The organism is Pandoraea communis (assembly GCF_902459745.1).
GTDB classification, from domain to species: Bacteria; Pseudomonadota; Gammaproteobacteria; order Burkholderiales; family Burkholderiaceae; genus Pandoraea; species Pandoraea communis.
Genome location: NZ_CABPSJ010000001.1, coordinates 514,940 through 627,611 on the forward strand (window position 1 = coordinate 514,940; position 112,672 = coordinate 627,611).

At 63.5% G+C, this 112,672-nt stretch carries 112 protein-coding genes and 2 pseudogenes (2 of these 114 cut by a window edge); 39 read left to right on the forward strand and 75 right to left on the reverse strand.

All coding sequences use genetic code 11. The features are described 5' to 3' along the window. On the reverse strand, positions 1 to 545 hold the start of the coding sequence (locus PCO31110_RS02370; RefSeq protein ID WP_010804791.1) for a M16 family metallopeptidase. Its footprint begins 895 nt before the window's first position; only the first 545 of its 1,440 coding nucleotides appear in the window; it begins with the start codon at positions 543 to 545; the stop codon falls past the left edge of the window. A gap of 13 nt (positions 546 to 558) precedes the next feature. Next, positions 559 to 1,977 (reverse strand): M16 family metallopeptidase, encoded by a 1,419-nt coding sequence (locus PCO31110_RS02375; protein WP_150689542.1) that lies wholly within the window; start codon positions 1,975 to 1,977, stop codon positions 559 to 561. Positions 1,978 to 2,148: 171 nt separating this feature from the next. On the opposite strand from PCO31110_RS02375, the gene ftsY reads away from it, so the two are divergent. After that, positions 2,149 to 3,555 (forward strand): signal recognition particle-docking protein FtsY, encoded by a 1,407-nt coding sequence (ftsY, locus tag PCO31110_RS02380; RefSeq protein ID WP_150689543.1) that lies wholly within the window; start codon positions 2,149 to 2,151, stop codon positions 3,553 to 3,555. A gap of 114 nt (positions 3,556 to 3,669) precedes the next feature. Here the strand turns inward: ftsY and PCO31110_RS02385 are convergent, their stop codons facing one another. Continuing rightward, positions 3,670 to 4,296, reverse strand: coding sequence for a LysE/ArgO family amino acid transporter (locus tag PCO31110_RS02385; RefSeq protein WP_150689544.1), 627 nt, complete (start codon positions 4,294 to 4,296; stop codon positions 3,670 to 3,672). Between the two features lie 8 nt (positions 4,297 to 4,304). After that, positions 4,305 to 4,952, reverse strand: a complete 648-nt coding sequence (maiA, locus tag PCO31110_RS02390; protein ID WP_010804787.1) for a maleylacetoacetate isomerase — start codon at positions 4,950 to 4,952, stop codon at positions 4,305 to 4,307. A gap of 140 nt (positions 4,953 to 5,092) precedes the next feature. Here maiA and ybiB point away from each other — a divergent pair, with 140 nt between their 5' ends. Continuing rightward, on the forward strand, positions 5,093 to 6,061 hold the full coding sequence (ybiB, locus tag PCO31110_RS02395; RefSeq protein ID WP_246189698.1) for a DNA-binding protein YbiB: 969 nt from the start codon (positions 5,093 to 5,095) through the stop codon (positions 6,059 to 6,061). Between the two features lie 246 nt (positions 6,062 to 6,307). On the opposite strand, the gene PCO31110_RS02400 is transcribed toward ybiB, so the two are convergent. Beyond that, positions 6,308 to 6,691 (reverse strand): nuclear transport factor 2 family protein, encoded by a 384-nt coding sequence (locus PCO31110_RS02400; protein WP_010804785.1) that lies wholly within the window; start codon positions 6,689 to 6,691, stop codon positions 6,308 to 6,310. A 222-nt stretch (positions 6,692 to 6,913) separates the two neighbouring features. Here PCO31110_RS02400 and rpoH point away from each other — a divergent pair, with 222 nt between their 5' ends. The 5 genes from rpoH (at position 6,914) to cydX (ending at position 11,496) form a co-directional block, all read left to right on the forward strand. After that, complete coding sequence (rpoH, locus tag PCO31110_RS02405; RefSeq protein ID WP_010804784.1) at positions 6,914 to 7,852, forward strand: RNA polymerase sigma factor RpoH; 939 nt, start codon at positions 6,914 to 6,916, stop codon at positions 7,850 to 7,852. A 442-nt stretch (positions 7,853 to 8,294) separates the two neighbouring features. Then, a complete protein-coding gene (gene cydP / locus PCO31110_RS02410) occupies positions 8,295 to 8,606 on the forward strand; it encodes a cytochrome oxidase putative small subunit CydP (protein ID WP_010804783.1) in 312 nt (103 codons plus the stop codon). Next, positions 8,596 to 10,200: a cytochrome ubiquinol oxidase subunit I gene (locus PCO31110_RS02415; RefSeq protein ID WP_150689545.1), complete on the forward strand. Its 1,605-nt coding sequence runs from the start codon at positions 8,596 to 8,598 to the stop codon at positions 10,198 to 10,200. The genes cydP and PCO31110_RS02415 overlap by 11 nt, the downstream gene beginning before the upstream one ends. A 27-nt stretch (positions 10,201 to 10,227) precedes the next feature. Next, positions 10,228 to 11,364 (forward strand): cytochrome d ubiquinol oxidase subunit II, encoded by a 1,137-nt coding sequence (gene cydB, locus PCO31110_RS02420; RefSeq protein WP_036663794.1) that lies wholly within the window; start codon positions 10,228 to 10,230, stop codon positions 11,362 to 11,364. A gap of 15 nt (positions 11,365 to 11,379) precedes the next feature. After that, positions 11,380 to 11,496, forward strand: coding sequence for a cytochrome bd-I oxidase subunit CydX (cydX, locus tag PCO31110_RS02425; RefSeq protein ID WP_010804780.1), 117 nt, complete (start codon positions 11,380 to 11,382; stop codon positions 11,494 to 11,496). Between the two features lie 135 nt (positions 11,497 to 11,631). Here the strand turns inward: cydX and PCO31110_RS02430 are convergent, their stop codons facing one another. The 5 genes from PCO31110_RS02430 to PCO31110_RS02450 form a co-directional block, all read right to left on the reverse strand. Further along, positions 11,632 to 12,234 carry an SCO family protein gene (locus PCO31110_RS02430; protein WP_010804779.1) on the reverse strand — a complete coding sequence of 201 codons (603 nt, stop codon included), beginning with the start codon at positions 12,232 to 12,234 and terminating at the stop codon, positions 11,632 to 11,634. Between the two features lie 141 nt (positions 12,235 to 12,375). After that, entirely contained in the window at positions 12,376 to 13,281 is a 906-nt protein-coding gene (cyoE, locus tag PCO31110_RS02435) for a heme o synthase (protein ID WP_010804778.1), read from the reverse strand. An 18-nt stretch (positions 13,282 to 13,299) separates the two neighbouring features. Next, positions 13,300 to 14,484, reverse strand: a complete 1,185-nt coding sequence (locus PCO31110_RS02440; protein ID WP_010804777.1) for a COX15/CtaA family protein — start codon at positions 14,482 to 14,484, stop codon at positions 13,300 to 13,302. Between the two features lie 75 nt (positions 14,485 to 14,559). Beyond that, positions 14,560 to 15,192: an SCO family protein gene (locus tag PCO31110_RS02445; RefSeq protein ID WP_010804776.1), complete on the reverse strand. Its 633-nt coding sequence runs from the start codon at positions 15,190 to 15,192 to the stop codon at positions 14,560 to 14,562. A 7-nt stretch (positions 15,193 to 15,199) separates the two neighbouring features. Beyond that, positions 15,200 to 15,925 (reverse strand): SURF1 family protein, encoded by a 726-nt coding sequence (locus tag PCO31110_RS02450; RefSeq protein WP_036663795.1) that lies wholly within the window; start codon positions 15,923 to 15,925, stop codon positions 15,200 to 15,202. A 135-nt stretch (positions 15,926 to 16,060) separates the two neighbouring features. Between PCO31110_RS02450 and PCO31110_RS02455 the strand changes: the two genes are divergently transcribed. After that, positions 16,061 to 16,264 carry a twin transmembrane helix small protein gene (locus tag PCO31110_RS02455; RefSeq protein WP_010804774.1) on the forward strand — a complete coding sequence of 68 codons (204 nt, stop codon included), beginning with the start codon at positions 16,061 to 16,063 and terminating at the stop codon, positions 16,262 to 16,264. 259 nt (positions 16,265 to 16,523) lie between these two features. Here the strand turns inward: PCO31110_RS02455 and PCO31110_RS02460 are convergent, their stop codons facing one another. The 7 genes and pseudogenes from PCO31110_RS02460 to PCO31110_RS02485 form a co-directional block, all read right to left on the reverse strand. Further along, complete coding sequence (locus PCO31110_RS02460) at positions 16,524 to 17,384, reverse strand: cytochrome c oxidase subunit 3 (RefSeq protein WP_010804773.1); 861 nt, start codon at positions 17,382 to 17,384, stop codon at positions 16,524 to 16,526. A gap of 40 nt (positions 17,385 to 17,424) precedes the next feature. Then, the gene (locus PCO31110_RS02465) at positions 17,425 to 17,646 is read right to left on the reverse strand and encodes a DUF2970 domain-containing protein (RefSeq protein ID WP_010804772.1); all 222 of its coding nucleotides are present in this window, start codon (positions 17,644 to 17,646) and stop codon (positions 17,425 to 17,427) included. Next, complete coding sequence (locus tag PCO31110_RS02470; RefSeq protein ID WP_010804771.1) at positions 17,639 to 18,292, reverse strand: cytochrome c oxidase assembly protein; 654 nt, start codon at positions 18,290 to 18,292, stop codon at positions 17,639 to 17,641. The genes PCO31110_RS02465 and PCO31110_RS02470 overlap by 8 nt, the downstream gene beginning before the upstream one ends. Before the next feature lie 64 nt (positions 18,293 to 18,356). Next, the gene (locus tag PCO31110_RS25850; RefSeq protein WP_210400019.1) at positions 18,357 to 18,476 is read right to left on the reverse strand and encodes a cytochrome oxidase small assembly protein; all 120 of its coding nucleotides are present in this window, start codon (positions 18,474 to 18,476) and stop codon (positions 18,357 to 18,359) included. Between the two features lie 2 nt (positions 18,477 to 18,478). After that, positions 18,479 to 20,071: a cytochrome c oxidase subunit I gene (gene ctaD / locus PCO31110_RS02475; RefSeq protein WP_010804770.1), complete on the reverse strand. Its 1,593-nt coding sequence runs from the start codon at positions 20,069 to 20,071 to the stop codon at positions 18,479 to 18,481. Positions 20,072 to 20,109: 38 nt separating this feature from the next. Then, positions 20,110 to 21,336, reverse strand: a pseudogene (gene coxB / locus PCO31110_RS02480) (cytochrome c oxidase subunit II); the annotation flags it as partial. A 41-nt stretch (positions 21,337 to 21,377) separates the two neighbouring features. Further along, entirely contained in the window at positions 21,378 to 21,851 is a 474-nt protein-coding gene (locus PCO31110_RS02485) for a DUF2244 domain-containing protein (protein ID WP_150557798.1), read from the reverse strand. Positions 21,852 to 22,433: 582 nt separating this feature from the next. Between PCO31110_RS02485 and PCO31110_RS02490 the strand changes: the two genes are divergently transcribed. Further along, positions 22,434 to 23,261 (forward strand): autoinducer binding domain-containing protein, encoded by an 828-nt coding sequence (locus tag PCO31110_RS02490; protein ID WP_150689546.1) that lies wholly within the window; start codon positions 22,434 to 22,436, stop codon positions 23,259 to 23,261. Here PCO31110_RS02490 and PCO31110_RS02495 read toward each other — a convergent pair. The 9 genes from PCO31110_RS02495 to PCO31110_RS02535 form a co-directional block, all read right to left on the reverse strand. Beyond that, positions 23,212 to 23,856: a flavin reductase family protein gene (locus PCO31110_RS02495; protein ID WP_010804766.1), complete on the reverse strand. Its 645-nt coding sequence runs from the start codon at positions 23,854 to 23,856 to the stop codon at positions 23,212 to 23,214. The genes PCO31110_RS02490 and PCO31110_RS02495 overlap by 50 nt on opposite strands. Positions 23,857 to 23,904: 48 nt before the next feature. After that, positions 23,905 to 24,861, reverse strand: coding sequence for an FAD-dependent oxidoreductase (locus PCO31110_RS02500; RefSeq protein WP_150689547.1), 957 nt, complete (start codon positions 24,859 to 24,861; stop codon positions 23,905 to 23,907). Next, positions 24,858 to 25,970: a threonine synthase gene (locus PCO31110_RS02505; RefSeq protein WP_150689548.1), complete on the reverse strand. Its 1,113-nt coding sequence runs from the start codon at positions 25,968 to 25,970 to the stop codon at positions 24,858 to 24,860. The genes PCO31110_RS02500 and PCO31110_RS02505 overlap by 4 nt, the downstream gene beginning before the upstream one ends. Before the next feature lie 146 nt (positions 25,971 to 26,116). After that, a complete protein-coding gene (locus PCO31110_RS02510; protein WP_150689549.1) occupies positions 26,117 to 27,163 on the reverse strand; it encodes an ornithine carbamoyltransferase in 1,047 nt (348 codons plus the stop codon). Between the two features lie 127 nt (positions 27,164 to 27,290). Next, the gene (locus PCO31110_RS02515; protein ID WP_174979278.1) at positions 27,291 to 28,253 is read right to left on the reverse strand and encodes a diiron oxygenase; all 963 of its coding nucleotides are present in this window, start codon (positions 28,251 to 28,253) and stop codon (positions 27,291 to 27,293) included. After that, positions 28,246 to 29,715, reverse strand: coding sequence for an adenylosuccinate synthetase (locus PCO31110_RS02520; protein ID WP_010804761.1), 1,470 nt, complete (start codon positions 29,713 to 29,715; stop codon positions 28,246 to 28,248). Before PCO31110_RS02520 ends, PCO31110_RS02515 begins: the two co-directional genes overlap by 8 nt. Then, complete coding sequence (gene sbnB, locus PCO31110_RS02525) at positions 29,712 to 30,764, reverse strand: 2,3-diaminopropionate biosynthesis protein SbnB (RefSeq protein ID WP_150689551.1); 1,053 nt, start codon at positions 30,762 to 30,764, stop codon at positions 29,712 to 29,714. The genes PCO31110_RS02520 and sbnB overlap by 4 nt, the downstream gene beginning before the upstream one ends. Continuing rightward, positions 30,761 to 31,846 (reverse strand): 2,3-diaminopropionate biosynthesis protein SbnA, encoded by a 1,086-nt coding sequence (sbnA, locus tag PCO31110_RS02530; RefSeq protein ID WP_246189700.1) that lies wholly within the window; start codon positions 31,844 to 31,846, stop codon positions 30,761 to 30,763. The genes sbnB and sbnA overlap by 4 nt, the downstream gene beginning before the upstream one ends. 287 nt (positions 31,847 to 32,133) lie before the next feature. Continuing rightward, positions 32,134 to 33,054, reverse strand: coding sequence for a methyltransferase domain-containing protein (locus PCO31110_RS02535; protein WP_051126395.1), 921 nt, complete (start codon positions 33,052 to 33,054; stop codon positions 32,134 to 32,136). A gap of 463 nt (positions 33,055 to 33,517) precedes the next feature. Between PCO31110_RS02535 and PCO31110_RS25950 the strand changes: the two genes are divergently transcribed. Together PCO31110_RS25950 and trmL are read left to right on the forward strand one after the other, a co-directional pair. Then, entirely contained in the window at positions 33,518 to 34,003 is a 486-nt protein-coding gene (locus PCO31110_RS25950; RefSeq protein WP_246189701.1) for a ComF family protein, read from the forward strand. A gap of 18 nt (positions 34,004 to 34,021) precedes the next feature. Next, positions 34,022 to 34,492 carry a tRNA (uridine(34)/cytosine(34)/5-carboxymethylaminomethyluridine(34)-2'-O)-methyltransferase TrmL gene (gene trmL, locus PCO31110_RS02545; protein ID WP_010804756.1) on the forward strand — a complete coding sequence of 157 codons (471 nt, stop codon included), beginning with the start codon at positions 34,022 to 34,024 and terminating at the stop codon, positions 34,490 to 34,492. Here trmL and PCO31110_RS02550 read toward each other — a convergent pair. The 5 genes from PCO31110_RS02550 to PCO31110_RS02570 all read right to left on the reverse strand — a co-directional run bounded on the left by PCO31110_RS02550 (position 34,474) and on the right by PCO31110_RS02570 (position 37,482). Then, positions 34,474 to 35,004: an O-acetyl-ADP-ribose deacetylase gene (locus PCO31110_RS02550; RefSeq protein WP_010804755.1), complete on the reverse strand. Its 531-nt coding sequence runs from the start codon at positions 35,002 to 35,004 to the stop codon at positions 34,474 to 34,476. The genes trmL and PCO31110_RS02550 overlap by 19 nt on opposite strands. A 143-nt stretch (positions 35,005 to 35,147) precedes the next feature. Next, complete coding sequence (locus PCO31110_RS02555) at positions 35,148 to 36,161, reverse strand: NAD(P)H-dependent glycerol-3-phosphate dehydrogenase (protein ID WP_010804754.1); 1,014 nt, start codon at positions 36,159 to 36,161, stop codon at positions 35,148 to 35,150. Between the two features lie 64 nt (positions 36,162 to 36,225). Then, positions 36,226 to 36,732, reverse strand: a complete 507-nt coding sequence (gene secB / locus PCO31110_RS02560) for a protein-export chaperone SecB (RefSeq protein ID WP_010804753.1) — start codon at positions 36,730 to 36,732, stop codon at positions 36,226 to 36,228. A 64-nt stretch (positions 36,733 to 36,796) separates the two neighbouring features. Next, positions 36,797 to 37,057: a glutaredoxin 3 gene (gene grxC, locus PCO31110_RS02565; protein WP_010804752.1), complete on the reverse strand. Its 261-nt coding sequence runs from the start codon at positions 37,055 to 37,057 to the stop codon at positions 36,797 to 36,799. A gap of 17 nt (positions 37,058 to 37,074) precedes the next feature. Next, positions 37,075 to 37,482, reverse strand: coding sequence for a rhodanese-like domain-containing protein (locus PCO31110_RS02570; protein ID WP_010804751.1), 408 nt, complete (start codon positions 37,480 to 37,482; stop codon positions 37,075 to 37,077). Between the two features lie 236 nt (positions 37,483 to 37,718). Between PCO31110_RS02570 and gpmA the strand changes: the two genes are divergently transcribed. The 3 genes from gpmA to PCO31110_RS02585 all read left to right on the forward strand — a co-directional run bounded on the left by gpmA (position 37,719) and on the right by PCO31110_RS02585 (position 41,232). Beyond that, on the forward strand, positions 37,719 to 38,465 hold the full coding sequence (gene gpmA / locus PCO31110_RS02575) for a 2,3-diphosphoglycerate-dependent phosphoglycerate mutase (protein WP_010804750.1): 747 nt from the start codon (positions 37,719 to 37,721) through the stop codon (positions 38,463 to 38,465). A gap of 363 nt (positions 38,466 to 38,828) precedes the next feature. Next, positions 38,829 to 40,385 carry a S41 family peptidase gene (locus PCO31110_RS02580; protein WP_150689553.1) on the forward strand — a complete coding sequence of 519 codons (1,557 nt, stop codon included), beginning with the start codon at positions 38,829 to 38,831 and terminating at the stop codon, positions 40,383 to 40,385. A gap of 70 nt (positions 40,386 to 40,455) precedes the next feature. Beyond that, a complete protein-coding gene (locus tag PCO31110_RS02585; RefSeq protein WP_010804748.1) occupies positions 40,456 to 41,232 on the forward strand; it encodes a HesA/MoeB/ThiF family protein in 777 nt (258 codons plus the stop codon). 79 nt (positions 41,233 to 41,311) lie between these two features. Here the strand turns inward: PCO31110_RS02585 and ptsP are convergent, their stop codons facing one another. From ptsP to PCO31110_RS02630, 9 genes are all read right to left on the reverse strand, one after another. After that, a complete protein-coding gene (gene ptsP / locus PCO31110_RS02590) occupies positions 41,312 to 43,048 on the reverse strand; it encodes a phosphoenolpyruvate--protein phosphotransferase (RefSeq protein ID WP_010804747.1) in 1,737 nt (578 codons plus the stop codon). A 169-nt stretch (positions 43,049 to 43,217) separates the two neighbouring features. Next, on the reverse strand, positions 43,218 to 43,487 hold the full coding sequence (locus tag PCO31110_RS02595) for an HPr family phosphocarrier protein (protein ID WP_010804746.1): 270 nt from the start codon (positions 43,485 to 43,487) through the stop codon (positions 43,218 to 43,220). 3 nt (positions 43,488 to 43,490) lie between these two features. After that, on the reverse strand, positions 43,491 to 43,904 hold the full coding sequence (locus PCO31110_RS02600; RefSeq protein WP_010804745.1) for a PTS sugar transporter subunit IIA: 414 nt from the start codon (positions 43,902 to 43,904) through the stop codon (positions 43,491 to 43,493). A 167-nt stretch (positions 43,905 to 44,071) separates the two neighbouring features. Next, positions 44,072 to 45,010, reverse strand: coding sequence for a glutathione synthase (gene gshB, locus PCO31110_RS02605; protein ID WP_150689554.1), 939 nt, complete (start codon positions 45,008 to 45,010; stop codon positions 44,072 to 44,074). Positions 45,011 to 45,144: 134 nt separating this feature from the next. Continuing rightward, a complete protein-coding gene (locus PCO31110_RS02610) occupies positions 45,145 to 46,410 on the reverse strand; it encodes a helix-turn-helix transcriptional regulator (protein WP_150689555.1) in 1,266 nt (421 codons plus the stop codon). 438 nt (positions 46,411 to 46,848) lie between these two features. After that, positions 46,849 to 48,138, reverse strand: a complete 1,290-nt coding sequence (gshA, locus tag PCO31110_RS02615) for a glutamate--cysteine ligase (RefSeq protein WP_010804742.1) — start codon at positions 48,136 to 48,138, stop codon at positions 46,849 to 46,851. 422 nt (positions 48,139 to 48,560) lie between these two features. Continuing rightward, positions 48,561 to 50,096 carry an ammonium transporter gene (gene amt / locus PCO31110_RS02620; protein WP_150689556.1) on the reverse strand — a complete coding sequence of 512 codons (1,536 nt, stop codon included), beginning with the start codon at positions 50,094 to 50,096 and terminating at the stop codon, positions 48,561 to 48,563. A gap of 27 nt (positions 50,097 to 50,123) precedes the next feature. Beyond that, positions 50,124 to 50,462, reverse strand: coding sequence for a P-II family nitrogen regulator (locus PCO31110_RS02625; protein ID WP_010804740.1), 339 nt, complete (start codon positions 50,460 to 50,462; stop codon positions 50,124 to 50,126). A 13-nt stretch (positions 50,463 to 50,475) separates the two neighbouring features. Continuing rightward, a complete protein-coding gene (locus PCO31110_RS02630; protein ID WP_150689557.1) occupies positions 50,476 to 51,324 on the reverse strand; it encodes a TorF family putative porin in 849 nt (282 codons plus the stop codon). 394 nt (positions 51,325 to 51,718) lie between these two features. On the opposite strand from PCO31110_RS02630, the gene PCO31110_RS02635 reads away from it, so the two are divergent. Then, positions 51,719 to 51,967: an accessory factor UbiK family protein gene (locus tag PCO31110_RS02635; RefSeq protein WP_010804738.1), complete on the forward strand. Its 249-nt coding sequence runs from the start codon at positions 51,719 to 51,721 to the stop codon at positions 51,965 to 51,967. A 293-nt stretch (positions 51,968 to 52,260) separates the two neighbouring features. Continuing rightward, positions 52,261 to 53,805, forward strand: coding sequence for a YifB family Mg chelatase-like AAA ATPase (locus tag PCO31110_RS02640; RefSeq protein WP_150689558.1), 1,545 nt, complete (start codon positions 52,261 to 52,263; stop codon positions 53,803 to 53,805). A 5-nt stretch (positions 53,806 to 53,810) separates the two neighbouring features. On the opposite strand, the gene PCO31110_RS02645 is transcribed toward PCO31110_RS02640, so the two are convergent. Beyond that, positions 53,811 to 54,323, reverse strand: a complete 513-nt coding sequence (locus PCO31110_RS02645) for a hypothetical protein (protein WP_246189702.1) — start codon at positions 54,321 to 54,323, stop codon at positions 53,811 to 53,813. 134 nt (positions 54,324 to 54,457) lie between these two features. Between PCO31110_RS02645 and PCO31110_RS02650 the strand changes: the two genes are divergently transcribed. After that, positions 54,458 to 55,171, forward strand: coding sequence for a thioredoxin domain-containing protein (locus PCO31110_RS02650; RefSeq protein WP_246189703.1), 714 nt, complete (start codon positions 54,458 to 54,460; stop codon positions 55,169 to 55,171). A gap of 55 nt (positions 55,172 to 55,226) precedes the next feature. Continuing rightward, a complete protein-coding gene (locus PCO31110_RS02655) occupies positions 55,227 to 55,751 on the forward strand; it encodes a TlpA disulfide reductase family protein (RefSeq protein ID WP_010804734.1) in 525 nt (174 codons plus the stop codon). A gap of 92 nt (positions 55,752 to 55,843) precedes the next feature. Here the strand turns inward: PCO31110_RS02655 and PCO31110_RS02660 are convergent, their stop codons facing one another. From PCO31110_RS02660 to PCO31110_RS02715, 12 genes are all read right to left on the reverse strand, one after another. Beyond that, positions 55,844 to 57,196, reverse strand: a complete 1,353-nt coding sequence (locus PCO31110_RS02660) for a sigma-54-dependent transcriptional regulator (protein WP_010804733.1) — start codon at positions 57,194 to 57,196, stop codon at positions 55,844 to 55,846. Further along, entirely contained in the window at positions 57,196 to 59,157 is a 1,962-nt protein-coding gene (locus tag PCO31110_RS02665) for a sensor histidine kinase (RefSeq protein WP_010804732.1), read from the reverse strand. The genes PCO31110_RS02660 and PCO31110_RS02665 overlap by 1 nt, the downstream gene beginning before the upstream one ends. A 161-nt stretch (positions 59,158 to 59,318) precedes the next feature. After that, complete coding sequence (locus tag PCO31110_RS02670; protein ID WP_010804731.1) at positions 59,319 to 60,605, reverse strand: dicarboxylate/amino acid:cation symporter; 1,287 nt, start codon at positions 60,603 to 60,605, stop codon at positions 59,319 to 59,321. A gap of 44 nt (positions 60,606 to 60,649) precedes the next feature. Continuing rightward, on the reverse strand, positions 60,650 to 61,444 hold the full coding sequence (locus PCO31110_RS02675; protein ID WP_150689560.1) for an ABC transporter ATP-binding protein: 795 nt from the start codon (positions 61,442 to 61,444) through the stop codon (positions 60,650 to 60,652). 10 nt (positions 61,445 to 61,454) lie between these two features. Next, positions 61,455 to 62,291 (reverse strand): ABC transporter permease, encoded by an 837-nt coding sequence (locus tag PCO31110_RS02680; RefSeq protein ID WP_010804729.1) that lies wholly within the window; start codon positions 62,289 to 62,291, stop codon positions 61,455 to 61,457. 14 nt (positions 62,292 to 62,305) lie between these two features. Then, on the reverse strand, positions 62,306 to 63,274 hold the full coding sequence (locus tag PCO31110_RS02685) for an ABC transporter substrate-binding protein (RefSeq protein ID WP_010804728.1): 969 nt from the start codon (positions 63,272 to 63,274) through the stop codon (positions 62,306 to 62,308). A 375-nt stretch (positions 63,275 to 63,649) separates the two neighbouring features. Further along, a complete protein-coding gene (locus PCO31110_RS02690; RefSeq protein ID WP_010804727.1) occupies positions 63,650 to 64,429 on the reverse strand; it encodes an IclR family transcriptional regulator in 780 nt (259 codons plus the stop codon). After that, entirely contained in the window at positions 64,429 to 65,313 is an 885-nt protein-coding gene (locus PCO31110_RS02695) for an N-formylglutamate amidohydrolase (RefSeq protein WP_150689561.1), read from the reverse strand. The genes PCO31110_RS02690 and PCO31110_RS02695 overlap by 1 nt, the downstream gene beginning before the upstream one ends. Before the next feature lie 426 nt (positions 65,314 to 65,739). Continuing rightward, a complete protein-coding gene (gene lipA, locus PCO31110_RS02700) occupies positions 65,740 to 66,750 on the reverse strand; it encodes a lipoyl synthase (RefSeq protein ID WP_010804725.1) in 1,011 nt (336 codons plus the stop codon). Between the two features lie 24 nt (positions 66,751 to 66,774). Further along, complete coding sequence (gene lipB / locus PCO31110_RS02705; protein ID WP_010804724.1) at positions 66,775 to 67,482, reverse strand: lipoyl(octanoyl) transferase LipB; 708 nt, start codon at positions 67,480 to 67,482, stop codon at positions 66,775 to 66,777. 78 nt (positions 67,483 to 67,560) lie between these two features. Beyond that, positions 67,561 to 68,511 carry a DMT family transporter gene (locus PCO31110_RS02710; protein WP_174979281.1) on the reverse strand — a complete coding sequence of 317 codons (951 nt, stop codon included), beginning with the start codon at positions 68,509 to 68,511 and terminating at the stop codon, positions 67,561 to 67,563. 186 nt (positions 68,512 to 68,697) lie between these two features. Then, positions 68,698 to 69,030, reverse strand: coding sequence for a DUF2917 domain-containing protein (locus tag PCO31110_RS02715; protein ID WP_051126399.1), 333 nt, complete (start codon positions 69,028 to 69,030; stop codon positions 68,698 to 68,700). A gap of 100 nt (positions 69,031 to 69,130) precedes the next feature. On the opposite strand from PCO31110_RS02715, the gene PCO31110_RS02720 reads away from it, so the two are divergent. Beyond that, complete coding sequence (locus PCO31110_RS02720; RefSeq protein WP_150689563.1) at positions 69,131 to 70,171, forward strand: transcriptional regulator GcvA; 1,041 nt, start codon at positions 69,131 to 69,133, stop codon at positions 70,169 to 70,171. A gap of 49 nt (positions 70,172 to 70,220) precedes the next feature. Here the strand turns inward: PCO31110_RS02720 and PCO31110_RS02725 are convergent, their stop codons facing one another. The 11 genes from PCO31110_RS02725 to PCO31110_RS02775 all read right to left on the reverse strand — a co-directional run bounded on the left by PCO31110_RS02725 (position 70,221) and on the right by PCO31110_RS02775 (position 80,960). Next, the gene (locus PCO31110_RS02725) at positions 70,221 to 70,493 is read right to left on the reverse strand and encodes a DUF493 family protein (RefSeq protein WP_010804720.1); all 273 of its coding nucleotides are present in this window, start codon (positions 70,491 to 70,493) and stop codon (positions 70,221 to 70,223) included. Further along, positions 70,490 to 71,338: a D-amino acid aminotransferase gene (locus PCO31110_RS02730; protein WP_150689564.1), complete on the reverse strand. Its 849-nt coding sequence runs from the start codon at positions 71,336 to 71,338 to the stop codon at positions 70,490 to 70,492. Before PCO31110_RS02730 ends, PCO31110_RS02725 begins: the two co-directional genes overlap by 4 nt. A gap of 189 nt (positions 71,339 to 71,527) precedes the next feature. Then, positions 71,528 to 72,751 (reverse strand): D-alanyl-D-alanine carboxypeptidase family protein, encoded by a 1,224-nt coding sequence (locus PCO31110_RS02735; RefSeq protein WP_370855803.1) that lies wholly within the window; start codon positions 72,749 to 72,751, stop codon positions 71,528 to 71,530. Between the two features lie 226 nt (positions 72,752 to 72,977). Further along, a complete protein-coding gene (locus tag PCO31110_RS02740) occupies positions 72,978 to 73,607 on the reverse strand; it encodes an alpha/beta hydrolase (protein WP_150689566.1) in 630 nt (209 codons plus the stop codon). A 103-nt stretch (positions 73,608 to 73,710) separates the two neighbouring features. Next, positions 73,711 to 74,040, reverse strand: a complete 330-nt coding sequence (locus tag PCO31110_RS02745) for a (2Fe-2S) ferredoxin domain-containing protein (RefSeq protein ID WP_036663810.1) — start codon at positions 74,038 to 74,040, stop codon at positions 73,711 to 73,713. Positions 74,041 to 74,226: 186 nt separating this feature from the next. Then, on the reverse strand, positions 74,227 to 75,768 hold the full coding sequence (locus PCO31110_RS02750) for an MFS transporter (RefSeq protein ID WP_150689567.1): 1,542 nt from the start codon (positions 75,766 to 75,768) through the stop codon (positions 74,227 to 74,229). 198 nt (positions 75,769 to 75,966) lie between these two features. After that, complete coding sequence (locus PCO31110_RS02755; RefSeq protein ID WP_010804714.1) at positions 75,967 to 77,139, reverse strand: VanZ family protein; 1,173 nt, start codon at positions 77,137 to 77,139, stop codon at positions 75,967 to 75,969. A gap of 12 nt (positions 77,140 to 77,151) precedes the next feature. Continuing rightward, the gene (locus PCO31110_RS02760) at positions 77,152 to 77,919 is read right to left on the reverse strand and encodes an ABC-type transport auxiliary lipoprotein family protein (RefSeq protein ID WP_174979284.1); all 768 of its coding nucleotides are present in this window, start codon (positions 77,917 to 77,919) and stop codon (positions 77,152 to 77,154) included. 32 nt (positions 77,920 to 77,951) lie between these two features. After that, positions 77,952 to 78,911, reverse strand: a complete 960-nt coding sequence (locus tag PCO31110_RS02765; protein ID WP_010804712.1) for an MlaD family protein — start codon at positions 78,909 to 78,911, stop codon at positions 77,952 to 77,954. Further along, positions 78,901 to 79,839, reverse strand: coding sequence for an ABC transporter ATP-binding protein (locus PCO31110_RS02770; RefSeq protein WP_246189704.1), 939 nt, complete (start codon positions 79,837 to 79,839; stop codon positions 78,901 to 78,903). The genes PCO31110_RS02765 and PCO31110_RS02770 overlap by 11 nt, the downstream gene beginning before the upstream one ends. Beyond that, complete coding sequence (locus tag PCO31110_RS02775) at positions 79,839 to 80,960, reverse strand: MlaE family ABC transporter permease (RefSeq protein WP_010804710.1); 1,122 nt, start codon at positions 80,958 to 80,960, stop codon at positions 79,839 to 79,841. Before PCO31110_RS02775 ends, PCO31110_RS02770 begins: the two co-directional genes overlap by 1 nt. 206 nt (positions 80,961 to 81,166) lie before the next feature. Here PCO31110_RS02775 and PCO31110_RS02780 point away from each other — a divergent pair, with 206 nt between their 5' ends. The 3 genes and pseudogenes from PCO31110_RS02780 to PCO31110_RS02790 all read left to right on the forward strand — a co-directional run bounded on the left by PCO31110_RS02780 (position 81,167) and on the right by PCO31110_RS02790 (position 84,139). Continuing rightward, entirely contained in the window at positions 81,167 to 82,153 is a 987-nt protein-coding gene (locus PCO31110_RS02780; protein WP_010804709.1) for a biotin--[acetyl-CoA-carboxylase] ligase, read from the forward strand. Further along, positions 82,153 to 83,148: pseudogene (locus PCO31110_RS02785) on the forward strand (type III pantothenate kinase); the annotation flags it as partial. The gene PCO31110_RS02780 and the pseudogene PCO31110_RS02785, both read left to right, overlap by 1 nt. 112 nt (positions 83,149 to 83,260) lie before the next feature. Next, positions 83,261 to 84,139 (forward strand): SPOR domain-containing protein, encoded by an 879-nt coding sequence (locus tag PCO31110_RS02790; RefSeq protein ID WP_174979286.1) that lies wholly within the window; start codon positions 83,261 to 83,263, stop codon positions 84,137 to 84,139. 93 nt (positions 84,140 to 84,232) lie between these two features. On the opposite strand, the gene PCO31110_RS02795 is transcribed toward PCO31110_RS02790, so the two are convergent. From PCO31110_RS02795 to PCO31110_RS02805, 3 genes are all read right to left on the reverse strand, one after another. Beyond that, positions 84,233 to 85,240 carry an asparaginase gene (locus PCO31110_RS02795; RefSeq protein WP_150689570.1) on the reverse strand — a complete coding sequence of 336 codons (1,008 nt, stop codon included), beginning with the start codon at positions 85,238 to 85,240 and terminating at the stop codon, positions 84,233 to 84,235. Further along, complete coding sequence (gene rfaE2 / locus PCO31110_RS02800) at positions 85,237 to 85,740, reverse strand: D-glycero-beta-D-manno-heptose 1-phosphate adenylyltransferase (protein ID WP_010804705.1); 504 nt, start codon at positions 85,738 to 85,740, stop codon at positions 85,237 to 85,239. Before rfaE2 ends, PCO31110_RS02795 begins: the two co-directional genes overlap by 4 nt. 104 nt (positions 85,741 to 85,844) lie before the next feature. Next, positions 85,845 to 86,726 (reverse strand): ferritin family protein, encoded by an 882-nt coding sequence (locus PCO31110_RS02805; RefSeq protein ID WP_010804704.1) that lies wholly within the window; start codon positions 86,724 to 86,726, stop codon positions 85,845 to 85,847. Between the two features lie 709 nt (positions 86,727 to 87,435). Here PCO31110_RS02805 and PCO31110_RS02810 point away from each other — a divergent pair. From PCO31110_RS02810 to PCO31110_RS02820, 3 genes are all read left to right on the forward strand, one after another. Beyond that, positions 87,436 to 87,996 carry a chalcone isomerase family protein gene (locus PCO31110_RS02810; protein ID WP_010804703.1) on the forward strand — a complete coding sequence of 187 codons (561 nt, stop codon included), beginning with the start codon at positions 87,436 to 87,438 and terminating at the stop codon, positions 87,994 to 87,996. A gap of 187 nt (positions 87,997 to 88,183) precedes the next feature. Then, the gene (locus tag PCO31110_RS02815; RefSeq protein ID WP_010804702.1) at positions 88,184 to 88,621 is read left to right on the forward strand and encodes a nuclear transport factor 2 family protein; all 438 of its coding nucleotides are present in this window, start codon (positions 88,184 to 88,186) and stop codon (positions 88,619 to 88,621) included. A 112-nt stretch (positions 88,622 to 88,733) separates the two neighbouring features. Further along, positions 88,734 to 89,321, forward strand: a complete 588-nt coding sequence (locus tag PCO31110_RS02820; protein ID WP_150689571.1) for a LysE family translocator — start codon at positions 88,734 to 88,736, stop codon at positions 89,319 to 89,321. 28 nt (positions 89,322 to 89,349) lie between these two features. On the opposite strand, the gene PCO31110_RS02825 is transcribed toward PCO31110_RS02820, so the two are convergent. The 6 genes from PCO31110_RS02825 to PCO31110_RS02850 form a co-directional block, all read right to left on the reverse strand. Continuing rightward, positions 89,350 to 90,192 carry an AraC family transcriptional regulator gene (locus PCO31110_RS02825; protein ID WP_010804700.1) on the reverse strand — a complete coding sequence of 281 codons (843 nt, stop codon included), beginning with the start codon at positions 90,190 to 90,192 and terminating at the stop codon, positions 89,350 to 89,352. 29 nt (positions 90,193 to 90,221) lie between these two features. Beyond that, positions 90,222 to 91,514, reverse strand: a complete 1,293-nt coding sequence (locus PCO31110_RS02830) for a patatin-like phospholipase family protein (protein WP_010804699.1) — start codon at positions 91,512 to 91,514, stop codon at positions 90,222 to 90,224. Between the two features lie 109 nt (positions 91,515 to 91,623). Beyond that, positions 91,624 to 92,619 carry a PhaM family polyhydroxyalkanoate granule multifunctional regulatory protein gene (locus tag PCO31110_RS02835; RefSeq protein WP_150689572.1) on the reverse strand — a complete coding sequence of 332 codons (996 nt, stop codon included), beginning with the start codon at positions 92,617 to 92,619 and terminating at the stop codon, positions 91,624 to 91,626. Positions 92,620 to 92,749: 130 nt separating this feature from the next. Then, positions 92,750 to 93,571 carry an enoyl-CoA hydratase/isomerase family protein gene (locus PCO31110_RS02840; protein WP_010804697.1) on the reverse strand — a complete coding sequence of 274 codons (822 nt, stop codon included), beginning with the start codon at positions 93,569 to 93,571 and terminating at the stop codon, positions 92,750 to 92,752. Positions 93,572 to 93,736: 165 nt separating this feature from the next. Further along, positions 93,737 to 94,888 (reverse strand): ABC transporter substrate-binding protein, encoded by a 1,152-nt coding sequence (locus tag PCO31110_RS02845; RefSeq protein WP_010804696.1) that lies wholly within the window; start codon positions 94,886 to 94,888, stop codon positions 93,737 to 93,739. 403 nt (positions 94,889 to 95,291) lie between these two features. Continuing rightward, entirely contained in the window at positions 95,292 to 96,278 is a 987-nt protein-coding gene (locus PCO31110_RS02850) for a fumarylacetoacetate hydrolase family protein (RefSeq protein ID WP_010808415.1), read from the reverse strand. A 174-nt stretch (positions 96,279 to 96,452) separates the two neighbouring features. On the opposite strand from PCO31110_RS02850, the gene PCO31110_RS02855 reads away from it, so the two are divergent. From PCO31110_RS02855 to PCO31110_RS02870, 4 genes are all read left to right on the forward strand, one after another. Further along, a complete protein-coding gene (locus PCO31110_RS02855) occupies positions 96,453 to 97,310 on the forward strand; it encodes an IclR family transcriptional regulator (RefSeq protein ID WP_010808414.1) in 858 nt (285 codons plus the stop codon). Positions 97,311 to 97,506: 196 nt separating this feature from the next. Beyond that, entirely contained in the window at positions 97,507 to 98,613 is a 1,107-nt protein-coding gene (locus tag PCO31110_RS02860; protein WP_150689573.1) for a DUF3108 domain-containing protein, read from the forward strand. A 211-nt stretch (positions 98,614 to 98,824) separates the two neighbouring features. Then, on the forward strand, positions 98,825 to 99,619 hold the full coding sequence (gene pcaD / locus PCO31110_RS02865; protein WP_010808412.1) for a 3-oxoadipate enol-lactonase: 795 nt from the start codon (positions 98,825 to 98,827) through the stop codon (positions 99,617 to 99,619). 174 nt (positions 99,620 to 99,793) lie between these two features. Further along, a complete protein-coding gene (locus PCO31110_RS02870) occupies positions 99,794 to 100,051 on the forward strand; it encodes a BTH_I0359 family protein (protein ID WP_010808411.1) in 258 nt (85 codons plus the stop codon). Positions 100,052 to 100,177: 126 nt separating this feature from the next. Here the strand turns inward: PCO31110_RS02870 and PCO31110_RS02875 are convergent, their stop codons facing one another. After that, positions 100,178 to 100,570 (reverse strand): rhodanese-like domain-containing protein, encoded by a 393-nt coding sequence (locus PCO31110_RS02875; RefSeq protein ID WP_010808410.1) that lies wholly within the window; start codon positions 100,568 to 100,570, stop codon positions 100,178 to 100,180. Between the two features lie 161 nt (positions 100,571 to 100,731). On the opposite strand from PCO31110_RS02875, the gene PCO31110_RS02880 reads away from it, so the two are divergent. The 4 genes from PCO31110_RS02880 (at position 100,732) to PCO31110_RS02895 (ending at position 106,166) form a co-directional block, all read left to right on the forward strand. After that, positions 100,732 to 101,847: a homocysteine S-methyltransferase family protein gene (locus PCO31110_RS02880; protein WP_010808409.1), complete on the forward strand. Its 1,116-nt coding sequence runs from the start codon at positions 100,732 to 100,734 to the stop codon at positions 101,845 to 101,847. Between the two features lie 156 nt (positions 101,848 to 102,003). Next, complete coding sequence (gene metH / locus PCO31110_RS02885; protein WP_150689902.1) at positions 102,004 to 104,709, forward strand: methionine synthase; 2,706 nt, start codon at positions 102,004 to 102,006, stop codon at positions 104,707 to 104,709. Between the two features lie 269 nt (positions 104,710 to 104,978). Beyond that, positions 104,979 to 105,689: an MgtC/SapB family protein gene (locus PCO31110_RS02890; protein ID WP_036663828.1), complete on the forward strand. Its 711-nt coding sequence runs from the start codon at positions 104,979 to 104,981 to the stop codon at positions 105,687 to 105,689. A 144-nt stretch (positions 105,690 to 105,833) separates the two neighbouring features. Then, positions 105,834 to 106,166, forward strand: coding sequence for a hypothetical protein (locus PCO31110_RS02895; RefSeq protein ID WP_150689574.1), 333 nt, complete (start codon positions 105,834 to 105,836; stop codon positions 106,164 to 106,166). 232 nt (positions 106,167 to 106,398) lie between these two features. Here PCO31110_RS02895 and PCO31110_RS02900 read toward each other — a convergent pair whose 3' ends face one another. Next, positions 106,399 to 106,725 carry a DUF1840 domain-containing protein gene (locus PCO31110_RS02900; protein WP_010808405.1) on the reverse strand — a complete coding sequence of 109 codons (327 nt, stop codon included), beginning with the start codon at positions 106,723 to 106,725 and terminating at the stop codon, positions 106,399 to 106,401. Positions 106,726 to 106,890: 165 nt separating this feature from the next. Here PCO31110_RS02900 and argS point away from each other — a divergent pair, with 165 nt between their 5' ends. From argS to PCO31110_RS02930, 6 genes are all read left to right on the forward strand, one after another. After that, a complete protein-coding gene (gene argS, locus PCO31110_RS02905; protein WP_150689575.1) occupies positions 106,891 to 108,645 on the forward strand; it encodes an arginine--tRNA ligase in 1,755 nt (584 codons plus the stop codon). Positions 108,646 to 108,730: 85 nt separating this feature from the next. Beyond that, positions 108,731 to 109,423, forward strand: coding sequence for an SPOR domain-containing protein (locus PCO31110_RS02910; protein ID WP_150689576.1), 693 nt, complete (start codon positions 108,731 to 108,733; stop codon positions 109,421 to 109,423). Between the two features lie 247 nt (positions 109,424 to 109,670). Further along, on the forward strand, positions 109,671 to 110,354 hold the full coding sequence (locus PCO31110_RS02915; protein WP_010808402.1) for a thiol:disulfide interchange protein DsbA/DsbL: 684 nt from the start codon (positions 109,671 to 109,673) through the stop codon (positions 110,352 to 110,354). Between the two features lie 46 nt (positions 110,355 to 110,400). Continuing rightward, the gene (locus tag PCO31110_RS02920) at positions 110,401 to 111,255 is read left to right on the forward strand and encodes an SDR family oxidoreductase (protein ID WP_010808401.1); all 855 of its coding nucleotides are present in this window, start codon (positions 110,401 to 110,403) and stop codon (positions 111,253 to 111,255) included. Between the two features lie 99 nt (positions 111,256 to 111,354). Next, positions 111,355 to 111,804 carry a hypothetical protein gene (locus tag PCO31110_RS02925; RefSeq protein WP_010808400.1) on the forward strand — a complete coding sequence of 150 codons (450 nt, stop codon included), beginning with the start codon at positions 111,355 to 111,357 and terminating at the stop codon, positions 111,802 to 111,804. A gap of 231 nt (positions 111,805 to 112,035) precedes the next feature. Then, positions 112,036 to 112,672 carry the start of an MFS transporter gene (locus PCO31110_RS02930; protein ID WP_010808399.1) on the forward strand. It continues 683 nt past the right edge of the window, so only the first 637 of its 1,320 coding nucleotides appear in the window; the start codon lies at positions 112,036 to 112,038; its stop codon lies beyond the right edge, outside the window.

Genomic DNA, 112,672 nt, shown 5'->3' on the forward strand with positions numbered 1-112,672 from the left:
GGCTTCGTGTCGGCTTCGGCAATTGCCGCAGCCAGGCGCGCGGCTTCACGCTTGAGCACCAGGTCGGGGAAGGTCGGATGTTGCAGGAACTGCGCCATCGTGCTCACCGCGGCATCGCGCTCGGTCGCTGAAGATAGCGTGCGCATGGTGACGGTCGCCGCATCGCGTCCGGCACTCGTCGATTCCATCGCGCCCACGTCGGCAAAGCGGTCGGCAATCTGCGCTTCGCTCAACGCCGGGCGCCCCCCTGCAGCGAACGCCCCGGAATCGAGCAGACCTGCCGTGAACAACGCCAGTCCGGACTTGCCCGGCGGATCGTAGCGGCTGCCCGCGTCGAAATCGATATTCACATCGATCATCGGGATCGAACGGCTTTCCACGAGCAGGACCTTGGCGCCCGACGGCGAGACCCAGCGTTGAATCGGCAGCGCCGCCTGGGCGCCGAGGGGCATCACCGCCACCAACACGCCTGCAGCAACAGAAGCCAGAAGGCCCGTACGCGCAGGCACCGAGAACGCACGCAATAGTGCGGAAATTTTCATCATCGTGTGGCCTCTCTCAGCGCATGTTCTTCAGGTCTTCCGCCCCTTGGGCGCGGCGCTTGCGTGTCGCTTCGTCGATCGGCTGCGGCACGAGCGTCGCCACCGTCAGCGACTCGTCGCCGAAATACTTGCCGGCCACCGCCTGCACCTGCGCGGGCGTCACCGCCTTCACCTTCTCGAGCATGCGATCGATCTTCCGCCACGAGATCCCCGACATTTCGTTCAGACCGATTTCCATCGCCTGACCGAAGACAGAGTCCCGCTTGTAGATCTGCGAAGCCACGACTTGCGCCTTCACGCGCCCCAGCTCTGCCTCAGTCACGCCGTGTGCCGCGATGTCGGCCACCTGCGCACGCAACGCCTTCTCGATCTGCTCGGGCGTCTTGCCCTGTGCAGGCGTGCCATCCAGGATAAAGAACTGCGGACCACGGCCCACGCCGTCGTAACCGGCGCCGACATCGTTGGCGATGCGTTGTTCGCGCACGAGACGGCTCGTCAGACGCGCATTGCCATAGCCGTCGAGCACGGCGGCGAGCACTTGCAGCGCATAGACATCGTCATCCTTCTCGATGTCGGTCAGGCGCGGCGCCCGCCACGCGAGCATCACGTGCGGATTCTCGGCAGGCGCTTTTACGAATATCCGGCGCACGCCAAGTTGTGCCGGTTCGTTCTGCGCACGGCGTTCCGGCAACGCACGCTGCTTGAGCGGACCATAGTACTTCTCGGCGAGTTGCTTGACCTGCGCCGGGTCCACATCGCCGCTCACCACCACCACGGCATTGTTCGGTGTGTACCAACGCTCGTACCAATCGCGCGCGTCCTGCACGGTCATGTGCTGCAAGTCGTCCATCCAGCCGACGATCGGGCGGCGATAAGGGTTGGCGATGAGCGCCGTGGCCATCAACTGCTCGTAGAGCAACGCGCGCGGCTGGTCGTCCGTACGAAGACGGCGCTCCTCCATGACCACTTGAATCTCTTTGGCGAACTCGTCGGCCGTGAGCGTGAGATTGGCCATGCGATCGGCCTCGAGACGCATCATCTCCGGCAAGCGCGACTTCTCCGTCTGCTCGAAGTACCCCGTGTAGTCCTTGCTGGTGAACGCATTCTCCCGGCCCCCGAGGGCGGCGACCTGACGCGAGAACTGGCCCGGCCCGACCTCCTTGGTGCCCTTGAACATCATGTGTTCTAGCGCATGGGCCACCCCTGTCGTGCCATTGAACTCGTCGAGCGAGCCAGCGCGGTACCAGACCACATGGGCGACCGTCGGTGCCCGATGATCTTCGCGCACGATCAGCCGCAGGCCGTTCGATAGCGTGAATTCCGAAGTGTTATCCGTCGTTTTGCTGCCCGCGGTGTCCGCAGCATGGCTCAGGCTCATTACACCGGCCAAGGTCAGTCCGACCAAGGCATGTCGCCAGCGCATGGTTCCCGTCATGGATCCCCTTTCGCCCGTCATGGACGTCGATACGCGTCTGATAAAATACGTCGCATTTCCCGCGTCGGAAATCACGACTCGCCCATTGTAGGGCGTTTTGTGCGGCGCGAATGGCAAGACAAATCACAGACGCACGCCGACCGCGCGCGCCCACGTCGAGTTCTTCACCCCATGTTCAGCTTCTTCAAGCGCTTCAAGTCAGGCGGCAACAAGGCCGCCGAGACGAGCCCCGCATCGGCCGAATCGCCAGAATCCGTCGAATCGGCAACATTGCCGGAAACGCCCGCACCCTCGGGCACTGCGGTTGAACGCAGTGCCGCGCCGGCCGAGGTTGCGCAGGCCCAGCCCGCCACGCCTGCGCCGCTCACCCCGCCGCCGCCTGTCGTGCCGGCCGCTGCACCCGCTGCCCCCCCTGCCCCGGCAGCCGCTACACCACAGGCACCAGCCGCGCCGGTGGACACGCCGCGTGCGCCCGTCAGCCCTATCGAAAATACGGCACATTCCGAGCCGTCGCCGGCGAATGTCCCAGCATTCGACACGCCAACGCAGCCCACGCTCACGCCTGCCCCGCAAATTGCGGTAGAACCCGTCGCGCCGGCCCCGGCACCGGTCGTCGTGAAGGATTCGCACGGCGAAGCCATCGGCGAGATCGTAGCCGCCCCCGCGCCGGCGCCGGCTGCCAAACGCTCCTGGCTCACGCGCCTGAAGGCCGGCCTGTCGAAGACGAGCGCTGGCCTCACCGGCATCTTCGTCGGCGTGAAGGTCGACGAAAACCTGTTCGAAGAACTCGAAGGCGCTTTGCTGATGAGCGACGCGGGGGTCGAAGCCACCACGTTCCTGATCGAAGCGCTGCGCAAGAAGGTCAAGGCCGAACGGCTGACCGAAGGCGAGCAGGTCAAGCGTGCCCTGCACGATCTGCTGGTCGATCTGTTGCAGCCGCTGGAGCAAAGTCTCGTACTCGGCCGCGAAGCGCCGATGGTCGTGATGATCGCGGGTGTGAACGGCGCAGGCAAGACGACGAGTATCGGCAAGCTCGCCAAACACTTCCAGCACTATGACCAGTCGGTGCTGCTCGCCGCCGGCGACACCTTCCGTGCAGCGGCACGCGAGCAACTGACGATCTGGGGCGAGCGCAACAACGTCGCCGTCGTCTCGCAGGAGAGCGGAGACCCCGCCGCCGTCGTGTTCGATGCCGTGAATGCCGCTCGCGCCCGCAAGATCGACATCGTGATGGCCGACACGGCCGGCCGCCTGCCGACGCAGTTGCATCTGATGGAAGAACTCAAGAAGATCAAGCGCGTGCTCGCCAAGGCCGCCGACGGCGCACCGCACGAAGTGCTGCTCGTGATCGACGCCAATACAGGCCAGAACGCGCTCGCACAGGTCAAGGCATTCGACGACGCGCTGCAACTCACCGGCCTCATCGTCACCAAGCTCGACGGCACGGCCAAGGGCGGCATTCTCGCCGCGATTGCGCGTCAACGTCCGGTGCCGGTGTACTTCATCGGCGTGGGCGAAAAGGTCGAAGACCTGCAACCGTTCTCGGCGCGCGAATTCGCCGACGCGCTGCTGGGATAAACGCTTCCCGCAGCACGCGTCCCAAGACAAACGGCCCGCCATTTCACATGAGCGGGCCGTTTGCATTGTCGGACGACACGGAACGGCTGCACAACGCTGCCGCCGAACGATACGTTACAACTGCTGGGCGACGAGTCCTGCGCACAACCCCCACATCATCATGCCGACGATGCCGTCAAGGATCTGCCATGCCCGCGCGCGCGAGAACAGCGGCGCAAGCAAGCGAGCGCCGTAGCCAAGGACGGTGAACCACAGCGCGGAGGCCGTCATCGCGCCTGCGGCGAACCAGACATTGCCGGGCGACGGCTCACGCGCCCCGATGCCGCCGAGCAGAATCACCGTATCGAGATAGACGTGAGGATTGAGCAGCGAGAGCATCAGCACGAGTACGAACGCGCGTTGCCACGTCATGCGCTGCGTGGCCGCGCGGCTGCCGTCGGCCTGCAACGCGCCCGCTCCGCGAAACGCCGCGCGCCACGCGCGCAGGCCGTACCAGAACAGAAATGCCGCACCGCCCCACGTCACGGCCGTGAGAAAGCGCGGATACGCGGCGATGAGCCCGCCCATGCCGGCCACGCCCGCCGCGATCAACACCATATCGCTGATGGCGCACACGGCCACAACCACGCCCACGTGACGCTTCAGAATGCCCTGCCGCAGCACAAATGCGTTCTGCGCCCCGATCGCCATGATGAGGCTGGCGCCCAGCGCCAGGCCCCGCCAGAAAGCCGGATCGACCATCGCGGGACTTACTCGGCGTCGGGTTGCGCTTCGGGCGCAGCACGCCGGAAGGCGTCGAGCGTTTGGCAGTGGGCGTCGATGGCGGCAATTCGCGGGAACGACGTCATGTCGACCTTGAAGCGGTTCGCGTTGTAGACCTGCGGCACAAGACAGCAGTCCGCAAGCGTCGGCGTGTCGCCGAATACGAACTTGCCCTGCGACGATTGCGCTGCCAGCCGGGCTTCCAGCGCCGTGAAACCCTCCAAGATCCAGTGAACGTACCAGGCGTTCTTCTGCGCTTCGCTCACGCCCAGTTCGTGCTTGAGGTACCGCAGCACGCGCAGGTTGTCGATCGGGTGGATGTCGGCGGCGATGTCCAGCGCCAGTGCGCGCACCTGGGCGCGCGCCAGCGGGCCGGCCGGCAGGAGTGCAGGTGTCGGATGCACCTCTTCCAGATACTCGATGATGGCGAGCGACTGATGGATGTTCACTTCGCCATCGAGGAACGTCGGCACCAGGCCGTTGACGTTGAGCGCGCGGTACGCCGGTTTGAGCTGTTCGCCACCGTCACGCACCAGATGTACGGGTACGGTGTCGTAATCGAGCCCCTTCAGATTCAGGGCGATCCGGACACGATACGCGGCGGAACTGCGGAAATAGCTGTACAGCGTGGACATGGCAGACCTCGAAAGCGGAATGTGGGAAGACGCGGCAGGTGCGAGAAATCTCGGGGCACGCGCGTCTGAACACGAGATGGTACTTCAAGCGCCGCCCCCGAGGACACCCGATTGCGTATGATGAACGGATACGAATTCAGATGCCCCGTGTCATGACCTCTGCCGCCCCTTTCGCCTGTGCGCCGCTGCTCAAAATCATCGCCCGAGGCGCGAAAGGCGCGCGCCCGCTCGACGCCGGCGAGACACGCACCCTGTTCGACGCCATCCTCGCCGAGCGCGTGGCACCGGCGGAACTGGGTGGGGTTCTGATCGCCTATCGCATCAAGGGCGAGACGCCCATAGAACTGCGCGCGATGCTCGATGCCGCACACGCAACGTTCACACCGCTCACCTCACCGGCCGATGCACCGCCGCCAGTCTTGTTACCCAGCTACAACGGCGCACGCAAACAACCGAATCTCACGGCACTGCTCGCCTTGCTGCTCGCCCGCGAGGGCATTCCGGTGCTCGTTCATGGCCAGCATCACAGCGGCGCGAATCGTGTCGGCACGCAAGCAATCTTCGCAGAACTAGGCCACGCCGCCTGTGGGTCGGCCGCCGAGGCCGAGGCAGCGCTGCGTACGCGCCGTGTGGCCTATCTGCCGATTGCCGCGCTCTCGCCCGCGTTGGAGCGACTGCTGGAGATGCGCGCAGCGCTTGGCGTACGGAACTCCGGTCATACGGTGGTGAAGTTGTTGCAGCCGTTTGCCGGGCCCGCGCTGCGGCTCGTGAACTACACGCATCCCGAATACCGGGAAACGCTCAGCGAGATGTTCGCCGACGCTGCCAACAGTCCGGCGCCGGGCGTGCTGCTCGCGCGCGGCACGGAAGGCGAACCGGTCGCCGACGCCCGTCGCCAAGCCGCCATCGACGGCTTTTCGGACGGCGTGTATCACGTATGGCAAACGGCAGAGGAAGGTGCCACCGGAATACCGCCGACGCTTCCTGCCGCCGACGCCCCATCCACAGCCAAGTGGATTGAAGCCGTACTGGCCGGTGAGATCGCAGTGCCCGCCCCGATCGCCCGGCAGGTCGAAGTGATTCGTCAGGCACTGGGGATGGCCGGTTAATTGCGACGGGCGTTTCTGCCGCGCATCTGGCCGCTTATTTGGACGCTCATTCAGACGTTATCCGGGCGAAATACCAAAAAATTTGCCCGAAATTCATCGCAAATCGCCGAAAATCGATAAATTCAATATTTTTCGGAACATTTCATCCCGAAACCCATCAAATCTTATGATCGGAGATGACGTCCGATGAGTACCGGACGAGGCAGCCGTCGAATCGGCCAAATCCGCCGGCAGACGGCCAGTGATTCATTCGGCCGATGCCATGCGGGTCGCCTGCCAGGAGATGAGGTGCCATTCGTCGGCCTCGAGCACATGGACGGCCGTATAGGCCATTTGCGATTCGAGCGAACCGGTCGCGGTTTCCAGTTCGACCTTGAGCTTGCCGGTGACGACGACAGTGTCGCCAAACTGGCGCAGTTCCTGTGCCCGGATATCGATATCCAGATATCGACGGCGGCCCGAGGTCAGGGCGTCGAGAAATTCGCGCTTGGTTTCGCGTTTGCCGTTTGAATGCACGTAGTGAAGGCCGTCTGCCAGGAGAGCGTCGAGTTGTTCGACGTCACCCTCGACCATTGCGTCGAAGCGCGCCGATTCGCGCTCTCGCACTACGTCAATGTGCTTTCCTGCCATGTTGACCTCCCGTCTTCGCCGACCTCAAACGCTCGCGACGTGGGTTGCAATTTACACCATCCACGCGACGTTTGCGCCAGTGACTTATCTGGTTTTTCGGGGGGTGCTGGAAAACCCCGAGGCGCCGGAAACTTCCCGCCCGGTAAGGGTTCTAACGTCTTTAGCACTCATCCGAAGAGAGTGCTAAAATGTTTTCCCAGAGGCTAACCAGGAGTCCACCACTTGAGTACTGCCGCCACTTTGCATCCGACGACGCCGGCCACCGGCACGGCGCCGAATTCTCGTGCCCTTGCTCTCGCCCCGTCGGCATTGATGCTGCCGGGCAGTCTGGGCAATATCGACAGCTATATTCAGGCTGTCCACCGCATTCCGCTGCTCACCGCCGAGGAAGAGCAGTCGCTCGCCAAGCGCCTGCGTGAGAACGACGACCTCGACGCCGCCCGTCAGCTTGTGCTGTCGCACCTGCGTCTGGTGGTGTCGATCGCGCGCAACTACCTCGGCTATGGTCTGCCGCACGCCGACCTGATTCAGGAAGGCAATATCGGCCTGATGAAGGCCGTCAAGCGCTTCGATCCAACTCAGGGGGTACGACTTGTGTCGTACGCCATGCATTGGATCAAGGCTGAGATTCACGAGTACGTTCTGCGCAACTGGCGCACGGTCAAGGTCGCCACGACCAAGGCCCAGCGCAAGCTCTTCTTCAATCTGCGTAGCCAGAAGCAAGGCTTGCAGGCGTTCACGCCGGAAGAGATCGATCAGGTCGCCCGCGATCTGAACGTGAAGCGCGAAGACGTCATCGAGATGGAAACGCGCATGTCGGGTGGCGATATTGCCCTCGAAGGTCACAGCGACGATAGCGACAGCCCAAGCTTCGCTCCCATCGCGTACCTCGCCGATACGCATCAGGAGCCGACCGCCGTGATCGCCGCGCGCGAGCGCGACCATCTGCAAAGCGACGGTCTGCAAACGGCACTCGGCCGCCTCGACTCGCGCAGCCGCCGCATCATCGAAGCGCGCTGGCTGTCGGTTGCCGATGACGGTAGCGGCGGCGCCACGCTGCACGAACTGGCAGATGAATTCGGCGTGTCTGCCGAGCGCATCCGTCAGATCGAAGTTGCCGCAATGAAGAAGATGAAAGGCGCGCTGCAAGCCTTCGCGTAATGCGTTGATCCGGTGGGCCGTGGCAGCGCGGCAAATTGCCACACGCCCCACCAGATCGCCGCCGGTCATTCATGACCGGCCCGCAAGCCCCGTGAGACTCACGGGGCTTTTTTCTTGACCTTCGAAAGTTCACGGGGCATTTGCTTCGGACTTGATGCATCGCAAGGTCGCCCGGACGACCGGTCGCTAGAATCGACTCGTACGTGGCCATGCTACGTGCGAAGGACGGCCCGGGGGCCGTTCGCCGCGCCGGACCCTTGTCTCGAACTCGTTTCTCGTCGGCCATCTCCGAGGGTGGCGGATTCGCATCGAACCAGCGTCATCCGCGTGTCATCGGTCCCCCGTGCTCCGCGGTTTGACATTTTCATGCGATAAGGCAAAATGCGCCGAGAGTCGCCGCTGTTTCCAACACAACGACTTTCGACGCCAGGAGCCGTCACGGATGGACACCCACTCTCCTAGCAGTCTGAAGCCTCCCGCGCCAGCCGCGCCCGTCGCGGGGTCGCACTCCGCCGTCGTCGCCTGGCTGATCAAGCGCTGGCGCACCCGCCCTTCCCGTTTCATGGTCGAAATCCTGATCGTCCTTGCGATCAAGGTAGTACTCCTGTTCATTCTGAAACACGCGTTCTTCGACGCTCCCATGGCCAAGCATATGCAATTGCCGCCAGACGTCGTGGCTCGTGCCCTGATCGGGCCGCAAGCCGTCGAAGCGCAGTCCACCACCACAAGTCAAGGTGTCCGCCATGATCAGTAGCGAAGTCGTTGACCTCTCGCGCTTGCAGTTCGCCATAACGGCGCTGTATCACTTCCTGTTCGTCCCGCTCACGCTCGGCCTGTCCTGGCTGCTTGTCGTCATGGAGTCGGTCTACGTAATGACCGGCAAGCAGATCTACAAGGACATGACCCAGTTCTGGGGCAAACTCTTCCTGATCAACTTCGCGATGGGCGTGACCACGGGTCTCACGCTCGAGTTCCAGTTCGGCACCAACTGGGCTTACTACTCGCACTACGTCGGTGACATCTTCGGTGTGCCGCTGGCCATCGAAGGTCTGATGGCGTTCTTCCTCGAAGCCACGTTCGTCGGCCTGTTCTTCTTCGGCTGGAACAAGCTCTCGCGCATTGGCCACCTTGCGACCACGTTCGCGGTGGCGCTGGGCTCGAACCTCTCGGCGTTGTGGATTCTCGTAGCCAACGGCTGGATGAACAATCCGGTCGGCGCGCATTTCAACTACGAGACCATGCGCATGGAGTTGAACAGCATCTGGGATGTGATCTTCAACCCGGTGGCGCAGGTGAAGTTCGTGCACACGCTCTCGGCCGGTTATGTGACAGCCGCCATGTTCGTGCTCGGCATCTCGGCGTGGTATCTGCTCAAGCGCCGCGACGTACCGTTCGCCCTGCGCTCCTTCGCGGTTGCCGCCGGCTTCGGTCTGGCCTCGACGCTGTCGGTCATCGTGCTGGGTGACGAATCGGGCTACACCACGGGCGAAGTGCAGAAGGTCAAGCTCGCCGCCATCGAAGCGGAATGGGAGACGGCCAAGCCGCCCGCATCGTTCACGCTGTTCGGCTTCCCGAACCAGAAGGAAGAGCGCACCGACTACGCCGTGAAGATTCCCTGGGCAATGGGCCTGATCGCCACGCGCTCGGTCGACACGCCGGTGATCGGTCTCACGCAGTTGCGCGACGAACACAAGGAGAACATTCAACGCGGCATGATCGCCTTCGCGGCGCTCGAGAAGCTGCGTAGCGGCGACAAGTCGCCGGCCGTACGCGCCGAGTTCGACAAGTACAAGGACGACCTCGGCTACGGCCTGCTGCTCAAGAAGTACACGGCCAATGTTGTCGACGCCACACCGGAACAGATCCACATGGCGGCCAACGACACGATCCCGCCGGTGGCCCCTGTGTTCTGGTCGTTCCGCATCATGGTCGGCCTGGGCTTCCTGTTCCTCTTCACCTTCCTGTGGGCGTTCTGGCTGTGCGCGCGCCGCCGTCTGCTCAAGCCGCGTTCGGCCTGGTTCCTGCGCTGGACTGTGTGGGCGATTCCGCTGCCGTGGCTCGCCGCCGAGTTCGGCTGGATCGTCGCCGAGATGGGCCGTCAGCCGTGGACCATCGCCGGCATTCTGCCGACGCATCTCTCGACGTCGTCGCTCTCGGCTGGCGACCTGTATCTGAGCCTCGCGGGTTTCATCATCTTCTATACCGCGCTGCTCATCATTGAAATGTTCCTGATGGTGAAGTACGTCAAGCTCGGCCCGTCGTCGCTGCACACCGGCCGCTACCACTTCGAGAACGAAGCCACGAACGGTACAGCCATCGCTGGCGACCGTCCGGCGACCTCGGTCTGATCGTCAGGGAGACAAGACATCATGATGATCGATTACACCGTACTCAAGCTGATCTGGTGGGTGCTCGTCGGCGTGCTGCTGATCGGCTTCGCCTTCTTCGACGGCTTCGACATGGGCACGGCCACGCTGCTGCCCTTCCTCGGCAAGACCGACGCGGAACGCCGCGTCATCATCAACACCGTGGCTCCCACGTGGGAAGGCAATCAGGTGTGGTTCGTGACGGCAGGCGGAGCAATGTTTGCCGCATGGCCGCTCGTCTACGCCGCAGCGTTCTCGGGCTTGTATTGGGCGCTGTTGCTGGTGCTTTTCGCGCTGTTCCTGCGTCCGGTCGGCTTCGACTACCGCAACAAGCTGCCGAGCCCGCGCTGGCGCAATTCGTGGGACTGGGCGCTGTTCGTGGGTAGCGTGGTGCCGTCGCTCGTGTTCGGCGTGGCCTTCGGCAATTTGCTGCTGGGTCTGCCGTTCTCGTTCGACAACACCATGCGCTCGACGTACACCGGCTCGTTCTGGGCGCTGCTCAATCCGTTCGCGCTGCTGTGCGGCCTGGTGAGTGTGCTGATGCTGGTTACGCACGGCGCGGCCCACCTGCGCATGAAGGCCGATCCGGTCGTGGCCGAACGCGCGGGACGCATCATGCGCCTCACCGCGCTGGGCACGCTGTTGCTGTTCCTCTTGGCAGGTGTGTTCGTCGCCACGCACGTCGACGGCTTCGCCATCACGCAGATGGGCCCGACCGACTCGCCGGCCAACCCGCTGCTCAAGCAAGTCACGACCGGCCCCGGCCTGTGGCTCACGAACTATCACACCTATCCGTGGATGATCGCGGCGCCGGTCGTTGCCTGCCTGTGCGCCCTGCTCGCGGCACTGCTCGCAACCAGCCGGTCGTACGCCTGGACGTTCGTCGTCACCGGGCTGATGATGGCTGGCATCATCCTCACGGCCGGCTTCTCGATGTTCCCGTTCGTGATGCCCTCGGCCACGGCGCCGGGTAGCAGCCTCACGGTCTGGGACGCCACGTCGAGCCAGCTCACGCTGCAAATCATGCTGATCGCCGTGGTCATCTTCCTGCCCATCGTCCTGCTCTACACCGGCTGGGTGTATCGCGTGATCCGCGGCCGCGTGACGATCGAGACGGTCAACGACAACCCGCACACGATGTATTGATCAAGGAGTTGCGACATGTGGTACTTCTCTTGGACTCTCGGCCTCGGCCTCGCACTCGCGTTCGGTATCATCAACGTGATGTGGTTCGAAGCGCACGACGACCTCGAACGCCGCAGTCAGGAAGGTAACTGACCCTGACTGACGGGAAGCAGAAATGAAAATCGCGCCCCGAGGGGCGCGATTTTTTTATCCTTCAGCGTCTTGTCCGTCCGCGTGTCGGCCGTGCGGCATCGACGCGCTTCGCGCACTCGGCTCGCTCAGCGCAGTTCAGCTCAACAACGTCTTCAGATCCTTGGCCATCGCATCGACCGGCTCGTCCGGACGCATGAACAGGCGCAACTGACCGTTCGGGTCGAAGACATAGATGCCGGCGGTGTGATCGATGGTGTAGTTGTTCGGCGTCGAGCCTTCCACCTTGTTGACCACCACGCGGAACGACTTCGTGACTTCCTTGAGCGCGGCGTCGTCTGCCGGGCGCAGGCCCACGAACGCCGGGTTGAACGCCGGCACGTACTGGCCCATCAGTTCCGGCGTATCGCGCTGCGGGTCGACGGTCACGAAGAGCACCTGCACGCGCTGCGCGTCGGCACCGAGTTTCTGCATGACCTGATTGAGTTCGGCCATCGTGGTCGGGCAGACGTCGGGGCAATGCGTGTAGCCAAAGAACATCACCACCGCTTTACCCTTGTAATCGGCGAGCGTGCGCGTCTTGCCTTGCGGGTCCTGCAACGAGAAGTCCTGCGCGAACTCCTTGTTTCCGGTGATATCGAGACTCTGAAACGTCGGACCGTCTTTGCCGCATGCGGCGAGCAGCACGGTGAGTCCCATCAGCAACATCGCACGACGCAACCAGATGACAGCAAGATTCATGAACGAATGACCCCAGGATGTATGGAAAAAACACCTTCCGAAAATACAACAGGCGCGCCGGTCGGGAATACCGTAACGCGCCTGTCATCGTGACTCACACCACGGCGGGAAACGCTCGCTATGCCCGCCGACCACCCAGCGTCAGCCGAGCAGGAATATCTGGACGTAATGATCGACCAGCAGCGCCGCAAAGAGCAGCGACAGGTAGACGATCGAGTAGCGGAACATCGAACGCGAGAGCGCATCGGAATAGTTGCGCCACAGCTTGATCGCGTACCCGAGGAAGATGCCCGAGAGCACGACCGCCGAGACCAGATACAGATAGCCGCTCATGCGATGCGCGAACGGCAGCAACGACACCGCGAACAGCACCACGCTGTAGAGCAGGATCTGCAGGCGCGTGTACTTCTCGCCATGCGTGATCGGCAACATCGGCAGGCCCGAATTCACGTAATCCTGACGGCGATAGAGCGCGAGCGCCCAGAAGTGCGGCGGCGTCCAGACGAAGATGATGAGCACCAGAATCCACGCGTCGGCCGGCACGGCGCCGGTGGCGGCGGCCCAGCCGAGCGCCGGTGGCATCGCGCCCGACGCGCCGCCGATCACGATGTTCTGCGGCGTGGAAGGCTTGAGGATGATGGTGTAGATCAGCGCGTAGCCGACGAACGTGGCGAGCGTGAGCCACATCGTGAGCGCGTTGGTGAACGTGTAGAGCACCACCATGCCGGCCGCGCCGAGGATCGTCGAGAAGACGATGATCTGCCAGGGGGCGATCTCACCGCGCGCGGACGGACGCCACGCCGTACGGCGCATGAGCGCGTCGACGCGTTGTTCGATCAGGCAGTTCACGGCGAAGGCGGACCCGGCCAGCAGCCAGATACCGATGGTGCCGCCGATCAGCACCTGCCACGGCACCATGCCGCGCGTGGACAGGAACATGCCGATGACGGCGCAGAAGACGGCGAGCTGCGTCACACGGGGCTTGGTCAACGCCCAGTACTGTGCGATACGGCTAGACGGCGGATGGGGAAGGGTCGTGCTTTTCATACACTCAGAGGCAATGCGCTACGCCGAGCCAGTCGGGGCGCCAGCGAGCGGTGCAGCCGGCTCCGCTGACGGGAGGGGCTTCTGGCGGGCCGGAAGGTCTGCCTGATCTGTCAGGCCGGCCGCAATGGACGCCGCCGTTCTGGCGGCGCGAATGCGGTAGTTTAACATAACGAGCAATAGCAGCAGGACGGCCGCCCCGCCGTTATGGGCGATGGCGTTGAGCAGCGGCCATTGGAAAACGATGTTCGACAACCCCGTCGCGAATTGCACGAACACCAGCATCAATACCAGCATGGACGGCTTTCTGAGTGCGGCATGACGCCGCAGCCGGGTCGCCAGCCACGCCAGATACAGCACGACCACCACCGCGAACGTCCGGTGCACCCAGTGAATCGCCACGAGCGCGTCCATCGGAATCACCTCGCCACCGGCTGTTTTGCCCAACTCACGCCAGAGCTTGAAGCCGTTGTGGAAATCCATCGGCGGTACCCACTGCCCCTGGCACGTCGGGAAATCGGTACAGGCCAGCACGGCGTAGTTGGTACTCACCCACCCGCCAAGCGCGATCTGGAACACCAGCAGCGCCAATCCGATCAAAGCCGCCCAGCGCCAGCGCAACGCGCCCGGATCGGCCGCCACGCTCGCCTGCGACATTTGACGCGACGCCAGCCACACAAGCGATCCGAGCAAAGTCAGCGCTAACATCAGGTGCGTGGTGACGATCACCGGCTGGAGCTTCATCGTGACGGTCCACGCGCCGAACGCGCCCTGCACGCACACGAGGATGAATAGCCACGTGGCGAACCAGGGTGATTGCTTGAGTTCGCGCCGCTTCACCCATGCCATCACCATCAGCACGATGATGAGCACACCCACCGACATGGCGAAGTAACGATGGATCATCTCGATCCACGCCTTCAGGAACGTTACCGGCCCGGTGGGCAGCAGCGACTGCGCGGCGTGAATGTCCGCATGCGCGGCGAACGGCGACGACGTGCCGTAGCAACCCGGCCAGTCGGGGCACCCAAGCCCCGAATCCGTGAGCCGCGTGAAGCCGCCGAACATGATCAGGTCGAGCGTGAGAAAGGTCGTCACCCAGGCCAGCTTGCGGTACTTGTTCGCATCGCGGCGCAACAGCACCCAGCCGAGCGGCAGTACGGCAATACACAGGCCGATGAAGCCCAGTTCCAGAAGGTAAAGCATCGGTTTTACGTCAGTTCCTCGTCATCTTCCGTGCGCCGTTGCGCCCGGTCTCATTCGCATTGCGGGGCGTGCCCCTCAACCCGTTCCCGACCATTTGAGCAATCGGGACAGATCGCTCTTGATCTTGCCCGGATCGGCGTTTTTCGGGAACGCCATCATCAGGTTGCCCAGCGGGTCGACCAGATAGATATGGTCGCGCAGCCCCGTACCGTCCTGCGTCGGCAGCCACGACGCCAACGCGACCGGGTCGGTCCGCAGGCGGCGCGTATCTTCATATGCCGCGTCGAGTTTGCCGGACACCGGGGCGTCATCCGTGACCAGCCACAGCGTTTCCACGCGCGTACGCTCATTGCCCTGCAACACGCGAATCTGCCGCATGTAGAAGAGCTTGCTCACGCAATTCTCGTCACACGCGGCGGTGTCTGCGCTGATCATCAGCCACTTGCCCTTGAGCGACGACAACGGCAGCGTCTCGCCCGTCTCGTCGTCGCGCACCAGCAGCGCAGGCAGCGGCCGCTGCGGTTCGATCAACTTCCCGTAGGCCGACGTGCCACCCTGCGGTTTGAACACGTAATACATCAGATAGGCCGCCACCGCAGGCGCTGCACACACCACGAACAGCAGCACCAGCATGCGCCGCGCACGGCGTCGTTGCATCGGATCGATGGCGGGGCTACCCGTGCCTCCGGGACTCACGTCTGTATTCATGCTCGCCTCATGCCCGCTTTAAGGGGTGGGTGGCTGTCGCCAGCTGGCGTCCGCGCCGATAAGCCAGACGAAGTCCCAGCAGCGCAAGAATCAGCGACATGCCGAACCATTGCGCCATGTATCCATAATTGCGATCCGCGCCGCTCGCCGGCGCAGGCCAGTCGCGCAGCAGATGATCGCCCGTGTCGTTGGTCTGCATGACGACGAACGGTTGCAGCGGCAGCGACGTCTCACGCGCGTAATCCGCCACGTCGAGATTCTGGCGAATGACCAGTCCCGCCGCCGAACCGCCCCGGCCCAATTCGAAGGCGCGCGACGCGTCAGGCTGCGCAATGCCCTCGATGGTGATATCGCCTGCGGGGGTCGCATACGGCATGATCGCCGCGCGATCGCGCAAGTCGCGCGGCAGCCATCCGCGATTGACGAGCACCACATGGTCCGGCGCCGTCTGCAACGCCATCACCACGTAAAAGCCGGGCAGTTCGTTGCGCGGACGATTGTCCAGATACACCACCCGGTTCTGCAGGAAGCGCCCCGTGACACGCACGCGCCGGTTCGCCACGTCGCTCAGCGAATAGGTCTGCGCACCCAGCACGATGACTGGCGCATGTTCGGCCTGCGCTATCAGTGCCTGACGTGCCAGACGCATCTGCGCGCGCTGATACTGCCACGCGCCGAGCGCCGCGGTAAGCATCACGCCCAGCAAAATCAGCAGCGCCGGTACCGGGCGCATGCCACGCAAGAGAGTTTTCAACACGTACATTCCTTGTCTGGCAGCGCAATGAACGCCGGCGCAATACACTGCATTGCAGCATGCCAGCGCGTGCCCGTTGCCCGATAATGACGAATTCCCGTCATCGGACAAATCATGCGCATCATCGTTGCCATCGCCTTCGTCCTGATTCTTGGCAGTCTGGCGTCCGCATTGTTTTTCATGATGCGAGACAAGGGCCGATCGAGTCGCACCGTGCATTCGCTCATGGTGCGTGTCGGCCTGTCGGTGACGCTGTTCCTGCTCATCCTGTTCGCCAACTGGATGGGCTGGATTCACAGCACGGGCATACGATACTGAGTCCCACGCCGCACGCCTGCGGCAAATCGCCGCACCCCATCCCCACTGCCCGTCTTTGCTCCACGTAACGCTTGCGGCCATCGCGCGGTGCCGTGACTTCGGACACCTCGCCAGCTGTGCGACATAAGGCCGCATTTGGCCGCCCTCCCGTCGCTGTCGTGCGCAAAGCCCCCACTGCCCTATCGGGTGACGACGGCGCCTGCAAATGGAAACGCCGCCGGAATCCGGCGGCGTCCCGATCGTCGTGCCGGTCTCGACGTCAGAGCCAGTAGACCACGACGTACAGGCCCAGCCAGACCACGTCGACAAAGTGCCAATACCAGGCAGCGCCCTCGAAACCGAAGTGATGCTCCGGCGTGAAATGCCCCTTCATCAGACGAATCAGCATGACGCTGAGCATGATCGCCCCCAGCATCACATGGAAACCGTGGAAGCCGGTGAGCAGGAAGAAGGTCGAGCCGTACACGCCCGAGGTGAGCTTCAGGTTCAGTTCGGTGTAGGCGTGGTGATATTCGTACGCCTGGAAGCCCAGGAACACGAAGCCCAGTACAACGGTGGCGAACAGCCAAAAGATCGCAGTGCCGCGATGGTTCGCGCGCAAAGCGTGGTGCGAGATCGTGAGCGTAACGCCCGACGTCAGCAGCAGTGCCGTGTTGAGTGTCGGGATCGGCCACGGCCCCATCGTCTCGAAGGCATCGACGACACCGGCCGGGCCGGTGTTCGGCCACACGGCGCTGAAGTCGGGCCACAACAGCTTGTTGTCGAGATCGCCGAGCCACGGCATCGCCAGCGTGCGTGCGTAGAACAGCGCGCCGAAGAACGCCGCAAAGAACATCACCTCGGAGAAGATGAACCAGCTCATGCCCCAGCGATAGGACGCATCGATGCGCTTGCCATACAGCCCGCCTTCGGACTCGGCAATCGAATCGCCGAACCAACTGCGCAGCACCCACAGCACCCACAGCAGGCCGGCCAGCGCCGTCCACGGTGCCCACGATTGACCGTTGACCCACGCGGCGGCCGAGCCCAGCACCACCAGCAAGCCGACACTGCAGCTCACCGGGTGACGCGAGGGGGCCGGCACGAAGTAGTAAGGCGCCGTTTGGTGTTGACCGCTCATGCTTATCTCTCCAGGCTGGGTTCTCTTTTATTTATGCCATTCACGTCGCGAGCCGAATGGCGAGCTTCGCCAACAGCACCAGCGCCACGACAAACAGGATGCCCCCGATCAGTCCCGCCAGGATCAGATGCACAGGGTTGAGCTGCGCCATGTCGCGGTCGTGATCACGCCCCTTGCGCACGCCAAAAAACGACCAGAACACCGCCTTGATGGTCTGGACGAATGACAGCTTGCGCTGAGTCGCCTCCTTCAGGTCATCCATTGCTGCCCTTGCCTCCTCCTGTCGCTCCTGCGCTCAACTTGCCGCTTTGCGCGTCCACCGTGGCGTCCGCGCGCTGATTGGCGTCATTCTTGCCGAGATCGAAAAAAGTATAGGACAGCGTGATCGTATTCACATCCTTGGGCAGCTTCGTGTCCACCACGAACACCACCGGGAATTCCTTGGCCTCTCCGGCCTTGAGTGTCTGTTGCGTGAAGCAGAAGCACTCGATCTTCTTGAAGTAGCTCGCCGCCTGCGCCGGAGCGTAGCTCGGAATCGCCTGCGCACGGACTTCATGCGGCTGCTGGTTCGCCACTTCGTACTCGATGGTCGCCATCTGTCCGGGGTGCACCGTCAGACTGCTCTTCGCCGGCTTGAAGCGTAGCGGTCCCTGCGCGTTGGCATCGAATTCGACAGTGATCGTGCGGCTTTCGTCGATCTGCGAATTGCGCGCCGCAATCTCAGTCGTGCGATCGCCCAACTGGTTGATGCCCACGAGATCGCAGAATGCGCGGTAGAACGGCACCATCGCGTAGCCGAAACCGAACATCACCGCGACCAGCAGCAGCAACTTGCTGAAAGTGCGCACGTTGATTCGTCGCAAGCCGCCCATATTCGCCTTGATGGCTCCCCGTTCAATGGTGTCCATGCCGTGCGGCACGCTGGCCTCATGGCATCACCGGGCACCCCGCTGCATTGGCGAGGCGTCCGATTCAAATACCGCCCGTCAGCTTGGTCTTGATCATCACCCCAACGAAGAAAACCACCACGACCGAGGCGAGAATCAGCCCCGTGCGCAGGTTCTTCGCTCGCTGTTCGCGACTGGCTGCCATGGTCAATGCACCTTCGGCGGCGTTTCGAAGGTGTGGAACGGCGCCGGGCTCGGCACGGTCCACTCCAGGCCTTCCGCACCATCCCACGGCTTGGCTTCGGCGGCCGGGCCGCCGCGCCACGTCGGCAGCGCCACGAAGAACAGGAAGTACACCTGCATCAGGCCGAAACCGAAAGCACCGATCGTCGCGAGCTGGTTGAAGTCCGTGAACTGTGCCGGGTAGTCGGCATAGCGGCGCGGCATACCGGCCAGCCCCAGGAAGTGCATCGGGAAGAACGTCACGTTGAACGTGATGAGCGAGCCCCAGAAGTGGAACTTGCCGCGCCACTCGTTGTACATGTGGCCTGTCCACTTCGGCACCCAGTAATAGAACCCGGAGAAGAGCGCGAATAATGAACCGGCCACGAGCACGTAGTGGAAGTGCGCCACCACGTAGTAAGTGCCGTGCATCTGAATGTCGAGCGGCGCGAGCGAGAGCATCAGGCCGGTGAAGCCGCCCATCGTGAACACGAAGAGGAAGCCGACGGCGAAGAGCATCGGCGACTCGAACGAGAGCGAGCCCTTCCACATCGTGGCAACCCAGTTGAAGACCTTCACGCCGGTCGGCACCGAGATCAGCATCGTGGCGTACATGAAGAAGAGCTGGCCCGTGACCGGCATGCCCGTCACGAACATGTGGTGCGCCCACACCATGAACGACAGAATCGCGATCGACGCCGTGGCGTACACCATCGAGCTATAGCCGAACAACCGCTTGCGCGAGAACGCCGGAATCACCTGCGAGACGATCCCGAACGCCGGCAGAATCATGATGTACACCTCCGGGTGTCCGAAGAACCAGAAGATGTGCTGATACATGACCGGATCGCCGCCGCCCGCCGCGTTGAAGAACGACGTGCCGAAGTGCCGATCCGTGAGCAGCATCGTGATCGCGCCGGCGAGCACCGGCATCACGGCGATGAGCAGATAGGCGGTGATCAGCCACGTCCACACGAACATCGGCATCTTCATGAGCGTCATGCCCGGCGCGCGCATGTTCAGGATGGTCACGATGATGTTGATCGCGCCCATGATCGACGACGCCCCCAGAATGTGCGCACCGAAAATCGCCAGATCCTGGCCGGGGCCCATCTGCACCGACAGCGGCGCGTACATCGTCCAGCCGGCTGCCGTGGCACCGCCCGGCACGAGAAACGACGAGATCAGCAACAGACCGCCAACGGGCAGCAGCCAGAAGCTGAAGTTGTTCATCCGCGCGAAGGCCATGTCCGACGCGCCGATCTGCAACGGGATCATCCAGTTCGCGAACCCCACGAACGCCGGCATGATCGCGCCGAAAATCATCACCAGCCCGTGCATGGTGGTGAGCTGGTTGAAGAACTCCGGACGAATGAACTGCAAGCCCGGTTCGAACAATTCCGCACGGATCATCAACGCCATCACGCCGCCCGAGAGCAGCATGACGAACGAGAAGATCATGTACATCGTGCCGATGTCCTTGTGATTCGTCGCGAACAGCCAGCGTCGCCATCCGTGCGGATGGTCGTGCGCGTGATCGTCGTGACCCGCCACGTGATCGTGAGCGATGGAACTCATACCCAATCTCCTTCCTCGAACTGGTCGAACGGCACTTAACTGTTCTTCGCTGCGCCAGCGTCGGCAGCCCCTGCGGCATTCGCCGACTTGTTGCCACGCGCTTCACGCACCTGCGCCGGCTGAACGACGTCACCGGTCTTGTTGCTCCACGAATTGCGCTCGAACGTGATGACGGCCGCAAGCTCCACATCGTTCAGATGCGACCAGTTAGGCATCGCATTCTTGCCGTGCAGCACGATGCTGATGTGATCTGCCACCGGGCCGTTCACGATCTTGCCGCCATCGAGCGCCGGGAAGGCACCGCCGCCCTTGCCGTTCGGCTGATGGCACACCGCACAATTCGACGCGTAGACCTTCTGGCCGCGCTCCATCAGTTCCTGCACGGTGTACGTCTTGTTCGGATCGTCGGCCGACGCCGCCATCTGCTTCTTCTGCGTATCGACCCACTTGTTGTAATCGTCTTCGGAGACCACCTTCACCACGACCGGCATGAACGCGTGCTCCTTTCCGCACAGCTCGGTACAGAAGCCGCGATACTCGCCGACCTTCTCCGCCTTGAACCACGTATCGCGTACGAAGCCCGGAATCGCATCCTGCTTGATACCGAACGCGGGCACGTAGAACGAGTGGATCACGTCGTTGGCCGTCGTGATGAGACGCACCTTCTTGTTGACCGGCACGACCATCGGGTTGTCGACTTCCTGCAAATAGGTGTTGCTCTTCGGTGCCTGGCCGTCGATCTGGCTGCGCGGCGTGGTGAGTGTGGAGAGGAACCTAATGCCCTCGCCTTCGCCCTTCAGGTAGTCGTAGCCCCACTTCCACTGATAGCCGGTCACCTTGATCGTGATGTCGGCGTTGGTCGTGTCCTTCATGGCGACCACGGTTTTCGTGGCGGGCAGCGCCATCAGAATCACGATGATGAACGGCACGACCGTCCAGATCACCTCGACCGTGGTGCTCTCGTGAAAATTCGCGGGTTGATGGCCCTTGGATTTGCGGTGTTTGAAGATCGAATAGAACATCACACCGAACACCGCGAGGAAGATCACCAGACAGATGATCAGCATCATGGTGTGAAGGCTGTGAAGCTCTTGCGCGAGTTTCGTGACCGGCGGCTGGAAGTTGAGTTCGTTGACGGCAGGCCCCCCCGGCATATCGGTGACCGCCGCCAGTGCCGGAGCGCCGGCGAACAGTGAGGCGCCCGCAAGGAAAGCCGCCAAGGCGTGTTTCGTTTTTTTCATAGCTTCCTTACCCAAAATTACCATCCAAATCCTCCCTGGCGGTCGCCCGAGATCGTCTCCATCTCTCAGGCCTGTTGGGCAAGACAACGGCGCAGCTCGCGCGCAAACGTTTCGCGGCGATGCGGCGCAAGATAGGCACCGACAGTGACCGAGCGGCTACCCGAGCGCAAGACAACGCGCGTACGTGGCGGCTTCTCGATGTCGATGCGCACCCAGCGGGGATTGAACTCGTACTGCGTCAACCTCTGTGCTGAACGTTGCTCGACCACAAGGCTCACAGGCGACAACCGAATGACCTCGTAATCTGTGGCATGCCGGGCATGAATGACAAACGCAACGCCCACCACGAGCAAGTCCAGGCCTGTGAACGGCAAGACCAACCACCCACCGCGCCACGCCGCAATCAAGGCAACACCCAGAGAAACGGCGGCCAACGACAGGTAGAACAGGACAAACTGGCGCGGCGATATCGCGCAGTTGCGCTTGTGCGTCCATTCCTTCGTCACCGATTCAACGTCGGAGGAAGAGGCTGCGAGCATCGCCGTCACCCGTGGGGCATCTTGGGTCTTTCATGTCCGACGGCCGGGAACCAGTGGCGTCCGGGCCGCGACAAACTGCCGCATTATAGAACGCGCATTCTCGAAGCGACAACATTGATACCGAGTATTTGGCGAACCATAGCATCCTCCTGAACTCATTGATGCAAAAGGGAAATCCGGTTATTCCCCTAGCTGAAAATCTTGGCGGCCGGGCGACTACGGGATACTCCCTATGCGCCGCCGGTTTGACACGTTGCAACACGACACGACTCGTTGCGGTGTCCTGAATACCCGAACCGCACGCGTTCGTGAACGATGCTCCCCCCGTCGTCAAACGCCCGTCACGCGAATCGCGCGACGCGCTCCGCCCATCATCGCCTTCGCTGCGATGCGGGATTCGTCCGATATCCATCAACACTAGACGCTGCGCCGGATTTCGCATGCGACGTTATGTCGCGCCCGGTGCACCGTGCGTGACACACGCTCGCGCGCCAAACCCTCACACCCCGCGTAGCGCCCCTCGATGCGCGCGTCCATATCACGCATGCTACAAGCGAAACATGTTCCCTACATCGATATGTCATGCGTGCCACGCGTTGCATTACTCCCCGCTCGTTTGCCGACGGTCTGAGCGCCTTGCACTCCGTCACTGACTTCGATGCCTTGTGCACGCTGTTGCAGTCGTTATGCCGTGCGCTCAGACATTGCTATTTCAGCTATCGCGGGCATTTCCCGTTGCCGGGCGGCAAGCTGGCGACACCGCAACTCGGCAACCTGCCCGAAGCATGGCAAAAGCACTACGACGCTCAACAGTACGCGAACATCGACCCGGTGCTGTCTCGTGCGCGCAGACAACTCACGCCCGTCGAATGGATGCCTGCGCTCTACACATCGCCCGAGGCCCTGCAACTGCTTCACGACCAGCGTGCCGCAGGTCTGCGCTCCGGCATCACCTATCCGGTATTCACCCCTTCCGGGGCATCGGGAACATTGAGCCTGTCCTCGTCGCGTCGTCCGCCCCGCCATCCGCGCGCACCCGGTGCGCACGCCTGGATACAGCATGGAGGCGCCGTGCTGGCGATGCATGTGCACGAGGCTGCATGGCGCATCGTGCAACGCGACGCCGTGCGCCACCATGCCCCCGTACTAACGCCGCGCGAACGCGAGTGCCTGCGTTGGGTGGCATGCGGCAAGACTTCGTGGGAGATCGGGCGCATCCTCACGATCTCGGAACACGGCGTCGTCTTCCATTTGCGCAGCGTCATGCGCAAGTTCGACGTATCGAGCCGTCACCGAGCGGCGAAACTCGCCAGCGATTACGGGCTGCTCGACGACTTCACCTCTACGGGGCCACAAGCCGTCACTTCCGCGCCGCAAGGTCGGCGAGCGTCTTGTAACGCGTCAACGTGAAAGTATCGCTGGCGGCATTCACAAACGATCCGCCCCCCAGCCGTCCTACCGGACGCAATCCTTGCAAATCCACCTGATGGGTGACCGGGTCGAGCAACGCGTCGTCCACATGCGCCGCCAGCACCGTGCCGAGTACGACCCATCCTCCCCCCGGGGCGGCACTGATCTCGATGATGTCGCGCACTCGGCACTCGTACGCCACAGCGGCCTCAAGCACGCGCGGTGGCCGCACGCGTGACGAAGGCACCGGGGTCACGCCCGTCAGATCGAATTCCGACTCGCCGGCGGGCAGCGGTGCTGCCGAGAGATTCACGGCGTCGATACACGACGCACTTGCCACGTTCACGACGAACTCGGGCACAGCCTCGACATTGCGAAGGGTGTCCTTCTTTCGCTTCGGCGCGGGGGGCACCACCGGACAGAACAACACCGTCATCGGCACGCAACATACCCCCATGAAGTAGGCATACGGTGCGAGATTCGGCCGCCCCTGCCTATCCACCGTGCTGACCCACGCGATAGGACGCGGCAGGATCGTGCTCATCATGAAGTTGTAGATGCTCGCTTCGTCGAGCGTCGCCGGATCGAGTTCCATGTCACTTCCCAGAGTTGTGGTGTCTGCCCGGCCGTTTGCGGGCACACGTTAATTTGCCGTCGCCAGCCCCGCCAAACGCAGAACATCGTTCGCACAGCCCCACGACAACGTGAAGCCACCGCCGCCGTGACCATAGTTGTGAAGCAACCGAGAGTGACGCTCGTCGACCGCCACTCTTGCAACACGTCGCATCGGCCGGAATCCGGTGCGAGCCTCGATAACGCGCAACACGGCGACCCCCTCGCACAGTTGAGTGCAACGGCGCACGATGTCGGCGATCTGCCGGTCGCCAATAACGGTCGACGTCAGTTCCGGGTCGGCCGTGCCGCCGAGAACGATGTCGTCATCTCGCTCCACGATGTACGTCGGCGCTGCCGGATCGGAGTCGTCGATGAAGCAACCACGCACCGCAGCGTCGCGCCGGGCGCGCAACACAATGGCGCGAGAGAGCGACAACGCGTTGTCGCCGAACTGCCGGCTGCCATAGCCACAGCAATTCACCACATAGTCGGCGTCGTCGAGCAGCGGTGCCGGATCGTCGACACGTTGCTGCTCGAAACGACCACCGAGTTCGAGAAACATATTCATCAGGTAACGAAGATAGATCCCCGTGTCGGCGACGGGCACGGCCATACGATAAGCACATGCGAAACGTGATGGCACGTCGGTCTCCGGCAGCCGCTTGAGGTCGCGGGCGCACTCGGCCCACCATGGCACACCGGCGTCTCGACGGAAATATTCGGTGAGCGTTCGCATGAGCACGCCAGAGGATGTGTCGGCAGACAAGCGAGCCATCGTCGCGTACGTCCGACGAGCCCGTTCGAGATAGACGAAATCGGGCGCCTGATAGAACGGATGCCAGATCGCGGCGGCGAGTGCAGATGTTGTCTGCCCCGGCCCTTCCGCGGCGTGAATAGCGACGTCGCATCCCGCCAATGCCATCGTCACGGCTGTCGTCAGGCCACTGACACCGGCGCCGAGGACGATGATGCGTTGCCGCGTCACGTCTGCCCCTCCCCGCGAAAATGCCGGCGCTCTTCGGGGACGCCGCGAGGCACGGCCTTGGCATAGTCTTGTAAGTGCCCGGGCGCCACGCTATCGAAGTCCTGCGGGGCCTTCAGCCCCGTTCCTGTGCCAAGCAGCACTACCCGCGACCCGGTCTGGATTCGGCCCGTGGCGAGACATTCATGTAGCGCCGCATATCCGGCGGCCGTCGACGGTTCGAACCATAGGCCGAAACGCTGCGCCAGCGTTTGCGACGCGGCGAGAATGCGGGCATCGTCCAGCGCGACACATGCACCGCGCGTTACGCGCAATGCGTGCAGCGCCGCGAAATGATCGCGAGGACGGCTGACCGACAGACTGTCGGCGACCGTTTCCGGATTGACGACGGTGGGAGACTGCGGCAAAGCCGAGCCTTCATCGTCGTCCTGCCAATCGCGCGTGATGCTGTTCGAACTGTCGGCCTGTGCCGCCAGCAAGCGAGGCACCGCAGGCGTAATGCCCAGTGCATAGAGTTCGAGGAACCCCGCCGCGATTCCGGAAAGAATGTTGCCGTCGCCCGTCGGCACGACCACCCAATCCGGCACACACCAATCGAATGCCTCCGCCATCTCGAACGCGCAAGTTTTCTTGCCTTCGCGCGTGAAGGGATTGATGCCCGTATTGCGGCAGCACACACCGGCATCGTCGGCCATCCGTTCGGCAATCTCGAACGCATCGTCGTAAGTTCCGTCGACCTCACAGACCTTTGCGCCATAGGCGCGGATCTGCGCGAGTTTGACGAAAGGCGTGCTGGCCGGCACGACAACAGTCGCCTGCATCCCCTGCGACGCGGCGATGCACGCCAACGACGCACCGGCATTGCCTGTCGACGCCGCTACCGTATGCGTGCATCCCGCGCGCTTCGCGACGGCCAACACCACTTCGGTGGCGCGATCCTTCAGCGATCCGCTGGGATTGCGAGCCTCGTCTTTCACCCAGAGATCGACACCCCCATCGTCGCCACAGTCGATCAGCGGCGTTTCCCCGACAACCAATCGACTGCCCCATCGGGCCTCGACGGGCAGGAGCGCACGGTATCGCCACATCCCTCGGCCGCGAAACGTGCTCACGATGTCCCGCGCGGACGGCGCCTCACCGTTAACCTTGCGTTGGATGCGCAGATTTTGTCCGCACAGGTGGCAGCGATAACGGATCGCGCCCCAGGACTGCGGCGCCGCGCATCTCACACACGCATAACGATACGAGAAGCATGACGTCACTCAAGGCACCCCGGATTCAGTAAATGCGCCATCACGGCGTTCTGCGCATGAAGCCGGTTCCCGGCTTGCTGAAAGACCCACGACGACGGGCCGTCGATCACCTCGTCCGTCACCTCTTGTCCTCGGTCTGCGGGCAAGCAATGCAGATACCCGGCGCCTGGTGCGGCGAGTCGCATCACGTCGGCGTCGACACGCCAGTCTCGATGACGCTCGAAGGACTCCCGCATCGCCGTCTCGTCGACTGCATCACCGTGGCGCAGTGGCAAATGCGCGAGGCTGCACCATGATTTCGCATAGACGGCGTGCGCATCGGTCACCCCGTCGCGCAGGTCGTGAGTGACGCGAATGCTTGCGCCCGTCTGCTCGGCAAACTGCGTGGCCGCTTGCATGACTTGCGGATCGAGACCGAACGATGCCGGATGGGCAAGCGTGACATCCATCCCCGCTTTCACGGCGGCGAGCAGCAGACTCTGCGGCACCGCCACGGGCTTGTGCCAGCTTCCGGAGTAGGCCCAACTGATGCAAAGCCGCCGCCCGGCGAGTCCTCCCAATTGCTCGCGCATCGTCATCACGTCGGCGAGCGCCTGACACGGATGAAAGCGATCGCACTCCATGTTGATGATGGGCGCCCGGCTCCATTGCGAAAATGCTTCGAGATGACGATGCGCCGCGCCGTACACCCAACCGGCCGGTGCACCGTACATGCGGATGGCGATCGCATCACCATAGGACGAAAGCACCCTCGCCACATCGGCGACACGCTCTGTCGAATAGGGAATCTCGGCCTCAGGCAGCGCTGGCGTATAAATCCCGTGATGGGGATCGAGCACGATGGCATGCCCGCCCATGCGAGACAAACCAGTCTGGAAGCTGCTGCGCGTGCGGAGTGAAGCGTTATAGAAGAGAAAGTAGATCGTCCGGCCGCGCAACGCGTCTTCGGTGGACCGCGGATATCGACGCTTGAAGGAAAGTGCCGCGTCAAGCAGCGCACGATAGTCCGGTGCGCTCATGGTCAGATCGGGGGCAAGCCAGTTGCGAGTCACATATCTCTCCTGATCGTCTTTCGGTGATGCTCCCGAGACAGCACCACGCTGCCTGTCGTGTTTGACGTTATCTGGCGGATATGCGCTCGCTGACCGCGGTACCCACCGCACCCGATGGGTTATCCCGTCAAGGAGGGCGCCAGCGGCTCACCCTCTGTGCAAAGTGCTCGGCACAGGACAGGCCCAACCGTTCGAAAAGACGTCGTGGCACGAGCGCTGCCTCCATCATCTGCACGCCCACTTCCAACGGATCGGTGCTTTCCCGGATCACGAGATCGGCTTGCGCAGCATCCAGCCCGATAGCGCGCAAGTGATCTCGCCACGCGGGAAGCTCGGGAGCGAGAAACGCCATCATCAGATCAGGTAGAAGCGCATCGAGAAACCTGCGCTCGTCAGCCGACAGCGACGGCACCCACTCACTCGCAAAGCGGACGAACGCGGCCTGATGCCGCATCTCGTCCGATGCGTGATCGCTCAGCAACGCGCGCACGGGTGGATAAACGTCGTCGCATGCCCCGGCTTGACGCAGCGTGCCGGTAATCAACGTCTCAGTGACCGATGCCGCCGCTACGATGGACATTGCGCGATGCGTCTCGGGGGTCGTCTCGCACAACGCCAGCACGCGAACGACACTCGACGACGGCCCTTGCCCAAGCACGTATCCCGTATGGCGCTGCAGATGCCTGCGAAATCGCTCCATCATCCACGTGTGAAACCCCTCGTCCGTGTAAATCGCCAGCAGGTCGTCCCGGCTAACCGATGCAATGCCAGGCACGTCGAGCATCTGTTCGATAGCCCGATTGACGATATGCAGCTCGACCCGCTCCGTCTTGTTCAGGTAGTCCGCCAACCGTAGCGCGCTCAATTGCTGCCGGGCTGCCTGTCCGCGTTCGCAAACCATCGGATGCATGGCGTAAGGCATCAACGCCACGTTGAAGAACACCTGATCGGGTCGCAACGGCGGGAACGGCGCCTGCGTCGCACGACGAGTGACGGCCGCCACTTCCCGCCACGGCCGTTGCCCGTGATCGCACCCGCTGCCAACGCCGGGCACGAGTTTGGCGCCGTCCGGCAAACGGGGATCAGACATGGGGGAAGGCGGACGCGGCTGGCGCCGGACCATGCTCGGTCAGCGAAATCAAACTGGCCCGTTCCGGCCCGAGTCCAATCCCGGCCAGCGGCGCACCGATGTGCCGCTCGACGAAATCGACGAAGCCGTGCATCGCGGCGTCGAGTGTTCCCTCACGTCCAAGCGTAAGCGAACGCTCGTTCAGCCCGGGATAAATCAGCACATCCGGCATGACCTCGCTCGACAACACGTCAGGATGCACGCGCATCGGTATGCCCTGATACGCCGAATGAAAATAATGCGCCAGACAATCGACCTTATTGAGATACACGCAGTCCACCGCGTGCGCCTTGACGACCTCTCGCAACTGCGCGAGGTCAAGCATGCCGATCCGGCGCGGCCGCCCGGTGCCTGTGCCGTACTCGCCCGTCAGCATTCGAAGTGCGGTGCCGACATCGAACGGATCGTTGGAGCGCAGTAGCTCATCCGGCGAATAGCGCACTTGTTCTTCCGCTGCACCAACGTGTGACTGCGACGCCCCGTGGCAGTATTGTGCCGAGCGCTCACCGCCCAGCTCCGAAGGAAACGGGCCTCGCCCGACGCGCGACATGATGGCTTTCGCCACGCCTATCGTTCGACGGTGATACTTCGGCGACAGATCCCCCCCTACATAGGCGTAGGCCGGCACGGTGTGGCTCGACGTAACGTATGGCTGGCTGCCGTCAACGACGTCGAGCAACACCGACTGCGCGCCTTCGAACAACACGTTGGCACCGTCCTTCACGCGATCCGTGAGCCATCCGCGATCCGGCTCGATGTACCCCCGCAAGGTCTGCGTGACCTTCGGCAGGCCCAACAACATGTCCGACATTTCAGCGATCCACGGCGACGTACCGCCTTCCGCATTGATCATGCGCGTGAACACGTCCCGCATCGAGGTGATGGTGTCCGCTTCGTTCTTCAGCAGATCTCCGAGCATCAGATTGACGCGTGTGTCGTGGCGCACACGCATGGCACGATCCGCGTAGCATGGCCCGATGCCGTTGCCCGTGGTGCCGATCGTGCCACTTCCGCGCCGATCCATCGCGATGTGGTGCGGCTGCACAAGTGCTGCGCGCGCGCTGATGTGCAGCCGGCCTTCGAGCGAGATACCCATCTCGCGCAACTGTTCAATCTCGTCGGCCAGTTTCCAGGGGTTGATGGCGCACCCCGACCCGATATAGAGCGTCGCGTGCGGATGAAATACGCCGGATGGCAATTGCTTGAGCGCGATACGTCCGGAGGGCGTGTCGATGGTGTGCCCCGCGTTGGCACCGCCGTTGAAACGGGCGATCACGTCGTACCTCGGCGCGAGGGCGTCGATGATCTTCGCCTTGCCTTCGTCGCCATATTGCAAGCCGACGAGTACATCGGCGAAGCCTTCGGCGGACTGCGAGGCGAGGGGGGAGGTGTGAAGCGAGGGGCTGGAGGATACAGAGGTCATGCGCGTTGCATATCGTAGAAAAATCGGGGAACCGGTGCTTGCTGCGCCGCCAGCCGGTCGTAGACCCAACGGCCGACGGCAATATCGAGAATGCCCAGGCCGAAGGGGGAAAACACGATTGGCCGGTCACGCGCCGGAGGCTCGCCACCACAAAGCAAATGCGGCAACGATGTGGTGACGAAGCGCCGGTGGCCAGCTTCGACTTCCGTGAGATGAAGCGAGGTCATCGCGCGCAGGCAATGATCGATGTCGTCGACCACGTTGTAAGACTCGAGAATAATCGCGGGCGCGAGGTCGCGCAGAGAGAGATGCAGCACGATTGGGCAATGCGAGAACCAATCGGGGTTCTCGAGATAGGGCGACGCCGCCGTTGTGGTGAACACGATGACATCGGCCGCGCGAATGGTGTCTTCCAGCGACGCCTCCGGGCGAGCTTCGTAACCGAGGTGCTGCCCAATTCGGGTGGCAAGCGACACCGCATAATCGTTGTTCAGATCGTGCACCGTCACCTCGCCGATCGGCAGCGTCGCGAGCGGCAAACACTCGGCCACATGACGCGCGATAACGCCCGCACCGATAAACGCCACGCGCAGGTTTTTCGACGATGCCTGCCTCATGGCAGGCACGTTGTTCGCGAGGCAGCGTAGCGCACTCATTGCACTGGCCGCCGTGCGCGCCGCGCTGATGATGCTCGCTTCCATGCACGCCATCGGATAACCGGTCGTAGCGTCGTTCAGAATGAGAACGGCCGATGCGCGTGGCATTCCACGCTCGACGTTTTCAGGAAAACTCGATATCCATTTGATGCCGGTGACGCCATCGCCATCACCGTCGCGATCACGAATGTGCGCTGGCAGCGCGATGATGCGATTTCGTTGCTCGTCGGGGAAACGGAGAAACTGACTTTCCGGATTCACGGTGTGTCCGGCGTTGTGGGCTCGATATGCCGCTTCGACCGTATCGAGAATGGCAGACTTGTTCTCACCAATGGCAGCATCGATCTGCTCCCCGGTGAACACGCGGAATTGCGGTATCGGCAGGGCGTTCATGACAATGAAGGGCTCACGATGTCGAGGGTGTGGGATGCCCCGCGAGGCGCACCGGAAAGATCGTCAACGCTGGCAGCGGCCCAGTCCGGGTCGTAGAGGGTGTCCAGATACTTGTCGCCCATGTCCGGCGCAATGGCGACGACCGTGTCGTTGGCCGCGATGTCCCCCGACGACATTTGCACGGCGCGCAGCACGCTGCCCGTCGACCCGCCTGCCAGCAAACCGCGTGCGGCCAGCATGTGACACATGCGCAGTGTGTCCGCTTCGGGGATGTGGACGATGGCGTCCGGGGGCTCCGCCTCTAGCGGTTCGCACAGCGGCGGGCGGCAGCTTGTCCCCAGTCCGGGAATGCGTCTCGGTCCCGGCGGCCCACCGAACGTGACGGAGCCGGCGGCATCGACCGCGATGACGCGCGTCGGCAGTCGATGCGCTCGCACGTACCGCAAGCACCCGATCAACGTGCCGGTCGTGCCCGCGCCGATGAACAGATGGCCGAGGTCGGGATAGGTTGCGAAGATTTCGGGCGCCGTCCAACGGTAGTGCGCCCGCCAATTGGCGGGATTGGCATATTGATTGACCCACACCCATCGCGCATCGCGCGCCACTTGTTCCCGGATCCACGCGATGCGTGTACCGAGATAGCCGCCCTGCGCATCACGACGCTCGACGCACACGACGCGGGCGCCTGCCGCTTGCATGGCACGGATGGCCTGACGCGAGGTATTGGGATCGGTCACACAGGTGAATCGGTAGCCGCGATTCGCACACACCATCGCCAACGCCACCCCGAGATTTCCGGACGACGACTCGACGATCTGCGTGTTCGCACAAATGCGCCCCGTCGCTTCCAGATCTTCGATCAGGTGAAGCGCAGTCTTGAGCTTGATGGAACCGGCGGGATTCAGTCCCTCCAGCTTGAGGTGAACCGTGGCGAGACACAAACCGTCAATCGCCGTGAAGACAGGAGCCGTCGGTTGCAGGAATGCGCCACCGACGCGCAACAGCAGGTCGTCGCGTGTTTTGTTGCTTGCTTCGGGCCCGACCTGCGGCGGCACCGCCAACGTTTCGTGCTGATACCCCACCCCTACCTCCCGAAGTCCCGCCCGAAGGCGACGCAATGGCGTGGCGGAGGGATTGCGGTTCGCAAAGTCCTTCGTTCATGCACGCCGTGAAGCGTCATTTAAGCGAACGGGACGAGCGCGGAACACCTGCATAGTCGTGTAGGACGCAGGATGCGGCGGGGTATTTGGGAACCTGCGAAACGCTCTACGCTAGCAACTGCAGCTTGGGGAATCGGGAAATCGGCGGAATATCGCCGTGAACCCGTCGAACGCGCAGGCATATGCCGAAACGCGTTCGCGGATGACGCTCAGCGAGGCCGGCCGCCGCGCCCAATGTCCTGAATACGAACGACGGCGTTGCCTGCTGCATCGGTCTTTTCGGGAATTTTCCAGGCGTGACCGTAGACAAGCTCGAAAGTCAGCGCAATCGTGCCATCCGGCCCGCGCTGACGCTCCAACGCCGCGCGCAAGGCCGCAAGGCGCGCCCTCCCTGTGAGCCCGCTACGACGCTCCGGCAACGGATTTACGCCAAGCAGACGGACGTCGCGCAACAACGTATCCGGAGATTCGAACGTGAGCGTGAGGCGCTCCATGTCCGTGACAGGCGTATCGAAGCCGCTTGCGACCATCATGTCTCCCAGATCGTGCATGTCCGTCGGCTCGAGCACGTGCGCAACGTCATCGACTTCCGCCCATGCCGCGCGCAGTTCGCGCAGCGTGTCGGGGCCATAGGCCGAGAACATCAGCAATCCATCCGTACTCAGCACGCGATGCCACTCGGGAATGACGCGATGCGGCTCGCGATACCAGTGAAGTGCGAGATTCGACCACACCAGATCGAATGTGCGCGAGGCGAACGGAAGGGCCGAGAAATCGCCCTGCACCACACCGTACGGCGGCGCAGTGCGCAGCAGCCGGCGCCAGCCAGTCGTCGCCCCTGCCGCAGCGGCCGCTTTGGCCATCGCGAACGAGGCATCCAGGCCTACGCGATAGGCGTCGGGATAGCGTTCGCCGAAGTTCAGCAAGTCGCCGCCCGTGCCACATCCGACATCCAGCACGCGTTTGGGCTTGAGCTTGATGTAATCGAGCCGGCTCGCGAGCCGCGACGCCACCTCCCGCATCAGGAAATCGGCCTCGTGCCAGTTCGGCGCGCGGCGGTCGAACGCGGTGCGCAAAAAGCGGGCGGAGAACGCTGAGGACGGGGTTTGGGGAGCGGCTGAAGGCTTCATGGGACGGGCAAAAAGGCGAGTCGGCAGTATACTCGTTGCTGTCCGAATGCATCGGGCACCGCCAAGCGGCCCGGCCCAGACCGATCTCCGCACCTGACGGCGCAGGCAGTTCCGCCCGCCACATCACTTTGTCCCTACTATCGCCTTGCCCATCCCTCACGCCACTTTCCCCATGCTCGCCAGGTTTGCCGGTGGACTGCTGCGCGTGGCGTTGCCGGACCACTGCGCGGTCTGCCGCCGGCGCGCTGCGCGACAAATCTGCTCGGATTGCGCACGGGCATTCGACGCCGCCCGGTCCGACGCGCCGCTGCGTTGCCAGCAATGTGCCGCCGCATTGCCATCGCTGGCGTCACCGATGGAGGACGCAAGGACACCCCATGCCGAAGGTGCGACAATTTGCCGCACTCAATCACCCATCGTCTGCGGACAATGCCTGCGGCACCGCCCCGCATTCGACGCCACATTGACGCTCGCAGACTACGTGGCGCCACTCGATATGCTGATGATTCGTCTGAAATACCATAACGCCCTGCCGTTCGCTCGCGAATTCGGCGAACGCCTGGGCGACGCGTTGACGGCGCGTGGTGACGCGACACCGCTGCTGGTGCCCGTACCGCTTGCCCCCTCACGACTCGCGTCGCGTGGTTTCAATCAGGCTTGGGAACTGGCGCGGGTGGCATCCCGTCGTGCGAATCTGCCCGCCAGCGCCCATGTGCTGCGACGTGAGCGATCGACTGCCACACAGCAGCGCCTGTCCCGCGAAGCGCGCAGGTGCAATTTGCGCGGCGCTTTCGTCGCAAACGACCACGCCCGCGGACGCCGCATCGTGCTAGTCGACGACGTCATGACCACCGGCGCGACCTGCGATGCTGCAGCCGCCGCGCTCAAGCATGCCGGCGCAACGCACGTCCTTGCGGCTGTCGTATTGCGTACCCCGTCTTCTCTGTAACTCTGCCCCCCAACGCTCATGTTCAACGTCGTTCTCGTCTCCCCTGAAATTCCGCCGAACACGGGTAACGTGATTCGCCTGTGTGCCAACACCGGCGCACGGCTGCATCTGATCGAACCGCTCGGCTTTCCACTGGACGACGCGCGTATGCGCCGCGCGGGGCTTGACTATCACGAGTACGCAGAGATGAAGGTCCACCCGGACTGGCGTGCGTTTCTGGCTGCCGAGACACCCGACCCGGCGCGGATGTTCGCGCTGACGACACGCGGTTCGCGCCCCTTTGGCGAGTTGTCCTTCGCACCAGGCGATTGGTTCATCTTCGGCTCGGAAACGCGTGGCCTCGCGCCGGAATTGCTCGACACGTTCACCACCACGCAACGCGTGCGCCTGCCGATGCGCCCCGGCAACCGGAGCCTCAATCTGTCGAATACGGTCGCCGTAGTGGTCTTCGAAGCATGGCGCCAGCAGGGTTACGCCGAGGGGGCCTGACTGGCGAGTTCCGCTTGATAGCGTGCCAGCATCGGGGCGTCGAAGCAGACGAACTCCACACGTTCGATGTTCGGGAAGTGAGGCAGCGCATCGAGCACGGTGAACACGGCCAACGGCACGGCGAGTTCGGCCGGATAGCCAAAGATGCCGCAACTGATCGCCGGAAAGGCCACACTCCGGCAGTCATGTTCCGATGCCAGACGCAGGCTTTCCCGGTAGCAACTTGCCAGCAGGGCGGGTTCGCCGTCAGCGCCGCCGCTCCAGACCGGGCCGACCGCATGGATCACGAACCTCGCCTTGAGGCGAAATCCTGGGGTGAGCTTTGCCTGCCCGGTGGGACAGCCGTGAAGTTTGCGGCAGGCTTCGAGCAGTTCTGGGCCGGCCGCGCGATGGATCGCTCCATTGACGCCACCACCACCGAGCAACAGCTCGTTCGCGGCATTCACGATGGCATCGACGGGGGATTGGGTGATGTCGCCTTGGGAGGCGTGCAGACGGGAAACTTGCGACATGGGCTCGACTCCCTTGTTGCGAGTGCCGGCGACGGGATTGCGCCACCGGGGAAACGGCTCACCGGCAATCCCGCAGCGGATCATCGGCAAGCCACGCGAAACCTGACGCCGTCGCGTTGACGGCGCAACATGCGGTGACGCGTTTAGCCCACGTCGCCCTCGCGCTCAGCGCGGGCATCGCGCCGCAGCAGGGCTTCCACCGCCGCGCGGGCAGGCAAACCCTCGAACAATGTGGCGCATACCGCGTCGGTAATCGGCATTTCGACGCCGTGCGCACGGGCCAGATCACGCACCGCACGTGCACATCGTACGCCTTCGGCGACATGTCCCAACGACGCCAGCACGTCGTCGAGCGATTTTCCTGTCGCCAGTTGCAATCCCACCGTGCGGTTGCGCGACAAATCGCCGGTTGCCGTCAGGATCAGATCGCCCATGCCCGTCAGCCCCATGAACGTCTCGGGCTTACCGCCCAGCGCAACGCCCAAGCGGGTCATTTCGGCCAGACCGCGCGTCACCAGCGCTGCGCGGGCGTTAAGCCCCAAACCCAGACCGTCGCTCACACCCGTGGCAATCGCGAGCACGTTCTTTACGGCGCCCCCTACTTCGACACCGACGAGATCGTCACTCGAATAGATGCGCAGGGCGTCGAAATGGCAGGCAGCGATCGTCAGCTCGCACAGCGACGGCACCGCGCTGGCAATGGTCAGCGCTGCCGGGAGGCCCTGCGCGACTTCGCGCGCAAAGCTCGGCCCCGAGAGCGAACCACCCGCAACCTGCGGGAAAACCTCGGCAACGATCTGATGCGGCAGCAGCCCGGTGTCCGCCTCAAAGCCCTTGCAGAGCCAGATCAGGTTCTGCGGCGGATGGGCGGCGAGCGCCATATGGCCAGCCAATGCGCGCAAGCCTGCGACGGGCACGGCTGCGACGCACAAGGCGTGTTCCCCCGTGCCATGCGCCAGCGCCGTCGCGAAATCGGCTTCGAATCGCAAACGGGGAGACAGCGTGGAACCGGGGAGGTAGGCGGAATTCTCGTGGGAGGCGGCCAGTTGCTTCACGAGCGCAACGTCGCGCGCCCAAAGGACAACGTCATGGCGTACTGCCATGTGACTCGCCATTGCGGTGCCCCAGGCACCTGCACCGAATACGGCAATCTTCATGAAGGGGGCCTCGACGCGAAAGCCGGCACGGGGCCGGCCATCGCGCCGATCAAGCGCAAAGCGCTTAGTGAGTCTGAGCGGACGAGCCGTCGGGCATGACGATGCCCGGTGCCGGCGTCTCGCCGTTGGCCGCTTGTTGCTCGGCCAGTTGTGCCAGACGTTGCTCGTACAGCGCCTGGAAGTTCACTTCGGCCAGGTGGATCGGCTGGAAGCCGGCACGGCTGATGGCGTCGGCCACGTTGGCACGCAGGTACGGATAGACGATCGTCGGGCAAGCGATGCCGATGAGCGGATCGAGCTGTTCGACCGGCACATTGCGGATTTCGAAAATACCGGCTTGTTTGCCTTCGACCAGGAACGCGACCTTGTCCTTGATCTTGGCCGTCACGGTGGCGATCACGGCGACTTCGAAGATTTCCTCGGCCAGACGCTCAGCGGCGACGTCCAGTTGCACTTCGACGGTCGGCATCTCCTGCTCGAGGAAGATCGCGGGCGAGTTCGGCTGCTCGAGCGACAGATCTTTCAGGTAAGCGCGCTGGATGCTGAAAAACGGCTGATTCTGGTCGGACATTTCGTTTCCTTGGTATGAGACAGCCACGTAGGCACGCGGCTGGGCGCACTATTTTCAGGCGGTATCAGGCCGCTTGCAAGAGCGGCAGGAGGCCACCGGCACGATCCAGTGCCGACAGATCGTCGTAACCGCCAATGTGACGCTCATCGATGTAGATCTGCGGCACCGTACGGCGGCCCGTGCGCGTCATCATTTCCTCGCGGCGGACGGGTTCCTTGTCGATCAGGATCTTCTCGATGTCCTGAACGCCGCGCTGGCGCAGCAGACGTTCCGCCATCTGGCAATACGGGCACACTTGCGTGCTGTACATCACGATCTTCGGCATGACTTGCAACTCCTCGATTACTTGACGACCGGCAAACCGGCTTCCTGCCAGGCGGCGATGCCACCCTGGAGGCTGAACGCCTCAGCATAGCCAAGATTGCGCAACAGCGTCTGAGCGCGCGCCGAGCGCTGACCGCTCTTGCACACGATAAGTACCGGTGCCGCCTTGTTTTTGATGACCTGAGCGATTTTTTGCTCCACGTCGTCGAGCGGCACGTTTCGCGCGGACGGCAGGTGGCCGGCGGCGAATTCCTCTCCCGAGCGCACGTCGAGCACCACAGCGCCCTTACGGTTAATGAGCTGGGTCGCTTCGATGGTCGACAGTCCGCGACCGCCGCGCTTGAAGACCGGCCAGGCCAGCATGCCTCCCGAAACGAGGGCAATCGCGATCAGCGCGAGGTTGGTGTAATCGGAAAAGAACTTCACAAACCACCTGAAAAAGATCAAAAGAATCCGATCATTATAAAATAATCCGTGATTGCGCCGACGGATCGCGTTGCCAATCGCTGCGCCGGACATCGGTGGCCCCTTCACCGCTACCCCGAATGTCCCTGAATTGCTGCCGCAAAGCCCTTGCCGGGCGTTGTCGCGCAAGGCGCTGCGAACTGCCTCCGTGCCATCGGCCGCCCCCGCTTTCCAACTCTGACTGAAGTTTGCTCATCATGTACAAGCTCGTTCTCATCCGCCACGGCGAATCGACGTGGAACAAGGAAAATCGCTTCACCGGCTGGATCGACGTCGACCTGACCGAAAAGGGCGTCGCCGAAGCCAGCCAGGCCGGCAATCTGCTCGCCGAAGCCGGCTTCAAATTCGATCTCGCCTACACGTCGGTCCTCAAGCGCGCGATCCGCACCCTATGGCACGTGCAGGACGTCATGGACCAGATGTGGATTCCCGTGGTGCATAGCTGGCGTCTGAATGAGCGTCACTATGGCGCGCTGGCCGGTCTGAACAAAGCCGAGACCGCCGCCAAGTACGGCGACGAGCAGGTTCACGTCTGGCGCCGCAGCTACGACACCCCGCCGCCCCCGCTGGCAGCGGACGACGAGCGCAGTTCCTACAACGATCCGCGTTACGCCAAGCTCAAGCGCGAAGAGATTCCGCTCACCGAGTGCCTGAAGGACACCGTGGCTCGCGTGCTGCCGCTGTGGAACGAATCGATTGCGCCGGCCGTGCGTTCCGGCAAGCAAGTGCTCGTTGCCGCCCACGGCAATTCGCTGCGCGCGCTCATCAAGCACCTCGACAACATTTCGGACGACGACATCGCCGGCCTGAACATCCCGAACGGCACGCCGCTCGTGTACGAGTTGGACGCCGACCTCAAGCCGATCCGCCATTACTATCTCGGCGATCAGGCAAAGATCGCCGGCGCGCTGGCTGCCGTCGCCGCGCAAGGGAAGTCGAAGTAATCCCCGACTATCGCCCGACGCGATAGCCGGAACCGGGCGCACCGCCACCGCGGTGCGCCCCCCACGCCTCCCGCCCCGCCCGTAATACCCGGTAACACGATTTCGGCGGCTTTGGCGGTATCTCATTTTCGCCTCGCGTCGCCTGCCGAAGCGCATTCTGCCTGCCAACGCCACGCGCTATCGGAGGGCGACCGCCCAAAAACCCGTCACAACGGCAGGTCGAACGGAACTTTTTGTCGAACCACTCAGGAAAAGCTCCTGTCGAATGGGCAATGTCCGCCCTGCGGGCAAACGGTTATACTTCGCCAAAGTGCGCGCGCCCATTGGCGGGCGCCCCGAAAAATCCGGAATTTCCACGCCTATATGCGCCAAACCCTCAAACACATCGGCCTGATCGTGCTGGGCCTCGCGACCGGTGCGGCTGCCACCCTCGCGTTTTCGCAGGCATCCGCACAAAGCGCTACCACGCCATTGCCGCTCGAGCAGCTTCGTCTGCTGGCCGAAGTGTTCGGTCAGATCAAGCGTGAGTACGTACAGCCGGTGGACGACAAGAAGCTGCTGACCGCAGCGATCAAGGGCATGGTGTCGAGCCTCGATCCGCACTCGTCGTACCTCGACAAGGACGAATACAAGGAACTGCAAGAGCAGACGCGTGGCCGCTTCGCCGGTCTCGGCATCGAGATTTCGCAAGAAGACGGCCTCGTGAAGGTGATCTCCCCGATCGAAGACAGTCCGGCCTTCAAGGCAGGTCTGAAGCCCGGCGACCTGATCACCCGTATCGACGACAAGCCCGTGCGCGGCATGACCCTCGACCAGGCAGTCAAGCGCATGCGCGGCGCCCCCGGCAGCAAGGTCACGCTGACGATCTTCCGCAAGGCGGAAGAGCGTACCTTCCCGGTGTCGATCGTACGTGCGGAAATTCGTGTGCAGAGCGTGAAGGGCAAGATGCTCGAACCGGGTATCGGTTACGTCCGCATCACGAGCTTCCAGGAACGCACCGTGCCGGATCTGGCCAAGAAACTCCAGGAACTGGCCAAGGACCAACCGCTCAAGGGTCTGGTGCTCGATCTGCGTAACAACGGCGGCGGCATTCTCCAGTCCGCAGTCGGCGTGTCCGCAGCCTTCCTGAAGGAAGGTGCCACGGTCGTGACGACCAACGGTCAGATCGAAGACGCCAAGCAGAAGTACACGGCCACGTTCGACAACTACCGTCTGTCGGCAAGCCCGGACGATCCGCTCAAGGGCGAAGCTGCCATCTGGAAGACGGTGCCGATGGTGGTGCTCGTGAACGCCTACTCCGCGTCGGCTTCGGAAATCGTGGCAGGTGCGCTGCAGGATTCGAAGCGCGCGCTGATCATGGGCAAGACGACCTTCGGCAAGGGCTCGGTGCAGACCGTGCGCCAGTTGTCGCCGGACACCGCCCTGCGTCTGACCACGGCGTACTACTACACGCCGAGCGGCCGCTCGATCCAGTCCATCGGTATCAAGCCGGACGTGCCGGTCGACCAGAATCCGAAGGGCGATCCGGACGATGTGCTGGTCACGCGCGAAATCGATTACCAGAACCATCTGCACAACACGCAAACGCCTGACGAGCAGAAGGAAATCGACGCCCGCGAAGCCCGCCGCCTGGAAGAACTGCGCCGCCTCGAGGAAGAGAACGCGAAGAAGACGCCGGAAGAGCGCAAGAAGGAACGTGAAGAACGCCTGCCGGATCTGGGCAGCACCGACGACTTCATGCTCCAGCAGGCCATCCATCAGCTCAAGGGCGAGCCGGTCCAGCGCACGAAGTCGCGCCTGGAGGCCAACGCCGGCCCGATGCCGAAGGACGCTTCGAAGGCTGCGGCGCCCGCAGCCGGTGCCAAGACGGACCCGAAGACCGACACCGTCGTACCGGCCAAGCCGGCGGACAAGAAGTAAGCATCCGCTTTACACTACAAACCGTGCCCGCGAAAGCCGGCACGGTTTTTTTATTCCACTCCGGTTTGCGATGAACGACGACCAGTTGCTGCGTTACTCCCGCCACATCCTGCTCGACGAACTCGGTATCGAGGGCCAGGCGCGTCTGCTCGCGGCCCATGCCGTGATCGTGGGGGCGGGCGGCCTGGGCTCGCCCGCAGCCCTCTATCTGGCGGCATCGGGCGTCGGACGCATCACGCTGATCGACGACGACGATGTCGATCTCACCAATCTGCAACGCCAGATCCTCCACGACACACGGAGTGTGGGCCGTCCCAAGGTCATCTCCGGACGCGAGCGCATCGCGCAAATCAATCCGGACGTGATCGTCGACGTCGTCAACGAACGTGTGGACGAAGCACGGCTCACAGCACTGGCGCGCGACGCCACCGTGGTGCTCGACGGCTCGGACAACTTCGCCACGCGTCACGCGGTCAATCGCGCCTGCGTGGCGGCGGGCGTCCCGCTCGTGTCCGGCGCGGCCTTGCGCTTTGACGGCCAGATCAGCGTCTTCGACGTGCGCGATGACGCCTCGCCCTGCTATGAGTGCATCTTCCCCGCGGACGAGCCCTTCCCCGAACAGGCCTGCGCGACGATGGGGGTGCTGGCCCCGCTGGTGGGCATCATCGGCAGCATGCAGGCGGCCGAGGCCATCAAGCTCATCACGGGCGTAGGTGTGCCGCTGGTCGGCCGTCTGCAAATGCTCGATGGGCGCAAGATGAGTTGGCACACCATGCACTGCGCGCGCAATCCCGAGTGCAAGGTTTGCGGTCAGCGGCACGGAACACCGCGAACCGAATCGCCGTAAAAAAAAGCGGGCGCCCCGTTATCGGAGCGCCCGCTTCTCATTTCAGGGACGTTCAGGCCCCGGCCCGGCGGTCAGTGCGTTACGCGACTGCCAGACGCGCCAGCGCCGCCTGCATCTCTTCCGGCTCGGTCGCCGCCAGCAGTTCCTGAACCGGCCGCTCCAGGTCCGGCAGGTGCGCTCGCAGGATCTCCTGCTTGACCTGCAGCAGTTGGCTCGGATGCATCGAAAACTCCCGCAGCCCCATGCCGAGCAGCAACCGCGTCGCCGTCGGATCGCCCGCCATTTCGCCGCATACCGCCACCGGCACGCCGAACGCATGTGCCTCGCGGATAGTCATGGCGATCAGACGCAGCACAGCCGGATGCAGCGGGTCGTACAAATGGGCGACGGCATTGTCCGCGCGATCGATCGCCAGCGTGTACTGAATCAGATCGTTCGTGCCGATGGACAGGAAATCGAGCCGCTTCAGGAACATCGAGACCGTGAGCGCGGCGGCCGGCACCTCGATCATCGCCCCCAGCTTCACGCCCGGATCGTAGAGCAGCCCGGCCGCATCGAGCTGCGACTTCGCTTCTCGCACGAGTTCCAGCGTCTGATCGATCTCCTGCGCATGCGCGAGCATGGGGAACAGGATTTGCACCTTACCGAATGCCGAAGCGCGCAGAATCGCCCGCAACTGCGTCAGGAACATGCGCGGCTCCGACAGGCTCCAGCGAATGGCCCGCAAGCCCAGCGCGGGATTCGGCGCAGTCTCATACGTCTCATGACTGTCGAGCGGCTTGTCGGCGCCCACGTCAATGGTCCGGATCGTGAGCGGCAGCCCCTTCATCGCCTCGACGGCACGCTTGTACGCCTCGAACTGCGCCTCTTCCTCCGGGGCTTCCTTCTCGTTCATGAAAAGGAATTCCGTGCGGAACAGTCCCACGCCGACGGCACCGGCCGCCACGGCGGTCTTCGCATCCTCCGGCAACTCGATGTTGGCAAACAGTTCGATGGGTGTGCCGTCGATGGTCTGTGCGGGCGAGTGCTTGAGACGCTGCAAGCGACGCTCTTCCAGCGCACGCTCGCTTTGCCGGTAGCTGTACTCTTCGAGCACGATCGGCGCCGGATCCACGATGACGATGCCGCTGTCCCCGTCGATGATGATGACGTCGTCCTGCTTGATGAGCAGGCTGGCTTGCGCCACGCCGACAGCCGCCGGAATCCCCAGACTGCGGGCCACGATGGCCGTATGCGACGTCTTGCCGCCCAGATCCGTGACGAACCCTTTGAACGTCTGCGACTTGAATTGCAGCATGTCGGCCGGCGCAATGTCGCGGGCCACGACGATCATGTCGTCACGCGGCGTCTCGGCCACCACATGGCGGATGCCGGGCGCGCCGGCAAGCGCCTTGAGCACGCGCTCGGCCACCTGTTCGATGTCTGCGCGGCGCTCGCGCAGATACTCGTCGTCGATGTCTTCGAAGCGGGCGACGAGCACCTCAAGCTGAGTGGTCAGCGCCCATTCCGCGTTATAGCGGCGTTCGCGAATCAGCTTGAGGACGGCATCGGCCAGCAGCGTGTCGTTGAGGATCAGCGAGTGAACGTCGAGGAACGCCCCCATCTCACCGGGCGCGTCGTCCGGTAGTTCTGCCTTGAGGGTATCAAGTTCGTGCTGGACGCTCGCCTGAGCGCCGCGAAAGCGCGCAATTTCGTCGTCGATCTGAGACGGATCGAGCAAATAGTGCGGCACATCGAGCGTGGCGGGCGCGAGCAAATAGGCGCGTCCGATCGCGATGCCGCGGGAAACGGGAATGCCGTGCAGGGTGAAAGACAAGGAAGTCCCCCCAGTTCAGAGGCGAATGATTCGATCGTAATCTATGTTTTTTCGCTGCGTTCGGGATGGCGTTCGAAGCGGTGGGCAGCGCTCCGGCGCAGGCACGGTCCGCGCTCGGCGGTGCGCCTGCGATGCGCCGCACTCCACCGCATTTCGCCGCAGCGCCGCCTTATTCCCCTTCGCCGAACTTGTTCGCAATGAGGGCCAGGATTTCATCCATGGCTTGTTGTTCGTCAGCGCCTTCGGTCTCCACTTCGACCGTCGAGCCGATCCCGGCAGCCAGCATCATGACCCCCATGATGCTCTTCGCATTGATGCGCCGACCATTCCGGGTCAGCCAGACCTCACTCTGAAATTTCGCCGCCAGTTGCGTCAGCTTTGCAGATGCCCGGGCATGCAGGCCCAATTTATTTACGATCGTCGTTTCTTGTCGAAGCATGTTTCAGTGTGACGTAGTGTGTATGGCCGGCGCACCCGCGCCGACTTCGAGAATACCTTTAGATCCGCCCGAAAGCACCTTCTCCGTCAGTGTGTCGAGCGGCACGGAGCGATAGCACACCGCCTTGATGAGCATCGACAGGTTCACCCCGGCGAGCACACGCACTTTCGGTCCGACGAGTTGCGCCGCGACATTCGACGGCGTGGCGCCGAACAAGTCGGTGAGGACCAGCACGCCATTTTCTTCCTGCAACTGTGCAAGGCGTTCACGGGCGACGTCGACAAGCGCCGCCGTGTCCTGGTCGGGAACGACGTCGATCGCGCCGATGTTCGACGGACAACCGCCGTAGATGTGCGAAACACACTCGCGAAGTGCCGAGGCGAGCGGTGCGTGGGCAATAATCAGAATTCCAGCCATGATGCTAGGCACGCCGGGCGCCGCGGGTGTTCGGGATACAAACACAACGACGAACGCGCACCTGTCGATTTTGGGATTCTCATTTTAGCAGGCGCGCAAAAACCCCGAATTTTCATCAAGTTAGGGGCCGCTCCAAGCGATTTGCCGGACAACGGCCCCGCGTTTCCTCAGACCGCCAGTTCCAGCGCGTCGATGAACATCTTCGGCACGTCGAAACCGGTCTGCGCCGTGATTTCCTGGAAACACGTCGGACTCGTGACGTTCACTTCCGTGAGGTAATCGCCGATGATGTCGAGCCCCACGAGCAGCAGGCCACGTTGCCAGAGAATCGGGGCAAGTGTTTCGGCAATCTGCCGATCGCGTGCAGACAGATCGCGCGCTTCGCCCACCCCGCCGGCCGCGAGGTTGCCGCGCACTTCGTTGCCTTGCGGGATGCGCGCCAGCGAATGCGGCACAACCTTGCCGCCGATCACGAGCACTCGCTTATCACCCGCCTTGATTTCAGGGATGAAGCGCTGCGCCATCACCGAGCATGCCCCGTATTCGCCAAGCATCTCGACCACCGAGCCGAGGTTGCGGCCGTCCGGGCCAATGCGGAACACGCCCGTGCCCCCCATGCCGTCGAGCGGCTTGTAGATCACGTCGTCATGTTCGGCGTGAAAGGCGCGCAGTCGCGCCGCGTCACGCGTCACCAGCGTCGGCACCACGAACTGGGGAAACTCGGCAATGGCGAGCTTTTCGGAGTGATCTCGAATCGCGCTCGGCTTATTGAATACGCGAGCCCCGGCCCGCTCGGCAACTTCCAGCAGCCATGTGGCGTTGATGTACTCCATGTCGAATGGCGGGTCCTTTCGCATGAGCACGGCGTCGAATTCGGTGAGCGCCGCCACACGAATGTCGGCGACCTCGTACCAGGCATCCGCATCGCCCGTCAGGCGAATTTCCTTCACGCGCGCATCGACCTTTGCGCCATACCACGCCATCTCGTGCAACTCGCACGCGAAGATGCGGTGCCCGCGGCGCGCAGCCTCGCGCATCATCGAGAACGTGGTGTCCTTGTAGGTTTTGAACTGGTCAAGCGGGTCGGCGATAAAGAGAATCTGCATCGATCGGCGGAGGTCTTGGGGGGTTCGGATGCAAACACCGCAGGCTGCGGCGACAGACGTCTATTCTAGCCGAGGCGCCGTTTTGCCGCTGCGTGCCGGCAAGCCGTCCGGCGCGCGCACGGCCTGCGCAAACCTCACATCCGCTCGGCGTTTGCGCTCGCCCCCGAACCGCCGAGACCCAGGAGTAGCGACGCGTCTCGCACAGGGTCGAGACGCGAGCGCATGAGGGATAGATGTGTCTTGAGCGTCTGCACGCCGATTGCACAAGCCTCGCGCGTCTGTGAGCGCGACTGTCCGGCCAGCAGACGCATCGCAATCTCCCGCTGGACGGGCGTGAGCGCTGTCCCCCAGAGCCGTTGCAACAGGCGAATGGCGGGCGGCACGGCAAGATGCAGGGCGATGCGCACGCGGTCGGTCGCCCTGCCACCCATGCCGCACAAATGCGTGGCGTGCAGATGCAACGTGCCGCCGGGCACCACCACCGCCTTGCAGACCTGCACGCCGGACATGCCCGGCGAAGAGGCGTCCGACGGGTGAAGCGTCAGCTCGTCGGCCAGCGACTGACACGCTTGCACCACCACACACGCATCGGGCCACGCGCGCCCCGTCATGGGCCGCCAGACCCGGTGCATGAGCGCCAGTGCGGCGGGATCGGCCCACTCCGGCTGCCGCCGATGCCAGACGAGCGTACCGGCCACGTCGTCGCCGATAGCGCCGCACGCCTCCGGCCACAAATTGGGCACGGGTGGCGCCATGGCCGTCAGCGGCGGGAACGTGGGACGCTCGGGCGCCGTAGTGAACTCTGCGGCAGCCGTCTCGAACGCGGTGACTTCACGCGCACTGAAACGCGGACGCGATCTGCGGCGCGACACTAGCAATCGCAAGGCGCCGATGGGCACGGCAGCGGACGAATCGGCGCGCGCCTGTCCCTCACCGGCCGCCCCCGCTGCCCTGGGCATCGGCAACAGGCAGACGTCGAGCAAGTCGCCGTCGGGAAGACAGCGGTCCAGTTCGAGGGGACGACGAAACGTCGTGGGCAACGCCCCTGGACAGCCTCTCGATCGCCGCGCGTGGCCACGCAGCAGTTCACCGTGCGAGAGCGAGCGTTGCAACTCCGCCACCGACGGCATCGCCCAGCCGGTGGCCGCGAGCCGTTCGCAGGCCGACATGGGAGCTTGCGGCGCGTACCAGCAGGTGGCGTCCGATATGCTCGACATGCTCGATATGCTCGGTATGTCCGATACATCGACCGATTCGCCGGACGCGTGACACCAGAACGCCGCTACCCCGTCTGCCGCCAGCCATATGCGCAGCGTCTCCAGCCATAGCGGTAGATAGCCGAGCATCGGCACCGGCAATTGATGGATTTGACGAAGGCATGTACGTACATCCCCTTGCATTCCGGTATTCCTCCCAGCGCAGACAATTCCGAGGAAATTTCCTATTCCACCCGATCACGTACGGACATCCCCCATTCGGGGGATGTTGGACGCGTCAAACGGTCGCATCATCAGGTCATTACTGATGAAAACCGGACGACGGATCGGCACAGTACACCGATCCGAAAACCGAAAGGAACGCACAGGAACCAGTTTGCGGGGGGGCCCGCTCAGGGAAGCCCCGATTTCCGGCCGTTGCATGAGGCGGCCGGTAAATGTGACGCCCGGCTAGTCGGGGGGCCAGCCGGGCGTCTTTTTCTTTTCGTCTCTCAGCACGAGGGACGACAAAGGCCGCCGTACAAGCGCGACCTCACATCAAATTCAGAAATTTCTCAAATAGACGACAAGACCGAAAGGCGGCAAGCGAACGTCACTCGCAGCCGCATCGGTCCTGCGTCGTCAATAGGTTTCCGGATCCGGATCGGTACGCTCGAGTTCGACCGACGCCGCAAGCAGCGCGAGACGCGCCACCACACCATACATATAGAACCGGTTGGGCGGCGCCGCGCCCGGCTTCGCATGGACGTCGGGCAGCGCCGTGTGCTCGAAGGCGAGCGGCACGAAGTGCATGCCGGGGGCGTTGAGGTTCTCGTCGGTGCCGCGCCCGGTGTGCACCCGGTAGAAGCCGCCAACCACATAGCGGTCGATCATGTACACGACCGGCTCGGCCACGGCTTCGTTGATGCGCTCGAACGTGTAAACACCTTCCTGCACGATCACGTCGTGCACTTCGAGGCCCTCCTTCACCACGCTCATCTTGGTGCGCTCGCGCCGGTTCAGGTTTTTGATCTCGGCGGCGTCGTGCACCATCATCACGCCCATGCCGTAGGTACCGGCATCGGCCTTGATCACGACGAACGGCTTCTCGGTGATGCCGTACTCCCGGTACTTCTTGTTGATCTTCTTGAGTACCGCGTCGACCGTATCGGCAAGTTTCTCTTCGCCGACGCGCTCATCGAAATCGATGCCCTCGCACTTCGCGAAGTACGGGTTGAGCATCCATGGGTCGACGTCGATCATCTTGGCGAATTTCTTGACGATGTCGTCGTACGCCGCGAAATGCTGACTCTTGCGGCGCACAGCCCATCCCGCGTGCAGCGGCGGCAGGAGGTACTGCTCGTGCAAGCCCTCGAGAATCGGCGGGATACCGGCCGACAGATCGTTGTTGAGCAGGATCGAGCACGGATCGAAATTCTTGAGCCCCAGCCGGCGCGGCGAACGCTCGAGCGGCTCGATCACAACGTGCTGGCCGTCGGGCAGCTCGATGGTCGTGGGCTCGGTGATGTCGTCCGACAGGCTGCCCAGGCGCACATTCAACCCGGCGTGGCGCATGATCGTCGACAGACGGGCAAGGTTCTGCAAATAGAACGAATTGCGCGTGTGCCGTTCGGGAATCAGCAGCAGGTTCTTGGCGTCGGGGCAGATCTTCTCGATCGCGGCCATGGCGGCCTGCACGGCAAGCGGCAGCACTTCGGGTGCCAGATTATTGAAGCCGCCGGGGAAGAGATTGGTGTCGACAGGCGCGAGCTTGAAGCCCGCGTTTCGCAAGTCGACCGAACAGTAGAACGGCGGCGTATGTTCCTGCCACTCGAGCCGGAACCAGCGCTCGATGCCGGGCGTCGCATCGAGAATCTTCTTTTCCAGGTCGAGCAGGGGGCCTTTCAGGGCCGTGACGAGATGCGGAACCATGCTTCGCTCATATCCAGATGGAATATCGATTGTAGAGCATACGCCCGGCGCCCCCGCCGTTCGCCATGCCCCCGGAAGGGGCACCAGGCCATGTCGTCTGTGCGGGCTCGGCGCCGGCCGGGCAACCGCAGGAGAAAACACGCGCTCAGGCGGGATCGGGGAGGTGCAGTGCCATGCTGCGATGGGAGGAGATGGGGGCGAAGCCGGCAATCGCAAGCGAAAAAAACGGGCCCTCTCGGGGCCCGTGCAAGGCTGGAACCGGCTGTCCGACCGGCCCCAGCAACTCCTCTCGCTTGCCCCCAGACGGGGCTCGATAACGAATTGGCGAATCATTGCCGATTCGTGCTGCTCGTTGACGTCAGGCCCGGCCGAAGCCGAGCCTAAACGGTGCGATGAGATAGATTGAGACGAATCGGCCGAAATCAGTTGTGATAGGCCGATTCACCGTGCGAGGTGATGTCCAGACCCTCGCGCTCTTCGTCTTCCGGCACGCGCAGACCCAGCACGATGTCGGCAATCTTGAAGGCGATGAACGCCACCACACCCGACCACACGAGCGTGGTCAGCACGCCTTGGAACTGAATCCAGACCTGACCGGCGATCGAGTAATCCGGGGCGACCTTGTTGGCCACGTAGTCGTAGATGCCCGTGCCACCCAGTGACGGGGCAGCGAACACCCCCGTCAGAATCGCGCCGAGCATACCGCCCACGCCGTGCACGCCGAACACGTCGAGTGCATCGTCGGCCTTGAGCAGACGCTTCAGACCGTTCACGCCCCACAGGCAGATGACGCCGGCCAGCAGGCCCAGCACGATCGAGCCCATCGGACCGACGAAGCCGGCAGCCGGGGTCACGGCCACCAGACCGGCCACGGCACCCGACGCGCCACCGAGCATCGACGGCTTGCCCTTGCCGATCCACTCACCGGTCGTCCACGACAGCGTGGCAGCCGCAGTGGCGAGCAACGTGTTGACGAATGCGAGCGCAGCGCCACCGTTGGCTTCCAGACCCGAGCCGGCGTTGAAGCCGAACCAGCCGAACCAGAGCAGCGAGGCACCGATCATCGTCATCGTGAGCGAGTGCGGCTTGAACGCTTCCTTACCGAAGCCCACACGCTTGCCCACCATGTACGAGCCGACCAGACCCGCGATAGCGGCGTTGATGTGCACCACAGTACCGCCGGCGTAGTCGAGCGCGCCCTTCTGGAAGAGCCAGCCGGCGTGTGCATTGGCGGCGTCGGCGGCAGCCGCGTCGGTGTAGGCATCCGGGCCCGGCCAGAACCAGACCATGTGGGCCATCGGCAGGTACGAGAACGTGAACCAGATCACGGTGAAGAGCAGCACGGCCGAGAACTTGGTGCGTTCGGCGAAGGCACCCACGATCAGCGCGCAGGTGATGGCCGCGAAGGCTGCCTGGAACGCCATGTACGCGTATTCCGGCACATTCACGCCCTTACTGAAGGTAGCGGCGACCGAGTCCGGCGTCATGCCCTTCAGGAACAGGCGATCGAAGCCGCCGAAGAACGCCCCGCCCTCGGTGAACGCGATGCTGTAACCGTAGATCGCCCAAAGCACGACCACCAGCGAGAAGATGATGAAACACTGCATCAGCACCGAGAGCATGTTCTTCGAGCGGACGAGACCGCCGTAGAACAGGCCCAGACCGGGCAGCGTCATGAGAATTACGAATGCGGTGCAGGTCAGCAGCCAGGCCGTGTCACCCTTGTTCGGCGGCACGGGGGCAGGCGCGGCGGCAGCGGGTGCTGGCGCTGCTGCTGCGGCTGCCGGTGCAGCAGCTGGCGTCGCGGCAGAAGCGGCAGGTGCTGGCGACGCGGCTTCGGAAGCGGCGGCGGGCGCCGAGGCGTCCTGGGCTAGCGCGGCGGTGGAGCCGAGGCTCACGGTGCCGGCAACGCCGAGAAAAGCGGCGGCAAGCAGGAGTTTGGCAAGCAGTTTTTTCATGATTGTTGTCTCTTTTATGTAGGACCTTTACAGCGCGTCTTCGCCGGTCTCTCCCGTACGGATGCGGACCACGTGCTCGACGTTTGACACGAAAATCTTGCCGTCGCCGATCTTGCCGGTGCGGGCCGCCTGCTCGATGGCGTCGATCGCCTGGTCGAGCAAGGCGTCGCCGATTACCGCCTCGATCTTCACCTTCGGCAGAAAGTCGACGACATATTCTGCGCCACGATACAGCTCGGTATGGCCCTTCTGACGGCCGAAGCCCTTGACTTCGGTCACCGTAATGCCTGCCACGCCAATGTTCGAGAGGGCTTCACGCACCTCGTCGAGCTTGAAGGGTTTCACAATTGCGGTAATCAGCTTCATGATGAGTCGCTCCTTAGAATGTCTTCGACAACCCTACGACGACCGTTGCCTTGGAAAGCACTTTGCCGGAATTCGCGGCGGTGTAGTACTTCTCGTTGGCATTCGTATCGACGTAAGAGACCGACACGGAGAAGTTCTTGCCCAGGTCTTTCGACAGGCCGATCTTCCAGTCGGTATAGCTCGCCGCGCCGAAGTTGTGCACCCACTGGTGACCCACGTGGCCCACGGCGGAAATGCCCCAGAAGCCCAGATCGTAGGTGCCCGTCAGGTCGAGGTAGCCGCTGTTCGACGTATCCTGGCCATCAGGGCTCACCAGACCGAACAGACGGGTCAACGAGTGCGAGTACTTCAGCGTCACGGTTTTCCAGCCCACGGCGGCATACAGCTCGAACGTATGCGGACGCGGGAAATATGCCCCGGACGGGTAAGTGCCCGGGTAGTAATACTGCAAACCGCCGAAATCGATGGTCCAGTCAGGAATGATTTCCTTCTTCCAGCCACCGTAAAAATCCATCTCGATGGGGGCGCTTACCGCCGAATTCCCATCCGAAATCCAACTGATGTTCGATGCCCACACGCCGGCATACAGACCGGATTCATGCGCGAGATCGAAACCACCCTGCACCGCCGGACGCTTGCCCGTTTGCGAAATACCGCGGAAGCGGTAGTCCGAGAACAGACCGATGTTGGCGGTAATCGTCAGCGGTTCGGCCGCGGCGGCTGCGGCATCGGCCGGTGCCGCAGCCGGTGCTGCGGCAGGTGCGGCAGCGCCATCGGCGCTCGCCTGCGCAAAAGCGCCGGCGGAAATTGCCATCGCACCAGAAAACACAACGCCAGCCATCGCAGTTGACACTTTTTTCATCACTTTCCCCTAAGTTGATATTCAACGTCTTGGTACAGCGTGCGGCAGGTTGCGGACTGGGTAGAGCAACTCCCGTGCCAGCCTCGGAATCTGCGTGCGCTGCGACGCGCAAGATACGAATTTCGAGATAAAAAATTGGCAAAATTGCGGTGACGATGCGGCCTGCCAACAACGCGAGAAATAGCAACCATGCCCCGTGACTCGTGTCAGATCCTTACCGGGTAACGGTTAGGCGGCTTCCTGCGCTGGCTGGGCGCCGGAAACGGTGATAGAGTTGCGCCAACATTGATGTCCGCACCCGATGCACCACCTTGCACCGGTCAGACCGGCCCGGCGAAGCACACAGACGGTGCAAGCACCAAATTGGTGCAAGGAAACGAAGAGAGGAAGGCTTATGAAACCGAACGAGATCCTGCAAGACATGCAAGCCAAGGTGAGCGAGATGCTCAAGCAATCGCCCGCCAAGGATATCGAGCGCAACGTCAAGAGCCTGCTCAATCAAGGCTTCACCCGGCTCGATCTGGTGACTCGCGAAGAGTTCGACGTGCAAGCGCAGGTGCTCGCACGTACGCGCGAGCGGCTCGAAGCACTGGAAAAGCGCGTGGCTGAACTCGAAAACCTGCGCAGCGAAGCACAAGACTGACGAATCGCGGGGGCGCCACGGCGCCCCCTGTCGTTTTCGGGGCCTGCGCGCCTGCGCAAGCCCCTGATGGGCGGTTTCTCTCGCCCGCCGCTTGAAATCTCCCCCGAAATCCCGTTTCGCTATCGGAATACTCCTGAGTTCCGGCGGGTATTTCCTGCCTATCGCTGCCGCGATTCCGAAAACGCCCCCACTCCCCGTATTTCGTCCGATAAGACGTTGCGCCGCACGCCGTCTGGCGACGAACATCGACGCATGCGATGCATATCGCGATGTTCGGGGAACGAGGAGGAATCATGTCATTGGCAGTTGTCAGCAGCCGGGCGATCACCGGAATGGCGGCACGCGCCGTCACCGTAGAGGTGCATCTGGCCAACGGGCTGCCGGGTCTGTCGCTGGTCGGCCTGCCCGACACCGAGGTCAAGGAAAGCCGTGAGCGTGTGCGCTCGGCATTGCAGAACTGCCGGTTCGAATTCCCCGCGCGACGCATTACCATCAATCTGGCGCCGGCGGATTTGCCGAAGGCGTCCGGCTGCTTCGATCTGCCCATTGCGCTCGGCATTCTGGCGGCCAGCGGTCAGTTGCCCGAGGCTGGGCTGCGCACGCACGAGTTCGCGGGGGAGTTGTCACTCACGGGCGAGTTGCGCGCCGTACGTGGCGGCCTGGCCATGGCCAGCGCCATTGCGGCCGAGCCTTCGGCGCGCGCGCTGGTACTGCCCGCAGGCAGCGCGCAGGAAGCGGCGCTGGTCGAAGACGCCACGGTCTACGGCGCGCGTACGTTGCTCGACGTTTGCGCGCATCTCGCGGCGCCTGAGGTGGCGACACCGCTACCGCGAGCCGTTGTCCCGAGCGGGCTCGCAGTGCCGGCAATCTGCGGCAGCGCCGCCGCAGGCCTCGCCGACACCCCCGACATGGGGGATGTCAAAGGACAGGCGCACGCCAAACGCGCACTGGAAGTCGCGGCAGCAGGCGGGCATCACATTCTGTTCTACGGACCACCGGGTACGGGCAAGTCGATGCTGGCGACACGGCTGGCAGGGCTGCTCCCGGCGTTGAGCAAGGCGCAAGCCGTGGAGGCTGCTACGCTGGCCAGTCTGAGTGCGCAGGGCTTCGACATGCGGCACTGGGGACGACGGCCGTTTCGCGCGCCGCATCACACAGCGTCGTCAGCAGCGCTGGTGGGCGGCGGCAGCGCCCCGCGCCCCGGCGAAATCAGTCTCGCGCATCGGGGGGTGCTCTTCCTTGACGAATTGCCCGAATTCCAGCGGCGCGTGCTCGAAGTTCTGCGCGAACCGCTGGAACTGGGCCATGTGACGATCTCACGCGCGGGCGGCCATGCCACCTTCCCCGCCGCCTTTCAACTTGTGGCCGCCATGAACCCGTGCCCATGCGGCGATATGGGGCATCCGTCGCGAAGTTGCCGTTGTACCAGTGAAGCCGTTGCGCGATATCGCGGCCGTCTCTCGGGTCCGCTGCTCGACCGCATCGACCTGCATGTGGAAGTGCCTGCGCTGAGCGCCGAGACATTCGCCGCACCGGCCAGCGGCGAGCGCAGTGAGATCGTGGCGGAACGCGTCAGGCAGGCGCAGGCGTGTCAGCTATCGCGTCAGGGGCAGTTGAATTGCCGCTTGTCGGGCCGCGCGCTGGAAATGCAATGCGCACTGCGCCCAGATGCTCAGGACGTTCTGCACCGGGCGGTGACGCAACACCATTGGTCGGCACGCACCTATCATCGTGTGCTGCGCGTAGCGCGCACGGTTGCCGATCTCGCAGGCAGTGAAGGAATTGACGCTCACCACGTCGGGGAGGCGGCGCAGTATCGCGAAGCACCGTCATCGTAACGGCATTACTCCAGCGTGAAGGAGTCCAGAAACTGATCGACTTGTTCCTGCGTGGGCGCTTTGGTCGAGAGCACGACGACCTGATAGACGTGGTTACCGCGTCCGACGAATCGGGCCGCGACGTAACGCTCGGTCTTGTCGCTGGCCAAGCCTCGTGCGGAGACAGCCAGCCCCGGAATCGCAGGCGCGTCGCCCGCTTGACGCACCATCACCTGCACAGGCGCGGCGGCACCCTCGTTCACGTTGGCGAGCAACCCATGCTGCAACTCGGCCAGGACAGTCTGACGCAGTGTCGCATCGTCGCTCGGAAGGGTCACAACGCCAACGGCAAAAAGAGCGGCATCGACCCGCGCGGCTTGCATGCGCATCGGCAGCGGCCCCGAAGCGAACTTCACTTCGCGGGCATCCTGAGTCGGTTTCGTGGGATAGGTCACCGCATACGCGCCGCCCTTGTCGTGCACCTCACGCCAATCGTAGCGAGGGGAACAAGCGACCAGTACCATCGTCGCAGCAAGCATGATGCAAACATGGACAGCACGATTCATAGGCGAGAGAGGAAGTTGGAGGAGAAGAAAACGCCCGAACGCGCATTATCCGCCATGTGTTGCGACACGAAAAACGCGTCGTCACGGTTCCCGGTATCATCGGCGGCATGAAACGCGTCATTGCCCACCTGCCCCGCGAGTTGTTCACCGGAGTCTTCAAGACTCCGTACAAACGCGTGCCTGTGCGCCGGCCAGCAGAACTGCTGCGAATCGCCATCCGGCTGGCGGCATCGCTGGCCGTGCTGACGGCGGGGCCGGCCATTGGCGCGGCGGCCGCCGCACCGGCCGGCGTCGCAGGCCCAGCCACGCCGAAACGCGAATCGGCGCAGGCAACGGGCGTCACCTATCCGCGCGAGGGTGCCGTGGCTACGGCGCCGGTCGACGGCAAGACGGCCGCAAAACAGCAGGCTGCCGTACCGGTGGCGACGGACTTCGCGACCCACGCCCGCCGCGCGGCGTCGCTCGACGTGCCGCTGGTCGCACTGGTGTCGCTGCGCGACTGCGTCTATTGCGGCCCGATCCGTCAGCGCGAACTCGCGCCGCTCGTGCGCAGCGGAAAATATGAGGTGCGCGAGATCGGTCTGGACAGCAGCGCTACCGTGCGCGACTTCGACGGCTCGACGACAACCGGTGTCGCGTGGGCACGCGCGCATGGCGTCAAGGTGTCGCCGACGGTTTTGTTCCTCGATACACGCGGACGCCCCGTGGCCGACCCTTTGATTGGCGCTGGGCTGCCTGACTTTTACGGTGCGTATCTCGACGACGCCATCGCCCGCGGACGCGAGCGTATGCACACCGGGGGCGACATCACGACGCGCTGAGATTCAGAGTAGAATCGACGTCACCCTACAAACCCATCACTCACACGGCTGTGTCATGAGCGCGACGACCTCCCGCAAATCTCCCCTGAGCAAGATTCTCGCCGTGGCGATCATCGCCGTCGTGGCGATTGCCGCGTACTTTACGTTCGCTGGACAGAAGCGCGCGCCCGAAGCGACGTTCACGCTACTCTCCGGGCAGAAAGTCGGCACCGAACAACTCAAGGGCAAGGTCTATCTCGTCAACTTCTGGGCGACGAGCTGCACGACGTGCATGAAAGAAATGCCGACGATGGTGCAGACGTACGAGAAGTACAAGGGCCGGGGTCTGGAATTCGTCGCGGTCGCCATGAGCTACGACCCGCCGATGTACGTGATGAACTACGCGCAGTCGCGTCAGTTGCCGTTCAAGGTGGCAATGGATTCCGACGGCAGCGTGGCCAAGCAGTACGGCAACGTGCAACTCACGCCGACGACCTTCGTCGTGGATCGTGACGGCAAGGTGCTCAAGCAGTACGTTGGCGAGCCGGAATACGCCGAACTCGACAAGCTCATCGAAAAGGCGCTGGCCAAGCAAGCCTGACGCCGCTTCACCTCGCTTCACCGCATTGCATCGCAGGCGCCCTTCGGGGCGCTTTTGTTTTTTTCGGCGCCGCCTCGGACACATGCAACGCTTCAGCGCCCGCCGTCGCCCCCTTCGCCGTGACCGCGTGTGTGCAAGCCGTAACGCTTGAGTTTTTCGTACAGCGTTGCCTTGGGCACGTGCAACGCCTCGGCAGTCGCGGCTACGTTGCCTTTGCTGTGTTCGAGGGCTTCTTGCAGCACGGCGCGCTCGAAGCGCTCCACCTGCTCCTTGAGTGGCAACGGCGCGAGCGAATCGCCCTCGGGCGCACTCGCCACGCCCAGCACCAGGCGGTCTGCCGCGTTGCGAAGCTCGCGCACGTTGCCCGGCCAGTCGGCTTGCATCAACTCCTGGCGCATCCGGTCTGAGACCACCGGCGCCGGACGTCCATAACGCACGGCGGAATCGAGCATGAAGTGTTCGAACAGCGGCAGGATATCTTCGCGCCGCTCGCGCAGCGGCGGCAACGCCAGCGTCACCACGTTCAGCCGGTAGTAAAGATCGCGACGGAACGTCCCTTCGCGCACGAGCGCTTCCATGTCCCCCTTCGCCGCCGCGACGACACGGCAGTCGACGCGAATCGACTGGTTCGACCCCAATCGCTCAAGCACGCCGTCCTGCAACACGCGTAGCAGTTTGACCTGCAACGCCGCCGGCATGCTCTCGATCTCGTCGAGAAACAACGTGCCACCCGACGCGTGCTCCAGCTTGCCGATACGACGCTTCGCCGCCCCGGTAAATGCCCCGACCTCGTGCCCGAACATCTCGCTTTCGAAGATCGCTTCGGGCAGCGCGCCGCAGTTCAGCGCGACGAACGGTGCATCGCGGCGACGCGACAACTCATGCAGGCTGCGCGCCACCAGTTCCTTGCCGGTACCGGTGTCGCCGTTGATGAGCACCGGGGCGTCGGTCATGGCCACGTTGGCGATGAGCGTGCGCAGCGTCTCCATCGACGGGCTGCGGCCGATGATGCGTGAAGCGCGTCCGCCCTGCTCCGCCAGTTCGCGCCGCAACGCCTGGTTTTCCAGCATGAGCTTGCGTGTCTCGAGCGCGCGCTTGGCCGACTCGATCAGACGATCCGGTGCGAAGGGCTTCTCGATGAAGTCGTAGGCGCCGTCGCGAATCGCCTGCACGGCCATCGAAATATCGCCGTGACCGGTCACGAGAATCACCGGCACTTCCGGCGCGTGCTGACGCAGATGCGCGAGCAATTCGAGCCCGCTCATGCCAATCAGACGAATGTCCGACACGACGATGCCGGCGAAATCCGGCGTAATACGCTCGCGTGCCGCCTCGGCGGAGGCAAGCCCGAAGGCATCGAGTCCGGCAAGTTGCAGGCTCTGCAGCGTGGCGCGCCGCACGAGTTCGTCGTCTTCGACGAAAAGGATCTGAAGGTTCTTGTACATCATGCGATTGTCGTGCCAGTGCGCTGCACACGGCGCAGCGTCACGAGAAATTCTGCGCCACCGCCAGGAACGTTGCGCGCAACCAACTGGCCGCCGTTCTCCTGCGCGATGGACGATGAGATGGCGAGCCCGAGTCCCATGCCCTGACCGCCTTCCTTGGTACTGAAAAATGGCTCGAACAAACGCGGCATATGCGCCTCCGAAATGCCCGGCCCGTTGTCGCGCACATAGATGCGCACCCACAGGTCGTTGGCGTCCACATCGATCCAGATCGACGGCGGGGCATGCTCACTCGCAGCACTCACTACGGCGTCGATGGCGTTCCCCACGAGGTTGATCAACACCTGTTCGAGGCGCAATCCTTCGCAGGCCACTTGCACGGCTTCCAGACCATCGGCGAACGTCGTTGTCACATGAATGCCCGCGAGACGTCCGCGCAGCAGCATCAACGTATTGTCGAGCGCCCGATGCACGAGCGCTTCCATGTCGCCGTGCCGCGCCCGGCCCGCAAAGAGCCGCAGTTGCCCCGTGATCTTGCCCATGCGATCGGTGAGCGATGCGATGGCTTCCAGATTCTCCTGCGCCGCCGCGTACTCACCTCGCTCGAGCAGCACGCGCGTATTGTCGGAGAAGCTGCGCAGCGCGGAGAGCGGTTGATTGAGTTCATGCGTGATACCGGCGGCCATTTGCCCCAACGTCACGAGTTTCGAGGCCTGCACAAGTTCGCTCTGCGCCTCGCGTAACTCGTGCTCGGTACGCGAGCGCTCCTGCACTTCCGTCTGCAACCGCTCGTTCGCCGATTGCAGGTCGGCCGTACGCTCCGCCACCCGCTCGCCCAATTCCGCGTAAGCCGACTGCAATAGCTCACGGCTCTTGAGCATGTCGCGAACACGCTGACGGCGCTGGTTCCATGCCACCCCCAGCAAGCAGGTGAACGCGGCCAGACAGGCTGCGGCCACCGCCGCGATCCGTGCATTCGCGATCACCTGATCGAGTGGCGCGAAGTACATCAGCGTCCAGTCCGGCTCGCCCAGCTTGCGCTGCACCGCCAGAAAACGCCGCGTCCTGCCCGCACCGCGACCGTCGCGCACGGTCACCACTTCGCCGTCGGCGTCGAGCCGTTCGTCCTTGGTCCAGGTGAGCGGCGTGATGTTCTGGTTGTAGTACTGACGTGTGCTGTCGAGCGCCGCCTTCACATCGGGACTCAGCGGGGTGAGCGCACGATACTGCCAGCGCGGCTCGGACGACAGGAACACCACGCCGTGATCGTCGGCGACGACAACCGGCTCGGCGGCGTCGGCACCGGCGCGCTGAAACCACTCCAGATTCAGCTTGACCACGACCACGCCGCGAATCTGGCCGTCCACGACAATCGGTTGAGAGACGAAGTACCCCGGCTCGCCAGAGGTCGTCCCTACGCCATAAAAGCGGCCCAGCGCGCCTTTGATCGCGTCGATGAAATACGGGCGGAAGCGGTACTCCTGTCCCACGAACGTGGCCGTCTCGCGCCAGTTGCTGGCCGCCAGCGCCAATCCGTTGGCGTCGATCACATAGGCCGCCGACGCCTTGGCGCGCTGATTCACGTCGAACAGGTAATCGTTGGCACGCTGCACGACCGCGCGATCTTCCGGGTGGAGCAGCAGATCGTGCACATACGGATGCAGCGAGAGCAGATATGGCAGGAATTCGTAACGGTCGACGGTGCTGCGCAGGCTGCCCGCGTAGCGCTCCACGCGCGCACCGGCATTCACCCGCAGGTCGGCCACGCCGCGCTGCCAGCTCAGGGCATACGTCAACCAGCAAAACAGGACGCTCGCCAACAGCATGACGACGATCCATGACCAACGGCGCATCGGCACAGTCCTCTCGAGATCGATGGGGACTTCGTCGCGCCGGGGGCCCGCGGGCGGGGCAGCGTCACCAAGCGGTGCGCGGATCGTGTTGTCGTACAGGGTGGCCATTGGGCACAGCGTGCGTGAACCAAAGGACCACCGGGCGGCGAAGCTCAGGCGCTATTGTGCCTGTGCCGCGCCGCCCGGTGGCGAACGTTGCGTGGACAGAGGGCCGGCGCACTCACGCGAGACAACTCACGCGCAGCACCGGGCGCCCCTGCCGCCGGCCGTCAGGCCAGCTCCGGCTCTCGCTTGCCGGACATGGCTTGCGCCAGCTTCTTGCGATCCAGCTCTTTTTCCCAGGCCGACACGACGATCGTGGCAACACCGTTGCCGCAGATGTTCGTCAGCGCACGGCATTCGCTCATGAAGCGGTCGATACCGAGGATCAGCACCATCCCGGCGACCGGGATCGTCGGAATCACGGCGAGCGTTGCGGCCAGCGTGATGAAGCCGGCGCCGGTCACGCCCGAGGCACCCTTCGAGGTCAGCATCGCCACGGCGAGCAGCGTGAGCTGTTGGCCCCAGGTCAGGTCGATGTTGGTCGCCTGCGCAATGAACAACACGGCCATCGTCATGTAGATGTTCGTGCCGTCGAGGTTGAACGAGTAACCGGTCGGGATCACCAGACCCACCACCGACTTCGAGCAACCGGCCTTCTCCATCTTTTCCATCAGGTGCGGCAAGGCGGCTTCCGACGAGCTGGTACCCAGCACGATCAGCAGCTCTTCCTTGATGTAGGCGAGGAAACGGAAGATCGAGAAGCCCGTGAACTTGGCGATCAAACCCAACACGACGATCACGAACAGGAACGACGTCAGGTAGAACGTACCCATGAGCTTGGCGAGCGGCACCAGCGAGGCGATACCGTACTTGCCGATCGTGAAGGCCATCGCACCGAAGGCGCCCAGCGGGGCGACCTTGGTGATGATGTGCACCACGCGGAACAGCACGCCCGAGACGCTGTCGATCCAACTCGTCACCACGCGGCCGCGCTCACCGATGGCGCCCAGTGCGGCGCCGAACAGGATGGCGATCACGAGGATCTGCAGAATCTCACCCTTGGCGAACGCATCGGTAATCGTGTTCGGAATCAGGTGCATCAGGAAGTCGACGAACGTGTCGCCGTGGGCGGCCTTCTCAGCATAGCCCGCGATCGCCTTCGGATCGAGCGCGTTGATGTCGACGTTGAACCCGGCGCCCGGCTTCAGGATGTGGGTCGCGAACAGGCCGATGATCAGCGCGAACGTCGAGACGACTTCGAAGTAGATGAGGGCCTTGCCGCCAACGCGGCCAACCTTCTTCATATCTTCCATGCCGGCGATACCGGTCACGACCGTACAGAAGATCACCGGGCCGATGATCATTTTGATCAGCTTGATGAACGCATCGCCGAACGGCTTCATCTGAACGGCGAGTTCGGGCTTGAAATGCCCGAGCAGTACGCCGATAACGATGGCGAACAGCACCTGCACGTACAGGATGCGGTAAAAGGGTTTTTTGGTCTGGGTTTGCATGTTGTTTCCTCTCCAGGCGGCGGGGCAAGCCACCGCCCTTGTCATCAATCCGCGGTGACCCCGCGGATCTCGCTTTGCGCGAAGCGCATTTGCTCCTCCATCACCATCTGGGCCAGCGCCTTCTTCAATTCATTGAATTCGCTGCCTGCCGTGTCACGCGGACGGGGTAGTTCGATAACCATGTCCCGCTTGACCGTGCCCGGCCGGTACGTCATGACGACGACCCGGTCGGCCAGATAGATCGACTCCTCGATGCTGTGTGTGACGAAAACGATCGTCTTTTTGAATTCCTCCCAAATGCGCAGCAACTCGTCCTGCAACGTACGGCGCGTGAGCGCATCGAGCGCACCGAACGGCTCGTCCATGAGCAGGATCGGACTGTCGAGCGCGAGCACGCGGGCAATCGCCACACGCTGACGCATACCGCCCGACAGGTCGCGCGGAAACCGGTCGCGAAACTCGCGCAGGTTCAGCTTGCCGAGCAGCAAGTCCACGCGCTCGTTGATCTCGGCGCGGCGCATTCCCTTGATTTCCAGTCCGAAGGCGATGTTCTGCGCAACCGTCATCCACGGAAACAGCGCGTACTCCTGGAACACCATGCCGCGATCCGGGCCCGGCTCGGCCGCCGCATCCGAACGGCCGTCGATACGGATGACACCCGAGGTCGGTTGCACGAAGCCGGCGAGCGCATTGAGCAGCGTCGACTTGCCGCAACCCGACGGACCCAGCAAACAGACGAACTCCCCGGCACCGATGTTCAGATCGATGTTCTTGAGGGCTTCGACGGTGCCCCCCGGAACGGGGAACTGCTTAGTGACGTTGTCGATTTCGATCAGCATGTCGTTCGCCTCACTTGGTTTCGAGACCACGATGCCACTTGAGCAGGTGGTTGTTGAGGCGATCCATGCCCAGATCGATCACCAGACCGAGCAGGCCGATGGTCAGCATGCCGGCGATGATCTTGTCCGACCACATATACTCACGCGCTTCCAGAATGCGGTAGCCGAGGCCGTTGTTCACGGCAATCATCTCGGCCACGATCACGACAATGAACGCCGTGCCGATACCGATGCGAATGCCCGACAGGATGTACGGTGTGGCCGCCGGCATGATGACGCGGCGAAAGATCGTGAACTGGCTCGCACCGAGGTTGCGGGCCGCACGCAGGTAGATGCCGTCGACGTGCCGCACGCCTGCGATCGTGTTCATCAGCACGGGGAAGAACGCCCCGAGTGCGATAAGGAAGAACGCCGGCGGGTTGCCCAGGCCGAACCAGAGAATCGCCAGCGGGATGTAAGCGATCGGGGGAATCGGGCGCACAACTTGCACCAGCGGATTGAACAGCCCGTAGACGCGGGTGCTCGTGCCCATCAGCAGGCCGAGCGGCAGCGCGATCACGGTGCCCACGAAAAAGCCCATGACCACGCGGTACAGGCTGTTGGCGGCGTCGGTGAGCAGTTCGCTCGAATGCAGCCACGCGCCGAAGCCGTCGGCCATCGCGGCGGTCGGTTTGAGGTATTGCCACCACTTGGCCACGACAGCGACCGGCGACGGGAGAATGATCGGGTTGATCCACTCGAGGCCCGTGACGATCTGCCAGATCACCACGACCGCGAGCGGAATCAACACACCACGCAGCAAACGCGCGGTGCGCGAGGCGCCCGGAGAAGCAAGCACAGCGGCCATCCGTTCGCCTCGCCTTACTTGATGTTCAGCTTGGTTTTCGCCTTGGCGAGCAGGTCGAGCTTGACCCAGTCTTCCGCCTTCGGCACCGGATCTTGCAGCTTGCCCACGCCGTACTTCTTCATGAGGTCGGTCGTGAGTTGCACATGCGCAATGCTCAAGTCGTAGCTATACGGCGAGTTGCCGATGGCGTCCGTAAAGTCCTGAGTCGTGATCTGGTTCTTGAACATATCCTCGCGCACGTACTTCTCAGCCGCTTGCGGGTTCTTGATGAAGTAGTCGGTCGCTTCGACGAACGCGTACATCAGGCGTTGCGCCACGTCCGGCTTTTCCTTGTAGAGCTTCTCGGTGATCACGAGCGCACGCACTGGCTCGCCGATGGGCGTGTCGTACGGCTTGAGCACTTCCACGCCAAAGCCCTTGTTGATGGCTTGCGACGCCTGCGGCTCCGACTGGCACATCGCATCGATGCTGCCGGCGGCGAGCGCCTGGTTCAGATCGGCGAAAGCCATGAACATGATCTGCACGTCCTTGCCCGGTTGATCCGACCACGTCAGACCGGCCTTGGCCAGTTCCGCGTACAGAATCAGTTCCTGAGCGCCGCCACGGGCGACACCCACTTTCTTGCCCTTGAGATCGGCTACCTTGGTGATCGGCAGACCCTTCTTCGCGACGAGGCGCACACCGCCCTTCGCGAAACCGGCCACGGCATAGATCGGCGCCCCCTGCGCACGACCTGCGATGGCGGCGTCAAGCGCGCTTGCCGACACGTCGATCTGCCCCGCCACGATCGCCGGCATGATGTCCACGCCCTTAGCGAACATACGCTCCTCGATCTTCAGGCCGTACTTGGGTCCGATGACCTTCATGTACGACACCGCGCCGTAGTGGGCGAACTTCAGGTTGCCCAGACGCACCAGATCGTCGGCAAAAGCGTGTAGCGAAGCCGCGCACAGCGCTGCGGCGGCAAGACATTGCTTGAACATAAGGTCTCCTCTCTTATTGGATCGGCTTGCTCTGCGTTTCCGGATTCCCGTCGGGTTTCCAGACATCGCGGCAGCACGCGCGTTAGAAAGCAATACTTATGCCAGATACGTAAGTGTCTGATTTTATTGAGTGAAACTGTGGAAAACCCGATGGTCGGTTATACGGAAAGCTGGAAAACTTGTGCAGAGACTTTCTGGATTTCCAGAAAATCGGGTGAAATCGGGAAATTTCACGCGAGGCATCGGGACAAATCCCGAGACCGGCCGCATACAACGGGCCGTTGAATCATTCAGTGCCGATCATTCGCTACCGCTCTTGAATGCGTTCGCCGAAGCGGCGGATGGCGCATTCAAGAGACGACGACCGGCGACGCGTCAGGCAGACAGCGCTTCCGGCACAGGGATCTGATAGCCAAGGGCCGCAGAGATCTCGGCAGCGCAGGCCGACAGGCGCGACGAAATGTCGGGCAGCAGCGCACGTGTCATGCGCGACGACGGGCCGGACGCGGACAGCGACGCAATCACTTCGCCAGACGCATCGCGCACCGGCACGGCCACCGACACGGCTTCCGGGGCGAGTTCGCCAAAGCTCACGGCACAATCCTGACGACGCACGTTGAGCAACTCGGCCGCAAGTTCGTCGCGCTCGATGAGTGTGCCCGCCGTGAAGCGCTTGCGCGGACGGCCCAGCACTTGTGCGCGAACGTCGTCGGACGCGAACGCCAGCAGCACGCGGCCCGACGCCCCCACATACAGCGGACGGCGATTGCCGACCACGCCATGCACTCGCAACTCGTGCGTCGACTCGACGCGCGCCACGCATAGCGACTCGAGGCCGTCACGCACGCGAAGCTGGATATTCTCATTGAGCGCGCGATTGAGCGCCTGAAGATGACGATGCGCCACCTTCACGAGATTGACCTGTTCGTGCCCCGCCACACCGAGCACCAGCGCCTGTGCGCCAAGCACGTAGGTGACCGGGCTGCCCTCGCGCACGACCCAGCGGTGCTGCTCGAGCGTCGCCAACAGACGAAACGCTCGCGACTTGTTCAGGCCGGCGCGCTGCGCCAGTTCCGTCACACCCAGGCCGGGGCACTCCCCGACCAGCGACAGCAGCGTAAGCGCCGTGTCGACCGAAGCGACTGTGTAGTCCATCAAACTTCCTCGCTATGTTGTTCGGCATAAGCGGCGAGCGCCGCCGCGAATTGGCCAAGTTGCGATTGCAGCGTCGCGAAGCCTTCATGCTTCTCGCCGCGCGATTCGTTCAGGTAAAGCGCCTGATTCAGTTCGATCTGCACACTGTGGCGACGCTGCGCCGGGTGTCCGAAATGGCGCACCAGATCGTCGCAGCCGTCGTGATGACCCGGCGTGTTGTAAGCCACGCGATAGCCCAGTCGCGTGAACTCGGCAATGATCCAGCGCGAGAATGCCGGGTCGGCCGTAGTGCCCTCACCGTCGCTCACGCGCACATCCGCGCGCAAGATGCCCGCATCGGGGTCGAGCGCGCTGCCGCGCTCACGCATCGAATGACAATCCAGATGCCAGACCACACCGTGCCGGTGCCAGGCGTCGTCGAGTGCATCGCGCAGGGCGTGACGGTACGGCAGGTAATAGTCGTGAATGCGTCGCTCGACCTCGGCCACGGACAGACGCCGGTCGTAGAGCGGCACATTCGGCGCGGCGAAGCGGTGGAGCAACCCGACACCGCGCTCGCTACAGGCTTGCGGACGCGCATCGTGCGGCCACAGGCTCGCAAGCAGTTCGGGGTCGATATCGTGCTCGGCGCGGTTCGGATCAATATAGGCACGCGGGAAGAGCGCAGCCACGAGCGTTGCGCCGTGATGCGTGGCCACCGACCACAACTCGTCGACATAGGCATCGCCGCACGCGAGAATTGCCGCCGTCGGGGCAATGGTGTCGAAGTCCGCCGGAAACACATGACCGCTGTGCGGCGCGTCGATCACGAGAGGCAAACGTCTCCCTTGGCCCCCTTGTGGCGCTTCCACAAAATATCGGCCTTCGGTGACCTGACGGGACATGCCTTCTCCTTGCACGCATCCGGAACTGCGCTCCGCCAATACCCATGACAGGCACATTGTTTTGTCAAGCAAAACAAGGTTTCAATATTCTGAGACAACGAGGGGACGGCGACAAGCTAAGGGTTGTTACAACATATTTCGCAGCGAGATGGCAGGTGGCTGGAGGGCGAGGCAGTCAGTTCAGCGACGTTCCTCACAGATGACAGCGTGTTTATGACGAGTTACCGGCGCACACCCGTCCGGGTTGGCCGTATTGCGTATTGAACCGGGCGCCGGTTGTGACGCGGCGTAATCCGCGCGTCACTGCCCGCTCGATCCGGGGCATGCCGGTGGAGGCGACGCGCCCCGTGCACGCCCCAAAAAAACGCGGACCGTCTTTCGACGGTCCGCGTTCTGTGTCTGACGACGATGCGAAGTTTTCGCGGATCAGATAGCGTCGGCGACACCGGCCTCATGCGCCTGCACGTCGGCGTGATAGCTCGAGCGCACCATTGCGCCTACGGCGGCATGCGTGAAGCCCATCTTGATGGCTTCCGCCTCGAACATCTTAAACGTGTCCGGCGTCACATAGCGACGCACTGGCAGGTGGTGCTCCGAGGGCTGGAGGTACTGTCCGATCGTGAGCATGTCGACGTTGTGTGCCCGCAAATCGCGCATCACTTCGAGAATTTCTTCGTCCGTTTCGCCCAGACCGACCATCAGACCCGACTTGGTCGCCACGTCGGGATGCTTCGCCTTGAACTCCTTGAGGAGGGTCAGCGAGTGCTGGTAGTCCGAACCGGGACGCGCCTCTTTGTACAGGCGCGGCACGGTCTCGAGGTTGTGATTCATCACATCGGGCGGGGCGGCGTTGAGAATACCCAGCGCGCGATCGAGACGCGCGCGGAAGTCCGGCGTCAGGATTTCGATGCGGGTTTGCGGCGACAACTCGCGCACATGACGGATGCAATCGACGAAGTGCTGGGCACCGCCGTCGCGCAGATCGTCGCGATCCACACTCGTGATCACGACGTACTTCAGGCGCATCGCCGCAATGGTCTTCGCGAGGTTGAGCGGCTCATCGGCGTCGAGCGGGTCCGGACGGCCGTGGCCAACGTCGCAGAACGGGCAACGGCGCGTGCACTTGTCGCCCATGATCATGAACGTGGCCGTGCCCTTGCCGAAGCACTCGCCGATGTTCGGGCAGCTTGCCTCTTCACACACCGTGTGCAGATTGTGCTCGCGCAGAATCTGCTTGATCTCGTAGAAACGAGACGTGTGCGTCGCCGCCTTCACGCGAATCCAGTCCGGCTTCTTCAGACGCTCGATCGGTACGATCTTGATCGGAATGCGCGCCGTCTTAGCTTGCGACTTTTGCTTGGCGGTGGCGTCGTAATCGCCGTCGATCGTGCGAACTTCCTTGTTCGCGGTGTCGTTCTGAGTCACGGTGGTGGTCATGATGGGGGCTTTCCAGGCGTCCAATCAGGCGGCGGCGTTTGCGCTTGCGGCCGGGTCGGCCTGCGGCGCGGCTTCGGCCGTCGCGGGGTGCTGTTCGAGATGATGACCGAGTTGCTGCGCCAGTCGCGCGGCCACTTCGTCCCAGCGGGGGGCCACGCCGAGCGTGGCCATGTCTACGGTTTGCAGGCCGGCGTAACCGCACGGATTGATCCAGTCGAACGGCCGCAGATCCATCGCGACGTTCAGCGACACGCCGTGATAACTGCATCCGTTGCGGATTTTCAACCCGAGTGCGGCGATTTTCGCGCCGGCATGCGCAGCGGCACCGTCGCCCGGACTCACATAGATTCCCGGCGCGCCGGCCCGGCGCTCAACGTCGAGATTATACGCGCCAAGGGTATCGATCACCGCCTGCTCGATCAAACGCACCATTTCGCGCACGCCCAGCTTGCGCCGGCGCAAGTCCACGAGCAGGTAAATCACCACCTGTCCAGGACCGTGATAGGTAATCTGGCCACCGCGGTCGACCTTGACGAGCGGGATACCGGTATCGGCAACAAGCAGGTGGGCGGGGTCTCCAGCCAGTCCAAGCGTATAGACGGGCGGATGCTGGACGATCCAGAGCTGGTCGGGGCCGTGCGCGCCGCGCGTGTCGGTGTACGCACGCATGGCGTCGAACGATGTGGCGTAGTCTTCGGTGCCGCGCCAGCACACTTCGATCGGGGAGGTCATGGACGCAATTTTAGCGAAACCGGGGCAGTCTTGCTCGACGCGGCGGCTCTCGCCAGGCCACCCCCGCCCCCCCGGGCTTCAGGCCACCTTCTTCGCCGGCGCCGCACCGAGACCCCGAGCGTAAAAGCCGGCGGCCAGCAGAATCATCACGCCGCCGAGCCACTGCGTCGGATGCAGCACGATGCCGAACGCCAGAAAGTCGACTGCGACCGCAACCACCGGATAGACGAAGCCGAACACGGCGAGGCTCGACGTCGACGCCTTCTGGAAAGCGCCGTAGAGCAACAGGTACATGAACGTCGTGTGGAACAGCCCCAGCGTCACGACGGCACCGATTTCGCGCGGTGCCGAGGGCAGATGATGGAAATCGGCCATCCATACGAAGACCACAGCACCGATCGCCATATGCAACGCCGCAATGATCTCGGGGCGAATCGTGCCGGCCAGCTTCTTCGTGAAGAGCGTGGTCGCGGCATAAAGCGATGCGGCGGCGAGTGCACTCGCCACGCCGATCAGATACCCCGCGCCATGCACACCCCCCGGTTCCGCCAGAATCACCAGCCCGGCGAACGCCACACCGAGGCAGCCGAGTGTGGCCAGCGACGGCCGCTCACGCGTGACGATCACGCCCGCCAGCACAAGCAGGAACGGTTGTACGTTGTAGACAACTGTCGTGATGCCCACGGACGTCAATCGGTAGGCGGTAAACAGGAAATACCAGTTCGACACAAGCGTGATGGCGCCGAGGGTCACATTCACGACCTGCCAGCGGGCCATGCGCAACCCGCGCCAGTAACCCCGATACGCACACCACGCACACAGACTGACGGCACCGATCAGACAGCGGAAGAAAACGACGTTGAGCGCCGGTTGCCCCGACATCAGCACGAACCAGCCGATCGTGCCCGAGATCACCATCGCGGCGATCATCAACAAGCGACCGAGACGTTCGTCGGCCTGCGGATGGCGAAGTGTGGCGTGGGCCGACTGTGAGGATGGCAAGGGGGCCGTGCGGGGGGTTTCAGTCATCAGGAAACGACTTCTCTTGCTTTGACGCATTATCGACGTGTTTCGAGGTCGATTGTTGCGCGTCTCGTTGTGAAATCCGGTAACGCATTGACGGTGTGGGCATCCGCCCCTGAAACGAAACACGCGCCCTTTGGCGTTCGCTGCCAGAGAGCGCGTGCTATCGATGGTCCCACGATCAACGGCCTATCAGGCTGCGGCCGTGCAGGAGTTCGCTTCGCGGGCCGCCCGGCGCCCGGCAAGCCACTTGCCCAGCACTCGGGTCAACGTGAATCGACGGCTGACTTCGCGCTCCAGTTCGGCTTCCGCCTCGTTGTCGGACGACACCCAGTGACGGCGTCCCGGCTCAACGGCAAGTCGCTGGCCCGGCATCAGCCAGTAATCACGCGGATCGCCTGCGCGCGTCACCCAGACTGCCGAGCCTCGGGCAACAAGCGTATGCTCGTGGTGCAAGTCGAGGGTGATCACTTCGCCCGGACGGATACCATAGAAGTATTGCACCTTTGTTAAATTTTTTTGCATTTTACGACCCCCACTCAGTGCGAGACAATGACTGAATCATAGGGACTGGCAAGCGCTACACCAAACGACATATTTTCACGGCCTTGCGAATAAAGCTCACATGGATCTTCGGAGACTTCCCAACCTGAGCGCCTTGCGCGCCTTCGAGGCGGCTGCCCGCCTGGAGAGCTTCTCGCGGGCGGCGGAGGAGTTGTTCGTCACGCACGGCGCCATCAGCCATCAGATCCGCGCCCTGGAGCAAGAGCTGGGCACGACGCTCTTCGCCCGCAACGGTAAGCGCATCAGCATTACGCCGGCGGGGCGCCAGTACGCCGCATCGATCCGCACCGCCCTCAGCGACATCGCCCAGGCGACGCGCAAGTTGCAAGCCGGCACGCGCAGCGAACGGCGTCTGGTACTGACCACCATGCCATCGTTTGCGAGCCGGTGGCTCACACCCCGCATCGGTCGCTTCATCGACCGGCATCCTGAACTGGAAGTGGAATTGCGGTGCAGCGCCCAGCTCATCGACTTCGAACGCGACGATGTGGACATTGCCCTTCGCATGGGCAAAGGCAACTGGCCCGGACTACACATCGAGAAAGTGCTCGACGACGTGTTCTTTCCCGCGTGCAGCCCATCTTACAGTCATGGGAACCTTCCACAGACGGCGGAGGAATTCCGCCGAAGCACGTTGCTACGCTCCGAGGGTGAGCCGTGGGCGCCGTGGTTTGCGGCGGCAGGCTTCGATCTGCCCGAGCCGACGCAGGGCATGCTGTACGAAGATTCGGGAATGCTGTCGCAGGCGGCCATCGTCGGCCAGGGCGTGGCACTTGTGCGACGCTCGCTGGCCGTGGGCGACATCATGGCCGGGCGCCTCGTCCGGCTGTCCGATGTCGATACGCCATGCGAATGGGATTACTACTTCGTATGTCCGCCCGCAGTGCTGGAAACGCAGCGCGTTCAGGCGTTCAGAACGTGGTTTCTGGAGGAATTGACGGCGTTCGAGTCGGTGAAGCACATGCAGCGCCGTCCGGCACAGCCAAGTCCCGCAGCGCTGGCGGCCGGTATGGCCGACACGGCGGGCGAAATGACGACGGACGCACAGTTGGGACTGAGCCCTGCGCTGCCGGCGGACGACGGCGCGCCGACGCGTGCGTGATGCGTGAAGCGAGTGCGTTCGCACCCGCCCCACTTGCCGGACACCCGGCTTACAGCACGACCTTGACCATCGGGTGGCCGGTCAACGCACGATAGATATCGTCAAGGTGCGCCTTCGAGTGAGCGCGCACCGTGACGGTCAGCCCGAGATACTTGCCCGAGCTGGACGGCCGCATTTCCACCGTCGCCGCGTCGAACTGCGCGTCGAACTCCTGCAGCAGCGCCACGATGGCGTCGGCAAATCCGTCCTGCGTGGCCCCCATCACCTTGATGGGGAAATCGCACGGAAACTCGAGCAGGCTTTCCTTCTTTTCCGTCGTCATAGTGCCTCCTTGGCACGTTGATAGGCCGCGTACAGCGCGCGGAAGACGGGGCCCGGCTTGCCATCGCCCACCGGCTTGCCGTCGAGCGTGACGACCGCCAGCACTTCCTTCGTGGCCGACGTGATGAGCAGTTCGTCGGCATTGCGGACTTCCGCTTCGCTCACCACGCGCTCATGGAACGTAATGCCGCATTCCTGCGCGAGACTTTCGAGCACACCGTAACGAATGCCTTCCAGAATTCGATTATCGCGCGGCGGTGCGAACATTTCACCGCCCTTGATGACCCACACATTGCTCGACGACGCCTCGGTCAGATTGCCGTCGCGGAACTGGATAGTCTCCTGAACGTCGTGATCGGCGGCGTATTGCGCCATCAGCACGTTGCCCAGCAGCGACGTCGACTTGATGTGGCAGTTCAGCCAGCGGCGATCTTCATGCGTGACCGCCCCCACCCCGTGCTCCACCTTCTCGCGGTTCGGCAGTGTGAGCGGCGTCGCGATACCGAACACCGTGGGCGTAATGCCCTTCGGGAAGGTGTGCTGGCGCGGCGCCACGCCACGCGTGACCTGCACGTAGATGCTGTGCGGGTCGGCCGGACAGGTAGCCGACAGGCGTGCGAAGAGCGCTTTCCATTCGGCGCGCGTGTACGGATTCTCGATGCGAATCTCGGCGAGACTGCGCTCGAGGCGGTCCAGATGCTGCGCGAGACGGAACGGCTTGCCGTGATAGACGGGCACGACTTCGTAAATGCCGTCGCCGAAGAGGAAACCGCGATCGAGTACGGAGATTTTCGCGTCGCTGAGCGGAATCAGGTCGCCATTGAGCCAGACGGTGGGGTTATCCATGTTTGCAAGGTGCGCGCCAGACGCGCGACAAAAGGAAAAAACGCGCCCACCGGGCGCGCCTTTATGTTGCAGCGGACCCGCAACGCGGGCCTGCCGACCGGACGCCGGATCGACGCCGAGCCAATACCTACCGCAATCCTACGCGTATTACCGGCGAACGTCCCGCGAGCGGGACGTCGCAGCCGTTCGTTACTTCTTCACGAACATCAGGCGCAGGGCGTCCCATGCGCGGCCGATGAAGCTGGCCTGCGGCACGTCGGCGAGCGCGACAACCGGGAATTCGGCCAGTTGCTTGCCGTCGGCCATAACCTTGACCGTGCCGACCGGCGCACCGTTGGCCAGCGGGGCGATCAGCGGCTCGCGCAGTTCGAGCTGCGGCTTGATCTTGTCGGCCATGCCCTTCGGCACGGTGATGAAGGTGTCCTTCTTCACGCCGATCTTCAGCTCGCTTTCCTTGCCCTTCCACACCTTGGGCGTGGCCACGACCTGATTCGCCCCGTACACGCGCAGCGTGTCGAAGTTCTGGTAACCGTAGTTCAGGGCCGAGAGGCTGTCCTGCACGCGGGCGCGCTCGGTCGGCTCGCCCACGACCACCGACAGCACACGGCGGTTCACGCCCGGCGCGCCCGGCAGCGGACGCGACGCCGTCGACACGAGGCAATAACCCGCCTCCTTCGTATGGCCGGTCTTCAGGCCGTCGACGGTCGGATCGAGATACAGCAGACGATTACGGTTCGGCTGACGGATGTTGTTGTACGTGAAGCTCTTCTCCGAGTAGATCTTGTAGTACTCGGGGAAGTCTTGAATCATGTGCGTCGACAGCGCGGCGATGTCGGCCACTGTCGTGTAGTGTTGCGGGTCGGTCAGACCGTCGACGTTCGTGTAATGGGTGTTCTTCAGGCCCATACGCTGCGCCGCGCGGTTCATCAGTTCGACGAAGCCCTGCTGCGAGCCGCCCACGAGTTCGGCCAGAGCGATGGAGGCATCGTTACCCGACTGGATGATCATGCCGTAGACGAGATCGTGCACCGAGACCGGCTTGCCGGCTTCGATGAACGTGCGCGATTCGTCACGACCCACCTTGCGAACCGACTCGCCCGGAATGACGGTCTGATCCATCGAAATGCGCTTGTCGCGCAGGGCTTCGAAGATCAGGTACGACGTCATGATCTTCGTGAGTGAAGCCGGCTCCACGCGCGCATCGGGGTCACCGGCGGCGAGCACCTGACCGCTGGTGACGTCGACGATGGTCCACGCCTTGGCCGTCATCGGCGGGGGCGGAATCTGTTGAGCACGGGCGGGAAGTGCAGCAAGCGAGCCGCAAACGACGAGCGCCGCAGCAGCGGCGGCACGGGACAGCGAAGCGTTGAATGTCATGGGCGAAGAGGAAAACGATGTGAGACTCAGGGGCATCTGCGCTTGAAGAAGCACCGTGCAACCGACGCTTCGACAAACGCGCGGCACGGCGAAGAAGACAGCGGCACCGTAGCGCCGGTGCCATGCCTGTCCGGGACATAGACCCGGCACGGCACGACATGGTTCAGAGGCGAATTATACCCGCCGCGATTTCATGCCCCCGCCGCGGCGGCCCGGCGCGGCCGAAATCAGGAGAAATCGGCCGAAATTCGCGCCGGGTGTATCAATACCGCCACGCGTCGACCACGATCTGTTTCAGCAGGGGTAACAGGCCGTGAAAGAAGTGCTCGCCACCGGGAATGACAACCACCGGCAGCGTCTGCGGACGCGCCCAGTCCAGCACCGATTGCAACGGCACGGTGTCGTCCATTTCGCCGTGAATGACGAGCGTGTCGGCCGGCACTGTTGCCACGTCCCAGTTACTCGCCGCCGTGCCCACGAACACCAGGCGCTGCGCAGGCGTACCCGCCGCCGCCAGTGTCTTTGCCACATGCGAGACGACGAACGTGCCGAACGAGAACCCCGCGAGCGCGAGCGGCAACGTTTCCCAGCCCGGTTGCCTGCGCATCCAATCGATCACGGCGAGCAGGTCGTCGCGCTCGCCAATGCCCTTGTCGTGCTCGCCTGCCGACTTACCGACGCCACGGAAGTTCGGACGCACCACGGCGTAGCCGAGCTGGACGAATGCACGGGCAAGCGTTTGCGCGACCTTGTTGTCGAGCGTGCCGCCGAAGAGCGGGTGCGGATGCGCCACGAGCGTGATACCGCGCGGCGCGCCGGCCGGGCGATCGATGGCGATTTCGATGGCGCCGACCGGGCCGTCGATGGTGAAGCGTTCAGTCTGAGCGTTCATGAGCGATGTTGGGCTGAGGTACGGCAGCGCAAGAAAGCGCAGCCCGCAGGGCAGCGAAACGGCAAATCAGTGAATCGGTGAATCGACGAGGCGGCTGGCGCAATCAATCGATCAGCAGACGCTCGACGATCTCGCCTTGCGCCAGATGCTTCTCGACGATCTCGTCGATATCGGTTTCGTCGATATACGTGTACCAGGTCCCTTCGGGATAGATCACCACGACAGGCCCCTGTTCGCAGCGATCGAGGCACCCGGCCTTGTTCACCCGTACTTTGCCGGGACCTGCGAGGCCAAGCTGCTTGACCTTCTGCTTCGCGTACTCCTGCATCGCCTGCGCGTTGCAGTTGGCGCAGCAAGGGCGGTCCGCGCCGGGTTCGCGCTGATTCAGGCAGAAAAACACGTGATGCTGGTAGTACTGCGATTGGGTGGCCATATCGGTGTTTTGGGGGAGTGGCAACGTGTTGCGGGCCATTCTAACCGACCTGTCCGGCAGTTGCGGGCGCGCGAACCGTGCGGGCCCAACGCGCCGCACGACGGGCATGAGGAAATGTGGAATCCGGGACAGCGAGGTGCGTCAGATGGAATCGGCCGCCCCTCCCCCCTCCTCCCTGAAGACCGATCAGCGCAGACGCCGCTGCAACGCCATGAAGGCGGCACAGAATGCGGCCATACAGGCGAAGCCGAAGAACACGTTCACGCACGCCAGCACGAGCGCCTGCTGCGACGCCATACTGCCGACCCATGCCGACGCCATATGCGATGCGGTCGTCGCATCGACGCTCGCCCCGAACACCTGCTGCGCCTGCGACACCGCCGCGTTGTAAGCCGGATTGAGCGGCGTCATCGACGGCGTGAGCTGATGCATGAAGACCGCTTGCCGATCCTGCATCAGCACCGCCATGACCGACACCGACATGGAACTCACCAACTGACGCACGATGTTCTTCGACTGATAGCCGTGCTGGAAGACATACTCGTCCATGCCCCGGAACGTCAGTTCGGCAATCGGCACCATGGCGAACACACCGCCCAGCCCGCTCAGCACCATCGGCAAGATCAGCCACTGGCTCGACACCCCCGGATAGGTTTGCGAGAGCAGAACGGCGTAGCCAAGCAGACACAGATAGCCCAGCAGCACGAAGGGTTTGAGCCGCACGAACTTCGGACGCGCCATCGTGTACATCACGGCCACGACAAGACTCGTCACCGACGCCACCGCTTGCAGATAGCCCGTGTGTTCGACACTCCAGTTCAGCCCCTGTTGCATGTAGATCGGGAACAGATACGACGTCGAATAGGAGAAGAAGTAATACACGGCGTAACCGCCCAGCCCGAGCACATAGACAGGATTACGCACCAGCACGCGAAAATCGATCAGCGGTTTGTGGTGCGAATATTGATGCCACATGTAGCCGATGGCGCAGATCGCGCCGACCAGACACAGTTCGAGCAGATGCAGCGGGTTGGAGAAGAAGTCGAAACGTGAGCGCTGCATCATCACCTCGACGAACAGCACGCCAGCGGCAAAGAACACGATGCCGCGCATCTCGAACTCGCCCTCGTCGCGCAAACGACCCCGAAAGTCGGGGATCACGAGCCACGCGGCAAGTGCGCCGCCGAGCGCGATCGGCACGATAGAGAAGAACACGGACGACCACAGAAAATGGTCGACGAGATAGCTTGCGAGCAACGGTGCGGAGATCTGTCCGCCGAAAAATCCGTAGGTGAAGAAGAGCAATGCCCGCAGCCGCAATTCGGGCGCGAAGCACAGATTGATAAGAATCCGGCTGGCGGTGAACAGCGACCCGGCACCCAGACCGAGCACGAAGCGCGCGACGGCAAGTTCGGCCGGCGTGCGGGCCATACCGCACAACCATGCCCCGAACGCCATGAGCGTGAGCGCGCCCGTGAGGAAAGTACGATACCCAAGACGCGCGGCCAGCCAGCGCTGCTTCAGAATGACGAGAATCCCGGCCACGGCGTAGAGCGTAGAGACGAATGCGTACTCCTCGGGTGCGGCACCGACGCCGCCCGCGATATGAGACGACGCGAACACGAACATGCCGTTCTCCAGCATTTCGATGCCCGTGATAGCGGAGATCACAGCCATCAGCACTCGCTGTCGTGTCTTGTGCGCAAACATCAATCCCCAGGTACTCATCGCCGCCTCGCCAATAAAAAACGCCCGGGATCTGCCTGAAGATGCCGGGCGGTCGAGACACACCGAGTGTCAGCATGCCTTACACGAGAGTTTAGGGTTGACGGGCCGCCTCACCAATGGGTTGGCGGCCAATACGCTATTGCCGATTTGGAAACAATCCACCGCCCTATCCCGCCGCACATCCAGGCGGGACGGGGCTCAGCGCTGATTTCCGACGCTGCGGGCGGGGCCGCGATGACTCGGATCGAACATCGCGAGCAGATAGATCAGCACGAGGTACGGCCACGTCCAGGCAAGCCAGCGCGCCAGTACGTTGAAGTGCACATAGCGGCCTTGACGCCACGACTGAAGCGCCGCTTCGTAGTACGGGTTCGCGGGCAGCAAATTGACGAAGACGAGCAGCACGACAAGCGCCGCCAGTGCGACGGCACCGCGCAGCGCGCGCGGCCCGCGTCCGGCGACGACCAGGACAAGGGCGCCGACGGTCACGCCGTAGATGGCGCCGGCCGTCACCCAGTCGAACGCCTGCGCCGGCGAGAACTGCCACGCCGATGCGATGGCCTTGATTGCAAACGCACTGACGAACATCGCGCACAACAACGGCACGCGCGGCGCCGAGCGACGCATCGCGAGCGTGGCGAGCAGTCCGGCCAGAATGGTGCCGCTGGCGCTCACGACCGTCTCCCACAAGGCATGACTGGCGACGGCATCGAGTTCGGAAAGGTAGTCTTGCAACTGTCCGAGTCGCGGCACCCAGTCGAGCACCAGATCGGTCACGTCCGGGTCCTGCCAGAGCCAGATTTGCCGGACGAGATCGCCGTCACCGAAGAGAAACTGCTGCGGATAGGCCTGCGCCCACGGCCATAACGCCAGCAACACGAGCAGCACACTTGCGTGCCGTTCGAACCACGCGAAACGCAGATGCCGCAGCCATCCGCGATCGAGCAGCGGACTCGTGAGCGGCACGGCAATGGCGGCGCCGATGAGGGCACCGAGGGCGTTCGTTGCCAGATCGACGTTCGACGCCACACGTGTGGGCAAATACGTCTGCAAAGCTTCCATGCCACACGAGAGCATCATGCCGAGCAGGAATGCCGCGAGCACGGCGCGCGTACCGCGCCACGCGGGGTGCAGCGCCAGTACCGTCAACATGCCGAGCGGGATATAGCCCAGCACGTTGGTGACGACATCGAACGTCGTCATCCAGCGGGGTAACGGCGCGAACAGATAGTCGAACGGTCCCACGGCCGCGCGCTGGAACTCAAACGGGTACAGGCTCGCGTAAGCGATCAGCAGGATCAGGCAAATCAGCGCCTGACGCGTGAGCGGCGAGGCGCGTCGTTGCCAGGGTTTGACGTCCGGCTCAGGCATCGGCAGTGCGCGCTATCGCGCCGGGGTGGTGGCACCCGATGCCGACGGGGCGGGCACGCGTCCGGCAAGCCACTGGATCAGTTGGGTTTGCACGGCGTCGCTGGCGACGGCGAGCGCACGCGCGCCGCCTGCGGCGTCCGCACTCGCGGCCGGGGCCTGTGCACGGAGCGTCGTTTGGGCGAGCAGTTTCGGTCCGTCGAACAGTGTGGCGCGCACTTGCACCACACCGTGACTCACCGACGTGCTGTCGAAGTATTGCGCGAACTCTTCGAGTTCCACGCGCAGGGCGGGCGCGGCGGTCGGGTCGCCGGCCGCCAGTACCGGCCGGTCGACCGACAAGGCTGCGCGCAGACGATCGCCGAAGAGCCGCGAGGGCGGCGCCAGCCATCGGCTGTTCGCATATACGCGAGCCTGATCGCCATCGCTTGCGGGCAGACGGTAATAGATCACGTCGGCGTCGAGCCAGCTCGGCGCGTTGACCACCACTTTCAGCGGCGACATGCGCGATGCCCCCGAAGCCACGACGTCCGATGCGGGTGCTGTGACGTTGGTCGCATTGGCGGCATTGGCGGCCGACATGGCGGGCGTCGGCGGCGGGCCGAGATCGAAGCGCGCCAGCGAGCCCGGCGGCGTCGAGGTGGCACATCCGGCCATCAACGCGGCCGTCCCGGCATAAAGCAGCCAGGTGGTCAGCGTGCGCAGCCGGCGGGCGCCACGTCTGCCCGGTCCCGCTGCGGCGGGCGCCTCGGTTGCCCGGATCGCGCCGATTGGCTCAGTCATCTCGATATCCCCCTGCATGACGGTGTTGCGCATCATTGACCTGCCTTGCCCGGCCACGAAAAGCCAGCCTCGCCCGGACCGGGCGTCGGCGGCGACGTACCGAACAGCAGTGCGCGCGGATTGCGATTGATTGTCTCGGCAGCCTGCCCGACGGCCTGCGTCGTTGAGCGAAGATCGTCCGACAGCGTGTTCAGACGCGGCAGCGCCTCCTGTTGCAGCGAACCCTCGAACGTCTGCATCGTTGCCTGGAACGCCGCCAGACTCGACGTGGCCTGATCGGCCGCACGTCCCACGCTATCCAGATTGCGGATCAGCGGCCCTTGCGGATCGGACAGTTGATTCGTCAGACGATGCGTGCCGGCGAGCGTGCCGTTGAGTTCGCGCACGGTGTCGGGCAGTTCCTTTGTCACCGGTTCGAGTTGCTGCGCCACACGATTCACGCTTTGCGCCGCGGTCTTCACGCTGTTGATCGAATCCAGAACGGCATGCCGATTGTCGGGCGAGAGCAGCGCGTTGACCGACGATGCCGCCTCCTCCAACTGCTGCGCCAGATTGTTGCCGCGCCGTTGCAGTTCATCGATGAAGCTCGGACGCAACTGCAATTGCGCAACATGCGCCGCAGACGACGGCAATAGCGTGCGGTCGTCTCCATCGTCGTCCAGTTGTACGAAGGCCAGCCCCGTCACGCCCTGATAGTTCAGCGTGCCGAACGTCGACTTGGTCATCGGCGTGCCTTGATTCACGAGAATGCGAATCAGAATCTGGCCGGGCGTGCGCGGATCGAACTTGATCGAGTCCACCTTGCCCACGCCGAGTCCGCGATACCGCACGGCGGATTCGGGATTCAGCCCGGTCACATTGGTGCGCGAGACCAGATCGTAGGGCACGCGCACGCGATTGTCGCGATTGAACCAGTACACCGCAGCGGCAATGGCAGCGAGCAACGCCAGTGTGAAGAGGCCCGCCATGAAGGCGTGCGATTTATTTTCCATCGTCGAGTAACTCCGAAATCTTGATACGCCGCGCCGCGGGCAGGGCCAGCAACGCGCGTCTGCCGCGCTCACCGAGGAAGAAGCTGTGGATAAACGGATGATCGACACATACCGCATCTTCCACCGGTGCGTTGACCAACACCTTGCGGTCGGCCAGCACGGCCACACGCGTGGCGAGCATCATCACCGTATCCAGATCGTGCGTGACCATCACGACGGTCAGGCCGAGCGAGCGGTGCAGGCCGCGCATCATGTCCACGAATTCGTCCGACGCCTGCGGGTCGAGCCCGGCCGTGGGCTCATCGAGAAAGAGGAGTTCCGGCTCCAACGCGATCGCCCGCGCAATCCCCACACGCTTGATCATGCCGCCCGATAGCTCAGACGGCATGCGATTCGCCATGCGTCCCGACAGACCGACCATGTCGAGCTTGTACATCACGACATCGCGAATCAGATCTTCCGAGAGCGTATGCAGCTCACGCAGCGGCTGCGCAATGTTGTCGAACACCGTCAGCGCAGAGAACAGCGCGCCGCGCTGAAACAGCATGCCCGAGCGGCGACGCAACAAGTGCGCGGTGTTCCGGTCGATCATCGTGATGTCGTGACCGAAGACGCTGATGTGGCCGCTCGTGGGTGCCTCCAGCCCGATGATCTGCCGGATGAGTGTCGTCTTGCCCGAACCGGAACCGCCGACGAGCGCAATGATCTCGCTTTGCCGCACGGTGAGATCCAGATGCTCGTGAATCGTGTGACTACCGTACCGCTTGGTGAGATCGCGCACTTCGATGACCGGCTCGGCGTCACCGGGGAGCGTCGACGATATCGGCGGACAGCCGGCGGCGGCGCCTGATCGCACGTCGCTGCCGAACGCTGGCGACGCCGGGGTCGCCGGGGTAGTGGACGGATGGGGGGCCGTAGATTCGCGCATTAGCCGATCCCCACGTTACGGAACAGAATCGCAAAGACGGCGTCCGCGAGAATCACGATGGTGATCGATGTCACGACCGATTGTGTCGTGCCCTCGCCGAGACTCTGCGTGTTGGGCTTGACGCGCATGCCGAAGTGACAGGCCACGAGAGCAATCAGCATGCCGAAGACAACACCTTTTCCCAGCCCGATCCACAGGTTGGCAATGTTCACCGCGTTAGGCAGCGTTGTGAAGAAGTAATGCAGGCCGATGCCCAGTTCGTACTTCGCAGCGAGCGCGCCGCCGAGCAATGCGACGATATTCGTCCACATGACGAGCAGCGGCATGGCGACGGCCAGCGCGATAACCTTCGGCAGCACGAGCCGCAGCCCGTGTGGAATATCCATCACGCGCAGCGCGTCGAGTTCTTCGTTCACACGCATCACGCCCAACTGGGCGGTAATGGCCGATCCCGAGCGCCCCGCCACGAGAATCGCGGAAAGCACCGGCCCGAGTTCGCGTATCACCGCGAGACCGAGGATGTTCACGATAAACGTGCTCGCCCCGTACAGCTTCAACTGCTGGGCAGACAGGTAGGACAGGACAATGCCGATCAGGAACGCGACCAGCGCCGTGATGCCGAGCGCCTTGGTCCCCGCGCTGTATATATTGGCGGACATCTCCAGCCACGGCGCACGCACCGGATGGCGAATGACACGGCCGAGGTCGATCACGAAGCGGCCGAACATCGTGATGCCGTCGCGCAAATGCTCGCCCAGCGTGAACAGCGAGTACCCCAGACGGCTGATCGGATCGACCCGGCGCGTGGGCACCGGGCTTTGTCGCGAACGGTCGAATTCGGCGAGGTGATCGAACAGCGCGCGTTGCGGCGGCGTCAGCGCGATATGTTCGGGGTACCGACGTTGCCAGTAGCGCCACAGGGCTTGCGCGCCAACGTGATCGAGCCGCTCGACACTGGTCAGGTCCCACGCCAGTTCACCCTGAGGCAACGCTCGCACGAGACCTAGCAGCGTCTTCTTGCGCTGCGAAATCGCCAGCGCTGTCCACAGGCCGCGCAGCATAACCACCGGTCCTTGCGACGAGGTGGTCAGCTCCAGAGTGGGCACGGCATCGAGCTTCAAAACAGACGATCTCCTGACAAAACAAACCGCCGGAATCCGGCAAAGCGGGGTCATTGTACGGTACAGGCGTGACCGGTCGATAGCAACCCGCCACAGGCTGAAAACGCGCCGGAATCGGCTGACTTACGTCTCGGATGATGCCGAAAAGCAAGGATCGATGCCGCCCAGACCGGCGCAGCACTGGCCTCGCCGCTACAATAGCAGCCATGAATAACGCCGCATCTTCCTCGCCCAAGACCGCCCTTACCGCCACGGCTGCGGGCTCGCCCGAATACCCGTCCGGCTCGGGTGGCGAGTCATTGTGCGACACCGCGCCGCACTCGCTCGATGGCGACCGGATTCGCTTGCGTCTGGCTGCCACTTGCCGCCACTGGCAGGTCGAAGTCGTTGACGCCACCGGCTCCACGAATCTCGACCTTCTCGCACGACTTCGTGAAAATGCCTCATGCGCGCCCGTGGTACGCGCCGCGATGCAACAGACGGCAGGACGCGGACAGCGCGGCCGCGCCTGGCAAAGCGTGCCGGGCGACAGTCTCACGTTCTCGCTGGCGTACGTGATGCCGGGGGGCCCGGCCGAGTTGGCCGGACTGTCGCTTGCCACGGGGGTGGCAGTCGTGGAGGGCCTATCGGATCTGCCACTGTCGGCGCCCCACGCCCTTGGCCTCAAGTGGCCCAACGACGTGCTGCTGCGGGGCGGCAAGCTCGCGGGCATTCTGATCGAGACGGTTCCGGCAGGTCCGGGACGCATCGGCGTGGTGATCGGCGTCGGGGTCAATCTCCGGCAGGCCGGGGATGTTGCCACGCGCATCGACAACGCGGCCGCCGCCGGCGCTGCAACGTCCGGCATCCCGGCCACGCCGCCGGCCGCGCTCGAATCGGTGCTGCCGGCGCCGGACATGTCGTCGGTCTTCATTGCATTGGTGCAGCGTCTCGCCGCCATGCTGGACCGTTTTGCCGAGCATCGATTCAGTGCATTCCGCGACGATTGGGAGGCCATGCACGCCTACGGCGGGGCATCGATTCGCGTCATCGAGCACGGCCGCGATTTACTGCACGGTGTAGCGCTCGGTGTCGATTCGCAAGGCTGCCTGCGCGTGGCAACGGACGCCGGCGAGCGCGTCATCGCCAGCGGCGAAGTCTCGGTGCGATTGCTCGATACGTCCACGGCGCCCGGCGCCCAAGGAGGCCGCTGATGGCCGCCTCCCGGCACACGTCCCCGCCACAAGCGACCGGCACGACAAAAGCTGCGGCAGTGGCAACGCAGAGCCACGCCACGAATGGCACCGGGCACACAGGGGGCGCCCACGGCGCGCCGTGGCTACTGGTCGATGCCGGAAATAGCCGAATCAAGTGGGCATTGGCGCCAGCCGTGCGTCCTGCCGAATGGCGCGCCACGTCGCCGTCGTTTCTGGCCAGCGGCGCGGTGGACCACGCCGAATGGCGCACGCTCGCGGCACAAATCCGTGCAGGCTGGGCAGCGCTGGTCTCCGGGAACGGTGGCGAGGCCCACTTCGCCCCGAACATGGCCCCGCTCGCGATGGGTCAGGGCGGACAGGACGAGGGATTCATTTGCCCCGCACCCGCCGGTGTCTGGCTCGCGAATGTCGCGGGTGACGCCGCGGAGCAAGCCGTTCGCATGACGCTCCAAACACTGTGGGGCATGGCATCTGCCGATTGGCTGCAAGTCCTTCGCGCCAGTGAGTCGCGCGCGGGGGTTCGCAATGGTTATCGCACGCCCACGCAACTTGGCAGTGATCGATGGGCGAGCCTGATCGGTGCGCATGCCGCGTGGCCCGGCGAGCATCTGCTCATCGTGACGTTGGGTACCGCAACGACCGTTGAAGCCCTGTGTGCCGACGGCACCTATCTCGGCGGGTTGATCGCACCGGGCCCCGCATTGATGCTTCAGTCCCTTGCACAAGGCACGGCCCAGTTGCCAACGCTCGACGCCACCATGCCCGCCGGCGGACAAGACTTCGCTCGCAGCACGGACGAAGCCATTCTGCGTGGCTGCGCCGCCGCGCAGGCCGGTCTCGTCGAGCGCAGCCACGCGCAACTGCAAGTGCAACTGGGCGCCCCGGTACGTTGCGTACTCTCGGGCGGAGCCCGTCAGGCGCTTGCGCAAACGCTCACGCTGCCCGTTACCGAGCACGACCAATTGGTGCTGGCCGGCTTGTACGAGGTGGCGTTGTGCACGGCTGGCACCGATTCGACCGAGGCCAGGGTAACGCACGCGGCCACGACCGATTTACCGGCCCCCGCACCGCGAGATGCCGGACATGCACGAGGAGGTGTCTGAGATGTTGCGTGCGCTGTTGCTTGTCATGTTCCTGGCGGCGAACGCGGCGCTCGCCGCAGTGCAATTAGGCTGGTTGAAATGGCGTGACGTACTCCCCGCCACCGGCCGCGAACCCGCACGCATAGAAACGCAACTCGAGCCCGGTAATATCCGCCTCACAGAGGTTGAGATCAGCGCGAATGCGCCGGGCGATGTGGCGGGGCCGAACAAGGTCAGCGGCACCGGCTCGGCGAATCATGACGAGCACCTCGACACAAGCGCCCAGCCTGCCTCGGCATCGTCCGTGTCTGCATCGACGGCAACGGCCGCCAGTCAGGCCCTCGCCGCCACGGCACCCGCCGCGGTATCGAGCGACGCGGCGGCAGCATCGCAAGCGACGACCGCCGTTGCAGCGACCGCCTGCCTCGACATCGGGCCGTTCGCATCCAACGATGCGCAGCAAGCACGTGGCCTGTTGCTCGCGGCATTGCCGTCAGGACAGGGCGACCTGCAGTCCATCCCGCTCGACAAACGATACTGGGTGCATCTCAGCCCGGTGCCTAACAAGGCAGCGGCCGACAAGCAGGTGGCACAACTGCGCTCGGCTGGCGTCACGGAGTACTTCCTGCTCAACGACGACGGATCGAATCTCGTCGTCTCGCTCGGACTTTTTAACGACCGGGAACGTGCGGTGCGGTTGATGGCTGCGGCACAAAAGAAAGGCATCACGCCGCAATTGAGCGAGCGGGCAAACGCGAAGAGCCGGATTATCTACCGGATCGCCGGGATCAATGCGAACGCCGCTACGCAAGTGCGCAGCGTCGTGACGCAACAATGGTCGGCACAGTTGGTACGGGCCTGCCCGGCGCCGGCCGGCAGCCCGCCCGAAGGTGCTCACTGACCGAGCCGGGCACCTTGGGCCGAACCATCGAATGAAGCGCGGCGACCCAAGCGAACGGAGCGGCCGGGGCGGGCCACGCCCCGTGAGACAGACTTACCCGACGCGCCTCAATTCGACAACGGAACGCACAACCCCGGTCTGGGTACCGCGCGCGTTCTTGATGACCGGCGACACCCACGGTGCCAGCCCTGTCGTCTCGGGCGATTCGACAAGCCCGAGTGCCTTGAGCACGGCAACCGCTGCCGTATAAAGCGCGCGCATATTGCCGTCGACCACCTTGATTGCGATGCCGAGTCCTGCGGAGCGCACACCGATCGTCTGGACACCGTCTGCCCCGATCTTCGCCACCCAGTCGCCGGGCGCCATGCGCATGAAGGCGAGATCGTTGCGTGCCGTGCCGGACACCATCTCCGGCTGCTGCGTCATGGCAGCGAAAAGCGTCGACAGGCCGGCATCGTCGCTCGCCGCCAGCCGGGCATAGGCCGCCGCTAGCTTGTCGAGCGGCAACGCGTAGTTCGGTGCGGAACATCCGTCGATGCCCAGCGGCAGCGTATCGCCCTTCACACCGACGACATCTCCGACACGCACACGAATCGTCTGTTGCAGCGGATGTGCCGGGTCCAGATAGGTGTCGAGCGGCAACCCGTGCTGCGCGCAATACGCGAGGAAGCCCGCATGCTTGCCCGAACAGTTGTGGTGCAGCGGCGTCGGCTTCAGATCGGCCGGCGGGCGCTTGCCCGTCGCGGAGTAAAACGTCGGCGTGTGGCAACCGCACTGCAAATGATGCTCGTCGCATCCCGCCTTGCTCAACAGGCTTTTCACGCCATCGACGTGGAAGGTCTCACCCGAGTGGCTCGCACAAAGCAGTGCGAGCTCGGATTGCGTCAGTCCGAAGTGCCCAACGCCGTCGCCCTCTACGAACGGCAGCGCCTGGAACGGCTTGAGCGTGGAGCGCGAGAACGTCAGGAACGACGGATCGCCTGCGGCGTATCGCAAGCGCCCTTGCGCGTCGACAACCGCGACGCTGCCGTAATGCACGCACTCGACCGTGTCGATGCCATTGGCGCCACGGGTGACTTCTACGAGCGGCGCAAGGCTCATGATTGGGCTCGCACTTTCTTGAGCAGCGCCGTGGTCGAGCGTTGATGCTCGAACGCAATGGCCACCGCCTTGCCGCCCCAGCCGCGAACGAGCGCAGACTCCGGCAGCTTGTCCATGTCGTAGTCGCCGCCTTTGACAAGAATGTCGGGGCGCAGGGCGGCAATCAGTGACTCCGGCGTAGTCTCGCCGAACGTCACAACGTAATCGACGCTTTGCAGCGCCGCGAGCAATGCCGCGCGGTCGTTTTCGTTGTTGATCGGGCGGTCGTCGCCCTTGCCCAACGTGCGCACCGACGCATCGGTATTCACGCCGACGATCAGGCATGCGCCGAGCGCGCGTGCCTGCGCGAGGTACGTCACGTGACCGCGATGCAGGATGTCGAATACACCGTTGGTAAACACAAGCGGCCGCGGCAGCGTCGGCGCCAGCGCCACGAGGGCTTCACGCGAGAGAATCTTGGCCTCGAAATCGGCCGGAGAAGTGACTTGGGAAGATGACATGACAATCGATCGAAGTGGACGCGCTATTCTCCCACGCCATGTGCGGGGCCAACAAAAAAGGGGCCGAAGCCCCTTTTCTGCTGATGCGCGATGCGGCCCGCGGATTACGACGAGGTCGCCACGGCCGGTGCCGGTGCGGTCACCGCAGCCAGGCGGCTGGTGATTTCCTTGCGGTAGCGGTTCAGGTCTTGCGCCGTCGCGAACGTGCGCTCGAACAGCAGCGACATGTTGTGCAGAATGCGCTCGACAACCTTCTTCTCCCAGCTATCGTCGAACTTGATCTGTTCGTCGAGCCAGTGCTCGAGCCATTCCGGCTCCGGCAAACGCGACTGCACCGTGTCATTCGGGAACAGATCCTTGTTCACGTGCAGGTTGGTCGGGTGCAGCGGCTTTTCGGTGCGACGCGCCGAGGCCATGAGCACGCCGATCTTGGCGAACGCGGCACGCGCGTTATCGCCAAAGCTCGTCAGCGCCTTCTTCATGTAGCGCAGGTAAGCGCCGCCATGACGGGCTTCGTCACGCGAAATGATTTCGTAGATAGCCTTGATTACCGGCTCGGTGTGCCATTCGGCCGCACGGCGATACCAGTGGTTCAGGCGGATTTCGCCGCAGAAGTGCAGCATGAGCGTCTCGAGCGGCGGGGCCGGATCGAACGGAAAACGCACGGCATGCAGTTCGGCCTCGGTCGGCACGAGGTCCGGGCGGAAGCGGCGCAGGTATTCCATGAGCACCAGCGAATGCTTCTGCTCTTCGAAGAACCACACGCTCATGAACGCGGAGAAATCGCTGTCGTCACGGTTATCGCGCAGGAACATCTCGGTGGCCGGCAGTGCCGCCCATTCCGTGATGGCGTTCATCTTGATGGTGCGCGCCTGATCGTCGGTGAGTTGGCTGGCGTCGAACTTGTCCCACGGAATGTCCTTCTCCATGTTCCAACGCACTGCCTCCAGCGACTTGTACAGCTCGGGATACAGCATTTCGTTCATTTCAATTACCCCCAAGGTCGCGAGACCTTACACCAGGACTCAAGATAGTATTGTGAAAGTTTACGCCGAATTTCGACAGACAAAACGGTGAGCGTGTCGCGGGCGGCCCCCGCCGTCCGGCTTCACGTCTTGAACCCTGCCGCCGCAGAAGGACGGCGATTTAACGCCTGTTATCTGGCCGCACATTGGCGATATGGCTTAGAGCGACCCTACTAAAATATGGGCAAACTCTTGAATCATAACATAAAAGCCTTTCAAAACCGCCCTCGCTGACAGCCACATGACGGTAATGCGTCGTAATTTTGACGTCCGTCAAATTGTCACGCAAAGCGCCTAAGCTCAGGGGGCGACAGGCTTCCCGGCAATCATTCGGCGACCCAAAGGCCCTGCGCACCACTCATCGCGCCAGCGGCAACAGGCCTGGCACGAACGTGATGGCGGCGCGTCAGGGTATGTCCTTGTGCCACGGACCTGCGCGAGCAGCGTCCGATGGTCTACGCTAAAAGCAATCGTTCCGTACTTGCGGCCTGAATCGTGAAAGCACGCCTGCCGACGCGCTGTATTGCCGATGGCGGCACCTCACTTTGAGGATAGTTCTCAGTCGCAATTACGCAACAAGTTGTACCGGCCGGCGCGTGGGCAGAACGACGTGCGCGCCGCCAACGGGCCTTCCTACTCGACTGGATCCTTGACCGATAAGGAGCCGAGCATGGCAACTCGTCCCGCATTTGCCGCATGGCTGCGCACCGCCTGTTTTCTTGCGGCCGTGGCGACCGCCCCCAGTGCTTTGGCGTTCGACGCCGGGCAATTGGCCTCCCAGGAGATCCCGGCCGCGCATCTGGTCGGACACGGCTCGTTCACGCGCCTGGGCTTCCATCTCTACGACGCAGAACTCTTCTCCGGCGCAGATCGCCTCAACGCGAATTGGGGTATGCATCCGCTAGTACTGGATCTGCGTTACGCGCGCAGCTTCAAGTCCCATACGCTCGTGCAGCGAAGTCTGATCGAGATGACCAAACTGCAAGTGGCGACCGATGCGGAACGACAGCGTTGGGCCGACGAACTCGCACGCATCCTGCCTGACGTATCGGCCGGACAGCATTTGACGGGCGTCTTCCGGCCCGGTGACGGCACACGCTTTTTCTCTGACGGCAAGCTCATCGGTCAGATCGCGGGCGACGCCTTCGGGCGTGCTTTCTTCGCCATCTGGCTCGACCCGCGCACGAGCGCTCCCGACCTTCGCGCGGAGTTGATCAGCGACGCGCGCTGAGCGCTGTGCTGCGAACGCCCTCGGGTGTCTCATCGGCGCCACGCGCGCCGCGAGGCCGCCATGCAGGTGTAACTTACACAAAGCCGGTTCCAGCGCCGCACACCCGGGACGGATGGGAGCGCTCCCCCGAACCGGCCACGGATTGTCCATCGAATCGCGCTGTTACAGCGCCCACGCGAGCGTGCCTATGGATATCGATCATGCTGCGGCACTCACGCGCCTGACGCGCTACTTCGAGACCCTCACCCGCCTGAGCGTCGGGAATTTGGGCGAGTTTTACACGCCCAACGTCTATCTCAAGACGCCGCTGCACGAGGTCCGCAGTGCTGCGGAGGTCGCCATGCTGCTCACCCAACTGTTCGAACGCGTCGACTCGCCGCACATCGAAGTCACCGCCACACTGTTGCAACACAATCAGGCGCTGCTCGTCTGGAATCTGCATTTCCACACCAAACGATGGCTCGACGACGAACAGATCATCCACGGCGCATCGCACCTGCGCCTTGCCGTCGACGGGCGCGTTACGTATCAGCGTGACTATTGGGACGCGACTGAAGACCTCTACGCCAAGCTCCCCTTCGTTGGACGCTTATTACGTTGGTTACAACAGCGCCTGTTTCGCTAAGGCACGGGCATCGGGCGAATCGCCAAAGGGCAGTTTTCTTCAATACGCGGCGCGCGCCCCAGCCTACATTCGGAACCTCGTTTCACACGCTTGTCCAGCATTGAGGTTTCCGATGACAATTTTCTACTCGATGGCCGCGTTCGCGCTGGCTGCGTCGATCACCCCCGGACCGGTCAACGTCGTGGCGCTGGGCGCGGGCGCACGCTACGGACTCGTGCCAAGCCTGCGTCACGTCACGGGGGCGACGGTCGGGTTCGTGGTCCTGCTTATCGCTGTTGGCTTCGGGGTATACGAGTTGCTGCAACGCATGCCCGTTCTACTGCACGCGATTCAGTGGTTCGGCGTGGCGTTCCTGCTTTACATGGCGTACAAGCTGGCGATCGACAACGGCGAACTGGGCGACGCCGACGCCCAACGCGGCCCGACAATGTCGCACGGGGCCGTCATGCAGTGGCTCAACCCGAAGGCATGGCTCGCCGCATTGGCCGGGATGGGCGCATACACGGCAGGCGATCCCGCCCGCATCTGGCAATTCGCGGCGATCTACTTCGTGGTCTGCTGGTTATCGGTCGGGTGCTGGGCTGCCGCCGGTGCGATGCTGCGGCATCACATGCGTGACGCGCGGCGCGTACGGCGACTCAATCGAGTGATGGCAGCATTGCTGGCGGGCAGCGCGGTGTATCTGGTCGCGGCGACGTAGCGCGGCGATGCGGCGATGCCGCGCCGCCTCACGCCACGCGCGGCTCCCGGTAGTGTCCGGGCGTGGCGGCGAGTAACTGCTTGAATGTGCGCTGAAAATGCGCCTGATCGGCGAAGCCGGCATCGAGCGCCACCTCGGCGATGGCGTGTCCGCGACGCAATCGCCCGCGCGCGTATTGAATCCGCTGATTCATCAGGAAGGCGTGCGGCGTCAACCCGTACTGCACGCGAAAGGCCCGTGTCAGATATGACGCCGACAGGCCCGCTGCCGCACAAATCTGCGCCAGCGTCAGCGCCTCGCGGCAATGTGCGCGGATGAAGTCGGCGGCATCGCGCAGCTTGTGTGAGTCGTCGTGCATCGGCTGTGGTGCGGGGTTCAGACGCTCATGCGCATCGATGAAGAACTGCTGCACAACGCTCTCGCGCTCGAGCCGGTCACGTGTCGTGTCGGTACCAACGTCATAGAGCCGATTCAATCCCGCATACAACACCGGATCGGTCGACGACATCGGATCGAACAGGTGCAGATCGTGTCCGTGCCCGAATCCCAACTCGCGCTGCAAATCACGTAACCACGCCGTGTCGACGAACAGCATGCGATAGGCCCACGCCTCGTCGCCGATGGGATTGCAGGCATGCACGGCATCGGGGTTCATCACCACGACGCTGCCACGACCTACGGTCTCGCGTGCCCGCCCGTTCAGATAGGTGCTCCGCCCGCCCGTGACGGCACCGATAGAGAATGTCTCGTGGCTGTGCAATGCGTAACAGACGCGACGACCGTCGAGCACTTCGCGCGCCTCGAGAAATGGCAGCGCCGGATCGCGCCAGAACGTGGAGGGGTAAGGACAAGCGACGGTGGATTTCGACATAAGCGTGTGATTTCGTGAGGACAGCCGGCTCATGCCGCGGGCTTGCCGGTATCCGCGACGGCAGCATCGGACGGCTCGACGGAAAGCGGTGAATTCGCCGGCAGTTCGACGCTGCCCACCGCACCGGCTTCGACATTGTCGAACGGGCTGGTGCCGTCAGCCTCGGCCACGAGCCATGCGGCAATCGCGTCGCGTTGCGCGTAGGCGTCGGCTTCCCCCAGCGCAATGAGTTCCTGAGTGTACGACGATTCGAACAGCAGATAGCTGGCGAACGCCGCGCCGCGCGCTTCGTCGGCACCGATCGCGCCGAGTATCGTACGCACGGCACGCGGCAACTGCTGCAAGTGGCGCGCCGCAATCGGTTCGATGCGTTGACTTGGCGAGATCACCAGCGTTTCGATGGGCCGCCAGCCGCTCGACTCGCGCTGCGCTTCCGGCACGTGCCGCAGCACGTTGTTAATGTGCTGAAGACGCTCCAGATCTGCGGACAGTCCGTCGATGAATACGCTCGCGAGCGCTTGTCCGCCGATCTGCGCCAGGCTCGGATAGCCGCCGATGCGCTCGCCGCTGCTATCGAGCCCGTATTGTCCGTGCGCGGCGCCAATGATCAGGATGCGGGTCGCACCCAAATGAATCGGCGGACTCAGCGGCGCGATCTGGCGCATCGATCCGTCACCGAAATACTCAGCTTGGCCGTCGAGATCGAGTTCGATGGCCGGAAAGAGAAACGGGATCGCACTGGACGCCAGCAGGTGTTCGACCGTCAACGGCACCGCGCGCGCCAGACGCAGCGAACGCTTCCACGCCTGAATCGGCTCCGCGCTTTGATAAAAGGTGACGTGTTGACCCGACGAGTACGACAGCGCCGTGACCGACAGCGCCTGGAGCGCGCCCGATGCGAACACTTCCGGCAACCGGTCGAGACGGATCGCGTTGCGCAGCATGTCGGCAAGCGGCGACCAGTCGAACAACGAACGCGGAGAACGGCGCAGTGCCCAGCCCAGCGAGAGCGCCGCCAGCCAGCGCGCCCCGGTGCCTGCGATGCCGAGTGAGTCGGCGCGGAACACCTGACCGGCGTGAAACTGACGCCACACGGCATCGAGCTTCATGACACTGTGTTGGAAATCGTCGGCGTGCGAGGCAAGTGACGCAGCGTTGATCGCGCCCGCCGACGTGCCACAGACAATCGGAAACGGAATCGCGCGCCGCGACGGCAGAACTTCACGCTGAATCGCCGCAATCGCCGCGAGCACGCCAACCTGATAGGCGGCACGTGCACCACCGCCCATCAGGACGAGGCCGGTACGTTCGCCTGAAATCATGGGAGGCCTCCTCCTGCCTTGACTGTCGTTGCGCTCGTTGTCTCCATCGCCGCAGCTTTCATGGCTTTCGCCGCTGTTCACTCCGGCGCGTGTCGCCGGCCCGACGGCGTTACCACTTCCACGCGGCTTGTTTGCCCGGCGTCTTGCCTGCGGCGGGGGCCGGTTTTTCGGTTGCCTTCTCGGCCGCCTTCGACGGTGTCTTTGCCGATGTCTTTGCAGACGTCTTTGCCGCTGCCGATTTCGCCGGGGTCTTCTTGCTGGCCGGCGCACGCTTGGCGGCCGTCTTGCCAGCCGTCTTCGCCGCGCCCGTGGCTCGCTTGGCAGCTGTGCCCGCCTTGCCCGGCGCTTTGCCTGACGGTTTCGGTTCACCCGATCCCGCTGGCTTGGCCTGCGGGGCGTGCGTCGCCTTGGCCGCTGCCTCTGACATTTGCGCCGCTGCCGCTTCCGTCATCTGCGCCGCCGACATGCCGGCCGCCTGTGCGGCTGCGGCAATCTGATCGAACTGGGCGCGCATGGCGTTGAACCACAGCGACGGGTCCAGCGCGCCATATGCATTGCCTGCCTGGGCGAATGGCGATTGGGCCTCACCACCCCCCGGCGGTGTTTCCTCGGCGGCAGCCGCAGCTTCCGGCTCGGGTTCAGGCTCAGGCTCGGGCGCGCGGGCCTGCGATTCGACGTCTTGCGCCGGTTCGGTCGATGCGAACGGCGAGCGCCAGAGGTTGGCCGCGCCTGCCTGTCCGAACGGCGGGGTAAATGGGGGTGTAAACGCCCCGCCACTCTCCGGCGCACTCGTCGCGCCCGCTTCGGCACCGCTCGACGCGCCGAAGTTGCCGGTGCCGAACGCACGCAGCGTCGCATAGGTAGCGCGTTGCACCTCGAACGCCTGAATGGTCGAGCGCAGCACGTTCAGATTGAGCGTGAGCCATTGCTCGACGGCACGCATCTCGGCGATGCGGTTTTCGATTTCGTCGGGATCGAGCAACGGCGCGGCACTCTGCATCAACTGCGTGAGCGGCGAGGTGAATGTCGCTGGGGGGCTGAACGCCTCCCACATTTTCTTGAGAATGTCGAAACCGTTAGGCATGGCACTCGTCGAATCGCTCATTACAGTCTCCAGTCACGGTCAGGGGACGGATGGCCTGCGGGCCAGTCCCGGCAAAGCCACGCGCATCAAGCGCTAAGCCGCAGCGGGCGTATGGGTATCGATCATACGCCGAGCGTGCACCAATGGTGTTTCAGAACGGCGCGTCGCCGCCGTAGTCCGGCGCCCGGCGCTCACGCAGCGACGCGATGCCCTCGCGCACGTCCGGGCCGGCGAAGCCCATGAATTCGAGCGCGAGCGACGCGTCGAACGACGGTCCCGCGCTGCGCAGCCAGTTGTTGAGTGCGTACTTGGTCCAGCGAATGGCCGTGGTCGAACCGCGTGCAAGCTTGTCCGCGACTTCGAACGCCTTGGGCAGCAGGTCTGCCTCGTCGACGGTAAGCGACACGAGTCCGATACGCTCGGCCTCCTCTCCCGACACCGGTTCGCACAGCAGCAGGTAGTACTTCGCTTTGGCCATGCCGCACAACAACGGCCACACGATGGCGGCATGATCACCCGCCGCCACGCCCAGGCGCGTATGACCGTCGATGATGCGCGCGCTCTTCGCGGCAATGGAGATGTCGGCGAGCAAACCCGCGACCAGTCCGGCACCGACGGCCGGGCCATGCATCGCGGAAACGATGGGCTTGCTGCAATTGATCACGTTGTAGACGAGGTCGCGCGCTTCGCGCCACACCCGCGCACGCACCGCGAAATCGTCGGCCATGTCCTCGACGAGCGACAGGTCGCCACCGCCGGAAAAGCCTTTACCCTCCCCACGAATGACGACGGCGCGTGTCTCGGTGTCGCGGTCGATATCGCGCCACACGTCGGCCAGTTCCCGATGCATCTGGTGGTCGGCAGTCGACAAGCCGCTCTTGTTCGCTCCGGCGCCCATGATGAGTTCGAGCACGCCGTTGGGATGCCGCTTGAATTGCAGCGACCGATAGTGTTGATACAGGTCTTGCGACATAGCTTACCGCTCCAAAAAAATATCCCCGCACGGGCGGGGATCGGAAAGCAGCGGCGTCGGCCGAAGCCAGCGCCGCCAACGGTCAACACGGCGATGTGAGCGACGTTGGGCGCGCCACATCCGTCATTTCAGTTGCAGGCAATGGTCATCGCGTTCGCATCGCACTCACGGTGCGAGCAGCCACTTGCCATTGTCGATCTTGACCATTACGCGCGCACGCTGATCCAGGCCAAGGTGATCGGTCGGACTCATGTTGATCACGCCGTTCGACACGTGCACTTCCTTGCTGGTCTCCAGCGCGTCGCGCAGCGCCTTGCGGAATTCCGGCGTGCCCGGTTTGGCCGTCTTCAGTGCAATCGGAATGGCGCGTTGCAGCAGAATACCCGCGTCCCACGCATACGAACCGAAGGCCGCCACCGTGCCGGCGCCGTATTTGGCTTCGTACTTCTTGATGTAGTCGAGCGCAACCGCCTTGGCCGGATGATCGTTCGGCAGTTGCGACGCCACGAGCACCGGGCTCGCCGGCAGGTACGTGTTGTTGCAGTCTTTGCCGCACACACGCAGGAAGTCGTTATTCCCCACGCCGTGGTTGTGATACACGATGCCCTTGAAGCCACGCTCGGCCAACGCCTTCGGCGGCAGCGCGGCAGGCGTGCCGGCCGCACCCACAACGACGGCATCCGGGTTAGCCGCCATGATCTTCAGGATCTGACCCGTCACGCTCGGATCGGTACGTGCGAAACGCTCGTTGGCAACTATCTTGATCTTGTGCAGGCCGGCGAACTTGGCGACTTCTTCGTAAAAGGCTTCGCCCAAAGCGTCACCCTGACCGATGAACGCGATCGTCTTCACACCGTGGCGGCTCGCATGCTCGGCAATCGCCGAAGCCATCTGCGCATCGGTCTGCGGAGTCTTGAACATCCAGTGGCGCTTGGCGTCAACCGGCTCGATGATGCGCGCCGACGAAGCCAGCGAGATCGTCGGCGTAGTACCGCTCGCAATCACGTCAAGCATCGCCAACGTATTCGGCGTGATCGACGAACCGATGATGGCGTCTACGTGGTTCTCGGAGATGAGCTTTTTGGTGTTCTGAACAGCGGTCGTGGTATCCGACGCATCGTCGAGCACGATGTAGTCAACCTTCTGCCCACCAATTTCGGTCGGCAGCATGGTGACCGTGTTGCGCGCGGGAATGCCAAGCGAGGCAGCCGGGCCTGTGAGCGAAATGCTCACGCCAATCTTGACCTGAGCGGCAGCGCCACCAGCCAACGCCAGCAACATCGCACCCAGCAGGGCAGTGCGCACGGGGTTTCGCATGGAAAATCTCCTGGTCTGGCCTGCGCTGGTTATTTTAACGCCAGCGCCCCCGAAGGACACCTCGCGCCGCGCCGGCAAAAGTTAGGGCCAACTCGCTCACCCGATAGGGGTGCGAACCGACTCAAGGAGACAAAGAATAGCGGAGCCGGAATTCTTCTCCATATACGGGTTCACCCTATGCGCGTGTCCACACGCCCTCCCCCCCCCCCCGCGTAAAGGGTCGCTTTTTTTTGGGCGCTGTTGTCCTTCCCCCCCCCTTTCAACACCTCCCCCCAGATGGACCGGGGCCCCTTTCCGCCTCTCAGACATAAACCCAACTCGCTGCAGAAAGGGGCCCCGGTCCATCCCCCTCTTCGCCCCTGGTACTTCTATTGACACCGCTCCGCCTGCGGCAACTCGCGTCTTACTCGTCCAGCGGAGAGACCGCCTGATCAATGGCGCCGAAGATCGTTTTGCCCTGCGCATCGAACATTTCAATCCGCACACGATCGCCATAACGCATGAACGCCGTCTCCGGTGCCCCCCTCTCAATCGTCTCCAACATGCGCCTCTCTGCTATACACGCACTGCCCCGACTTCGATCTTTGTTGGAAATCGTCCCCGAACCAACGATGGTGCCAGCCCTCACATTGCGCGTCTTGCATACGTGCGCCACAAGCTGGCCAAAGTCGAACACCATGTCTTCCCCACACTCAGGCACACCGAACTTCTTGTCGTTCCACTTCACCGTTAACGGTCGGTGCACCCGGCCACCATGCCAAGCCTCACCCAACTCGTCCGGCGTGATGGCCACCGGCGAGAAACTGCTCGCAGGCTTGCTCTGGAAGAAACCGAAACCCTTGGCCAACTCAGCCGGAATCAGGTTGCGCAAACTCACGTCGTTAACCAACATCAGCAAACGAACACCCTCGAGCGCCCGCGCCGGACTCGCCCCCATCGGCACATCTGACGTCACCACCGCAACCTCCGCCTCGAAGTCGATGCCGTAGTCCTCCGACGCACACACGATGTCGTCCGTCGGCCCGATGAAGTCGTCGCTGCCCCCCTGATACATCAGCGGATCAGTCCAGAATTCCGGCGGCATCTCCGCCCCACGTGCCTTGCGCACCAACTCGACGTGATTCACATACGCCGAGCCGTCGGCCCATTGGTACGCCCGCGGCAACGGCGCCATGCACTCGGCCGGGTCGAACGCGAAGGTGTTGCGCGCACGATGGTGATTGAGTTCTGTGTAAAGCGTCTGAAGCTGCGGAGCATAGAACGTCCAGTCGTCAAGCACACGCTGCAGCGTGGGAGCAATGGCGTCAGCAATGCAGGCGATGGACAAGTCGCGCGACACGACGATCAACTGGCCGTCGCGGGTGCCGTCCTTGCGGGTAGCGAGTTTCATGTGATGGAGTCTGCGGACCTTCTCAAGCCCGATAGAATGGCGCGTGAAGCCGAAGATTCTACCTGAGGGCATCGGCCCGCTACCGGTCCGCATTGCCCGCCGATTGCCCGGAAGCACCGGCGGCCCACGCACCGAAGACGACTTGCGCCGCCGCGACGACGAAGACGGAGACACATGACAGCGCCTGAGAATAACAACAATGCCGAGAACGACGACAACACGGCCACCCCCGACGAGGAGAAAACCCGCTCGGGCATCCAATCCATCGAAGTCGGCTTCCGGCTCATCGAGGTGCTGACCGAAGCATCGAACGCCATGATGCTGCGCGACCTCGCACACGCAGCCGGCATGAACCCCGCCAAAGCACACCGGTATCTCGTGAGCTTTCAGCGGCTCGGCCTCATCGTGCAGGACCCGGTGAGCGGGCGTTACGACCTCGGCCCCTTCACGCTGCGCATGGGACTCGCCCACCTCGCCCGTATCGACGCCTTCAAGGCCGCCCGCTTCGCACTGTCCGAGTTGCGCGATGCCATCGACCAGACGGTGGGCCTTGCCGTCTGGGGCAACCAAGGGCCGACCGTCGTGCATTGGCTCGACTCGACCTTCCCAATGCGCGTGCCGCTGCGTCTGGGCGATGTCATGCCCATGCTCGAATCAGCCGCCGGCCGCCTGTTCGCCGCTTACCTGCCCGAGCGCCAGACGGCACCGCTCATCAACGCCGCTCTCGCAGGCTTGCAACACGCGTCGCGACATCATCTGCCCGCCACCCGCGCGCAGTACGATGCCGTGCTCGACGACGTGCGCGCACACCGCGCCTCACGCGTCGAGGGCACCGTGCTGCCGTCGGTCAACGCGTTCTGCATGCCGGTGTTCGATGCAACCGGGCAACTCGTGATGGGCCTCATGGCACTAGGCCCAGAAAGCCGTTTCGACGCCAGTTGGGGGGGCCCGATCGACACCGCCCTGCGCACGCTCGCTCAGAAACTCTCGGCCGACCTCGGTCACGCCCACGCACCGGGCGCCAAGCCTTGAGTGGCAGAGCTGACTGGACGGTCGCGACACGGCGATCCGAAGGTATTGCCGCGCAATGAACGGCCCTTCGCCCGGTCTGTCGAACCGACATGCTCCGCAATGTGCGATCCTGATGCCCTGACGTTCCAGCCTATCGATTCTCGTGTTATCGCGCGCCCCTCGCCCCTCTCGATCACCTCGCCAAACAACGCCTAACGTGCCCCCGGCTTCCGACGATTCCAGCAACGCCGTCTCGACGCCCTCCGGCCCGACGCCGCCGGGCTCGCGCGGTGGCTGGATCGTCTGGGCAAGCGTGCTCGCAGCAGTGTTCGTCGCGCACGTGCTTATCGCGTTGTGGGTGGCCGGTCATCGGACTGCGCTCGACGACACGCCGATTCCCGAAATTCCGATCACGCTGATCCCCCTCAAACCCGTCGCGCCGCCCGCGCCCCCGGCACCGCCGGCGCGCAAGCCGAAGCCGGTGGTGAAGCCGAGTCGGCCGAAACCCGCTCCGCCCGACACGCTTGCCGCCCCAACAATGACCGACACACCAGGGCCGCAGTCAGCCTCGGAGACGGTTGCGGGCGAGGGGAATACGCCAGGCGCCCCGGCCAGCAATGCGCAAGCCGAATCGCCGGCAGGGCCGCCGCTGACGGCGGCAGCCGCCAACGGCGATAAGTTTGACCCGCCGCCGTCCGTCACGCTGACGTACGACGCGCTGATGAATGGCGTGCGCAACCAGACGGGTGAATTGCATTGGGTGAACGAGAACGGACACTACCTCCTGCGAGTGGCCGTGCCGATCATCTTCTTCGGCACTTTTGAGTTCGTCAGCGAAGGCGGCTTCGACGTGAACGGCATCGCGCCATCCCGCTATGTGGAAAAACGCGGTCGCCGCACCGAGTACACCACCGACTTTCATCGGGACGGCGCACCCACGCTGAGCTTCACACGCTCGGGCCAGTCGCTCCCGCTGGCGCCAGGGGCGCAAGACCGCTTCAGCGTGATGATGCAACTGGCGGGCTATGCGAGAGGCAATCCGGAACGCTATACCCAGGTGGGAGTGACGCACGAGTTCACGGTGGCCGACACGGACAGCAGCGAGATCTGGCCGGTGCAATACGTCGGCAGCGAGATCTTGAGCACGCCGCAGGGCTACCTCGAAACCCGCCATTTCACCCGTTTGCCGCGCAAATCGGGCGACGAACGACGTGTCGATATCTGGCTCGCACCCTCGCTGGACTGGCTGCCCGTGCGCGTGAAACAGACTGAACCCTCCGGCAATGAATTCGAGCTGATCTTCACGCAGAAGGCGGCCCGCTAAGCCCGCCCAGGACGAGACTCCGGCAACGTGGCTCAAATCGTTAGAAATTCGAGTGATTCAGGCATCATGCGGCCCTGCGGAAAAGTGTTGCCTCACTACTACGAAACGCTCTGCACAAGTTGGATGTTCCTGACATAATCAGAAACATCCCACTGCATCGACGCCACATCGTTAGCAGACGCATCGACGAGATCAGGGAGGGCCGCTCACCATGAAAGTCAGTGCTAACGGTGCATCGATTCATTACGCGGTGGACGGCCACGGCCCGTGGCTGACGCTGGCGCACCCGTTGGGTGCGGATCTTACGGTCTGGGACGATCTGGTGCCCGACCTCGCAGCCCATTTCCGGGTGCTCCGTTACGACAGTCGCGGCCATGGCGGCAGCGATGTACCGCGTGGCCCATACACCATCAAGCAACTGGCGGCTGACGCGACTGCGCTGCTCAGTTCGCTGGAAATCCCGAGAACGCATTTCGTCGGCATTTCAATGGGGGGCGCTGTCGCTCAGCAAGTGGCGCTCGACGCCCCCGAGCGCATCGCCAGCCTTGCGCTGATCGACACCACCGCCGGCTACGACGACGCCGATGCGAAGGTATTTCTCGAACGCGCCGCCAAGGCCCGCGAGCGGGGAATGAAGGCACTTGCCGACGGCACGCTGGAACGCTGGCTCGGTGAACGCTTCCGCAAGCGCCATCCCGGGCAGGCCGAGCGCATTCGGGCGCTCGTGGCCCGCGCACACCCGGAGGGCTTCGCCGCCTCATGCGAAGCGCTGGCGGCGTTCGATGTGCGAACACGATTGGCAGAGATCGAAGTGCCGACGCTCGTGCTCGTCGGGGAAAACGACCTGTCGACCCCGCCAGCCGTGGCTCGGCGCCTGGCCGACGGCATTGCGGATGCCCAGTTGGAAATCGTGCCGGACGCAGCGCATCTGTCGATCGTCGAGCAGAAACAGTTCGTAACCAACGCCCTTGCAACATTTCTACAGGGAGCCGCCTCTAACGTCTGACACCTGCAATCTGCGGGACCTGAAACGGGACCTTTGACAAGGAGGGCAAAAAACCATTGAATTCGTCAGCCGGTGTGCCGATAAGCGAATCATGGGGCACTGCCTCTTGAAATCGCGCCGCGTCGCCCCTATGTGGGTTATCAAGGACCATGCAGGAACACCAGGAGAGTTGCCATGCTCATGATTTACAACAGCCCGAACTACTGTGTCGTTGAGTTTTCCGCCGATAACGGCAATCACGCGCTGTCTGCCGGTGGCTATGAAATCGTGGACAAAACCGCTGGCCGTGAGATTTTCCTCGACGGCACGCTTGCCCGGCAATTCCGTGAAGAAGTACAGAAGCTGATCGCTTCCGAACCGTCCGAGGACGAAGTCGATGAATTCCTCGGTCAGTTCGATACCTTCATGACGAACCCGGTCGTGCTCCATTGATGCAAACACCGTACGCGGTGCCGCCACACGAAAAACCCTCGCACAGCGAGGGTTTTTTCATGGGGCGGGCGCCTGACGCAACGTCAGGCGCCCGCCCCCCTCAGATCCGCGTACCATCCGCCGCCCTCAGCACTGCTCCCACGGTAACCCTTCGAAACGCCAGCCGTTGACCGCATTGCGGTGGTGCGTCGCGTCCAGATCGCCCTCGAAGCCATGCTGCACGCCGTAGACATTGAGGAAACCCGCCGCCTCGAGCGCTTCACCCGCCGCCGTACTGCGGTTGCCGCTGCGGCAGATCAGCAGCACGGGGCGGTCGCCCCCCGCACCCGCGAGCTTGCGCACGCTCGGTACGAAGTGGGGATTGATTTCCCAGTCCGGGCCGTCGTTCCAGGCCACATGGATCGCCCCGGCCGGGTGCCCCACGAACAGGTATTCCATCTCGCTTCGGCAGTCGACAAACAGCGCGTTGGCGTTGGTTTGCAGAAACTTGTGGGCCGCGCCCGGAAGTAGAAATTCCATATCGTTGGCAAAAGAGGTTGAAAACGGTGTGCCGGGGGCGTCGTGCCCAAGCACGACCGTCCCTGTGCCGACACCGCCCGGCAACGCAGCGGTACGCGGGCGGCGGGCGCGAAAGCCATTACAATTATAGGTTTCCCGGCTACTCCAAGGCGACGTCCGTCATGACCACCGCAACCCCATCCGCCGCCAACGCCCATACGGGGACCGCACCGGCGGCTGCCCAGGCCCCTGCGCAGACCCGCTACACGCGCGGTCAGGCGCTGCCTGCGCTGCTTGAATCGCGCATCCTGATTCTGGACGGCGCCATGGGGACGATGATCCAGCGGTACAAGCTGGACGAAGCGCAGTATCGGGGCACGCGCTTCGCGGACTTCGCACACGACGTCAAGGGCAACAACGAGTTGCTCTCGCTCACGCGCCCCGACGTCATCAGCGAGATCCACCGCAAATACCTCGCGGCCGGCGCCGATATCATTGAGACGAATACGTTCGGGGCGACGACGATCGCGCAGGGCGACTACCACATGGAAGCCCTGGCCGACGAGATGAACCGCGAGTCGGCGCGTCTGGCGCGCGAGGCCTGCGAAGCGTTCAGCACGCCCGAGAAGCCGCGCTTCGCCGCCGGCGCCATCGGCCCGACGCCCAAGACCGCGAGCATCAGCCCCGACGTGAACGACCCGGGCGCACGCAACGTCGACTTCGATCAACTGCGCGACGCTTACTACGCGCAGGCCAAGTCGCTGCTCGAAGGCGGGGTCGACCTGTTCCTCGTCGAGACGATCTTCGACACGCTCAACGCCAAGGCCGCGCTCTTCGCCATCGACGAGCTGTTCGAAGACACGGGCGAAGTGCTGCCGATCATGATTTCGGGCACCGTCACCGACGCCTCCGGACGCATTCTGTCCGGCCAGACGGTCGAGGCCTTCTGGAATTCGCTGCGTCACGCACGCCCGCTCACGTTCGGTCTGAACTGCGCACTTGGCGCGACGCTCATGCGTCCGTATATCGCCGAACTGGCCAAGCTGTGTAACACGTACGTATCGGTTTACCCGAACGCCGGCCTGCCCAACCCGATGAGCGATACCGGCTTCGACGAGACCCCGGACGTGACCTCGGGCCTGCTCAGAGAATTCGCCCAGGCCGGACTCGTGAATCTGGCAGGCGGCTGCTGTGGCACCACCCCGGAGCACATTGCCGAGATCGCGAAGGCGCTGGCCGACGTGAAGCCGCGCCGGTGGCCGTCACAGTACCGCAGTGCCGGCGGCGACGCTGCCTAAACCCTGCCGTCCGCCCGAAGCCAACACCATCGATTGCAGAAGCCCGGCGCACCGCCATCGCCCCCGCGCGATCGCCATGACTGGCGCGCCAACCACTGAACGGATTGCCCCATGAGCCAAACGCCCTTCCTGAAGCCTGTTGAACCAGTGCAGCCGATGCGCCTGTCCGGCCTCGAGCCCTTCAACATTGGTGAGGGCACGCTTTTCGTGAACGTCGGCGAGCGTACCAACGTCACGGGTTCGAAAGCGTTCGCGCGCATGATCCTGAACGGCCAGTTCGACGAAGCGCTTGCGGTCGCCCGCCAGCAGGTCGAGAACGGCGCGCAGGTCATCGACATCAATATGGACGAGGCCATGCTCGACTCCAAGGCGGCGATGGTGCGCTTCATGAACCTGATCGCCTCCGAGCCGGACATCGCGCGCGTGCCGATCATGATCGACTCGTCGAAGTGGGAGGTGATCGAGGCGGGGCTGAAGTGCGTGCAGGGCAAGGCCATCGTCAACTCGATCTCGCTCAAGGAAGGCCGCGAAGCGTTCGTGCATCACGCCAAACGCATCCGCCGCTACGGGGCCGCCGCCGTGGTCATGGCCTTCGACGAACAAGGTCAGGCCGACACCTACGCGCGCAAGACCGAGATCTGCGAGCGCAGCTATCGCGTGCTGGTCGACGAGGTGGGTTTCCCGCCCGAGGACATCATCTTCGATCCGAACATCTTCGCGGTGGCCACGGGCATCGAAGAGCACAACAATTACGCGGTCGACTTCATCAACGCCACGCGCTGGATCAAGCAACACCTGCCCGGTGCGAAGATCAGCGGCGGCGTGTCGAACGTCTCGTTCTCGTTCCGTGGCAACGACCTCGTGCGCGAGGCGATTCACACCGTGTTCCTGTACCACGCGATTCAGGCGGGCATGGACATGGGTATCGTCAACGCCGGCCAGCTCGGTGTGTACGAGAACCTCGATCCCGAACTGCGTGAGCGTGTGGAAGACGTGGTGCTCAACCGCCGCGAGGACGGCACGGAGCGGCTGCTGGAAATCGCCGACCGCTTCAAGGGCGGCGCGCAAAAGCGCGAAGAAAATCTGGAATGGCGCAACCAGCCTGTTGAAGCGCGTCTCGCCCACGCGCTGGTGCACGGCATCACGACGTTCATCGTCGAAGACACCGAGGAAGTGCGCCAGAAGATCGAGACCGCCGGCGGGCGGCCGATTCAGGTGATCGAAGGCCCGCTCATGGACGGCATGAACGTCGTGGGCGACCTGTTCGGCGCGGGCAAGATGTTCCTGCCGCAGGTCGTGAAAAGCGCGCGCGTGATGAAGCAGGCCGTCGCGCATCTGGTGCCCTTCATCGAGGAAGAAAAGGCGCGCATGGCCGCCGCCGGCGAAGACGTTCGCTCGAAGGGCAAGATTGTGATGGCCACGGTCAAGGGCGACGTGCACGACATCGGCAAGAACATCGTGACCGTGGTGCTCCAGTGCAATAACTTCGAAGTCGTCAACATGGGCGTGATGGTGCCGTGCGCCGATATCCTCGCCAAGGCGAAGGAGGAAGGCGCGGACATCATCGGCTTGTCGGGCCTCATTACACCGAGTCTCGAAGAGATGGCATATGTCGCCTCGGAAATGCAGCGCGACGAGTACTTCCGCCTGCGCAACATTCCGCTGCTGATCGGCGGCGCAACGACCTCGCGCGTGCATACCGCCGTGAAGATCGCGCCGCACTACGATGGCCCCGTGATCTACGTGCCGGATGCGTCGCGCTCGGTGTCGGTCGCCTCGAACCTGTTGTCGGACGAGTCAGCCGAGCGCTACCTTGCCGAGGTCAAGACGGACTACGAGCGCGTGCGTCAGCAGCACGCGAACCGCAAGGCCACTCCGATGGTCTCGCTCGCGACCGCCCGTGAGAACAAGTTCAAAGTCGACTGGTCGACCTACGTTCCGCCCAAGCCGAAATTCATCGGCCGGCGCGTGTTCAAGAATTACGATCTGGCCGAGTTGGCGGAATTCATCGACTGGGCGCCGTTCTTCCAGACGTGGGACCTCGCAGGCCCCTACCCGGCGATTCTGACCGACGAGATCGTCGGCGAGTCGGCCCGGCGTGTCTTCGCCGACGGCAAGGCCATGCTCGATCGCCTGATCAAGGGCCGCTGGCTGACGGCCAACGGCGTGATCGCGATGCTGCCCGCCAACGTGGTCGGCGACGACGACATCGAAATCTATACGGACGAATCGCGCTCGGAAGTGGCCTTCACATGGCATAACCTGCGCCAGCAGAGCGAGCGCCCGGTCGTGGACGGCGTGCGCCGCCCGAACCGCTCGCTGGCCGACTTCATCGCCCCCAAGGACAGCGGCGTGGCCGACTACATCGGCGTGTTCGCAGTCACGGCAGGTCTTGGCGTCGACGCCAAGGAAGCCGGTTTCCTCGCGACTCACGACGATTACAGCGCGATCATGCTCAAGGCGCTGGCAGACCGTCTGGCCGAAGCGTTCGCCGAGTGCATGCACGCCCGCGTGCGCCGTGACTTCTGGGGCTACGCAAGCACCGAGCAGCTCGATAACGACGCCCTCATCAAGGAGGCGTATGTCGGCATTCGCCCGGCGCCGGGCTATCCGGCGTGCCCGGAACACTCCGTCAAGGGCCCGATGTTCCACTACCTGCAAGCCCACGAGATCAACATGAGCGTGACGGAATCACTCGCCATGCTGCCCGCAGCGAGCGTCTCGGGCTTCTATCTGTCGCATCCGGACAGCACGTACTTCAGCGTCGGCAAGATCGGCCCCGATCAGGTCGAAGACTTCATGGAACGCGCGAATGTGGACGAGGCGACCGCCCGGCGTCTGCTCGCACCGCAACTGTCGTAGGAACATCCTGTAAATGCGATCCGGCGCGCGGTGAAGCTACCGCGCGCCGGATCGGGATGCCATAATCGCGGCGGCGCACCGGCGCGGCATTCGCAGCCATTCGACCGGCAGCCGGGCAGACCCGCCGTCCGTCTTCCCTGGTGTCACGTGTCTGTCGCAACCGAAGCGTAATGTCCCGCCCGTTCGGGCTGATCCAGACGATCGGATCCCCGGCCTCCGGCCCCCTGCCATATGCCGGCTGGCTCACTTCGAGACGTTTCATGCACGCACTGCAAAGCATCCAGAATTTCCAACTTCTCCCGCTGCTCAACACGGCAGTCGCGCTATTCGTCGCGTTCGTGCTCGGCACGATCATCGGCGTGGAGCGGCAAGTCCGCCAACGCACGGCCGGCCTGCGAACCAACGTCCTCGTGGCCGTGGGCTCGGCCGCATTCGTCGATTTATCGATGCGGCTCATGCCCGGCGACACCCGCGTGATTGCCTATGTGGTCTCGGGTGTCGGCTTCCTCGGCGCGGGTGCGATCATGAAGGACGGTGCCTCGGTGCGCGGCCTGAATACCGCTGCCACGTTGTGGGGCTCGGCCGCTGTAGGCGCCGCCGCCGGGGCGGGCCTGATCGTCGAAGCCTGCGTAGTGGCCGCGTTCGTGCTGGCCGCCAACACGCTGTTGCGTCCTGTCGTGAACAGCATCAACCGTACCCCGATCAACGAGGCAACGTCCGAAGCGACTTACGCGCTGTCCGTCATCTGCGCACGCACAACGCAGCGCGAAGTGCTCGACAAGGTGGAGGCCTGGCTCGAAGCGTCGAACTATCCGGTGCGGGCGCTGGACATCCATCCGTTCGGCGAAACGGAAGTCGAGATCGAGGCGCTGCTGCTGCCCACGGCAGTCAAGGCAGGCGAACTCGACGCACTCACCGATCATCTCGAAACGCTGCCCGGCGTCAATCAGGTGTTCTGGTCAAGCCGTTCGGATGACTAATCAAAAAAGTCAAATTACAATCGATTACAAAGCCTTACAGCACCGCACGCTGTGTCTTCTTAGACTGGAATCTCACTCACGCAAGTGATGCCTGCACCAAAGACGTTCCTTCGATGTGCAGCGCAAAGTAAAGGAGTCCATCTGATGAAGAAGCTGATTATTTCGGTTGCTGCCCTGACCCTCGCCGGTGCCTCGGCACTGAGTTTTGCGCAAGGTTCCGCCGGCGGCGGTGCGGCAAGCCCCGGCGGCAGTACGGCGACAGAGCCGTCGACCCCGATGCCAATGCCGATGCCGGGCCAGGCTTCGCCGAACGCGCGTCAGACCCCGGCGCCGGGCGCACAAACCATGATGCCCTCGGACCCGCATCCCGGCTCGCATGCGCAGAAGCCGCGTCACACCAAGAAGGCGCCAGCCAAAGGCAGCGCAGGTAACGACGCCGCCAATGCTGCGGATAACGCACCGGGCAAGGCGGAGTAACGTCAGCCAGCGGTCACACGTCAGGGAATCGGCGCCGCCACGGTTCGCGGCCTTTCACGGCATGCAGGATCTTCACGTCCGGTAAAGCGCGTTAAGGCCGACACCCTCCTCGCCTGGAGGTGGCCCGTTTCCATATGCCACAGGACACAAAAAAAGCAGGTCCGCGATTTGCGGCCTGCTTTTTTTCATTCCACGCGCTCAGTTCCCTTATCGGACGAGCGGTGTCGAGTGTTCAACGATTACCGACTTCCCACATCACGGCCACGTTTTCCTTGCGGGACTCACGCAGCATATCGAGCAGCGGGTAGGCACGTTGCGCCAGACGCAGGCGATCGGCCTCATCGCGCTCTTCGGATTTCTTGCCCTCGCTTTCCTTCTTCGCGGCAGCACTGTCTTCCGCGATGGCAGCCTCCAGCTTGGCGATGGCCTCGCCCATTTCGTCTTCGCCGATCGCACCGCGCTCCCCAAGCTTCTTGCCCACCAGCCCGAGCAGAAACTGCGCGAGATTCTCCAGCATGGTGATCGTGGGCGAGGCGTGCGATTTGAACGTTACCAGCATGATCCGTCTCCCTATTCGAGTTATCACCACCGCCGCCCCGAGCTTGTCACGCAACGGAGGGGGAACCGGCGGGTACCGTGACTTCATCATACACCTGTTAAAATCCGTTGCTGACGATTCAACTGCCTGTCCGGACGTGTCCGGACGCACCCGAAACACCCGCCAATGCTACCCGCCCAAAAGAATGCTCTCGTCGCGCTGATCGGCGATGTCGTCGCCGGTTTGATACCCGCAGACGGTACCGCGCCCGTCATCTTGCTCGAACGCCCGAAAGTCGCCGCGCACGGCGACCTGGCCTGTAACGTGGCGATGCAACTCGCCAAGCCGCTGCGCGCCAACCCGCGCGAGCTGGCGCAAAAGATTGCCGACGCCATCCTCGCCGACGCCCGCGCGAAGGGGCTCGTCGATGCCGTCGAGATCGCTGGTCCGGGCTTCATCAACCTGCGACTGGCCAACGCCGCGAAGCAGTCGGTCGCCCGCGCGATCCTGACCGAAGGCGCCGCCTTCGGCCGCAATGCCGCCAGCAACGACGCCGCGCCGGTGCTCGTCGAATTCGTTTCGGCCAACCCGACCGGTCCGCTGCACGTGGGCCACGGCCGTCAAGCCGCGCTCGGCGACACGATCTCGGCATTGCTCGGCACGCAGGGCCGTCCGGTCCACCGCGAGTTCTACTACAACGACGCCGGCGTGCAGATCCAGACGCTCTCGACTTCGGTGCAGGCACGTGCGCGCGGCTTCAAGCCGGGTGACGCCGAGTGGCCGGAATCGGCTTACAACGGCGACTATATCGGCGACATCGCACAAGATTTCCTCGCAGGCAAAACCGTGCAGGCATCCGACGGCGCGCCCGTCACCGGTAGCGGCAACATCGATGACATCGACTCGATCCGTGCGTTTGCCGTGGCCTATCTGCGCCGCGAACAGGACATCGATCTGCAAACGTTCGGCGTCATCTTCGATCAGTACTACCTCGAGTCGTCGCTGTACGCCGACGGCAGTGTCGAGCGTACGGTGAAGGCACTTATCGACGCAGGCGTCACGTACGAACAGGAAGGCGCGCTGTGGCTGCGCACGACCGATTACGGCGACGACAAGGACCGCGTGATGCGCAAGTCCGACGGCACGTACACCTACTTCGTGCCGGATGTCGCCTATCACGCACGCAAGTGGGATCGCGGCTTCCATCAGGTCATCAACGTGCAAGGTTCGGACCACCACGGCACCATCGCCCGCGTGCGCGCCGGGCTGCAGGCACTGGGCATCGGCATTCCGAAGGGCTATCCCGACTACGTGCTGCACAAGATGGTCACGGTCATGCGTAACGGCGAAGAGGTGAAGATCTCCAAGCGCGCAGGCAGCTACGTGACTGTGCGCGACCTGATCGAATGGTCGGGCGGGATTACCGCGGAAACGCCAATCGCGGACCCCACCGAGCGTGAAGCCGCACTGCGCCGTGGCCGCGACGCTGTGCGTTTCTTCTTAATTTCGCGCAAAGCCGACACCGAATTCGTGTTCGACGTGGATCTCGCGCTCAAGCAAAACGACGAGAACCCGGTGTATTACGTGCAGTATGCGCACGCGCGCATCTGCTCGATCCTGACGCAGTGGGGCGGCGACGAAACCCAACTGGTCAACGCCGACCTCGCGCCGCTCGACAGCGAACGCGCACTCGCGTTGCTGCAGTTGCTCGCCGAGTACCCGGACATGCTCACGCGCGCCGCCGAGGAATTGGCACCGCACGCGGTGGCGTTCTATCTGCGGGATCTGGCGGGGGCGTTCCACTCGTTCTACAACGCCGATCGCGTGCTGGTCGACGACGAAATCGTCAAGCACGCGCGTCTGGCGCTGCTGGCGGCAACGCGTCAGGTGTTGCGCAATGGCCTTGCCGTGCTGGGTGTGTCCGCCCCGGCCAAGATGTAAGCCCCGGCAAGGTCTGTTCACGCCAATTACCCAACCATTCCGAACAGCAAACGCATCGGAACTCTGTAAGGACGGAATCGACTCGATGGCAAACACACGTCGACCACCCCGCCAGCGGGGCGGTACTTTCCTGGGCATCGTGCTCGGCCTGATCGTTGGGCTGGCCGTTGCCGTCGTCGTTGCGCTGTACATCACGAAAACGCCGACACCATTCGTCGAGAAGACGCCGCCGCGTCCCTCCGATAACTCGCCGGCCGCTCAGGCGCCCGATCCGAACAAGTCGTTGCAGCCCCGTACGCCGCTGCCTGGCGCGGCATCGGCGCCTGCCGCACCGGAAACGGCTTCGCAGGCCGTGACGTCGCCACTCGTGCCGGGCACGCCGGTCGAGCCGACCACCCCGCCGACGGCCTCCGCCCCAACCGCACCGGCCACGCCGCCCGCCCATACCAAGCCGTCGCCGGCCGACATCCTCAATGGAAAGTCGACGGTCCCGGTGGCACCGCCGACCACACCGCCCGCCAGCGCAACGGATAACGCCAACACGGGTTACTACCTGCAGGTAGGCGCGTTCAAGTCGCAGACCGACGCCGAACAACTGCGCGCCAAGCTGACCCTCTCGGGTTTCGAGGCGAAGGTCACGCAGCGCGATGCGAACGGTCTGACGCTGTACCGCGTGCGCCTTGGCCCGTATGGCAAGCTCGACGAGATGAACCACGTGCGTCAACGCCTGCAGGATGGCGGTTACGACACGGCAGTCATCCGTTTCACGAAGCAATAAACACAAAAGGCGTTGCACCCTGTGTGCAGCGCCTTTTGTGTCTCCCTCCCGAAACCGCCACGCCCGTCAGCAGAAACGCAGAAAAAAACGCATCATTCGGGAGGTTCCGGCATCGCCGGACCGTTGAACCCGGCGGCACATCGCCGGTCATACGCACTGTCTTATTTGCCTGAATCCGGGATATGGTTTCGCAGAAACGCCGCTCAACCGATTGCTGGCGCGTCTGCCTCACTCCTAAACAACGATCATGAAAAAACTTCTTGGTGCCGTACTGATTTCTTTCGGTTTCCTCTCCGGCGCGGCCTCGGCCTCGCCTGAAGCCCCTGTCGCGGGGACCGACTACCTGGTGTTGCCGCAGGCACAGCCCACGTCGGCCGGCGCGGGAAAAATCGAAGTGACCGAGTTCTTCTGGTACGGTTGCCCGCACTGCAGCGCGCTTGAGCCGTCGCTCGAAGCCTGGGTGAAGAAGCAGGGCAAGGACGTCGTGTTCAAGCGCGTGCCGGTTGCATTTCAGGACCGTTTCGAGCCGCACACCCGCATGTTCTACGCACTGACCGCGCTGGGCCGCGAAGGCGAACTCACGCCGAAGGTCTTCAACGAGATCCACGTCAAGCACAACTACTTGCTGACGGCGCAGACGCAAGCCGACTTCCTCACGCAGTTCGGCATCGAAAAGCAGAAGTACATGGATGCCTATAACGGCTTCTCGACCCAGGCCAGCGTGAAGACGGCCAACAAGACATGGCAGGATTACAAGATCGACGGCGTGCCGACGATCGCGATCCAGGGCAAGTATCTGGTCTCGCCCGCCACTTCGGGCGATGCGCTGCAAAAGGCCGGCAAGCCGGCCACAACCGAGCAGCAGACGTTCGATGCCGCGCTCAAGACGGCCGACTCGATCATCAACCAGATCCGCGCGAAGAAGCTGTAAGCTTCGCCTGTCACAAAGCCCGGCCCCGGCCGGGCTTTTGCGTTATATGGCCACACACACGACATCACCGAAAGTCTTCATCACGGGCGCCTCGAGCGGGTTAGGCGAGGCCCTCGCGCGTCACTATGCCGCCGAGGGCGCAATCCTCGGGCTGGTGGGCCGTCGCGGCGATAAGCTCGCCGATCTTGCCGCCACGCTCCCCCATCCGCATGCCGTGCATTGCTATGCGCTCGACGTGCGTGACGCGCTCGCCCTGCACGCCGCCGCCGAAGACTTCATGTCGCGCCATGGTGTGCCCGACATCGTGATCGCCAACGCGGGCATCAGCCATGGTGTGAATACGGAAGACGCGGCCGATCTGCCGCACTTCGCCTCGGTGATGGATACCAACTGGATGGCGATGGTCGCCACCTTCTGCCCCTTCGTCGCGCCGATGCGCGAGCGCAAGCGCGGCACGCTCGTGGGCATCGGCAGCGTGGCCGGTGTGCGCGGGCTGCCGGGGCACGGGGCCTACAGCGCGTCGAAGGCGGCGGCGATGACGTATCTGGAAAGCCTTCGGGTGGAACTGCGTGCCGACAAGGTGGCCGTCGTGACGATCGCGCCGGGCTACATCCGCACGCCGATGACCGACGGCAACCCGTTCCCGATGCCGTTCCTGATGGACGCGGACAAGTTCGCGCGCAAGGCGGCCGCAGCGATTGCGCGCCGCAAGCGCTTCGTGGTGCTGCCGTGGCCGATGGGCGTCGTGGCTTGCGCCATGCGATGCCTGCCGCGCTGGCTCTACGACATGCTCTTCGCCCGCGCACCGCGCAAGCCGCGCCTGTCGGAGCGCAAAGCGAAAGACAACGCACCGGCAACCCCGGGCGAGCCGCCAGACACGCCATCGAATGGCACCGCATAGCCGATCTTGCAGGGACATCCCCCAAAGTACTGAGTGAACCGGGGAAACGCGGTGAGAGGCACGTTACAGTGCCCCAAACTTTTCACACGCGACGTCCCCATGAACGCCATGTCAACGCAAGACGCGTCAAGCGCTTGCCTCAATCGCGGCGTTGCTCCCCTGCGGCGCATCGCTCTCATTTTCCTCGTACCGCTCGCCTTCGTCGTTTCCGGATGTGCGGTGATGGACCCAGATAACTGGCAGGTCTTCGGCCCGCCGCAATCCTACGTTCGGCCTGCGCCGGTCATCGTGGCACCTGCACCGATGATCATTGCACCGCAACCGCCCGTGTACATCGGTCCGGCACAACCTTACATCGTTATGCCGCAGCCCCGGCCGCGCTCCTCTCGCGATACGGCCCACTTTCTGAGAGAGCGATGCTATCTCGAGAAGGGCGGTTGCTACACCACCGAGTATCAGCAGCGCTACGAGTACGACCCCTACAGCGGCACGTGGGGATGGGTCGGACAGCGCGACTACCGCTGGAAGGGCAGCCGCGGCAATCGCTAAGCCCCGCCGCGCCTCTGCCCCCCCGCCTGAAATTCACTTCCCTGTGACGGTTGTCCGGAATTTTGACCCGTTGTGGTGCATTACCAACCTGCGCTAGAGTGCCTGTGTAACTTGAATAGAGGTACACACGACTTTAAACCGGTCTTGCCGCCATAGAGCGGACGTATGCCGACGCGCGTGACATCGCATACCGATCCGACTGCGGCATCCGCAACCAAGCAGGAGAGGTATATGCAGGCAACCCCCACCGGCGCACCGGTTATCGATCCGGCATTGCGACGCAAAGCCGTGATCGGTTCCACGCTGGGCAATGCATTCGAGTGGTTCGACTTCACCGTCTACGGCCTTTTCGCAGTCGTCATCGCAAAACTCTTTTTCCCCGCAGCCAACGATACGAACTCGCTGCTCGCGAGTGTGGCCTCGCTTGGCGTGGCGTTCTTCTTCCGTCCCATCGGCGGGCTCGCGTTCGGTTTATACGCCGATCATGCCGGCCGCAAGTCGGCGCTCTCGGTCATGGTGCTGCTCATGGCGCTTGGCACGGGTCTGATCGGCCTGGCACCGACGTACGCGACCATCGGCTTCGCCGCGCCTCTGCTGATCCTGCTCGCGCGGGTGATTCAGGGCTTCTCGGCAGGCGGCGAATTCGGCGGCTCGACGGCCATGCTCATCGAGTTCTCGCCGGCGCATCTGCGCGGCTTCTACGGCAGCTTCCAGATGTGCTCGCAGGCCTTGGCCGTGGCACTCGCCGGGCTTTGCGCCTATCTGCTCAACACCGGGCTGACGAAGGAAGCCCTCGAATCGTGGGGCTGGCGTCTGCCGTTCCTGTTCGGGATTCTGATCGGGCCGGTCGGCTTTTACATTCGACGCC

Excerpts from the sequence above, each read along its gene's own strand:
- PCO31110_RS02920 (WP_010808401.1), top strand. The coding sequence starts at position 110,401 with ATGGCCACACACACGACATCACCGAAAGTCTTCATCACGGGCGCCTCG.
- PCO31110_RS02675 (WP_150689560.1), bottom strand. The coding sequence starts at position 61,444 with ATGCTGATCGAAATCGACAACGTCACTAAGCAGTTCCCCGTTCCGGGG.
- pcaD (WP_010808412.1), top strand. The coding sequence starts at position 98,825 with ATGAAAGTCAGTGCTAACGGTGCATCGATTCATTACGCGGTGGACGGC.
- gshB (WP_150689554.1), bottom strand. The coding sequence starts at position 45,010 with ATGCAGATTCTCTTTATCGCCGACCCGCTTGACCAGTTCAAAACCTAC.
- rfaE2 (WP_010804705.1), bottom strand. The coding sequence starts at position 85,740 with ATGTCATCTTCCCAAGTCACTTCTCCGGCCGATTTCGAGGCCAAGATT.
- PCO31110_RS02665 (WP_010804732.1), bottom strand. The coding sequence starts at position 59,157 with ATGGCCACCCTGTACGACAACACGATCCGCGCACCGCTTGGTGACGCT.
- cyoE (WP_010804778.1), bottom strand. The coding sequence starts at position 13,281 with ATGAAAAGCACGACCCTTCCCCATCCGCCGTCTAGCCGTATCGCACAG.
- PCO31110_RS02535 (WP_051126395.1), bottom strand. The coding sequence starts at position 33,054 with ATGAAGCCTTCAGCCGCTCCCCAAACCCCGTCCTCAGCGTTCTCCGCC.
- PCO31110_RS25850 (WP_210400019.1), bottom strand. The coding sequence starts at position 18,476 with ATGGCAGCCAGTCGCGAACAGCGAGCGAAGAACCTGCGCACGGGGCTG.
- PCO31110_RS02375 (WP_150689542.1), bottom strand. The coding sequence starts at position 1,977 with ATGACGGGAACCATGCGCTGGCGACATGCCTTGGTCGGACTGACCTTG.
- PCO31110_RS02695 (WP_150689561.1), bottom strand. The coding sequence starts at position 65,313 with ATGTCCCGTCAGGTCACCGAAGGCCGATATTTTGTGGAAGCGCCACAA.
- PCO31110_RS02680 (WP_010804729.1), bottom strand. The coding sequence starts at position 62,291 with ATGGCCGCTGTGCTTGCTTCTCCGGGCGCCTCGCGCACCGCGCGTTTG.
- PCO31110_RS02725 (WP_010804720.1), bottom strand. The coding sequence starts at position 70,493 with ATGACGACGGAAAAGAAGGAAAGCCTGCTCGAGTTTCCGTGCGATTTC.
- ftsY (WP_150689543.1), top strand. The coding sequence starts at position 2,149 with ATGTTCAGCTTCTTCAAGCGCTTCAAGTCAGGCGGCAACAAGGCCGCC.
- PCO31110_RS02825 (WP_010804700.1), bottom strand. The coding sequence starts at position 90,192 with ATGTCGAAATCCACCGTCGCTTGTCCTTACCCCTCCACGTTCTGGCGC.
- trmL (WP_010804756.1), top strand. The coding sequence starts at position 34,022 with ATGTTCAACGTCGTTCTCGTCTCCCCTGAAATTCCGCCGAACACGGGT.
- PCO31110_RS02815 (WP_010804702.1), top strand. The coding sequence starts at position 88,184 with ATGGATATCGATCATGCTGCGGCACTCACGCGCCTGACGCGCTACTTC.
- PCO31110_RS02515 (WP_174979278.1), bottom strand. The coding sequence starts at position 28,253 with ATGTCTGATCCCCGTTTGCCGGACGGCGCCAAACTCGTGCCCGGCGTT.
- PCO31110_RS02495 (WP_010804766.1), bottom strand. The coding sequence starts at position 23,856 with ATGGAACTCGATCCGGCGACGCTCGACGAAGCGAGCATCTACAACTTC.
- PCO31110_RS02490 (WP_150689546.1), top strand. The coding sequence starts at position 22,434 with ATGCGTGCCACGCGTTGCATTACTCCCCGCTCGTTTGCCGACGGTCTG.
- PCO31110_RS02520 (WP_010804761.1), bottom strand. The coding sequence starts at position 29,715 with ATGACCTCTGTATCCTCCAGCCCCTCGCTTCACACCTCCCCCCTCGCC.
- PCO31110_RS02710 (WP_174979281.1), bottom strand. The coding sequence starts at position 68,511 with ATGACTGAAACCCCCCGCACGGCCCCCTTGCCATCCTCACAGTCGGCC.
- PCO31110_RS02780 (WP_010804709.1), top strand. The coding sequence starts at position 81,167 with ATGAATAACGCCGCATCTTCCTCGCCCAAGACCGCCCTTACCGCCACG.
- PCO31110_RS02830 (WP_010804699.1), bottom strand. The coding sequence starts at position 91,514 with ATGATTTCAGGCGAACGTACCGGCCTCGTCCTGATGGGCGGTGGTGCA.
- PCO31110_RS02715 (WP_051126399.1), bottom strand. The coding sequence starts at position 69,030 with ATGCAAAAAAATTTAACAAAGGTGCAATACTTCTATGGTATCCGTCCG.
- PCO31110_RS02400 (WP_010804785.1), bottom strand. The coding sequence starts at position 6,691 with ATGGCAGGAAAGCACATTGACGTAGTGCGAGAGCGCGAATCGGCGCGC.
- maiA (WP_010804787.1), bottom strand. The coding sequence starts at position 4,952 with ATGTCCACGCTGTACAGCTATTTCCGCAGTTCCGCCGCGTATCGTGTC.
- PCO31110_RS02645 (WP_246189702.1), bottom strand. The coding sequence starts at position 54,323 with ATGCTTGCTGCGACGATGGTACTGGTCGCTTGTTCCCCTCGCTACGAT.
- PCO31110_RS02795 (WP_150689570.1), bottom strand. The coding sequence starts at position 85,240 with ATGAGCCTTGCGCCGCTCGTAGAAGTCACCCGTGGCGCCAATGGCATC.
- PCO31110_RS02635 (WP_010804738.1), top strand. The coding sequence starts at position 51,719 with ATGAAACCGAACGAGATCCTGCAAGACATGCAAGCCAAGGTGAGCGAG.
- PCO31110_RS02485 (WP_150557798.1), bottom strand. The coding sequence starts at position 21,851 with ATGCTCGCAGCCTCTTCCTCCGACGTTGAATCGGTGACGAAGGAATGG.
- PCO31110_RS02745 (WP_036663810.1), bottom strand. The coding sequence starts at position 74,040 with ATGGCCACCCAATCGCAGTACTACCAGCATCACGTGTTTTTCTGCCTG.
- ybiB (WP_246189698.1), top strand. The coding sequence starts at position 5,093 with ATGCCCCGTGTCATGACCTCTGCCGCCCCTTTCGCCTGTGCGCCGCTG.
- PCO31110_RS02845 (WP_010804696.1), bottom strand. The coding sequence starts at position 94,888 with ATGCGAAACCCCGTGCGCACTGCCCTGCTGGGTGCGATGTTGCTGGCG.
- PCO31110_RS02820 (WP_150689571.1), top strand. The coding sequence starts at position 88,734 with ATGACAATTTTCTACTCGATGGCCGCGTTCGCGCTGGCTGCGTCGATC.
- PCO31110_RS02880 (WP_010808409.1), top strand. The coding sequence starts at position 100,732 with ATGACCACCGCAACCCCATCCGCCGCCAACGCCCATACGGGGACCGCA.
- PCO31110_RS02910 (WP_150689576.1), top strand. The coding sequence starts at position 108,731 with ATGGCAAACACACGTCGACCACCCCGCCAGCGGGGCGGTACTTTCCTG.
- PCO31110_RS02660 (WP_010804733.1), bottom strand. The coding sequence starts at position 57,196 with ATGTACAAGAACCTTCAGATCCTTTTCGTCGAAGACGACGAACTCGTG.
- PCO31110_RS02915 (WP_010808402.1), top strand. The coding sequence starts at position 109,671 with ATGAAAAAACTTCTTGGTGCCGTACTGATTTCTTTCGGTTTCCTCTCC.
- PCO31110_RS02550 (WP_010804755.1), bottom strand. The coding sequence starts at position 35,004 with ATGTCGCAAGTTTCCCGTCTGCACGCCTCCCAAGGCGACATCACCCAA.
- PCO31110_RS02810 (WP_010804703.1), top strand. The coding sequence starts at position 87,436 with ATGGCAACTCGTCCCGCATTTGCCGCATGGCTGCGCACCGCCTGTTTT.
- PCO31110_RS02850 (WP_010808415.1), bottom strand. The coding sequence starts at position 96,278 with ATGAAACTCGCTACCCGCAAGGACGGCACCCGCGACGGCCAGTTGATC.
- lipA (WP_010804725.1), bottom strand. The coding sequence starts at position 66,750 with ATGACCACCACCGTGACTCAGAACGACACCGCGAACAAGGAAGTTCGC.
- PCO31110_RS02650 (WP_246189703.1), top strand. The coding sequence starts at position 54,458 with ATGAAACGCGTCATTGCCCACCTGCCCCGCGAGTTGTTCACCGGAGTC.
- PCO31110_RS02670 (WP_010804731.1), bottom strand. The coding sequence starts at position 60,605 with ATGCAAACCCAGACCAAAAAACCCTTTTACCGCATCCTGTACGTGCAG.
- grxC (WP_010804752.1), bottom strand. The coding sequence starts at position 37,057 with ATGCCGAAGATCGTGATGTACAGCACGCAAGTGTGCCCGTATTGCCAG.
- PCO31110_RS02755 (WP_010804714.1), bottom strand. The coding sequence starts at position 77,139 with ATGCCTGAGCCGGACGTCAAACCCTGGCAACGACGCGCCTCGCCGCTC.
- PCO31110_RS02720 (WP_150689563.1), top strand. The coding sequence starts at position 69,131 with ATGGATCTTCGGAGACTTCCCAACCTGAGCGCCTTGCGCGCCTTCGAG.
- PCO31110_RS02655 (WP_010804734.1), top strand. The coding sequence starts at position 55,227 with ATGAGCGCGACGACCTCCCGCAAATCTCCCCTGAGCAAGATTCTCGCC.
- PCO31110_RS02640 (WP_150689558.1), top strand. The coding sequence starts at position 52,261 with ATGTCATTGGCAGTTGTCAGCAGCCGGGCGATCACCGGAATGGCGGCA.
- PCO31110_RS02735 (WP_370855803.1), bottom strand. The coding sequence starts at position 72,751 with ATGCCCCTGAGTCTCACATCGTTTTCCTCTTCGCCCATGACATTCAAC.
- PCO31110_RS02740 (WP_150689566.1), bottom strand. The coding sequence starts at position 73,607 with ATGAACGCTCAGACTGAACGCTTCACCATCGACGGCCCGGTCGGCGCC.
- PCO31110_RS02875 (WP_010808410.1), bottom strand. The coding sequence starts at position 100,570 with ATGGAATTTCTACTTCCGGGCGCGGCCCACAAGTTTCTGCAAACCAAC.
- gshA (WP_010804742.1), bottom strand. The coding sequence starts at position 48,138 with ATGGTTCCGCATCTCGTCACGGCCCTGAAAGGCCCCCTGCTCGACCTG.
- ctaD (WP_010804770.1), bottom strand. The coding sequence starts at position 20,071 with ATGAGTTCCATCGCTCACGATCACGTGGCGGGTCACGACGATCACGCG.
- amt (WP_150689556.1), bottom strand. The coding sequence starts at position 50,096 with ATGAAAAAACTGCTTGCCAAACTCCTGCTTGCCGCCGCTTTTCTCGGC.
- PCO31110_RS02580 (WP_150689553.1), top strand. The coding sequence starts at position 38,829 with ATGCGCCAAACCCTCAAACACATCGGCCTGATCGTGCTGGGCCTCGCG.
- PCO31110_RS02760 (WP_174979284.1), bottom strand. The coding sequence starts at position 77,919 with ATGACTGAGCCAATCGGCGCGATCCGGGCAACCGAGGCGCCCGCCGCA.
- PCO31110_RS02440 (WP_010804777.1), bottom strand. The coding sequence starts at position 14,484 with ATGCTTTACCTTCTGGAACTGGGCTTCATCGGCCTGTGTATTGCCGTA.
- PCO31110_RS02855 (WP_010808414.1), top strand. The coding sequence starts at position 96,453 with ATGACAGCGCCTGAGAATAACAACAATGCCGAGAACGACGACAACACG.
- PCO31110_RS02600 (WP_010804745.1), bottom strand. The coding sequence starts at position 43,904 with ATGGCTGGAATTCTGATTATTGCCCACGCACCGCTCGCCTCGGCACTT.
- PCO31110_RS02470 (WP_010804771.1), bottom strand. The coding sequence starts at position 18,292 with ATGGACACCATTGAACGGGGAGCCATCAAGGCGAATATGGGCGGCTTG.
- PCO31110_RS02555 (WP_010804754.1), bottom strand. The coding sequence starts at position 36,161 with ATGAAGATTGCCGTATTCGGTGCAGGTGCCTGGGGCACCGCAATGGCG.
- PCO31110_RS02460 (WP_010804773.1), bottom strand. The coding sequence starts at position 17,384 with ATGAGCGGTCAACACCAAACGGCGCCTTACTACTTCGTGCCGGCCCCC.
- PCO31110_RS02870 (WP_010808411.1), top strand. The coding sequence starts at position 99,794 with ATGCTCATGATTTACAACAGCCCGAACTACTGTGTCGTTGAGTTTTCC.
- sbnB (WP_150689551.1), bottom strand. The coding sequence starts at position 30,764 with ATGAACGCCCTGCCGATACCGCAATTCCGCGTGTTCACCGGGGAGCAG.
- PCO31110_RS02805 (WP_010804704.1), bottom strand. The coding sequence starts at position 86,726 with ATGAACGAAATGCTGTATCCCGAGCTGTACAAGTCGCTGGAGGCAGTG.
- PCO31110_RS02900 (WP_010808405.1), bottom strand. The coding sequence starts at position 106,725 with ATGCTGGTAACGTTCAAATCGCACGCCTCGCCCACGATCACCATGCTG.
- gpmA (WP_010804750.1), top strand. The coding sequence starts at position 37,719 with ATGTACAAGCTCGTTCTCATCCGCCACGGCGAATCGACGTGGAACAAG.
- PCO31110_RS02770 (WP_246189704.1), bottom strand. The coding sequence starts at position 79,839 with ATGCGCGAATCTACGGCCCCCCATCCGTCCACTACCCCGGCGACCCCG.
- PCO31110_RS02925 (WP_010808400.1), top strand. The coding sequence starts at position 111,355 with ATGAACGCCATGTCAACGCAAGACGCGTCAAGCGCTTGCCTCAATCGC.
- PCO31110_RS02385 (WP_150689544.1), bottom strand. The coding sequence starts at position 4,296 with ATGGTCGATCCGGCTTTCTGGCGGGGCCTGGCGCTGGGCGCCAGCCTC.
- cydP (WP_010804783.1), top strand. The coding sequence starts at position 8,295 with ATGGACACCCACTCTCCTAGCAGTCTGAAGCCTCCCGCGCCAGCCGCG.
- PCO31110_RS02595 (WP_010804746.1), bottom strand. The coding sequence starts at position 43,487 with ATGCTTCGACAAGAAACGACGATCGTAAATAAATTGGGCCTGCATGCC.
- PCO31110_RS02690 (WP_010804727.1), bottom strand. The coding sequence starts at position 64,429 with ATGGACTACACAGTCGCTTCGGTCGACACGGCGCTTACGCTGCTGTCG.
- PCO31110_RS02585 (WP_010804748.1), top strand. The coding sequence starts at position 40,456 with ATGAACGACGACCAGTTGCTGCGTTACTCCCGCCACATCCTGCTCGAC.
- PCO31110_RS02610 (WP_150689555.1), bottom strand. The coding sequence starts at position 46,410 with ATGCAAGGGGATGTACGTACATGCCTTCGTCAAATCCATCAATTGCCG.
- PCO31110_RS02750 (WP_150689567.1), bottom strand. The coding sequence starts at position 75,768 with ATGAGTACCTGGGGATTGATGTTTGCGCACAAGACACGACAGCGAGTG.
- PCO31110_RS02450 (WP_036663795.1), bottom strand. The coding sequence starts at position 15,925 with ATGCGCCCGGTACCGGCGCTGCTGATTTTGCTGGGCGTGATGCTTACC.
- PCO31110_RS02625 (WP_010804740.1), bottom strand. The coding sequence starts at position 50,462 with ATGAAGCTGATTACCGCAATTGTGAAACCCTTCAAGCTCGACGAGGTG.
- PCO31110_RS02445 (WP_010804776.1), bottom strand. The coding sequence starts at position 15,192 with ATGAATACAGACGTGAGTCCCGGAGGCACGGGTAGCCCCGCCATCGAT.
- PCO31110_RS02765 (WP_010804712.1), bottom strand. The coding sequence starts at position 78,911 with ATGGAAAATAAATCGCACGCCTTCATGGCGGGCCTCTTCACACTGGCG.
- secB (WP_010804753.1), bottom strand. The coding sequence starts at position 36,732 with ATGTCCGACCAGAATCAGCCGTTTTTCAGCATCCAGCGCGCTTACCTG.
- PCO31110_RS02685 (WP_010804728.1), bottom strand. The coding sequence starts at position 63,274 with ATGTTCAAGCAATGTCTTGCCGCCGCAGCGCTGTGCGCGGCTTCGCTA.
- argS (WP_150689575.1), top strand. The coding sequence starts at position 106,891 with ATGCTACCCGCCCAAAAGAATGCTCTCGTCGCGCTGATCGGCGATGTC.
- PCO31110_RS02790 (WP_174979286.1), top strand. The coding sequence starts at position 83,261 with ATGTTGCGTGCGCTGTTGCTTGTCATGTTCCTGGCGGCGAACGCGGCG.
- lipB (WP_010804724.1), bottom strand. The coding sequence starts at position 67,482 with ATGACCTCCCCGATCGAAGTGTGCTGGCGCGGCACCGAAGACTACGCC.
- cydX (WP_010804780.1), top strand. The coding sequence starts at position 11,380 with ATGTGGTACTTCTCTTGGACTCTCGGCCTCGGCCTCGCACTCGCGTTC.
- PCO31110_RS02430 (WP_010804779.1), bottom strand. The coding sequence starts at position 12,234 with ATGAATCTTGCTGTCATCTGGTTGCGTCGTGCGATGTTGCTGATGGGA.
- PCO31110_RS02840 (WP_010804697.1), bottom strand. The coding sequence starts at position 93,571 with ATGTCGCAAGACCTGTATCAACACTATCGGTCGCTGCAATTCAAGCGG.
- PCO31110_RS02835 (WP_150689572.1), bottom strand. The coding sequence starts at position 92,619 with ATGAGCGATTCGACGAGTGCCATGCCTAACGGTTTCGACATTCTCAAG.
- metH (WP_150689902.1), top strand. The coding sequence starts at position 102,004 with ATGCGCCTGTCCGGCCTCGAGCCCTTCAACATTGGTGAGGGCACGCTT.
- PCO31110_RS02465 (WP_010804772.1), bottom strand. The coding sequence starts at position 17,646 with ATGGATGACCTGAAGGAGGCGACTCAGCGCAAGCTGTCATTCGTCCAG.
- PCO31110_RS02895 (WP_150689574.1), top strand. The coding sequence starts at position 105,834 with ATGAAGAAGCTGATTATTTCGGTTGCTGCCCTGACCCTCGCCGGTGCC.
- PCO31110_RS02730 (WP_150689564.1), bottom strand. The coding sequence starts at position 71,338 with ATGGATAACCCCACCGTCTGGCTCAATGGCGACCTGATTCCGCTCAGC.
- PCO31110_RS02630 (WP_150689557.1), bottom strand. The coding sequence starts at position 51,324 with ATGAAAAAAGTGTCAACTGCGATGGCTGGCGTTGTGTTTTCTGGTGCG.
- PCO31110_RS02455 (WP_010804774.1), top strand. The coding sequence starts at position 16,061 with ATGCGCATCATCGTTGCCATCGCCTTCGTCCTGATTCTTGGCAGTCTG.
- PCO31110_RS02415 (WP_150689545.1), top strand. The coding sequence starts at position 8,596 with ATGATCAGTAGCGAAGTCGTTGACCTCTCGCGCTTGCAGTTCGCCATA.